The organism is Sodalis glossinidius str. 'morsitans', from assembly GCF_000010085.1.
Classification (GTDB): Bacteria; Pseudomonadota; Gammaproteobacteria; order Enterobacterales; family Enterobacteriaceae; genus Sodalis; species Sodalis glossinidius.
This window is the reverse complement of record NC_007712.1, coordinates 3,318,932-3,433,647: the sequence shown is the minus strand read 5'-3', so window position 1 is coordinate 3,433,647 and position 114,716 is coordinate 3,318,932. Positions and strand designations below refer to the sequence as shown.

The following is a 114,716-nucleotide window of genomic DNA, read 5'->3' as shown; positions in this document are numbered from 1 at the left end:
AATTTCTCCGCCCTCAAACTTGGCGAAGCGGATTTGCCGCCAGTCGCGAATATGGCTGCGAATGCGGGCGCCGGGCTGCGGCGCGCCGCCAACCTGAATTACGCTACAGCCTGCCGCCAGCGCGCTATGAATGCCGGCGGGGGCGTCTTCAAACGCCAGACAGTCGCTGGGTGCGACGCCGAGTAATTTTGCCCCCAGACGGTAGGGCTCCGCGTCCGGTTTGCCGCAACTTACCTCATTGGCGCCGACCATCTGTGCGGGCAACGGCAGTCGACAGCATGTCATCCGGTGCCGCGCGACCCGCTGGCTGGCCGAGGTGACCACTGCCCAGGGCGCGTCGCCGAGGGAACTGAGAAAACGTCCGGCGCCCTGGATTTCTCGCGCTTTGCCGGTAAATTCAATCTCCAAGCCGTCAAGCACCGCCGTCTGCTCTTCCAACGGTAAATGCGGCGCGATCCGACGGATGACATCGCGTGAACGTACCCCATGGCAAATGCTTAATGCCTGCTGGGGTGCAATTTGATTGATACGACACCAGTGACGCCAGATAAATTCAACCTGGTGTGTGGAGTGTACTAAAGTGCCGTCCATATCAAAGAGCAAAGCTTTAGATTTTATTAATTTCATCATCATTCCTTAATTATCATATCGGCTCATCGTAAAGGGTGATAGCCAGACAATGACTTCCGCCCATGCTTTCGCCGGCGAAAGACACCTTTGGCCTGAATCGGTTCAAATTGTTAGGCGAACAAAATGAGAAAGTAGCGCGTGTGCTTACGTAAAACGTGTTTAATTAATACTGCCGGCAATGCAGCCACCTCTTGTGGCATGGGCTTCGGACCGACGGGGACAATGCAACTGTTTGGCTTCATGTCAATAGGCACTGAATAATGGATATTTTTATATTTTTTCTCTGCACATGTTTATTTTTGCTTATTTTAAGTCGCTGCTCTTTTTTATTTGGCGATAATGCGCGAGGATTTATACATAAAGAAAGACCCCTGCAGATTAATTATTCATGACAGTTCAACATGAAAGGGGTAATTTGTATAATTGAAAAAAGTTAATTGGCGATAGGAGTTTGGAATGGACATTCGGCAACTCCGGGCGTTTGTGACTCTGGCTGAGTGCCTGAGCTATCGGGAAGCAGCGGAAAGATTGTGGCTGACACAGCCCACGCTGACCAAACAGATCAAGATGCTGGAGACGGAAATCAGCCTGGTGCTGTTTTTGCGCGATAATCACGGGACTCAGCTCAGCCGTCATGGTCAGCAGCTTTATCAGGATGCGAAGAAATTACTGAGTCAGTTCAACGCCTTCAAGACGCTGTGCCAGCAATTGACCAACGGCAAGCGCGGCGCATTGTCGCTGGGGTTTATTTCCTCGGCGACGCCGGTAATGCCGGCCATTATCACGGCCTTTCAGAATGCCTTTCCGGATATCCATCTTGGGCTACAGGATATCTCGTCGCCGGTGCAGCAAGAACGTATCCTGAACGGTCAGCTACAGGCAGGTTTTATGCGTATCCCGGTCTCGCCGCCGCTGGCGTTTCGTAAAACCGGCTCGGACTGTCTAACGCTAGTTTTTCATAAAAGCTGCCGGTACCAGCAGGAACCGCTGCATCAGCTGTGGCGCCGCTGTACGCTGTTTATCGTGAATGCGGAAACCTGCCCTGGTTCGGCGCTACAAATCAATAATTTTATTGCCGCGCACGGCATAGACGCGCGCAAGATGCAATGTATCAGCGACACCCGTACCTTGATGACCATGGTGGAATCCCGTATGGGGGTAGCTATTTTACCGCAAAGCGCCGTTATGGTGCTCCATCAGGATATTATCTGCCAGCCGCTGCACGGTGAATTCGCCCGCTGGGATATCGGCCTGGTGTGGAACGAAAAGATTGCCGACCCGGTGCGTGACAGTTTTATAAGCCAGGTTACCGCGATGCTGGCGCCCGCCTGACGGCGTCCGGCGCCGCTCGCGCGACGGCAAGGACATCATGCCTCAGGAAGGGGTAGCTGGTGCAGTTAAAGCACCACGCACGTTAAGCGGCAAAATGGGAAACAGAGTGGCGTCGGGTCGGCCGACGAGCCGCACCCTTAGAGGCGTCATGCTCATGTGCGGACAAGGGTTTAAAAGATTGCGCACATCTGCGTCCCGGTGCGTCATCAAGGGTTGCGGGACCGGAGTGACGCCGGGTGAATCCCGTCGGCGCGCTATCAAAAGGAGTTCCGACGGCCGAAACGGACGACTGGCGCAGATGGCAGGCTTTGGCGGCAGAAAACCGATGCTGCCATGGGCGGCGGGTTTGGTGGCAAAAAGCCGGCGGTGGGTGTGGGAGGGAGATGTCGTCGGGGGATAGGCAATCGGTGCAGGGTAAGTATATCGTCTGGCGACAGAGTATTGGAGAGGGCAGGACGGTGACGGGCAAAAGGTATGCTCGTCTTAACCGACGGCGCGGCATGGCGGAGCCGTGACCCGGCCCCGCCCGAGTCGTCAGGCGTGGGACTTGCCGCCCAGCGGACGATAGGCGATAAAATAAATCAGCGCGACGAAGATGCCTCCCCCTACCGCGTTGCCGAGAAATACCGGCGGGAAGTTGATGAAATAGTCGTGCCAGGTAGCCTGGCCGGCAAAAATCGCCGCCGGAATAACGAACATATTCGCCACCACATGCTGAAAGCCCAGATCGACAAACGCCATAATGGGAAACCAGATGCCCAGAATTTTACCCGCCATATCTTTTGCTGCATAAGCCAGCCAGACCGCCAGACTAACCAGCCAGTTACAGCCAATGGCTGAGATAAATGCGTGGGTGAAGTCGGCGGAAATTTTAGCGTTTGCGATCGCCACGGTTTTCGCCAAAAACGCCCCTTCGGTCATACCGAGAATATGGCCGAAGAACCAGGCTATCATCAGGCTGCCGATAAAGTTGGCGAGCGTAACCCAAAACCAGTTACGAATAAGCGCCAGCACGCCGATTTGCCGGCTGAACAGCGCCATCGGCAGCGTCATCATATTGCCGGTCAGCAGTTCGCCGCCGGCCAACACCGTTAAAACCAGCCCGACCGGGAACACCGATGCGCCGAGGAACACGCCGAACGATCCCCACGCCGGGGGCATGCTGGAAACGACGTGGATATCTAGCAGGAAGCCCAGCGCGATAAATGCGCCCGCCATGATGCCCAGTACAACTAATACCGGTAGCGAGGCTTGACTCTTGGTAACGCCGGTATGCATAGCAATCGCGGCGACTTCTTTGGGTGAATAAAACGACATGTGATTAGCGTGTTAATAGAATGATAAGGTGCCACGCATAGTAGCTTCTCGCCTCGGTGAAGCCAACACTCAAGCAGACACATCTCGGTAAAAAAGTGTTAACAGAGCGGCGTTTTTTTCGCCGTGCTTCCGTCGTCCCTGATGTGCCATCTCAAGGGTAGAGCAGGCCGGCCCCTATTTCGGCCTCAAGCGACTCAGGAGGGACCCTCTTGTCACGCGCAGGTTAACCCCGCCATTTCAAGGCGTAGCAAAATCAGTTCGGCGGCCAAATCCTGGCACAGCATAGCGGTCATTAAATGATCCTGGGCATGGACCATAATCAGCGTGACCGGCACTTTGCCGCTGCCCTCATCAAGGCCGATGAGCCGCGTTTGCATGGTGTGTGCCTGACCGCAAGCCTGTCGTGCCGCCGCCAGCATGGCCTGCGCTTTGTCCCAGAGCTTCTCGCGCGCGGCCTGGATAGCGGACATGGTGCCAGAACGCGCTTCGCCGGCGGTGATAAGCAGCGTCATGACCGTTTGTTCAAAGTCGGAATCCATAACCCCTCCTCTAGGTATTCCAGATTGACGTGATTTCACTATATTGGAATTCCCGTGTGTCGCGTTGCGAGCGTTATGACAGAAAAATGATTCCAATCCTCTATCTTTGGCATACCAAAATAACGCACCGTTCGATTTTACCGGCCTCTGCCGGTCCCGTTAACCTGTACCCACCGCGGAGAGGGGTTTATGTCTGTAAAAGATCGCATGATGGACTCTCTGGGGTTATTTGCCAGTCAGTTCAATAGACTGCGTACTATCATGGCGATCAACGCGGCATTTATTACGCTGATGCCGGTGATTATCGTCGGGGCGTTTGCGGTATAGATTTCCAATAAGGTAAGGGATCTGAAAAATGGCCTCGCCAGTTTCGCGTTCTTTGCGCCGTTGGAGGTGCTCAAACCCATGATAGCCAGCAGCAATTACGCCACGCTCAGTATGTTGTTCATCGGCGTGGGTTTTTGATAGGCATTGAATTGGGCCGCCTTAATGGAACACGTACCTTATCTCCGGGGTTGCTGGCGGTCATCTAATTTATCGCGGTCACGCCTACCGCGCTGGAAATGCCGGTGGACGATCGGAGGATGCTGGTCAAGGACGGACTGGCCAAGCAGTTTCACGATACCAAAAACCTGTTTCTGGGCATGTTTATCGCCTTTTAACGCTGAAGATCTCTACCCGGCTGGAGAAGGTAGACAAATGTCGCATCAAAATGCCCGATAGCGTCCGCCCGCTGTTTCCGCCTCATTCACTGCCTGACGGTGGCTTACGGTACGATAAATGGCGGGAAAGTAATCGATCAGCCGCTGGGTTTGGTACACTAAGGCGCTGTCTGCGCGGACAGGGGCGCCAAAAAAAGACCGCCGGCGCAGGCGAGTGTTGGCATGACGCGGTGTCAGGCCCGGTTGGCGATGGAGTAGACGGGCGATGTTGCAGGGAAAAAAACAGTATCAGGAGATCGGGCGGCACCTGCGTGTGGCCCAGGATACAGTCAGGCCATTACCCGGTGGCGACGCGCCTGCCGCCCCAGCGCAACATTGCCGAGACCTAAGGCGTCGCCGCACCATTATCCGCTAAGCGCTGTTGCTGCTGGCGCTGGAAGGGGGCGTCGATATTCGTCAGGGCTCGGCATCTAGTGAAAATGTGAAAAACGCCCTGATAAAGTTTTCCGACGTTGACGCGCCTGAATTTGAGGGTTTCTTGTTTAAATCGTTGCCGGTTTTTCAGAGGAAATGGGTATGAGCCGGATTCAGTTCGCGACGCTTGCGGATTATCCCTGCCATCAGCAGACCGTGACCGACTGGCTGTGGCAGACGTTTGGCCACGGCGCCAGCCGGGCGTTTTACGCCGCAATCGTGGAGAGTAGTCTGCGCAACGAAGGGCTGCTGCTAACGTTTATCGCGCTGGCCGGAGAAAAGCTGTTCGGCACCGCCGGGCTATGGCGCTGCGATCTCCTGTCCCTGCAGGATCTAACGCCCTGGCTGGCGGCGTTGTATATCGATCCGCCGGCGCGCGGCCAGGGTGTGGGGGCAGCACTGCAGCGCCACGTAATGGCTTACAGCCGTCGCGCCGGTTTTGATGTGCTTTATCTCTACGCGACGTTTACCGGCTACTACGAGCGTCACGGCTGGGAATATTTGGGCGACGGGATCGACTATCCGGTACAGGCGGTGCGCCTGTACCGGCACCGGTTCGCAGGATCTCAAGCCTGAAGGTGCGTCCGACGCCACGCCGCCGGCGCGACGGAATGGCGACGTACCAGCGTCGGGCTAAACATATTGGTCACCTCCGGCAGCGGCGCGCCGTTAGCCAGCGCCAGCGCCAGCTGTGCCGCCTGGGTGGCCATGGCCACCACCGGATAACAAATGGTGGTCAGCCGAGGCCGCAGGTAGCGGGAGATCAGCACATCATCGAATCCCACTAGCGAAATATCCTGCGGTACCTCAATGCCGTTATCGCTCAATACCGCCATAGCGCCGGCGGCTGTCGAGTCGTTATAGCAGGTGATGGCGGTAAACGTGCGGCCGCGCCCAAGAAGCTCGGTCATCGCCTGTTCGCCGCCGACCTCATCCGGTTCACCGAACGCAATCAGTTTCTCATCCAGGGCAATATGAAACTCCTCCAGCGCGTCCCGATAGCCCTGAAGGCGGTCGACGCTGTCGGGAATACTGTGGCTTGAGCAGATAAAGGCGATGCGCCGATGTCCCATCTGGATGAGATGGCGCGTGGCCAGCCAGGCGCCGTAGCGATCGTCCAGCGCCACGCAGCGATCGGCGTAATCCGGCAGAATACGGTTGATAAGCACCATGCCCGGGATATGCGCCATTAACGTATTCAGCTCTTCGGTCGGGATCATCTGTGCGTGCACCACCAGCGCGGCGCAGCGGTGACGGATTAGCTGCTCAATCGCCTGGCGCTCTTTATCCAGAATATGGTAACCGTTGCCGATCAGCAGGAAGTTGCCGGTATGGTACGCCACTTGTTCCACCGCCTTCACCATGGCGCCGAAGAAAGGATCCGAGACATCCGCGACAATCAATCCCAGGGTTTCCGTGGACTGTTGCGCCAGCGCGCGGGCGTTGGCGTTGGGGTGGTATTGCAATTGTTCCATCGCCTGCATGACCGCCTGGCGCGATCCATCGCTGGTTTTGGGCGAATTGTTAATCACACGCGAGACGGTGGCGACTGAAACGCCGGCCAGTCTGGCGACATCCTTTATGGTAGCCATGAGCACATTTCCGACGTCGGGGGTAGTAATCGTTTAAATTTGCTAGTGTCACGGAAAATAACTTTAACCGCAAGAAGTTAGCATAATGCGCTAAAAATTAGCTGCAGCGACGGCGATTTTCTTCCCTCAACCCGGTGAAGTTATTTGGCGCTGCCTAAGGAGAAATGATATTTTTCCGCCAGTTTAATCAGCAATAAAGAGAGCAGGGCAAGGCGATTCAACGTTTTCCCCAGTTGGCGCACTGGGGGGCCTTCACTGCGGTGGTAGATCAGGGCAAATTAGTTCGCTGTGAACCGTTTAAACACGATCCCCATCCCTCAATGATGCTGGCGTCTGTTGTGCCGATGCTTTATTCCGAATTCCGATAAGCGCATCCGCAAGCCGGCGGTGCGGCGCTCCTGGCTGGAGGCGCGGGAAAACAGCGATCGCAGTTTGCGCGGTCGGGACGATTTCGTCGAGATCGGATGGGATCGTGCGCTGGATCTCATTGCACAGGAGAACCGCCGGGTCCGCGATCGATTCGGCGCCGAAGGGATTTTTACGGGTTCCTATGGCTGGTCCTCCGCAGGCCGGGTACATCACGCCCGCTCGCTGGTGCAGCGTTTTCATTTTGCCGGCGGCGGCGCGGTGGATCAGGCTGGTAATTATAGCTGGGGGGCGGCCCAATTCTTTTTACCGCATATCATCGGCAGTTACAGTCCTTTAACCGGTAGGGTAACCAGTTGGCCAAGCATCATTGACCATTGCGGATTATTCATCGCTTTCGGCGGGCTGGCGCTGAAAAACGCCCAGGTGTCCTCCGGCGGCGCTGGCGAGCACTCGCTTTAGTCCTGGCTGGAGAAACTAGCCGCGAAAGGAACACCTGTTATCAATATCAGCCCAACGCGGGATGACTGTCCGAACTTTCTCAAGGTGGAATGGATCCCTATCCGGCCCAATACCGATGCGGCGCTGATGCTGATGCTGGCGCTGGCTTGGGAAATTCTGCAACAGGGTGCCCAGGATGAAGTCTTTTTAGCGCGTTATTGCGTTGGTTGGCCGCAATTGGCGGCCTATTTGCGCGGCGAACGCGACGGCATTGCCAAAACGCCTCAATGGGTCAGCGCGATCACCGGCATCCCCGTCGGGCGCATTCAACTGCTGGTGACGCCGCGCAGCATGATGACCTGTGCCTATGCGCTTCAGCGCGCCCATCGCGGCGAGCAGCCCTACTGGATGGTTGATTGCGCTCGCGGCGATGCTTGGCCAAATAGGCTTGCCGGGAGGCGGTTTCGCCTTTGGTCACGGCTCGATGAACGGCGTGGGTAATCCGCGGCTGGACACCCTGGCGCCCAGTTTACCGCTGGGCGTCAATCCCGCCGCCGATCTGACCATTCCGGTGGCGCGTATTGCCGATATGTTGTTGGATCCCGGCGGCGAATACAGTTTTCAGGGAGAGCAGCGGCGCTATCCCACCGTCGATATGATTTACTGGGCCGGCGGTAACCCTTTTCATCATCAGCAGCAACTGAATCGGCTGCTGGCGGGCTGGCGCAAGCCGGCCACCGTGGTCGTGCAGGATATTTGGTGGACGCCGGCCGCCAAGCTGGCCGATATCGTGCTGCCGGTGACGACCTCGCTGGAGCGTAATGATATCGGCGGCTCATCGCTCGATCGTTATGTTTTGGCGGTGCAGCAAGCGGTCGCGCCCCTGCATCAGGCGCGCAATGACTTTGCTATTTTCGCCGATTTGGCGGAGCGTCTGGGTTATCGGGAAACGTTTACCGGCGGGCGCGACGGGCGCGGCTGGATCGAGACGCTATATCAGCAAAGCGCCGCATCCCATGCCGCCGTCGGCCACCGCTGGCCTTCTTTCGACGAGTTTTGGCGCCAAGGCTACCTGGAAGTGCCCGCGCCCACCGAGGATTTTGTCTTCATGGCGGATTTTCGCCGGGATCCGCTGCTGCACCCATTGCAAACGCCGAGCAGCCGCATCGAACTTTTTAGTCAAACCATTGCCGGCTTCGCTTACGCGGATTTCGGGCCGCTGCCGGAATGGCGCCCGCCGGCGGAATGGTTGGGCGATGTTCGCGTGGCACGCTATCCGCTACATCTTATCACCGTGCAGCCTCACGACAGGCTACACAGTCAGCTGGATCCGGAGCCGCTGGCGCTGGCCAATAAGACCGCCGGCCGCGAGACACTATATCTGCACCCGCAGGATGCCGCACGGCGCGGCATTGCCGACGGCGAATAGGTCAGAGTGTACAATGATCGTGGCCGTTTGCTGGCGGGGGTCAGATTAAGCGATGGCGTTACGCCAGGGGTTATCGTGATGGCGACCGGCGCCTGGTTTACGCCAACCTGGCAGGAGGACGGCTTGCCCACCACGGAGCAGGCCGGCAATCCCAACGTCTTGACGCTGGATATCGGTACCTCGCCGCTGATCCCGGCTTTTGCCGGCGATATGTTTATAACCTTGGGGCAATTTTTACAGTTGGTTTCACTTAGAGCGGTTATCTTGCGATTGTTCGGTAGTGATGTCACGCCGGGGGCATTAGAGTGTGTACTCCCAGAGGTATTGATTGGTGAGAAATCAACATACTCTGTATGTTGAAACCATTTCAGTTGCACCAACCTACGCGGACGCGTAGGTTTTTTTTGCCTGCAGTTTCCCTCTAATGCTCGCCTTGCGCCGGAAACGCGCTTTCCCCGCGCTGGTCTGCTAGTATCCTTGCCGCCGATGATAACGTTTACGGTCCGCGATCCTGCGCGACCATCGCCGGGGAAACAGACTATGCCTGTCATAAATGAATATAATCAACCGATCGGTGACGCACTGACCGATTGGCAACCCTGCCTACACCGCAGCGCAAGGTTCTGACCGGACGTAGCTGCCGGCTGGAGCCGCTGGCGGCGGCGCATTTTGATGCCTTATACGACGCCTGGGCGCAGGCGGAAGATGGCCGCGACTGGACCTATCTGTCGGTGGCGCGTCCCGCAAGCCGGCAGGCGTGTCGGGCTTGGTTGACGACGCTGACCGCGAGCGAGGATCCGCTGTTTTTCACCGTAGTGGACCGTGCTCAAGAGCAGGTGGTGGGAACGGTGGCGTTAATGCGCCTCGATCCGGCGAACGGAGTAGCGGAAATTGGTTGGGTGAATTGGTCGCGGGCAATGCGGTGCTCGCGTCTGGGCACCGAAGCTATCGCGCTGTTGCTGGGTTATTTGTTCGATACCCTTGGCTACCGACGCTGCGAATGGAAATGCGATAGCCTCAATGCACCGTCGCGCGAGGCCGCAAGCCGGCTGGAATTTCACTATGAGGCACGTTCCGTCAGACGATCGTCACCAAGGACCGCAACCGCGATACCAGCTGGTTTGCCATTGTCGACCCGGACTGGCCGGCTATCCGTGCCGCCTACGACGCCTGGCTGGCGGACGAAAATCTCGGCGCCGACGGCGTACAGCGGCGCGCATTGAGCGAATTCATGCCGCGCTGAGGCCGACCACGTGGCGCCGTCAGCGCGACGAACCTTTAACCTGCTAAGATTAATCGACATAATGATGAGGTCGGGACGTTTGTTAGCCGGCGGGCGAATTGCTTCCCGTCGGCATATTGCCCGCGTGCCGGCGTGATGATGCCGGGCCTCACCCGAAGAGTTACATAAGGAGATGGCATGCTTTTTAAGGTTTTGCGTCTGCTGTTCAGACTGATGTACCGGGTCGAAATCAGAGGCGATACCCGCCTGTTGACGCAACCCCGGGTCATGTTGACCCCTAACCATGTCTCGTTTCTCTATGGCATTTTGCTGGCGGTATTTTTACCGGTAAAGCCGGTGTTCGCCATTTATACCACGCTGGACGACGCCTGGTTTATGCCGATTATCCGGCGATATGCCGATATTATCTCGCTTAACGCTACGCGGCCACACAGCATCAAGCAACTGATCAAGGCCGTTGGCCAGGGGCGGCCGGTGGTGGTATTTCCAGAGGGCAGGCTGACCGTCACCGGCACGCTGATGAAGGTGTATGACGGCGCGGCGTTCGTGGCGGCGCGCGCCGACTCGCTGGTAGTGCCGATGTGGATCGATGGCCCTGAATCTACACCTTTTAGCCGCATGGGCGGCGTGTTTCGTCGCCGTTGGTTTCCCCAAATTACTCTGACGCTGCTGGCGCCGACGCCGCTACCGATGCCGGAAGGCCGCCGCGCCGACGGCGAACGGCTGCGCACGATTATGATGAATGCGCGGATGGCCTCGCGTCCTGCGATGACTTTGTATGACGGCTTATTGCAGGCCATGCGTCGCTATGGCGACAGCAAGCCTTGCATAACCGACATGGCGCTGAAGACGGACAGTTATCACGATTTGCTGAGAAAAAGTCTGGGGATTAGCCGTATTCTGCAGCGCCTGACCGCGCCGGGTGAACATGTGGGGTTTTTGCTGCCGAATGCCACCATCATGGTTTGATGGAAGGCTCCACTATTGCCGCCATTCTCATGGGATCGGTGGCCGGCGGCGTGCTGGCGGATTGGCATGTAGCCGGCGCGCTGGACGTGTGTGCGCTGACCTATGCACTGGCTATGATCGCTAACGTGTTTATTCCCCGTTTGGCGGCGGCGCGCGCTGATCCTGACCATCGGCCGCTGGCAATGATGCGCGCGTTTTACAGCCACTGCCGTAGTCTGGGACGGGACGGTCAGACGCGTTTCGCCATTATCGGCACTAGTTTGTTTTGGGGCGCGGGAGTCACGCTGCGTTTTTTGCTGGTGCTCTGGGTGCCGGTGGCGTTGGGCATTAGCGATAATACGACCCCGACCACGCTGAATGCCATGGTGGCGGTGGGCATCGTTTTTGGCGCCGCCGCCGCCCGGTTTATCCGGCTGGAAACGGTGCGCCGCTGTATGCCGGCGGGCATCTTGTTGGGCGGCGCAGTGGTGGTGTTCAGTCTGCAGCATCACCTGCTGCCCGCCTACGGGCTGCTGGTCCTCATCGGTATGTTGGGTGGTTTCTTCATCGTACCGCTCAATGCCCTGTTACAACACCGTGGGCAGCGAAGTGTCGGTGCCGGCAACGCCATCGCCGTGCAGAATTTCGCCGAAAACATCGCCATGCTGCTGATGCTGGGTCTGTATACGCTGGCGGTGTCGTTACAGGTGACGGCGGCGGCGATCGCGGTGGGTTTTGGTCTGTTGTTCGCGCTGGCGATTGCTGTGCTCTGGTGGTTCAGCCGCGGGAACGGTCTCGACGGCGGGCCTTAGTCCCGGTCGCCGCGCCTGCTTCCGGTGCGCATCCCGATTGGCCTAAGCGGCACCGCGTGTGCCACATCCTGTTATCTGCATTGACTGGCGTACGCCCTATGAATCTGCCCGCGCGTGGGTTGGCGCGGGCGTTGGCGTATTGCCTGAATTCAGCTTACGCGCGTTAATGGGCGAGGCGACTTGTGCCTCCCGCTTGCGCGTCGGCCTCAGGGTGCGGGGAACGTGTAGCGGCGGTGGAGCTCTTCCAGCGACGCCAGGAGCCATTTGCGCGGGATCAAGCCCGTGGCGTTGCGCCAGGGCGACATATTCGGTGATAGCCTCCTGAGTATGTGGAGCACTGTAATGGGTAAAGCGGCTGAACAGCGTATTGCGTACGCCGGCAGGGCGGGCGCCATGCAGATACTTACCGGTCAGGGTACCAAACGCCAGGTTGGAGTAGGCCAAAAGCTCTAGCCCCTCAAACTGGCTTATCTCCGCCATTCCCACCTCAAAGCTGCAGTTCAGCAAACTGTAAGGGTTTTGCACCGTGACAATGCGCGGCAGACCATGCTTCTCCGCTAACTGTAGATAGCGCATCGCCCCCCAGGGAGTTTCATTGGAGATGCCTATGTAGCGAATTTTCCCGGCGCGAACCTGCTCATTCAGGGCGTCAAGCGTTTCCAGCAGCGTCACCGGCAGTTTCTCGTCGGTATAGCCATAACTCAATTTACCGAAGCAGTTCGTGCTGCGCTGCGGCCAATGTACCTGATAAAGGTCGAGATAATCGGTATTCAAGCGCCGCAGGCTGTCTTCCAGCGCCTGACGGATATTTTTGCGATCCAGCATTTGCTGGGGACGAATTTCTGCATCGTTGCCGCGCGCCGGACCCGCCACTTTACTGGCCAGGATAATTTTTTCGCTCTGGCCGTGGCGTTTCAGCCAGCTACCTATATAGAGCTCCGTCAGCCCCTGGGTTTCAGGACGCGGCGGTACGGGATACATTTCCGCGGTGTCAATGAGGTTGACGCCATTGGCAAGAGCGAGCTGAGCATGCGCTTCGCTGTTTTGCTCACCGAAAGTCATGGTGCCCAGGCCGAGCACGCTGACTTCCAGAGAACTGTGGGGAATACGGTGATAAAGCATCGGAGCAGGTTCCTCAGTGACGTAAACGTTCAGGCGTGATCGGACCGCCTTGACTGACTATAGCCAAGACAAGGCAGGGGGAGAAGGGGTAAATTAGGCCAGCGGCGCGTTGCGGGACGCGGTGATCATCGTTCGATGATCTGCGAAACATCGTTGCCGTTGATTTGCCTTTCGTTGCCGCGTTCGTCGGTATAGCGGATGAGACCGGTGGTTTTATCGATTTTGGGTTTGCCGTCGGTCAATATCATCTGGCCATCTTTGGTCGCCATGACATAATCGCTGGTGCAGCCGGTAAGCAGTACAACGCCGAAAATCGCCGGCAGCAGCAAACAAAGTGTTTCCATTATCGTTATCCATCCATTAAGTTACCTAGATTGTTAACAATATAAGCAAAAAACACCGGCTTCACTAGCGCTGAAAGGTAAAATTCCCGCGCTACCTGTTATTGTGCGTTGTGTGAGGGTCAGGCATCCGCTCCGCCGCTTTTTTATTGCGCAAGAGGTTCAGTGTTTCCACCGCCAGCGAGAAAAACATGGCGAAATAGATATAGCCTTTTGACACATTGATCGCCGCACTTTCGAGGATCAGCGCGCCGCCGACCAAAATCAGAAACGCCAGCGCCAGCATCTTGACAGATGAGTGCCTGTCGCCGAATTCGCCTATTGGCCGGGCAGCGAAGAGCATTATCGCCACCGCGATAATGACCGCCGCCATCATGATGAACAAATGGGAGGAGAGGCCGACCGCAGTGATGACCGAGTCCAGGCTTAAAATAATGTCCAGCATCATGATTTGGGTTATGGCACCGAAATAAGATTGTACCGCGCTCCCTTCGCCATCGGCACCGCTATGAAACGATTCCATTATTTCCCAGCACGATTTCCAAATGAGAAAAATGCCGCCGAAAAACAAAATCAAATCCCGGGCGGAGACCGGATGCTCTGAGAGATAAAATAGCGGTTTGACCAGATGGCTGACCCAGGCGATAGCGGCCAGAAGGCCGAGGCGACGGGCGCTGCTTTGTTGTGAGGGGGAGTTTGGCGACGACCACGGACAGGAAAACTATATTATCAATACCCAGGACAATTTCCAGGAGGGTTAAGGTTTCTAACGCCAGCCATGCGTTTGGATCGACAATACAATTGAATATTACACATATTCACCTAAACGAAACATAAATGATAATTATACGCGGTGTTGTCGGTGGGTTGGCAAGCGAAAACGCGGTTATAACAGGAAATGTCGCGTCAGTAGTTGGGCGGTGAAGTTTTTTTTCAGGTAAAAACCACGCGGCAGCGTAAGAATCGGCTGGCCAAATTCACCGACGGCGGCGGTCAGTGCACGACTATTGGAGGCTTTGGGCCGTAATTGCAGCACCTCGCCGTGGCGAGCGGTGATCCGTTCGACTTTTCCTAACACGATGAGATCCATCAATTCTTCCCAGTCGCGCCGCAGCTGCAGCTCCTCCTCCGGGTCCGGACTCCACAACAGCGGCGCGCCAATGCGGCGGTGCGCCAGCGGGATCGTCCGTTGGCCTTCAACCGGGATCCAGAGCACCCGCGCCAATTTATAGCGCACGTGGCTGGTTTCCCAGGTCACGCCGCTATTGCCGGTCAGCGGTGCCACACAGACAAAGGTGGTCTCCAACGGCCGTCCACCGGCGTCTACCGGAATGGTCTTCAACTCGACGCCAATAGCGGCAAAATCCTGCTCGGGCTTACTGCCGGCGCTGGCGCCGAGATAGCGCTCCAGCAGTACGCCAATCCACCCCTTATCGCGCTTTAGATCGGCGGGTATCGGCAGACCGGCCTGGGCGGATAATTCGCCCAGGGTGTAACCTGCCAGCGCATCGGCGCGGTGCAGCAGTTCCCTTTCATCGGCGGGGGGGCCGTACGGAAGGGAAAGAGGGATGTGGCTAGTCATCTCGAGGTCCAGGACTGAATAAAAATTAGGCGCCCCGCGGCGCGTTGGCACCCGCCTAAGGCGCGATAGCCGTAAAAAAATAATAATAGCATGATTTTATACCTTTTTTTAAGGATCCCACCGGGTCTGGTACAGGTCAGCAAGCAGTTGTACACCCGCTACGGGCAATAATGAACAGGATCTTACACCAGGTTATCCACAGATTTGCGGGATAACCCGGTCGAAAGACGAGTACTGTTTCTATTTACAGCCTTGACGGCGCCATTTTTAGCCAATTTGTTCATTGTTTTGCGGCGCCGATCCGTTTTTCTATGGATAAAATCGCCGCTGGTTGTTTTTTATCCATGCTTGGTGATGCGCTGTTTCACCGCAACGATGACGCGCGGCCTGTAAAGATAATAAACATTTTAGTCTGTTGATCTTATTCTTTATTTTTTTTTTGTTATCCCCTGACCGGGCGCTGGGCGAAAAGTTTTACCCATCTAATCCAGTATTGCACACACACACCTATCCACAGAAAAAGTGCATAAAGTGGTGCCCGGTGGCCGTTAGCTGTTTATAACTCGGCGCTGCAAAGGGGCACAAGTGTGTTATTCACCGGTGATTAGTGAAAACCAGTGGTTTACCGTACACAGCGAGTATGAAACAATCGGAACATCTTACATTTTATGTAATCGAGGTAGTCCGGTGATCGATGATGATGGCTACCGCCCAAATGTTGGTATTGTAATCTGTAATCTCGACGGGCAGGTGCTGTGGGCCAGGCGATACGGACAGCATTCCTGGCAGTTCCCTCAGGGCGGTATCAACGCTGGCGAGACCGCAGAGCAGGCGATGTACCGCGAGCTGTTCGAGGAAGTCGGCCTGAGCCGCAAAGATGTGCGCATTCTGGCTTCGACGCGAAACTGGCTGCGGTATAAGCTTCCCAAGCGGCTCGTGCGTTGGGACACCAAGCCGGTATGTATTGGTCAGAAGCAAAAATGGTTTCTGCTACAGCTTTTATGTCCAGATGCGGATATCAATATGCAGCGCGGGGGGATCCCTGAATTTGACGGCTGGCGCTGGGTCAGCTTCTGGTACCCGGTACGTCAGGTTGTTTCCTTTAAACGGGACGTTTACCGTCGGGTAATGAAGGAATTTTCCGGCGTGGTGATGCCGCTGCAGGAAACTGCAGCGCAGCGCTCCGCGTCGGCACACAGACGGAAAAGAGGCTAAGTCACGCAGATTATGCTCACGCGCTTGCGGGAAATCGTTGAAAAGGTCGCAGCCGCGCCGCGTCTGTCGGACTCACTTGACATTCTGGTCAATGAAACCTGTCAGGCGATGAATACCGAAGTCTGTTCGGTGTATTTGGCCGATAACGATCGTCGCTGCTATTACCTGATGGCGACGCGCGGTTTGTTCAAACCGCGCGGGCGTACGATTACGCTGGCTTTTGACCAGGGGATTGTCGGACTGGTCGGGCGGCTGGCTGAGCCGATTAACCTGGCAGACGCACATACCCATCCCAGTTTCAAATATATTCCAGCGGTGAAAGAGGAGCGCTTCCGCTCTTTTCTCGGCGTGCCGATTATTCATCGCCGCCAGTTGCTCGGCGTACTGGTGGTGCAGCAGCGCGAGCATCGGCAGTTCGACGAAAGTGAAGAGTCGTTCATGGTCACGCTGGCCACGCAGATGGCCGGCATTCTGCCTCAATCGCAGCTCAACGCGCTGTTCAGCCAATACCGTCAAACCCGTATCCGCGCCCTGGCGGCCGCGCCGGGAGTGGCCATCGCCCAAGGTTGGGTGGACAGCAGCCAGCCCTCCCTTGATCAGGTTTATCAGGCCTCTTCTCTCGACAGCGGCCACGAGCGCGAGCGGCTGACGCTGGCGCTGAACGAATCCGTCGCCGAGTTTTGCCGCCTCAGCAAGCGTTTCACCGCCAGCGCACAGAAAGACAGCGCGGCGGTGTTCGACCTGTACAGCCATTTGCTCAATGACGCGCGTCTTAAGCGCGATTTGTTCGCGGAAATTGACGGCGGCGCGGTGGCCGAGTGGGCGGTGAAGCTGGTGATTGAACGTTTCGCTGAAAAATTCGCGCTGCTGAGCGACAGTTACTTGCGCGAGCGCGCCGGCGACTTGCGTTCCCTTGGCCAGCGACTGCTGTTCCATCTTGATGACAGCGCCCGCAATGTGATTCAGTGGCCATCACGTTTCGTGCTGGTGGCCGACGAGCTGAGCGCCTCGCTTCTGGCCGAGGTGCCGCAAGATAAGCTGGTGGGGGTGGTGGTGCGCGATGGAGCCGCCAATTCCCACGCCGCGATCCTGGTGCGGGCGATGGGGATCCCGACGGTGATGGGCGTCGATATCCAGCCGCTGTTACTCAATCAGCGCTTGCTTATCGTCGATGGCTATCGCGGTGAGCTGCTGGTGGATCCGGAGCCAGTGCTGGTGCAGGAGTATCAGCGTCTGGTGAGCGAAGAGCGTGAGCTTACCCGGCTGGCGGAAGATGATGTGGAACAGCCGGCGGCGCTGAAAAGCGGCGAAAGCATTCAGGTGATGCTGAATGCCGGTTTGAGCGCGGAACATGAACAGCGCCTTGACAATCGGGTGGATGGCATTGGCCTGTACCGCACCGAAATCCCCTTCATGTTGCAAAACGGCTTTCCCTCGGAAGAGGAGCAGGTGGCGCAGTACCAGGGCATGCTGCAGCTGTTCCCTGGCAAATCGGTGACGCTGCGCACCCTGGATGTCGGCGCCGATAAACAACTGCCTTACATGCCAATAAGCGAGGAAAATCCCTGTCTGGGCTGGCGTGGAATTCGCATTACGCTCGATCAGCCGGAGATTTTCCTCATTCAGGTGCGCGCTATGTTGCGCGCCAATGCCGCCACCGGAAATTTGAGTATTCTGCTGCCCATGATAACCAGCGTCGATGAGATCGATGAAGCGCGTCGTCTTATCGATCGCGCCGGGCGCGAAGTCGAGGAGGTGCTGGGTTATGCGTTGCCGAAGCCGCGTATCGGTATTATGGTGGAGGTGCCGGCGATGGTATTCATGCTGCCGGCGCTGGTGAGCCGGGTGGATTTTCTGTCGGTCGGCACCAACGACCTGACCCAGTATTTGCTAGCGGTGGACCGCAATAATACCCGGGTGGCGGCGATGTACGACAGTTTGCATCCGGCCATGCTGCAGGTGCTGCAGAAAATCATCAGCGAATCGCAGCGTCTTGGGTTCGCCTGCAGCCTGTGCGGCGAAATGGCCGGCGATCCGATGGGGGCGTTGCTGCTGGCGGGCATGGGCTATCGTTCACTGAGCATGAACGGACGCAGTGTGGCGCGCATCAAATATCTGTTGCGCAATGTGGCGCTGGGCGAGGCGCAGGGCCTGGCGGAACGGGTCATCGGCGCGCAAAACAGTATTGAAGTCCACCATCAGGTGGCGGCGTTCATGGAACGACGCGGCTTGGGCGGCCTGATTCGGGGCGGACGTTGAGCAGAGAATCGTTACACCTGCCGGCGATTATTTACATCCCCTGACTCTCCACGGCGCGCCGCTATGCTATGATACGCGACTTCACGCAGCGCGGAGTAAGCGCCTACGCGAAATGTACAGCGGTCGCCGCGGCATCCGGCGGCCGGATAACAAAAACGACGACGTAGAGGTGATGAATGACGACCCATTATCTGGCCTTTCCCCAATTTGACCCGGTGATCTTTTCCCTGGGCCCGGTTTCCCTGCACTGGTACGGTCTGATGTATCTAGTGGGCTTCGTGTTTGCCATGTGGCTGGCGGTACGGCGTGCAAATCGCCCTGGCAGTGGCTGGCCCAAGGAAGAAGTCGAAAACCTCCTTTATGCTGGTTTTCTGGGGGTATTTCTCGGTGGCCGTATCGGTTATGTCCTGTTCTATAACCTGCCGCTGTTTCTCGACAACCCCCTTTATCTGTTTAAAGTCTGGGATGGCGGCATGTCGTTCCACGGCGGCCTGATTGGGGTGATAGTGGTGATGCTGTGGTTCGCCCACCGCACCCGCCGTCATTTTTTCCAGGTGGCCGATTTTGTCGCGCCAATGGTTCCCTTCGGTTTGGGAGCAGGCCGTTTAGGTAATTTTATCAACGGCGAGCTGTGGGGACGGGTCACCACCGATACGCCCTGGGCGATGCTGTTCCCCTGCTCCCGACAAGAGGATATAGCGCTGCTGCCGGCCAATCCGCAGTGGCAAGCGCTGTTTGAGCGCTACGGCGTGCTGCCCCGTCACCCGTCCCAGCTCTACGAGATGCTGCTCGAAGGCGTGGTGCTGTTTATTATTCTCAATCTGTTTATCCGTAAGCCGCGGCCTATCGGCAGCGTCTCCGGTTTGTTCCTGATTTGCTACGGCGCTTTTCGCATTCTGGTCGAGTTTTTCCGCCAGCCGGACGCCCAGTTGGGCCTGTTTAGCGGCGTCATCAGCATGGGGCAGATTCTATCGCTGCCGATGATTCTGGCCGGTGTGATTATGATGGCCTGGGCCTACCGCCGTCACCCCCAGCAACACCTGTCTTGAGGTATTATGAAACAGTATTTGGATTTGATGCGTAGGGTGCGTGCGCAGGGCACGCCGAAAGCGGACCGTACCGGTACCGGTACCCTATCAATATTCGGCCATCAGATGCGCTTTGATTTGCGTCAGGGATTCCTGCTGGTGACCACCAAACGCTGCCATTTGCGGTCGATCATCCATGAGTTGCTGTGGTTCCTTAACGGCGATACCAATATCGCTTATTTGCAGCAGAATAACGTTTCCATTTGGGATGAATGGGCGGATGACAACGGCGATTTGGGGCCGGTGTATGGGCGCCAGTGGCGCGCCTGGGGCACCAGCGACGGCCGCCAGATAGATCAACTGGCGGAAGTGGTGCGCCAGCTCAAGCAGGATCCGGATTCCCGGCGCATCATCGTTTCCGCCTGGAACGTCGGCGAACTGGACAAAATGGCCCTGGCGCCGTGCCATGCGTTGTTTCAGTTTTATGTTGCCAACGGCACCTTGTCATGTCAGCTCTATCAGCGTTCGTGCGATATTTTCCTCGGCCTGCCGTTCAATATCGCCAGCTATGCCTTGCTGGTGCATATGCTGGCGCAGCAGTGCGATTTGCAGGTCGGTGATTTCGTCTGGACCGGCGGCGATACCCACCTCTACAGTAACCATTTGCAGCAGGCGGACCTGCAGCTAACCCGCGATCCGCTGCCGCTGCCGCAGCTGCTGATTAAGCGCCGTCCGGCGACATTGTTCGATTACCGTTTCGAGGATTTTGAGCTGACGGGTTACGATCCCCATCCGGCAATCAAGGCGCCGGTGGCTGTTTAAGCTGCCGCCGCCGGGCCGCACGGGCGGCGAAATGTCTACGCGGCCCGGCGCCTGCCGGGTGCTATCGTTTGTATCGTGCTCGGTTCGCGCCTAATCCTGATGGCATGAAGGTGTGACCGCCCTGCATAAACGCGACGGTGCTCACGCGGTTGCTGAAACGTCTTGTTCCTCCTTGCCAATGACTGCATCGCACATTGCATAATCCTCCCCTACGTCTGGTGCGCCGCCGCGCGCCGCGCCAGACTGCCACCATGCACTCTTTCCTGATTGATACCGACCGCGATCGCGGCTACACCCTGTTGGAGTTGCTGCTGGCGCTGACGTTAACCGCTCTGCTGATCCTGGCGGGCAGTTATGGCTGGCGTCAACACCAGTCTACCCGGCAGTTGGCGAGCAGCGCTCACCAGCTGCTGGATTTCATCGTATGCCAGCAATGGCATGCCGCCTGGGGTAACCGCCGCTGCCGATTGACCGCGATAACCGTCTATCGCTGGCAGTTGCGCGGCGATCCCCAGTGCGGTTTAGCTCCTGGGGCGGCGGACGGGGCGTGCTGTATCGAGCATTATGCCGGCGTCCATCTGTCGGTATCGACAACGGGTGAGCTGAATCTGCGGGGTACGCCATACCGCCGGCGCCGCGCACGCGGTGTGGATCGACAAGCGCCAGGGAGAGTCTCCAGGCTCCTGTCTTGTGGTCGGCTATGACTATTATGCGCGCAGCGATGCGCCCGGGCGATTGACCACGGCAACGTTCGGTTATCGCCTACGCCGGGGGACGTTGGAAACCCAGCGTGATGTGAGTGATTGCCAGGGGATGGTTGGGAAAAGGTGTTCAACAGCGATGAGTTGCTGGTGACGTGATTGCGGTTTACCACCCTGGCGGGAGGCGCGCTGCGCATCCACCTGGCCGCCACCGCCCGACGGCGGCCGGAGATCGGTTACGTGTTGACACAGATCGTGGCGCGGCGAAATTTATGAGGCGGGAACGAGGCAGCGGCAGCTGCAGGAATCGTTGGCGCTGGCCCGCTCGCCACGGCGAATGCCGTCAGCATCCTGCCGAGCCACTGCGGGTGTGTCTGCAGGCGAGTAAGCGGGGATATGGCTGGCTGCTGTGTGGGGAAGGCGGCGGAACGTTAATGGCGCCGCCGCTGCGGTATTATCAGCGTGTTACGCTACATCGGGCCGAGGTGTGTCCGGCAATGGTGGAGCATACCGCCTCGGGTAACACCACGGTAGCGCGCCCTGACGTTCTGTGGCCGGCGCTGGGTGCCTCTGCCGCTGTGGATCCTCTGCCAGCGCCGGGGGATGCCCCGGCGGAGGGGCGCTGTTGGCGATGGCGTTGCTCGCCATCATCACGCTGGGGTTGCTGGAGTACCGGCAGCGGCTGGCGGTTTTTCAGCGGCGCTTACAGGACGTCACGCTGGCCTTAAGCCTGAGCTATCAGTGCCTGGAGTTAATGCGTCAATCGGCGACCGCAGACGCGCTAGCCCGGCCGAGCGGCTAGCGGATTATCCTGATTGAACGTCCCTGTGCCCAAGGCTGCCGGCGCGCTACCGCCACGGTCATCATGAATACCGGTGAGCGCATCAGCTTAAGCGGATGGGTTTGTCAGGGTCCAGTCGGCACAACGCGCACGTGATCACTTGTATTCCGGGCTAATCACGATACAGTGGGCGCAGGCAGTTAATATGTCCTAGAGCGGGAGGCGCGCATGGCGAGGAGTTTATGTTTACCGTTTATCATTCCAATCAGCTGGATCTGCTCAAGACACTTGCCGCCGCGCTAATCGCAGGGCGGCCGCTGCGCGACCCGTTCCAGCCGGAAGTCATTCTGGTGCAAAGCAACGGTATGGCGCAGTGGATGCAGATGGAACTGGCGGCACAGTTCGGCATTGTGGCTAATATCGATTTTCCGCTGCCCGCCAGCTTTATCTGGCAAATGTTTACCCGCGTCTTGCCCGATATTCCTGATGAAAGCGCGTTTGCAAAACCGGCGATGACCTGGCGGCTGATGGCACTGCTGCCTCGCCTGTGCCAACACCCTGATTTCGCAGTGATAGGCGACTATCTGCGCGACGATGAGGACAAGCGTAAAGGTTTCCAGTTCGCAGCCCGAATAGCCGATCTGTTCGACCAATATCTGGTATACCGCCCCGACTGGCTGGAGAGCTGGCAGCGTGGCGAATTGATTGACAGCATGGGCGAGGCGCAGCGGTGGCAGGCCCCGCTTTGGCGGGCACTGGTGGCGGAAACGGAACGGGCAGGGGAGCCGCTGTGGCACCGAGCCAATCTTTACCAGCGTTTTATCCAGACCCTGACGGAAAGTCAGACGCGGCCGCCGGGACTGCCCGACAGGGTATTTATCTGTGGTATCTCGGCTCTACCGCCCACCTATTTGCAGGCGCTGCAGGCGCTAGGCCGTCATATCGATATTCACCTGCTGTTTACGAATCCGTGCCGCTATTACTGGGGGGATATCCGAGATCGCGCTTTTCTCGCGCGGTTGCTGCACCGCCGTCGCCGGCACTATCAGCAGCAGACCGAGCAGGCGCTGTTCCGGCGCCCCGAGCAGGCTGACGCGCTGTTCAACGAGCTGGGAGAACAGCAAACCGGTAATCCTCTGCTCGCCTCCTGGGGCAAACAAGGGCGCGATAACCTCTACCTGCTGGCGCAGATGGACGGTATTGCGGAGGTAGATGCGTTCGTTGAGCCGGCGGAGGATAACCTGCTGAGCCTGCTGCAGCGTGACATCCTGATGCTTGAGGACCACGCCGTGATTGGCATGGGTCCCGAGATACCGGAGCAGGGCGGCGGCAAGCGTCCGCTGCGGCCAGACGATCGTTCGCTGAGCCTGCATGTCTGTCATAGCCCTCAGCGGGAAGTGGAAGTGCTGCACGATAGCCTGCTGGCGATGATTGCGGAGGATCCCACGCTGCGGCCGCGCGACATCATCGTCATGGTGGCCGACATCGACCGCTATACGCCGGCAATCCAGGCGGTGTTCGGTAATACCGGCGGGGATCGCTATTTGCCTTTCGCCATTTCCGACCGCCGGGCGCGGCATCTCCATCCAGTTCTGCCGGCGTTTCTCAGCCTGCTGGAGCTACCGCGCAGTCGGTTTGCAGCCGAGCAGGTTCTGGCACTGCTGGAGGTACCGGCGCTGGCGGCCCGCTTTGCCATCAACGAGCAGGGACTTCAACTGTTGCGTCAGTGGGTAGCGGAATCCGGTATCCGCTGGGGATTGGACGATGACACCCTGCGTGCACTGATGCTGCCCGCCACCGGTCAGCATACCTGGCAGTTTGGGCTTACGCGCATGCTGCTGGGCTACGCCATGGACAGCGACAGCGGCGACTGGCAGGGCATTTTGCCCTACGACGAATCCAGCGGTTTGATAGCCGGGCTGGTCGGGCAGTTGGCGGAACTCCTGATGCGGCTGCGCCAGTGGCGTGACCGGCTTACCCAACCCCGGTCCCTGTACGCCTGGCTAAGCTGCGCCCGCGAAATGAGTGAGGATTTCTTTACGCCCGACGCCGAGGCGGAAGCGGCGCTGGCGCTGCTGGAAAATCAGTGGCAGCAGCTGCTGGAGTGCGGTTTGCAGGTGGGATATGACCAACCGGTGCCGGTGACGCTTTTACAAGATGAACTGGCCGCGCGCCTGGATCAGGAGCGGGTTAGCCAGCGTTTCCTGGCCGGGACCATCAACTTCTGTACGCTGATGCCAATGCGCTCTATTCCGTTCCGGGTGGTGTGCCTGCTGGGCATGAATGACGGCGTTTACCCGCGCACGCTGCCCCCGGCGGGATTTGACCTGATGGCGCAGCAGCCCCGACGCGGCGATCGCAGCCGGCGTGATGATGACCGTTACCTGTTCCTGGAGGCGTTGATGTCCGCGCAGCAGCGGCTCTATATCAGTTTTATCGGCCGCGCCATCCAAGACAATACTTTGCGCTATCCGTCGGTACTGGTGAGCGAGCTGAGCGATTATATCGACCAAAGTTTTTACCTGCCCGGCGACGACTGCGCCGATGCCGAAAGCAGCGCTGACCGGGTGCGCGTACATCTCTGGCAGTGGCATAGCCGCATGCCTTTCGCACCGGAAAATTTTCTGCCCGATAGCGAAAACCAAAGCTTTGCCGACGAGTGGCTGCCGGCCGCCAGCGCCGGCGGCGAGCCACAGCCGGATTTTGTCGCTCCCCTGACGGCGCCGCCCTGCGAGGCGCTGGCGCTGGATGAGCTGCTGCGCTTTTATCGCCACCCGGTTCGCGCCTGGTTTGTGCAGCGACTGGCTGTGTCTTTCCACCAGACGTCGCTTGAGCTGGCGGCGGACGAACCGTTTGTCATTGACGGTCTGACCCGCTATCAGCTTAATGACAGATTGGTGAACGCGCTTATCGACGGGGAAAGCACCGACCGGCTGTTTAGCCAGGTGCGCGCCGCCGGTCTGTTGCCCTATGGCGCCTTCGGTGAGCTGTACTGGGCCAAACAATGTCAGGATATGGCGGCGCTCGCTGAGCAGGTGCGGACGTGGCGATTGCCGGAAACGCACAGTCTTGAGGTCGATCTGACGCTGGAGGACGTGACGCTTTCCGGCTGGCTGCCCCACGTGCAGAAGAACGGTCTGCTGCGTTGGCGTCCCGGCGCGTTATCGGCCCGGGACGGCCTGTTGCTGTGGCTGGAGCATCTGGCGTACTGCGCTATGGGCGGCGAAGGTGAGAGCCGGATGTTTGGCATGCGCGGCGAGTGGCATTTTGCGCCGCTGCCCGCCGCTCAGGCAAAAGCGTTTTTACTTTCGCTGGTTTCCGGCTACTATCAGGGTATGACGGCGCCGCTTCTGCTGTTGCCGCGCTCAGGGGGAGCATGGCTGAGCCACTGCTACGACCGGGCGACGCAGCGCATCGATCGGGACGAGAGTCGGCAGCAGCAGGCGCGTGATAAGCTTATCCAGGCCTGGCAGGGGAACGTCCCCAGCGAAGGTGAGGATCCTTATATGCAACGGTTAATGCGCCAGCTGGATCAACAACATATTGAGGCGATTATCTCGGCCGCCGAACGGTATTTGCTGCCACTCTTTATGTTTAATCTGGCGCAGACTGAGCCTGCGAAACGCGAAAAGAAAGCCTGAGGCAGGCTTGCAGCGGCCGCCGCCGGCAACGGATTTACGCGCCGTAACGTTTGATTGTACACGCGAGTGTTACCCTAGAAAAAAGTGTAGCCAGGAACGGGCCCGGAAAGCAGGTATCGGAGAGAGGAATGTTGAGACTGGTTAACGGGTTGTTGTGTTTCGCTCTGGTGTTTATGAGCGCAACCGCGCCGGGATGGGCGCAAAGCGGATGGCAGCCGGTGAGGAAAGTCATCCACAAAAGCAGTCAGGATCCCAGGCAGTATCAGGCCATTCTGCTGGATAACGGTATGACGGTACTGCTGGTGAGTGATAAGGAGGCGGTCAAATCGCTTGCGGCGGTGGCCGTGCCGGTGGGGTCGCTGGAGAATCCGCACAATCAGCTTGGGCTGGCCCATTATCTGGAGCACATGGTCCTGATGGGGTCGCGCCATTATCCGGAGCCGGAAAATCTGTCTGAATTCCTGAAAAAGCACGGCGGCGATCATAACGCCAGCACGGCCTCCTACCGGACCGCCTTTTACCTGGAGGTGGAGAATGACGCGCTGCAGCCGGCCATCGACCGCTTGGCGGACGCCATCGCTGCGCCACGGCTGGATCCGGTTTATGCCGATAAAGAGCGTCATGCGGTGGACGCCGAGCTCAGAATGGCGCGCGCCAGCGACGGCCTGCGCATGGCGCAAATCCGCTCTGAAACCATGAATCCGGCCCACCCGGGCTCGCGCTTCTCGGGCGGCAATCTCGAGACCTTGAGCGATAAGCCCGACAGCCAACTGCACGACGCGATGAAACACTTTTACCAACGCTATTACTCCGCCAACCTGATGGTCGCGGTCATCTACAGCAATCAGCCGCTGCCTGAAATGGCAAAGGTGGCAGCCGCCACCTTTGGCCGTATCGCTAATCATCACGCGTCGGTGCCCCCGATAACCGTGCCGGCGGTCACCGCCGCGCAAACCGGTATTGTGATTCACTACCAACCGGTGCAACCGCGTAAGATGCTGCGCATCGAGTTCCCCATCGCCAACAATAGCGCCGCGTTTCGCAGCAAAACGGACACCTACATCAGCTACCTCATTGGTAACCGCAGCCCTGGCACGCTGGCGGACTGGCTGCAGAAGGAAGGGCTGGCGGACGCCATCGACGCCGGCGCCGATCCGATGGTCAATCGCAACGGCGGTGTTTTCGCCATCGCCGCCTCCCTTTCCGACAAAGGGTATGCGCAGCGAGACCGGGTGGTGGCGGCTATCTTCGCTTATTTGTCACTACTGCGGCATCAGGGGATCCAGCGCCACTATTTTGACGAGATTGCCCATGTATTGGATCAGGATTTCCGTTTCCCGGTGATGACCCGCAACATGGACTATATCGAATGGCTGGTGGATTCGATGCTGCGGGTGCCGGTGCAACATGTACTGGATGCCTCTTATCTGGCAGACCGCTACGATCCCGCCGCCATTAGGGCGCGCCTTGACTCCATGACGCTGCAGCACGCCCGCGTCTGGTTCATCAGCCCGGACGCACCGCACGACAAAACCGCTTACTTTGTCGATGCCCCTTATCAGGTCAGTAAACTGACGCCAACGCAGATCGCCCTTTGGCAGCGTTTACAGCGCTCGATTGTGCTTGCGCTACCGGCGCTTAATCCTTATATCGCCAACGATTTCAGCCTGATCCACCCTACGCATCATCCAGAACACCCCGAAACCCTGATCGATGAGCCTGGGCTTCGGCTGCACTATATGCCAAGCCGCGCGTTCGCCTACGAGCCGCGCGCGGATATCACGCTGAACTTTCGCAATGCTGCTGCCATGAGCAGCGCGCGCAACCAGGTGCTCTATTCACTAAACGACTATCTTTCCAATCTCGAACTGGCGGAGTTGAGCAATCAGGCCTTTGTGGGCGGTATCAGCTTTTCCTCCTACGCCAACGATGGTCTGACTATCAAGGCAAGCGGCTATACCCAGCGACTGGTGCCGCTGGTGAATGCGCTGCTGGACCGCTATCTGGCGATATCGCCGACCGCGCAGCAGCTGCAGCAGGCCAAGACCTGGTTCCGTCAGCAGCTGGACGGTACGGATAAAGGTAAAGCCTACTCTCAGGCGATTATCCCGGCCAAGGTTCTGTCCAATATTCCTTATATAGAGCGGGATGCGCGGCGGGCGCTAATCGACGGCATCACGCTGCAGGAGGTGATGGACTATCGCGCCACGCTTATAAAACCCACCGCCCTCGACGTGCTGGTGATCGGCAATCTGACCTCCGAGCAAGCTGAAACGTTCTCACGCGGGTTGAAAACACGCCTGGGGCTGACCGGCACGGACTGGCGGCGTGCCGACAAGGCCACCGTCGCCACACCGCTTTGGGCGATTATCCAGAAGCGGCTTGACAGCACCGATTCCGCTCTGGCGGCGGTCTATGTTCCCCTGGGCTATGATCGCATCGAAGGAATGGCGTGTAGTTATCTGCTATCGCAAATTGCCGAATCCTGGTTTTACAAGCAATTGCGTACACAAGAGCAATTGGGCTATGCCGTCTTTATGCTGCCTATCTTTGTCGGCGATCGGGCCGGCGTCGGATTTGTGCTGCAAAGTGGCCGCTATCAGCCGGCGTATCTTTACCAGCGCTATCAGGCATTCTTCGCGCAGACCGGCAAGCGACTGGACGCCCTGGACCTGGCGGATTTCGAGCAGTACAAGCAGGGCGTCATAGTCCAGCTGCAGCAAAAACCCCAGACGCTGGGCGAAGAGGTCGATCTCTATACCGGCGATCTGGATCGCGATAATATGCGCTTTGACACGCGCGATCGCCTTATTGCCCGTTTGCGGACGCTGACGCAATCGCAGCTGAGCGAATATTACCAACAGGCGGTTATCAAGCAGCAGGGGCTGGTTTTGCTGTCCGAAATTTCCGGCGTCGGCTCGGGCAACGATCCAGCCGATTATGCTCACCCCGTCGGCTGGAACCCGTTCCCCGATGCCTCAGTGCTGCAGCAGGCGCTGCCGGTGCAACCTAAGGAAAACGAAAGCGTTGAAGACCGCCGAGAGCCTTGACCCCATGACATTGCCGTTGCAGGGGACCCGCCTTGTGGAAGCGTCGGCGGGGACGGGGAAAACCTACACCCTGGCCGCGCTTTATCTGCGTTTGCTACTTGGGCTAGGCGGCGAGGCGGCGTTTCCTCGGCCCTTAAGTGTAGAAGAAATACTGGTGGTGACCTTTACCGAGGCTGCCACCGAGGAGCTGCGCGGCCGTATCCGCGACAATATCCACCGGTTGCGGCTGGCCTGCATGCGCGGTGAAAGCGAGGACCCGCTGCTGGCGGCACTGTTGGCGCAGCTCGACGATCATAGGCTTGCCGCTCTGCATTTGCTGGCGGCGGAGCGACAGATGGACGAGGCGGCGATATTTACCATTCATGGCTTTTGCCAACGTATGTTGAACCACAGCGCCATCGAATCGGGCATGCTGTTTCAGCAGACACTGCTGGAAGATGAAACGCTGCTGCGCCAGCAGGTGAGCGCTGACTTCTGGCGCCGCCACTGCTATCCGTTGCCGCTGGAAGTTGCGCGCATGGTACAGCAGCACTGGGAAGGGCCGGAAAACCTGCTGGCGGAACTGCTGCCCTATCTGCAGGGAGAGCCGCCGGAGGTACGCGATCCGCCGGCGTTAAGTGAGTCCGTCCTGGCACGGCATGCGCGCATCATTGCCGGTATTGACGACCTGAAGCGACAGTGGCGTGCGGCGGCGGCGGAGATCCCGACGATCCTTGACGCTCACAAACTCGACCGTCGGGTTTATAGCAGCAAAAACCTGCCGTCCTGGATGGCGAAAGTCAATTGCTGGGCGGAGCAGCACACCGTCGATTATCAGGTCCCTGATGAGCTGGAACGGTTTACAAGTGCGGTATTGGCAGAAAAAACGACCGCTGGCGATCCGCCTCACTATGAGCTATTTGCTGCGGTGCAGGCCTTTTATCAGCACAGGACTTCTCTGCGCGATTTGATCTTTGTTATGGCGCTGGCGGAGATGCGTCAGGCGCTTGAGCAGGAAAAACAGCGGCGGGCGGAGCTAGGGTTCGACGATTTGCTAAATCGTTTGGATCGGGCGCTGGCCGGCCGCGGTGGTGAAGCCTTGGCCGAATCGGTGCGCTCACGCTATCCGGTAGCGATGATTGATGAATTTCAGGATACCGACCCGCAACAATACCGTATTTTCCGTCACGTATACGGCGGTAAACCCGATTGTGCCCTACTGCTGATAGGCGACCCGAAACAAGCGATCTACGCGTTTCGCGGCGCAGACATTTTTACCTATATGCGTGCCCGCAGTGAAGTAGACGCTCACTATACCCTTTATACCAACTGGCGCTCAGCGCCGGGGATGATCAATGCGGTGAATCAGCTGTTCCAAAGCCTGCCGGCGCCGTTTATTTTCAGCGCGATCCCCTTTTTGCCGGTGGCAGCCGCGGAAAGCAACGCCTGTTTGCGGCTGGTCGTGGAACGACAGCCACAGCCGGCGCTGCGCGTTTGGCTACAGCCGGGGGCCGGCGTGGGTGTAAGCGAATACCAACAGTGTATGGTGCAGCAATGCGCCGCTACCATCCGCGACTGGCTGGACGCCGCGCGTGAGGGAGAAGCCTGGTTGGAAGGCCGTCGGGGCCGGCAGCCGCTGCAGGCGTCGGATATCACGGTGCTGGTACGCAACCGCCACGAGGCGGCATTGATGCGTGATGCGCTGGCGGCGCTGATGATCCCGGCGGTGTATCTGTCTAACCGGGATAGCGTCTTTGACACGCCCGAGGCGCGCGAACTGCTGTGGATTTTGCAGGCAGTGTTGACTCCAGAGAAGGATACCGCGCTGCGCACGGCGTTGGCCACTGGCCTGCTGGGCTTCGACGCCGTCGCTATTGACGCGCTGAATAACGATGAACGGCGCTGGGAACAGCGGGTTGAGGAGTTCGCCGGCTATCGCCAGCGCTGGCAAAAAAGCGGCGTATTACCGATGCTGCGTCAGATGATGATGAACCATCGCATCGCGGAAAATCTTTTGGCCAGCCAGGGCGGCGAACGCCGGTTGACCGACGTGCTGCATTTGGGCGAACTGCTGCAGGAAGCCTCGACACAGCTGGAGAACGAATATGCGCTGGTCCGCTGGCTGGCGTTGCAAATAGCGTCTCCTAACCCGCAGGCGGCAAACCAGCAATTGCGGCTGGAAAGCGATCGTCATCTGGTGCAAATCATCACGGTACATAAATCAAAAGGGCGGGAATTCCCGCTGGTGTTCCTGCCGTTCGCGGCCGATTTTCGCGTGCAAAAGCGGCCGCTGTTCCACGATCGCGAAGCCTACGGGGCATGGCTGGATCTCCGCGCGGCGCAGGAGAGTCTGCGGCTGGCGGAAGAGGAGCGACTGGCGGAGGATTTGCGGCTGTTGTACGTGGCGGTAACGCGCTCCATTTATCATTGCAGTCTCGGCATTGCGCCACTGTATCGCGGTAGCCGTAAAAAAACCGGCGCCAGCGATCTACATCTAAGCGCACCGGGTTATCTGATTCAGCAAGGCCAGAACGGCGATGCCGATGATTTGCGTGAATGCTTGGCGGCGCTGGCAAGCCGCGCTGATGGCGATATTGTTCTGTGTGAGGCGCAGGCCGCGCCGGCGCAACCGCTTACACCTGCGGCGGCGCCAGCGCAGGCGCTAAGCGCCCGCCGCTGGCCTGAACCGCCGTGCGATCCCTGGCGGGTCACCAGCTATTCCGGATTGCAACGGCACGGCAGCTCGGTGGTGATGGAGTTACAGCCGCGGCTGGATATCGACGCCGCGGGGGAGGGCCGGCAGCAGGAGACGTTGCAGCTGACGCCACATACCTTTCCGCGCGGCGCGGCGCCGGGGACGTTTTTGCACGGCCTGTTTGAAACCCTGGATTTTAATCGGCCACTGGACCCGCAGTGGCTCAGCGAACAGCTGGCACAACAGGGTATCGATGTCGTCTGGTTGCCGGTGATAACGGACTGGATAGAAAAAATTATCGCTATGCCTCTGGACGGCGGCTCGCTTTCTCTCGCGCGACTGACACCCGACAGCCGGCAGGCTGAACTGCAATTTTATCTGCCCATCGACGCTTTGGTGCAGGCGCGCGACCTGGATCAGATCTGCAAGCGCTACGATCCGCTGTCGGCACGTTGCCCAGCGCTGGATTTCCCCCAGATCAAGGGAATGCTGAAGGGGTTTATTGACCTGGTTTTCCGCTGGCAGGGCCGCTATTACCTGCTGGACCATAAATCCAACTGGCTGGGGGAAGAGAGTGCCGCCTACACCCGGCCGGCGATGGAGCAGGCTATGATTGCCCACCGCTATGATCTGCAGTATCAGCTGTATACCCTGGCGCTGCACCGCTATCTGCGTCACCGTCTGGCGGACTATCATTATTCGCGCGATTTCGGCGGCGTGTATTATCTGTTTCTGCGCGGCGTTGATGCGGCGCAGCCGGGGAACGGCATTTTCCACTGCCGCCCGGATAGCGCCTTAATCGACGGGCTCGACGCGTTATTCACCGGCGCAACGCGGCTAACGTAGGAGGCTCAATGATGGAAGCTATTCTTGCCGAGGCGCAACGGTTGCGCCTGTGGCGACCGCTGGACGTTCAATTTGCCCTAATGCTGGCGACGCCCGCTGAGCCCGCACTGATGCTGGCCAGCGCCTGGCTTAGCGCCGATGCCGGCGCTGGCCATGTTTGCCTGCCGCTGGCGCTATTGACCCCGGAGCGGCTATTTGACGGCCGAATGCCGCCGCTGGCGCAACAGGCGTGGCTACAAGCTGGCAGCCCTTCTCAAGAGGATTGGCAGCAACGTCTGCTGGCATCGCCGGCGGTCAGCGACGGTTCCCGCCCGACGCCTCTGGTATTGGACAATCAGCGTCTATATTTACAGCGCATGTGGCGCTATGAATGCGCGGTGGCGCAGTTCTTCAACCGGGCGCGGCCGCCGGTGGACGGCGAGGAAGCCAGAATCGCCGCGGTGCTGGCGCGTTACTTTCCCGGCGACGATGCTGTAATCGACTGGCAAAAAATTGCCGCGGCGGTCGCGATAACGCATCCTGTGGCGCTGATATCCGGCGGGCCGGGCACCGGTAAAACCTCTACGGTTGCGAAGCTGCTGGCGGCATTGCTGCAGCTTAGCGACGGCCGGCGTTTGCGCATACTGATGGCGGCCCCCACCGGCAAGGCGGCGGCACGGCTGAGTGAGTCCCTAAGTCTGGCGTTGCAGCGTCTGGGATTGGACGAAGAGCAAAAACAGCGGTTGCCGCGCGAGGCGATAACGCTACATCGCTTGCTCGGGGCACAGCCCAACAGCCAGCGGATGCGCTATCACCGCGGCAACCCGCTGCATGTGGATATCCTGATAATCGACGAAGCGTCGATGGTCGATTTGCCGATGATGGCCAATGTCATTGCGGCGCTGCCGTCGCAGGCGCGGGTGATTTTCCTGGGGGATCGTTGCCAGCTGTCGTCGGTGGAGGCGGGGGCGGTGTTGGGGGATATCTGCCAGTTCGCCGAGGCCGGTTACAGCCCCGCGCAGCGCGCGCAGCTGGCGCGGTTGACGGGTTTTACGCTGCCGGCGGGGTGCGACGGTTACGGCGTTGCCGACAGTCTGTGTCTGCTGCGTAAAAGCTACCGCTTTGACGAGGGTTCCGGCATTGGCCGGTTGGCTAACGCGATCAACGCCGGAGACGGAAAGGGCGCTCTGGGGCTGTTGAAGGCCGGCACGGCGGCGGACGTAGACTACACGCCGCTGCGTGAGGCGGCAGACTATCAGCGCCTGCTGGACGACTGCGTTAGCGGTTACTGGGACTATCTGCAGCGGGTACGCGATCAAGATGCGCCGGCCGCTATTTTGGACGCCTTTAACCGCTTCCGCCTGCTATGTGCGCTGCGTGAAGGGCCGTTTGGGGTCGCCGGCCTTAACGATCGCATTGAACAGGCCTTGAGCCGGGCGGGGCTGCTCACCCTTGGCAACGCTGGCCGCGGCTACGCTGGCCGGCCGGTGATGATCGTGCGCAATGCACCGTCGCTGGGGCTGTACAATGGCGATATCGGTATTTTGCTCCGGGAGGACGAACAGACGCTGCGCGTGCACTTTTCCTTGCCGGATGGCGGTATCAGGGCGGTGCCGTTGAGCCGGCTGCCGGAACATGAGACAGCCTTTGCGATGACTGTGCATAAATCTCAGGGGTCGGAGTTCCAACATACGGCTCTGGTATTACCCAATCAAATCGTGCCGGTGCTGACGCGGGAGCTGCTTTATACCGCAGTGACGCGCGCGCGCGCGCGGCTCTCTCTCTACGCCACCGACGAGGTGGTGCAGTACGCCATTGCCACCCGAACCCAGCGGCGCAGCGGCCTTATCGAGCGGCTGGCAGCCGGTGCGCCATCCGACGTCCGCTGACGCTTGCGGGCATGATTACCGCGCGGCCCGCAGCGTGCGATGGCGTCATCGCTCAGAGGCCATCGTGTGACACGAGATCAGCCACCAAAATTTTCGAGCGGCGCTGATAGTTATACAGCGGCGGTGAAATATAAGCATTTTTATTCAAAGGGTTACAAGAAATCGATCGAAATTACTCGAAATAATTACACCTCCGTCCATTCTGAGCCTCTTACATCCCGGTACTTGTCGGTCATGGTTGCTGATTTATGACCTAGGAGTTTTTGTGCATAGTCTTTCCCTTTCTCCTCAGTATGTAAGCGAGCGGATAGACTTCTAATTTCATGAAACGAAGGGGGCTTGCCTTCCCACTCCAAACCAGATGCACGATGCGCTTTCATGAATGCTTCAGACAGTGTTTTCTTAGCGAGCACACTTTGTTTTTCATCAGCTACAATGTGAAATTGACCATTATTTAACGTTTTGAATCTTTGAAGTACATCCGAGAGAGAAAGGTTCAAGCATTCAAGGCGAGTCGTTTCCGCGATAGCCAGTATCATGCCGGTTTTTTCCTGTTTGATGTAAAGACGTCCCCTCCTATAATCCTTCCAGCACATGCTCTGTACATCGCTCAGGCGTTGCCCTGTGAGCAAAGCAAGGTCAAGGAAAGGGCCAACCCATTCGGGTAATTTATCCGCTGCTTTGCGGATAGCCTTCCAGTCGTCCAAAGTTATGCGCTCACGTTGAATTTCTACCCGCTGGTTGCGCGTAGCTTCGGCTGGATTGCTTTTAATCACCCCTTCAGCAATGGCTTCACGAAACAAGTCAAGCAGCAATGCTCTGATACGGTTTGCTATTGTCACTTTTCCTGTTTTTACCCACTGTCTCAGGAAGGCGGCAATGTCTTTGGTTTCTACTTTCTGAATAGCAAACTCATCTAAGTAGGCGTTAACGGCCTTCAGGTATTTATTGTACTCGCTCATCGTTTTCGGCTTAAGCTTTCGGCTCTCCAATATTTCCAGATAACGTGTAGTCCATTCGCTAACTGTGGTTGCCTGTGTGCCGCTGATGCGGTCAATGAGCGGTGATTGCTTTTGATGAGCCATAAATCGCCATATTAGCCGCGATAGCTTGCGTAATGGCCTCTAGACGATTGCGTCCGAGGCCATATTCTTTCCCCGTGCGTGGATCGCGATAGCAAAAATAGCCGTCATTGCGGGGTTGCAGGTTTGGCGGCAAATCGCGGTTCTTATGGCTTCTCCGGCGTGCCATGTTTTATCCTCGATAGTAATGCTGGGTGAACAGTTCTGTATGGGCTGAAGGTATTGTTTCGGGTAAGCTTCTCGGCGTTTTCATCGACCAGATATTCCCGACCTTCAAATATTGCTGGCGGGAAAAAACGCCCGCCTCGGGCTGCTCGTCTGAGCGTTTCCATACAGCGCGGACGGGCTTGCCGCCGATTCCACTCGGATAATGTGATGTATGCCATTAATGACCTCTGCTTAAATCAAGCCGCTGCGCCGTTCGCCATGACGGCGAGCAGGCGGGGGAATTGCGAATCGTAGAAATGGAGCTGCGTCTGGCGCGGATTGGCCGGGTCGGTGAGATTCTTGCCAAACTGCAAGCCTTTCTCCGTTAGTGACCAGAACATCTTCTCTCTGTCGGGATGTTTGGTACTGGGGCGTGACTTGCGTTCAACGAGGCCCAGTAGTTGCAGACGCTTGAAGCCAGACTGTGCGGTATAGGGCTTGCCATGCAGCAGCAAAAGCTCAGTGAGTGAATGCGTGACCTCGCTGGAGCCTGTGGTGCTGCCCTCTGGTGCGTCTACGGCGTAGGCTGGCAGCATATTCGGCAGTCCGCAGGATGTTTGAAGTTGTTGCAGCGAACCCAGCACAGCAGATGGTGCAAGGCGGAATTCCTGTTTAGCGAAACTGAGCAGTGCCAATCCAGTCTGAAGCTGATCAGTCAATGGTTGCGCCGGCGCAGAGGTGGCTTTATCAAACGTGCGGATGACCTTGAGATTGAAAGCGGCGCTAATCCACATGGCATAGGCGAAAACCAGCTCTTTGGCAACATATGTTCCTTGCTCAGGACTACCACGGATGACCGATACCGGAATTCCGTCCTCGCTCAAAAACTGAGCAATCAATTCTTGGGTTTGTTTATTTGCAAGCCAGTACGCAGGACTATCTTTTTTAATATTGCCAGCAGCTTTATGTAAATCATTCAGGCAGTAGCGTCCGAAAGCATCCTGACGAACAACAGTATTTTCGATAACAACTATTTTAGACATAAGTAATCCTCGTCAATTAAAACGATAATGTGAGTTTGCACACCCGGTGTGCAGTAGTGAGGTGATTTCAGGCTGCCATGCGACAGCCGGGATTATTACTGTTGCACAGTCGCTGCATCACGCTTGCAAATGTTCCAGCGGGCAATTCAGTTCTCTTCACTGAGTCCGCCAGGGCCTTTGCAACCACATGCCGGACACCACACTTGGTGCCAGGTAAAGGTGTCGTCCCCCTCTCTCTTAATCTCAAGAAGGTCATTTCTGCAAAATGGGCAAGGTAATGGTTTATTTAAAGAAATGACGTCGTTACTCATGTTGAATGCCCTCTCTGCTTATCCGATGCAGCGCACCATTTACCAGTGACGCAGTATTTCCTCTTTCGGCAAACCAGTACGAATGCCTTCCTCATATTCCCCAATAAGCTTGCAGTCCGCTTCAAATCGCGCTTGGCGGATATCATCTTCAAGAAGCCAGCATTCTGCATCGGCCTCATTCTCCATGCGAATAATACGGTTTTCCAGTTTTTCAATTTCTTCGAGAAGGCCGGTCTCCCGGCGGGCGAGTAATCCGGTGAGTAAACCATTCATGCTTCACCTCAATAGCGTTAATGTGAGTTGGAAAAGCGGCGTAGATTTCGTTTCTATAAAATCATGCCTAATTTATCGGCTTTACGCTGAGCTTCATAAGCATTACGAATGATTGCTACGTCCTGGAATTGCCATGCGATACAGCTGGCATTGTAAAAGCGAACCATTATTTTCTGTCGGGATTGTGTAGGGCGATTCAGTGAAGTATTTATCACGCGCATATGATGTTACACGCCATATGTGATATTTCTTTTTTTCACGCTGTGCGTCATAGAGAAATTTGCGTTCCTGCAAAAACAGGCTGATATGGTTAATATTTACACCATTAAGTTGCTTGCAGAACTTGACCGGCGTCATGCCGACTTGGAATAAATTTTGTAGGGAATGAATTTCTTCTTCTTGCTTCTTGTTGACCAATGCCAGCGTGGCTTCACTCTTTTTCGATTCCAGCAGGGCTTCTAATGCGGAGATGTAGTTTTCTGGCAATGCAGGGGCTGCGGTGATTGCCTGCGCTTTACCAGACTCAAGAGCGAACCAGCGATCAATGACGGCAGCACGGCGTTTTACGTCATAGCCGGTGATGAGGATTTCGGTATGACGGCGGTCGAGGAGATACTCCCAGCCATTGGGGTTTGTTGTGTCGTATTGATTGCAGCTAACACCTTGATTTGTATCGTAGAGCAAATTTGCGCTACGGATATAGTCGCTTTCATTACCGCCATACAGAGCGACCAGCATAACGCGAATGTCACGGCAAACTTCTTTATGGTTTTTTCCTACCAGCTCCGCAATCTCGCGGCTGGACATGGTTAATGTTTGTGCAATGGTTAAATTTTGCATGATCAATCTCCTCACAAGTCAATGTAATTAACGGAACCCCGGTACGTTACCGGGGTAGGATGAGTGATTAGTGGCGTTGCAGGAACTGGCTAACGTTTGCTTGTTGCCATTTAGTCAGAGCTTGGGACATAACACTGGAGTGCTGTTGGCTACTATCCTCGATCATCCGTTGCATCTCGCCAAGTACGAGATTCGCGTCTTCTTGTTGACGGAGTACACGCTTTATGGCTTGCCTTTCTGCCTCGAAGATTGTTTACTTTAGCTAGGTGGTCATATAGTAGATACGGCTGCACTCTTCGGCTAATAAGGTATCTGCCGAACTTCAAAGTGCTGTGGCGATGGTACGCCGGTAACGAGCCGTAGCGCATGCCAGATTCCTTGGGTCCATGCTTTTTCAAAACGGAAGCCGTTAGACATGCTCCAAACGAGATGAGTTAATCTACGAAGATCATCGTCGGTGAATAGTTCGGCTGCTGAGGAATTATGTCTCGGCATCGCATAAAGCTCAGCCTCCATGCGATTAAACTCCGCGATGTAAGCTTCCTTGAACGCGGCTGCTTTCTTGCCAGTGAAACCCATGACGAGGAAGACGAAGCCGTCTTTGGTCATGGTGAAGATTTTGGAATCGCGGGTTGCATCGTTGCCAATGTCTACTTTTTGAACATCAGCGCAAAAGTTCGCTGATGTAAATGTAGGCGAACAATCTAATGAATCGATCTTCTTGAGCACGTCTTTATGCAGCTTACCGAAGTAATCAGCAACGTCCTGAGAAGTGGTTACAGCTTTACCGTTGTAGATAGTAACTTTGGGTGCAGCAAGGGGTGTGTGAAGGGTCATAGCGACCTCCGGTGACAATCTGGATTTAATCACCACACAAGCTGCGAAACTTACTGGTGGTGAACTGAACAGGGTTCGCAGTACCGGGATTGTCATCCGGCCAGCCTGACGGCTGCCCCATCCAGCCCACCATTGATTTGATGCGGCTAGATGTGCGACATAAAAAACACGCTTGCGGCGTGTCATTTTGTCGCGACAATCTCGGCGGGCTGCGAAACCCGGCACCTGAATTTGCAGATGCAGATTGACTATAGCGCATGAGTTGATCTTCCGTCAATAAGATTGCTGGGTTACACTTGCTCAAAAGAGGAGGATCCCTCATATGGGTCAAGTTGCGTTCGATACATTGAAATTCGTTGAAACACTAGAAACTGCTGGCTTGCCTAAAGATCAGGCTAAGGCAATTTCGCTTGCAGTTCGTGAATCGCACGAGGCAGTTGATGTTGCTACCAAGCGCGATCTTGACGATGCCAAAAAAGACGTTTTATCTGAAGTTACAGCCGTCAAGCGTGACCTTGAGGACGTGCATAAAGAAATCGACGCCCGCTTCGAGAAGACCGACGCTCAGATGCAAGCCCGCTTCGAGAAGACCGACGCGCAGATAGCCGATGTCCGTAAGGACCTATCAGCAGAGATAGCCGATGTTCGCAAGGATATTGCTAACAGGTTCGATAAATTGGGACTACAGATGACGGTTCGTGTTGGTGGGATGCTTATTGCTGCCGTTGGCCTTATGACCGCTATTTTGAAATTGCTGAAATAGCTTCAGTCATACACCCGCGTTAACTTGCGTACCTGCTTCTTGAGTCGCTTATTTTCCTCCATCAGATAGGGAATGGTTGATTTATATACCATTGTCTCTTGTCGTCGTATGGGCAAATATCGACACTCATCAAATAACGCGAATCGTTAATATTATTGCTACCATCGGTGACGGCGACCATCTCACCGAAATTTGGATGGTTGAAGGTCGTTATACGAGGCTTGTTAAGTTGCATCATAATTAATCCTCCTCGGCCTTCATCTTTACAAAAGCGGTACCATTATGGATAAAAGCATGGTGGCGGGTTTTCGACAGCGGCGATTTCACGATAGGCGTCAGCGGTAACAGTTGTGAAGCTATGTATACAAAGTGACAAAAGCTAATATTGAATTCATCGAAGCATACATTTTCAATATTAAAATCTGATCGCTCTCGTTGCTCATCGCTAATACTAAAGAGCGAGCAAAGCAGGTCTTCATAATCAAATTCGTTCATCATTTAATCCTCCGTTGGCTATTAAAATATTTTTGCTTCTCCCAATTTTCCCCACATTCTTTGCAGCAGAAATTACCCTCGGCTGGGTCTTCACAATTATAGCAACGACCGATTAGGGATAATTCCTCTTCTCGATAATGGGCAATCTGGTGTTGGCGGAAAGCTTCTTCGTGTTAGCTGGCTAAATCGACATCATCTGCCATAAATCTATTTGATGATCCTAATCGTTTAATAACTTCCGGGTATTGTCCGTCAGTGGTGCCTGATATTTCTCAACCATCCTCGCGGTATAAGCGAGTGAGTCCTCACGGTCGGAGAAGTCGCCGATGGCCTGTAGTAAACCGTCGCCGCCTCGGATATAGACGCTGAAAAAGTCAGAATTATCATTCTTTTGCATTATATCGCCGTAGTTGTCATAGGTTGCGCCAGACAGGATGATTTCAGTAACAATCGTCCCCGGTGCTATCAGGTGGTCGAATTCGTCAATGAGCTTTTGCATGGTGGTCTCCGTGTTAAGTGCCTGCTTTGGTGACCCTCTCTCAGGCGGCAAAAATTTCCCTGCATTCTACTGAATTTGGCAGAATCGCCCAAACTTCATAGTCGCTAAGGTAGTAAGGCTGTAGTTCTCCTGCTACCCATCCAACAAAATATAAAAACTGATTTGTCTCATCAAAAACGGCCTTAACAAGGCTATATTCTTCACACTTGTTTATAATGATGAAATCAAGTGAACTCTTGTCATATTAAGGATCTATATTTTTCGATTGGAATTTTAGCTCGCACATTTTTAAATAATCCCCTTACTTAATTATATGAAACGGATGATTCGATTTACCCTGATACCCCGCCTGAAATAACGCCACATTCTCCAAATAGCATGAACCCTCTTCAAATTCCACGAACGCACCGCGATGTGGATATCTGGCTTTCATGTGCTTCTGGGCGGAAAGGGTGATTTGCTCTTGGTACTGGGTCAGCGTGCTTAAATCTAGCGGTGGTGCTGGTTTGCGTTTGCAGGCTAATTCTATTCGGGTAAGCGTTTTGCGTCTTTCTGGCTTCAGCTCTAGCACCTTATCGATACGTGATGCCACAAGTTCGCGCCGGACTGCTTCTGCCTTGCGTCTCGCGTGACGGCGAGTCGCTGCGTTTATTTTCTTAACCGGATTAACGGATTTACCATAAACGATAGTTTTCATGACCCCTCCAACAGATGGTTTTGGTGGTGTGTGTGTGGTGGCCGGTGCTGATCTTTGGCTTGGTTACGATGACCCGCGGGACGCCTTCCCACTATCGCGAGTAGCGTGCATCAGCCTGTACATTCACCACACCCTAAAAACATCTGGGCAAAGGTTCGGCACGTTGTCGATGCCTTCCGTAGAGCACTAGGCTCGTTGTAGAAGCAGAGTAATGCAATCTGTTACCCCACCGTCTGGCTCGTCTTGCGGCTTTCTGGTGGGTTGATAGAGATTATTAAACATAAAGCTTAAATCTGAGTCAACAAAAAATTATTTATAGTTAAGCAAAAAGCTTAGCCTCTTGACGAGGAAAGCTTTTGAAAGGAGAAAATGTAAGATTGGGGAGATAAATAGAGGGGGCTAACTTATTTTTCTATCACGAACGCGAGCAAGCTCTTCAAAAAGGCGGTTGTAATATTGCTGTTTTTTTTGAAGAGACTCAATTAATTGTTCTTTGTCATCTTCGGGTAATTCATTGAATAAATTAAGTAAAAATTTCTCTCTTGGGCTAAGCTGTGTTTCAGGTGGACTTACTACATCAGGAGAAGAGTTATCACTGGTTCTCTCTCCGAGCAGCCAAGCCACGGAGACACGAAGTGTTTCTGATAGCTTCATTGCAGAGTCTTTGCCTATGCTTCCACGTACAAACCAGCTGTTTACTGATTGAGGCGTGACACCGCAGATCTTAGCCATATCTGACTTTGATACGGACTTGGTTTCTATCAGCTTGTTTAACCGCATAGCTAGCGGATTATTAGCCTGTTTTTTCTCTTTCATATCATCATGTTAAACCAAAAGCTTAACGATTGGTATAATCTCATTGTTGAATTTAAGGTAATCTTAATATTTAATTTGCTTGTGCTTTAAGGAGGATACGAAATGTTTGCATTGAACAGGGCTATTCGTATCGCTGGGACTGCTTCCAAACTCGCTTGGCAGTTAGATGTATCGGATATGACCGTGAGCAAATGGAAAAATAAATATCGCGGAATTGTCCCAGCTGAACGAGTGCTTCCCATATACCGATTGACGGGGGTTACTCCTCACGAATTGCGCCCAGATCTCTACCCGAACCCGACAGACGCTATTCCGTCCAACAAGGAACATGCAGCCTAACCAGTAGCACCACCTTCACAACGGACATTCGTCCTACGGAAGCCGCCGACAACGTGGCGAACTCAACATCCCACAGTACCCACTCACGGCTTCGTCACGTCTATTGATTACCACACAAAGGATTATCCCCGATGGAGAACGCAAAAACACGCAAAAATTCCGCGGTTGAGTTCATCAGTCGTCACCTTGTTGCATCAGTTTATCAGGCCATTGTATGGGTGCGCCAGACCAACATCGCAAAAATGCAGCGTGGTAGCCTTATCGCGCCGTTACAGTCTGCGTCTGTTTGCGATATCTGGCGCGGTATACTGCCACTTGCGGTAGGTAGCAGTTGCTAATGCTGGCCTGAGGCTTTGGAATGTGTGTCAGGGCGACAGTACGTGCTCTTAAAGCGGCTTTGCGCTTGCTGGTAAGCTCGACCTTTGACGGAGTAGGGCGGTTAATCGTTAGTGTTGTGTTGAAATCATTTGTCGCCATTGGTTGGAGATGAGCACGGCGCTCACGGCGACGGGATGCAGATGAGCCTGTATAGGCTGTTCTACGTTGCATATAACCTCCTGTGGGCTTCCGGGTGTGCTGACATCAACGCATTCGGAAATCCGCATTAGGTAGCAAGCCTTTCGACTACGTAGAGCGCATGGCTCATTGTGAAAAGAGCGGTTACTGCTCCCACCGTCAGGACCGTCTTGCTTCTGTCTGGTGGGTTGATGGGGAAAGTATCATCCAAGACATTATTAATTTAAATATCTAAGATAATATTTTTAAGTGGGGTTTGTTGATGTTAGAAAATGTCTACTGGCGGGACGTTGATGGGGTGGAGGTTACGTGCGGTTCTTAGCTGCCTTTTTGGCAACGAATTCTTTCATGATCTTTTCAAAATAATTCTTCTTTGATTTCATTAGATTAATGATCTCTTCAGCCTCGCTATCGGGTAATTCATTATATAGTTCTAGAAGTAGTAGCTCTTTTTCTGTGAGTTTGCTTTTTGGGGGGTTGTGACTGGCTATCTCTGTCGTGGCAGCAAATCGCCTTACCGGAGCAAAAAGCTCTGACATGTCAGGGCGAATCTCTTCGGGTGCTACCTGAAGTAGCGATGCAAACTTCAAAACAGCTTCAACTCCGAGAGCTTGCTTTCCTGTAAGATAATGACTTATCGAAGCTTGTGTTGCAAAGCCAAGTAAGTCCGCCGCTTTCTCCTGCGTGAGACCAAGCGGTTTTTTCTTCTCATCCCAGATTTGTTTGAGTTTTTTAGCTGCCAACAAATCTTCTTCGGTGATAGTTCTCTTTTGCATGGCACCAGTTTATTAGATAGACTATTAAAATAAAAAGCTCAGAGATATTGAATTTGTGATTATCTGTGGTAATATTTCATTGCTTTTAACGTGGAGGGAAGATATGAAACTAATTAATTACCTAGCCATCAAATCTCTGACTCAAGAAAAGTTTGCTTCAATTGTTGGGAGTACCCAGGGTTTTGTTAGTCATGTAATAACCGGACGTAGCTTTCCTAGTGGCAGGAAGGCGTTGCTATGGATGATTGGTTGGTCACGCCACATGATTTAAACCCGGAGGTTTACCCTAATCCTACAGATGCAATTCCTTCCAGCAAGGAACAGGCAGCCTAACCAGCAGTACCCGCTCTCTAACAATCGGCCTTCTGCTGTCGTCGCTGAAAAGCGAACTCAACATCCCACAGTACCCACTCACTGTGACTCGCTCACGGCATTGTCACGTCTATTGATTACCACACAAAGGATTATCACTTATGGATTATGCAAATCCAAACAAACCTGACACACATGAGATTAACCGCGTCGAAACCGACCTGCTGTTGGCTATGTCTGCACTGACCCAGCGCGGCTTTTCAAAGCTGGCAGGGTGGAATGAATCCAATGTCAGCCGCTACAACCTGCGCGACATGGCGACTGCAATGGTGATTTTAGGTCAGGCATGGGCAGTCAGTCCAATCGCTCAGCTAGCGAAACAGGCGGTAGCTGCTGTGCTGGCACCTAAAGAAAACGCCCCCGGCACGGAGATGCTGGAGGCGTAGGTACACATAGCGAAGATATTCGTAAGTAGCGGAGGGATCATGAAGCCACTACATGAAAAACGCAAGCAAAAACATCACTGCCCGCCGGTTTATCCCGGCGGCTTAGAGGACATCGCCCGTCGCATCGGTAAGCGTCTGGTAGAAGAGTTTCGCAAGTTGAAGGAGAAGTTAGAAAAATGAGTATGTCATTGATAGCTAAGGCTATGAATATCAAAGTCGGTAACCCGATACGTAAACTGGTTCTCCTTAAGCTGGCTGATAATGCCAATGACAAAGGGGAGTGCTGGCCTTCGTATCAGCATATTGCCGATCATTGTGAATGCAGTAAAAGCACAGTTCGAGATCACATTGATGCACTGGAAAAAGCGGGTTTGTTGGTAAAAGAAAATCGTACCGGCACAAATAATGGTAAAGGTAATACATTCAACGTTTACCATCTGAAATTGGATAACCCTATGCCGACTCCCAGCACACCCCCTATGCCGACAGGCGGCACCAGAATTAGTCACTCTTTTGAACCAGTTATGGAACCTAAAACCCCTTACCCCCTACCGGGGGCCTCTCCCCGGAACCGGCAGGAAAAAACCAAACCCCCAACCAAAACCTGACCAGCTTTCCACGCAGGACTATCAGGTAGCACTGGCAATCTACAACGACACGGTAGCCGACAGACTCCCCCACGCTGTAGAGCTTAACGACAAGCGGCGCGAGGGTATCAAACGACTCATGGGTCAGCTGGCACGAAAAGACCTTCAGGGGTTCCGGGCCTACGTGGAGGCGTTTGTGACCCACGCGCCGCCGTTTTACTTCGGGGGACAATGACCGGGGCTGGACGGCCAATCTTGACTACCTGCTTCGTGTTGACACCCTGACCAAAGTCCGGGAGGGCACGCTGTGACAGACCAGGAAATCGAAGCCAGTGTCATCGGTGGTCTGCTGCTAGGCGGTTACACGCCTGATGCGGCGGATGTCCTCGCTACGCTGCTGGATGACGACGCTTTCACCGCCAGCCTGTACCGTGAGACGTTCCGCGAAATTCGGCGGCAGGCGAAAACCCGTGGCTTGATTGACGGGCTGATGGTGGGTGAGGCGATGGGGAGCGGCAACTTTGGCGCGGTGATGGAAACGGCGAAGAAGTGTCCCAGCGCAGCGAATCTCAAGGGGTATGCGCGGGTACTGGCAGACTATCAGCGTGTGCGGCGGGCGCTTCACGGCGTTGTTGGGCGATGGACTGGAGCAGATACGCCAATCCTCGAACCATGAACGTGCGTTGGCAGTGATGGGGCAGGTGTTAGCCTCCCTGCGTGATATCGACTGCCCCGCCGACGAAGTCCGCCCAATGCATATCGACGAGCTGATAGCCCCCTACACCGCGCTTTTGGAAAAGTGTCTGAAGAATGGGGAAGCCTCGGACTCATTGAAAACGGGCATTGAGGAATTGGATGACATTCTTGGTGGTATCAATCCGGTGGACTTGGTGATTGTTGCCGCCCGTCCCGGCATGGGAAAGACTGAATTTGCCTTGAAGGTGGCGGAGGGTGTCGCTGCACAGCATACCACACGCCAGATTGACACGGAGAACGGCGCGATAACTGAAATCGAACGCAAGGGTGTTTTGATTTTCTCGATGGAAATGGATGCGATGCAGGTTATCGAGCGCTCATTGGCGGGAGCCAGTCATCTCCCGGTTTCGACGCTACGCAAGCCTTGCCGGATGGATGACGGAGGTTGGGCAAGAGTATCTCAGGGACTTCGCCGCTTACAGGGGCTTGATGTTTGGGTCGTGGATGCATCATCACTGACCATCGAGCAGATACGAGCCATTTCTTACCGGCACAAGCTTGCCCACCCTGCGTTATCGCTGATTATGGTCGATTATCTGGGTCTGATTGAGAAGCCACGAGCAGAGCGTAATGACCTTGCCGTCGCGCATATTTCCGGCAGCCTCAAGCGTATGGCGAAGGAGCTGAAAACGCCGGTGATGTCGCTAAGTCAGTTATCCAGAAACGTAGAGCAGCGCACCAATAAGCGGCCTACCTGTGCTGATTTAAGAGATTCAGGCAGCATTGAGCAGGACGCTCTGATAGCATCATCATGCTCTACCGCGATGCGGTGTACAACGAGAATAGTCCAGCGGCGAAATACGCTGAACTCATTGTCGCCAAAAACCGGTTTGGCACGCAGGGAACCGCTTATCAGGAATTTTCATTGCAGCCCTTTTTGTTTGGGTGGATAAATTCAGAGGTGGTTAATGGACAAAACACGCTTCCTGCTGCGTGATGAACGAATACGAGAAAACCTGAAAGCGTTTATTGATTCACTCCCCACCGACGAACACCGCCCTCTCGAAATTACCATCAACGACAGCACAAGAAATTTGCCGCAGAACAATTTGTTTCATGCGCTATGCACCGATGTCTCTCGGCAAGTGTTGTGGGCAGATAAACCGCGTCCGCTTTTGGACTGGAAAGCGTTGTTCGTCTCAGGCCATGCCATCGCCACAGGCAGGCCGGGAGAAGTCGTTACAGGGCTGGAGGGGGAGTTTTGCAGCATCCGCGAGAGCACGGCTCAGATGGGCGTGAAGCGCATGAACAGTTTAATCGAATATGCGCAAGCCTGGGATGATGCAGCACTGCTTATTCAGGCCGACCGAGCGCTCGCGTAACAAAGCCCGCGAGATACCGGCCGAGGCGGCGGTAACCACTTACGACTACAGCGCTCATATTCGTGATGTGCAGATGATGCGCGCCCGTACTCGGCGCGGAATAGGCGTAGTAAAGATGAATTGATTAACCGCATGTGGGGACGAGCATGATTATCGAATTACCTTTCCCGCCGAGTGTAAATCACTACTGGGTGCGCAACGCAAGACGTGTTTATCTCAGTGAAGCCGCCAAACGCTTTAAACGCCTGACTGAGGTAGCTGTCGCCAAAGCGCGCATGAAATACGGGCATCAAAAATTCTGCGGAGAGGTGTCGGTGCTGATGATGACTGTCAAGAAGACTGACGACAACGACGGTGTCAAGGGTGGGAAGTGTGTGGTGGTGATTGATGAATATTGCGGGGAGGCAGCATGAAAGATATTCGATACCTGTTGACGGCATGGGGACATTGGAGCGGCTCACGCATTGGCACCGAGTACAAGGCTGCATGGCCCATCGTCACGGCAAGCAGCGATATCCGGCCCATGCTGTCCGATGAGGACGGGGAGATAGTTGACCGGGTGGTAGGGCGGCTGAAGGTCTTCGACCCGCTGGGCTACGATATCGTGGTGGCGTATTACAAGGGCAAAGTGTCGTGCAGGGCGATAGGGCGAGAATTGGGACGAAAGCATGAATATGTCTCTGCATATCTCTCTCGTTCTGAAGCCTACATTGCCGGTCGCGTGGCTGAACTTTTGGAGGCGGCTTGATAACGTATGTAGCTATCGGGATACTGGTCGCACTGAACTACAAAGCGGTTAACCGCACCCGATAGCCATGCGGCTTTTTTATGCCCGTAAAACGGCGTAAACACATCCGAAGGCCGGGTGGAGAGGCGTAATACAATACCCGAAAGGGAAATATGCCCGGAGTTGCTTTGTAGACTCAGTTGACACCTGGTCACCAGCCACTAACTGGTGATTAAACTAAACTACAAAGGAGGCCGATCATGGCTGCTTTATCAATCCAACCTATCTCATTCTCATTCCGAGAAACACATGATATACGTATTCATTTAATTAACGCTGAGCCTTGGTTCTGTCTTAAGGATGTCTGCGAAGTTTTGACTGTTGATCGAACATCTAGATTACTCAGAGAGCTAGACAGAAAGGGGTGGGCAAATTGCCACACCTCAACTGAAGGTGGAGAACAGCAACTTGTTTATGTTAATGAGCCGAATCTCTACCGAATCATTTTCCGCAGCAACAAGCCAGAAGCAAAACAATTTCAAAATTGGGTATTTGATGATGTACTACCAACTATCAAGTAGGCCGTTCGGCGAGTTCTCAAGAATCGTGAGGATGCAGACGCCGTGGTATCAGAAATGAAACAGTTGCTTGATGAAACAATCAATCGCACAATCTGTTGCTGACGAATACATTGGCGCGATGGCAACAAGCGGATATTCAGCATTTTCTGCAACGCCATTGACAGCATGAGGCTAAATAACTGATCAAACGATCAGTTAAATGCTTGACTGGCCGGCTACTAGGCCACATAATACCTCCATGCTGCGGCAAAAGCGCGCAGGATATGAAGCCTCAACTCCTTCTGGTGGTTGGGGCTTTTTATTATTTAAAGTGATAAAACTCAAAAAAAGAAATGAAAACTATTTACAACTGACGGTTATTAAATTCTTATGATAAAAAAGTAACCCCTTTTTACCGTACCAGCAGAAATTTAAAAGGGGTGGTCAAAGACCTTTTCTTTCAAGAGAATATAGAACCAGAAGAAGATATCGCAATTTTAGGTAAATATAATCCTGAACTTTAGTCTAGGTACGCTGCTTTTTTCTGACTGCTAGCTAGCCACTCCGGACGAAGTGGCGCAATAACCCCAATAATACCCATGGAAAAACTTACTACCGGCTCTGCCTACAGCTGGGCCCTTGTCACGTGCCTGCTGGGGGCGTTCTCGCCAGCAAAACCCTTTCCAGCGCACCGAATCCAGCCACCGTCTCTGTTTACAACCTCAACGATTCGCACCGCCATGCGCTCACCAGCAAGCACTATGATCGCCTGAGTCTGGCGGTGGGATACCAGGTTCTACGTGTGATTTACACCGGCGATATCATCAACGTGCAGATAAAGCGTAGTGACGTCGATTTTATTACCGAGATGGCCTGCGGTGACGGGCATCGGGATTACGTCAATGCCCGGGTATCGACCACGTTATGGGCCGGTGCCACCGATGCGGAAATTCTGGCGAAAGTGGCGCAGTCGATGCGTAAAACCGGTACGGGGAGCATCGATATCCCTCAGGACCGGCCGCTTCCGCGCGGAAAGGTGCTGGTCGGTAATGCCCGCGATGCACTGCACCACATCGCGACAAACCATCAGGCAGACTGGTCGATTTAGGACAGGCAACTCACCTTGCTACTACGAAACCGGGTGCTGGCAGACCACGAAGGGTTTGTGCTGTCGCAGGAAACCGGCATGGTCGGCAGCCCGGAGAAAACCGATAGCGGCCTGAAAATTACCTGTCTGCTGAATCCCACACTGCGTATCGGTGCCCTGGTCAGGGTGCGCTCGATACTCCCCAGTTTTGATGGGGATTACAAAATTACTGAACTGACGCACACCGGCGATAGCTGGTTTACCACGCTGCTGTGTCTCGGCGGCGCGTTTCAGAAGGTGAAAAACGATGACAGGCAAAACCCCGACGCTGCTTGATGTGGTCACACAAGCGGCCGCCGCCACGCGGCGGGATATCCATACCGCCCTGCCCGGACGGGTTGTGGCACTGAATGCCGCTGAGAATACCCTCACCGTTGAGCCGATGATAAAACAGATCTTACGCAACGGCGAAACTGTCGACCTGCCGCCCCTGGTGGATGTGCCTCTCCAGTTTCCGCGCGGCGGCGGTTTTGTCTTTACCGTCCCGGTCGGCGCGGGCGATGAGGGCCTGATTGTTTTCTGCGAGCGCTGTTTCGATGGCTGGTTTGCCAGCGGCAATAAATCCGCGCCGCTCGATGCCCGGCTGCACGATTACTCCGATGGTTTTTTCCTGCCGGGGATTTCCAGCCGACCGCGCGCCATCCCGGACTTGTATCTGGACGGTGCGTCGATGCAGAGCGTTGACGGCCAGACCTATATCCGCCTGTCGCCGGGGAAAATCAGCATACGGGGGCATATCGAGCATATCGGCAACAGCCGTCAGACCGGCAATCATGAACAGATTGGCGATATGAGCCAGACGGCGGGCAGCAGCCACAGTCGCGGCACGGTATCGGCACACAGCATCGTCGCCGGGGATATCGCACTGGAAAGCCACACCCACGGCGGCGTGGAAACCGGCAGCGGCAAAACAGGGAAACCCGGAACATGAGAGTAAGACGACTCGACGATAATCACGACTGGACATTTGGCCGCGGGCGCGCGAGCTATGCCTCTGGTGCCGACGCCCTGCGGCAATGCCTTATCACTCGCCTGCGTTCACTGAATGGCGACTGGTTTTTAAACCCCGATAGCGGCGTGCGCTGGTTTGACTATCTGGCAAAAAATGCCGATTTTCGCGCGCTGGAAGCCGAGATAAAAGGCGTGGTGCTCGACACCGACGGCGTACAGGAAATCAGCGCTTTTCCCTTTCATTGACCTGCATGGATAACGCAGGCCGTCAGCAGGAGATCGCCCTCGATGCTTCAGATCACTGATACCGGTATGGTTATTGAGCCGCTGGCCGCTATCCATCAACGGCTGACGGACGGCTTCCGGCGTATCTACGGCGACGATATCAATATCGATGCGGACACCCCCGACGGACAGATGATCGGCCTGTTCGCGCAAGAGCTCGCCAACCTCAATCAGGCGATCGCCTTCATGGCGCAGATGCTCGATCCCTATCAGGCTACAGGCGCGTGGCTAGAGCAGCGCGCCCTGTATGCGGGTATCGTCCGGCGCGGCGCACAGCAGGCCGCCGTACTGGAAAATGACCAGCCAGGAACGAGGATATCGCCCGGACGCTGCTGAAAAAGAAAATGGGCGGCTGCGGCATGATCGGCGCGATAGCCGTGACCATCGACATGGCAGGCATGCCCCGGATCGCCCGTTTTGACCGCGCCCGTACCGTCAACGTCAAAATCGGGCTGGAGATTGAACGACTGGCGGCGTTTCAGGATATCGATATCGCCGGCATCAAGGCCGCGCTGGCGGCCACGCCGTTTACCATTGGTGAACCCGTTTATGCCATGCGCCTGACCTGTCAGGTCAATAGCGTATCGGGTTTTGTCATCCGGGCTATCACCGTGAACAGCGGCGCAAAGGCCGATATCGGTTTGCGCGAATGCGCATGGATTACCCCGGATGATGTGGAGGTGCTGATTGCGTGATACCCCGGAAGCGGCGTTGATTTGGCAATATCGCGGCAAACCCCGAGCCCGGCAAACCGTCGGGCTGCTGTTTTCTGAAAGCCGGGAACTCTGGACGTCGGTATTAACGCTCGCCAGTCTACTGGATATCGATAAGGCCACCGGCTACGGACTGGATCTTATCGGGCGGCATGTCGAACTTGGACGCACCCTGAATGCCTTTATCCCCAAGGCGTATTTTGGCTGGCTAGGGGCTGACGCCGCACAAGGCTTTGGCGACGGCGTCTTTTACCTCCTCGGCGAGGCCCTTAATGACTCAACAAGGCTTGAGGATGACGATTACCGCTTTCTTCTGCGGGCGCGCGTGCTGAAAAACACCCTGCGCCCGACGATGGCGGCGATTTCCGCCGCCATCCGGTACCTGCTGGGCCCCCAGGTCGTGGTTATTGACAACCACGATATGTCCATGAATATTGTGGTGCCGGAAAAAATGCTGACGCCGTTGCGTCTCTATGCCGTGCACCATCTCGATATCCTGGTCAGGCCCGTCGGGGTCCGATACCAGCTCATCATGATTCAGGGAGAGCGCCCCTTCGGCTGGGCCCGCGACCCGCTGGCGTTTGGCTTCAATGAAGGAAAATTCACGAGGATAGTGTATGACCATCGTTAAAAAAACGGACTTCACCCTGTTTGCCAGTGAAGCCAAAACCGGAGAGGTGGATACCTTTCCCAACCTGCTGCGCGGCTGGGGGGTAACCCTGGAGCAAACCGCCAATGGAGTGGTTTAAGCCCTGCAACAGCGTACCGACCATTGGCTGATGTACCTGTCGCAGCGCGGCATTTCTGCATGGGATAGCCGTCTGACGTACCCCCTGTTTGCTGTGGTGCAACACGCCGGCAAATTTTATGTCGCCAAAAAGGAGAGCAGCGACCAGTCGCCGGATACCTCACAAAATGTCTGGATGAGCATGGCGGCGGTGCTGGATTTCCGGCGGGGAGTCTGACGGAAAAGGGCATGCTGCAACTCAGTAGCGCCACGGACAGCGACAGCGAAACGATGGCCGCGACACCAAAAGCTGTTAAGGCGATAGCCGATACTCTCAGTGGTGGCCGCCTGCTGAATATCCAGTCCTTCACCGAAAGCGGTATCTATACGCCAACGCCGGGAACACAGAAAATCCGCGTGAAATGCTGGGGCGCAGGCGGAGGCGGTGCGGGCATGTCCAAACAAAATCGCGGATCGATAGCCGGTGCTGCTGGGGCCTATGCTGAAGCGCTACTTGATGTCACGCCTCTTTCGTCCGTAAGCGTTGAGGTAGGTACGGGTGGTGCGGCGTCGCCTGCTGGCGTCTCTCAGGATGGTGGTGACGGTGGTGGCTCGTCTTTTGGTTCTCTGGTGTTTTGTGAAGGCGCGGTGGTGGCGGCATAATTAAAAACGGTTCATCCGTTAGCGGTAAACCAACTGGTGGAAACGTGATGATGGTCTTCGGACAGTCCGGGCAAGGGGGTACCTATGCCTCCGGATTATTAATCAACGGCAACGGCGGGGCCTCTTTCGGCGGCTATAACGCACTGCCTCATGTCTCTACAAGTGGCGATGATGGTTCGTTTCCTGGTGGCGGCGGCGCGATGGGGGCCTATGTTGATGAAAATACGCACTATGCTTCTGGGAAAGGTGGCGATGGTCTGATTATTGTCGAAGAGTACTCATGAAGGAAAACACCTGATCATATGCGCTGATACCTGAAAACAGCAACAGGGTTAAAAATATCATTGTCGCCAGCGATGACTATCAACGCCAAGGCTACTACACCGTCAGGTACGACGAGAACACATTTTGTCAGCCCGGCATGTACTACAACGCGAAAACCGGGCTTTTTTATGATGAGCCGGAATTCAGGGACATTAACCGTCGCGTCGTATCAGGAGGCTAGTGACACCACCGCTGAAAAGGTCTATTCGTCGTAATAATGAGGTGGCAGGTCATCTTTGCAAGGGAATAGCTTAGCAAGGATAATGCCAAATAAAAAAATAGACTATAAGTACAATAATCAGCATTAACTTAAATACTCGTTTCACTCCTTTGAATAACTTCATGTAGAAAACGCTTCCGTAAAAATGGGATTTCCCGCTTTTTACCGGAATAACGCAAACTGATAATAACGATCGAAGGCAGCTTATCGATCGTCAAAAACGATCGTTGGATTCACATGTAGGGAATAGAGCTATTACCCCGGCCCTCAACGAGCTGGGGCGGCTGCTAATACAGCTAATAACGAAGAGTAGTACGCGGTAAACTACTGGCGGGCCAACTCATCCAGCTCATGGTCGGAGAGACCTGTAGATAGCTTAACAATTGAGCGTTCGACACCGTTAGCGAGGAACTTTCGTGCAAGTTCGGTGGTCGTTTCTTGGCGACCTTTCTGCTCACCAAGCTGGATGCCCTTCTGGATGCCCCTTTGCTCATCTTTAGCTTCAAGCTGTTCTGCAATGGTCATGATGTCCTCCCGGTAGTCAGTGGCTTTGGTGGCGATATGCTGTAGGAATTGCGATTCATCCGAAGTATTTCCCCGCTCTGCGATATAGTACATCAGGCTACGGAACTGCTCTTTCGGTATCGCCCATAGATTGAGCAGACGAGCGATGTCAGCGGCTAGTTCTAACATATCACTGGTCCGGATGTGTTTCTGCACCAATTCTAGCAGCGCTACCCGCCGATGAGACAGTATTTCATCATCCGGCATCGCGGTGATATCGACCAGCGGGAATGCTTGCCTGTAGACTGATTCTGCCAGTTCGGGGTCAGTAAAGCAATCGAGCCATTGGGTGCTGTAGGGGTAAGACGATGTGGTGCCGTGATAGAACAGGAGCGGAATAACCACTGGCAAAGCGTCATTGCCTTGTTCAAGATGCCGTTGCATCGCGGCGACGGCGTACCGTAGCAACAGAAACGCCATCATCTTTTCCGGTCGGCTCTGGTGCTCGATAAGACAGTAGACGTAACCATCATGGCCCGCCGTGGTCTTCATCGAATACAGCATGTCCGAGCACTGTCCCCTGAGGTCGTCTTCGATAAAGCTGCCGGACTCCATTGCCAGGGTGCTGAAATCGCAGCGCTCACGCAGATGAGTTGGAGATGCACTTCCAGAAAGTCACGAGCTACAGCAATGTCGCCGAGGAACTTTTTGAACAGGGCATCGTGTTGTGAGAGTGAGGATTTTGTCATCGGTGCAGTATATAGCTTGTTCAGATTGTGGTATTCCATCGAAATCCCCGGCCCCTCAACGGGCCGGGGCAACCATCAGTGCCTCTGCGCGAACTGGCCGAGCTCGGACTTATGCCAACGGGTCAGGGTATCGGTGAGCATGAAGGCGTTGCTATGGTTTGACTCAATGAGCAGGCTATCGATTTCACCCATCACACTATCCACATTCTCCCGCTTGCGCACCAGTTGCCGAATGGTTCGTCTCTCAGCCTCTACTACCATAGCAGATTGCAGGCGTTCAATCACCGCCCATATACGTTCGCATTCTCTGGCAATATGCGGGATATGGCGGACTTCCATCAGCTGCGGTGAGGGAATGCCGGTGACTTCGCGCAGGGCGTACCATATGCCATTGCTCCATGCTTGCTTGAAGCGGAAGTTGTGGCTCATGTGCCAAATCAGGCGGGCGAGGTTGGAGGTATCGTTAGTGGTGAAGAGTTCGTGGGACTCTGGCTTGTAAACGGGGTGCTCGTATTTGCCAGTCTTGCAGATTGAGGGAAGTACATCATTGAATACCCAATCCTGGAATTGCTTTGCCTCGGGCTTGTTGCTACGGAAGATGACGCGATAGAGGTTGGGTTCGTTGACGAAATTAAGCTCTTGAATGCCGCCAGAAGTAAGGGTATCCGTTTTGCATACCCCCTTCGAGTCGAGCACATCAGAAGCAACACGACTGGAGTTTGCGATGGTCAGAATGTCGCAGACATCCTTTAAGCAAAACCATGGTTCACCATCGATTACCTGAACGCGGACATCGTGCGATTCTTTAAATGAAAATTAGATAGGTTGGGTGTTCATTTTTGTATCCTTTGCATTTGTTCATTTTACCCCATGTTCAGTGGGGCGGTCGGGTACTTGAACACCGTGCAAAGTCGGCCAGCAGCTTTCCCCCTAAGGGTGTTGTATCACTACTCGCTACCCGACCATACAATCTATGGGCGTAAAAAAACTGCATAACTTTCGGGCGCGGTATCCGCTTTGCATGGTGTGTTCAGCACCTGGAAGCGACTATAGCGCATGGAATTTCCTTCGTCAAATGTGGGCGATTCTGGCGTAATCGGCAGGTCGAAATAAGCGGTAAGTTATTGATAAAAATGTCGTGTATTGTCGTGCTTTGTTGTGTTTTGTCGCCTATTTTTTGAGCGAGGATTGGGTCTAAATATCTGATAATTCATAGATTAGCACTTTAGACCTTCGCTGATAGTTATACAGCGCCTTTTTCTGGTTCGGCAGGATATCGACTTCCCGGGGTAAAGCCGCGTTCCTGAAACCAGTGGATGCTGCGGGTGGTGAGCACAAACAATTTTTTTAGCCCCATTTGGCGCGCCTGTTGAGCGATGCGCGTCAGCAGCATTTCGCCGCGCGACGAACTGCGGTAATCAGGGTGCACCGCCACGCAGGCCATTTCGCCGATCTGCTCGTCGGGAAAAGGATACAGCGCCGCGCAGGCAATGGTCATATTGTCCCGTTCGATAATGGTAGATTTATCGATTTTCATTTCCAATTGCTTGCGGGAGCGGCGCACCAGGATCCCCTGCTGTTCCAGCGGCCGAATCAGCGCCAGAATGCCGCCGATATCGTTGATGGTGGCCCGCCGCACCTGCTCCGCGCTTTCCATCACGATCTGTGTGCCGATGCCGTCGCGGGAGAAGAGCTCTTGCACCAGGGCGCCGTCTTCCTGATAGCTGATAAGATGGCAACGCCGCACGCCGCACGCCGCACGCCGCACGCCGCACGCCGCTGCGGCAGGCTATGACCGCGCCACGCAGAAAACGCACGGTGCCGGAATGGTAATCACCGCGCGCTTCCAACTGATCAATACGTTGCTGGGCGTCGTTGGGAAACAGTTCGGAAATAATATCGTCGTCCTCGCCAATCACGCCCTGCGATGAGCAAAAACCGATAATTTTTTCCGCTTTCAGCTTAATCGCCACCTCTTCGGAGGTGAGGTTGAAACTTTCACCGGTAACCGATACCGCGACCGGGCCCAGCAACACAATGGCGCCGCCGTCAAGCTGATGGTGTATCGCCTCATCATCAATACGGCGGATGCGGCCGCTGTGGCAATAGTCCACGCCGTCATCCACGCCCAGAGGCTGCGATAATGAAGTTGCCGCTCACCACGTTGATGTGCGCGCCCTGTATCGGCGTATTATTCAGACTCATCGACAGCCGGGCGGTAATGTTCAGCTGTAGCTGGCCTGCGGCCTGCTTTACTCGCTCGAGGGTGGGCGCGTCGGTAACGCGGGTATGCTTATGGTACATCGGCTCAAGGTGATGTATCGCCAGATTGGCGTCGATTTGCGGCCGGGCGCCGTACACCAGTACCAGGCGGATACCGAAGCTGTGCAGTAGACCGATATCATTGACAATACTGGCAAAATTTTCATGCTCGATGGCTTCGCCGCCCAGCATGACCACAAAGGTTTTGCCACGGTGTGCATTGATATAAGGAACCGTATGGCGAAAACCTTGAACCAACCCTGTACTGCGTTCCTTCACGGACTATCCTTTGTGAATTATTATTTTTATTTTGTGTATTTTTATTCTTTTATCACCCTCTTGGCAAGTCCCGATTTACCCTTCGCCTGTTTGTAAAGATGAGCAAAGTTTGCCGCACGCCGCCTCTGTGCCGGCTTTTCGGGATGACAGCGGCCGGCGGTTTGGTTAAAGTTTCCGCCGTTAACGATAAACGATTGGTTTTCCAGATAATGCACAATTTATTACCGGGGCGACATGCCTGAGTCAGAACATAACCGCGCTCGCCGGCTGCTGCTGCAAGGCGTGGCGGCCACCTGGCTGTTAAGCGTCAGCCGGGTTGGCCTCGCCGCTGCGCCTTCTATTGTGGCGGTGCGGATCTGGCCCGCCTCAAGCTATACCCGCGTGACTCTGGAATCAAATGTCACTCTGCAATACCGCACTTTTACCCTGAGTGGTCCGGACAGGCTGGTGCTAGATATCGAAGAGCTGCGGCTCAATTCGATGCTCAGCCAGCTAGGGGAGCGGGTGCGGCCGGAAGATCCTTATATCGGCCAGGTACGGGTTGGTCAGTTCGACGGCCATACCGTGCGGCTGGTGCTGGAACTGAAACAGAAAGTGGCGCCGCGCTTTTTGACGCTGGCGCCGGCCCACGGCTTCCGGCACAGGTTGGTGCTGGATCTTTACCCTCATGAGGGCAGTCGTTCCTCGTTGCAAGACGATCCGCTGCTGGCGTTGCTAGAAGATTATAACAAGGGTGATTTGGCACGTACTTTGCCGCCGGAGTCTCAGGCGCCACTGGCCGGGAAAGCCGGACGCGACCGGCCGGTTGTGGTGATGCTTGACCCGGGCCACGGCGGCGAAGATCCCGGCGCGATCGGCAAATTCAAAACCCGCGAGAAAGATATCGTGCTGCAAATCGCCCGCCGTTTAAGAGCGCTGATTAAGCGCGAACCGAATATGCAGGTGTATATGACCCGCAATGAGGATGTGTTCATCCCGCTGAAGGTGCGGGTGGCCAAGGCACGTAAGCAGCGGGCGGATCTGTTTGTTTCGATACACGCCGACGCCTTTACCCGCCGTAGCGCCCACGGCGCCTCGGTCTTTGCGTTGTCCACCAAGGGAGCCACCAGCGCGGCGGCCCGCTATCTGGCCCAAACGCAAAATGCTGCCGATGAAATTGGTGGCGTGAGCAAAAGCGGCGATCGCTACCTGGATCATACCATTTTCGATTTAATGCAGACCGCTACGATTAACGATAGCCTGAAATTTGGCAAGCACGTGCTGAGCCACGTGAGTAAGATCACGCAGTTGCATAAAAAAAGCGTCGATCAGGCGGGCTTCGCGGTATTGAAAGCGCCGGATATTCCGTCAATTCTGGTGGAAACCGCGTTTATCAGCAATGTTCAGGAAGAGCGGCGGTTGCGCACCGCCCGTTACCAGCAGCAGATGGCGGAAGCCATTTTGGCAGGGATCAAAGCCTATTTTGCCGCCGGTGGAGTATTGGCGCGGCGTTAGCTCGCGGTGCCTGGGAACTCGGCGCCTGGCGTGGCTGATGCTAACATCCGCGCCCGGGGCGGCCTGCACGAGCGCCGTTTGGCGTTGGCCCACGCCGTCCTGACTCGGACGTTAACGGGGCCGAGGGGGGCTTTCTCAGGGGAGATCCTGCGTCAGGTCCATTTTGCTCCATTTCTGCGATAATTGCCGGATCACGCCATCGTGGGCAGCGCCGGTGATGGCCGCGTCAAAGGTGGCTGTCAGGCGGGTTTCTCCCTTGCGCATGCCCATCGCCACATCGGTGGCAAGCATCGCGCTCTTGAGATCCGGGCCGGCATTAATAAGTTCGTCGTTGCCGGGTTTCGCCATTACCGAGCGGGCATAGACGCCGCTATCAAAACCGGCGTCGATGCGCCCGGCCTTGAGATCCAGATCCCGCAGGCCGCTCAGGGACGGCCAGGCCGGGTGCGGCAGGGCGCTATTCAGGCGCTGGGCCTGCTCGCCGGACGCGGTTAATGCCTGTTGATTGACCGCCGCCGCCTGCAACTTGTCCAGCTCGGCGTCCAGCGAAACGCAGAAGGCGGTATAATCCAGCGGCACCACCGGCGCGCTGAGCAAGCGCCAAAGCACCCGCAGTACGATGGCTGTGTCGCGTTGCAAATTGTCGTGATCGATATGTTCCAGCGTATCGTGCGGCGTATGCCACCACCAGCCGAGAGCGGTCAGCATTTTTACCGGATCCGGCGGCTGGTGGCTGAGGCTGCCAAACATCGACGGAATGCCCACGCCCCAGAAAGACTGATCGGCGGCGCGACCGTGCCGGCGGCTGAGATGTTGCTGACCGCTGATGGCTGCCACCGCTTCGGCAGCGACGCCTTTCAGTTCGTCAATGACCGACGAATTGGTCAGTACGCTGGCGTTTTCGCCTCTGGTGGAATCCACATTGACATGGGCGACGCAGCGTCGGTCGAGTTCATCCCAGTATTCGTCCGCATACCAGGCGGAGCCGGAATAGCGGCCGTGGGAATGGCCGGACCAGAAACACAGGCGCAAACCGCGCTGCCAGTCCGCTCGCGCCTCGGCCAACAGCCGTGCCGCCTCCAGCATGGTGGCGCTGCCGTTATCCATCACCCCGTAATGCCAGGTATCGTGGTGGCCGGCAAACAGCACAAAGGGGGCTTCATCGCCGGCGTGCGACAGGTCGGCCATAAGGATAGGAGTTTTGCGCCAGCCGGTGTCGACCTCACATACAGCGTGACCTGCGGTGACTCGCCGGCTCGACAACGGTCGCGCAGCGGCGCGCCGTCGTCCCGGCTGATGGTGCAGATAACCGTCGAGGGCAATAGCGGGAGGGTGTGCTGTGAGGGGCTGCCCCATACCGGCGAGACGCACATCTCGTAAAGATGTTCCGTCGGGCTGATGTGTAACTGGCCCACGGCGCTATAGCGTTTGGCCAGCGCCGCCTCTTCCTCGGTAGTGATGCCGTCTATCAGCACGATCTTGCCGGCCACATCCGCCGCGGCGAAATCAGCTTCCCGGCCAGCGCCGATATACTTAAGCGGCGCGGTGACGCCCGTCGGGTCTGTGGCAACCGACATCGAGTGGGTAATGCAGGGGATAGGCTGACCGTCTACCGTTACGCGTGCCTCGCCGGGCAGGCTTATCCAGGAGTCGTGGGATAGCAGCTCGGTGCGGTAGCCGTAGGATTGCATCTGTTGCTGCAAATAATGGAAGCTCTCAAGCTCAGGCGCCGTCCCGGATAATTTGACGCGTTTGGCGAACTCGGCCAAATGCGCCATCAGGCGCGAGCGGTCAGGTGTGGCGGCGAACTCAGACATGGGCGTTCTCCGGTAACGGCGGTTGCACATCGTCCGGGAGCGGATTGATAAACGGACGACCGTCCAGGCGCCGGGCGAAATCCTCCTGCGTGCGGGCGATAAGCACAGGATCCTGCAACAGATCCAACGCGGTGGCGGCCATAGCCTTGGCGGCATGGACCATCCCCTTATGGGCGGCGGGCAATTTCCCCTGCGCGACCAACTGCCAGGAGTGCCCCGGCATGCCGATGGCGTAAGTGGCGCCGCGCAGCTGTACCGTCGGTACCACCCAACTGACAGTACCGACATCGGTTGAGCCGACCAGGGTGCCGTCACCGCTTTCCGGCGCAAAAACCACATCACACAACGGCACATCTTTGCGCACCTGCAGCCAAAACGGCCGAAAGACGCGGCGATATAGTCGGCGCTAAACGTTTTTTGAAACTCTGCGGCGGTGCGGTTGTCCGCGTCGTCGAACGGCGGCGGACCGAGCAGTTCAATGTGCCGGTGCATAAGCTGATCCAGCGGCGTATTGCCTACCAGATTGGCGTCGCCGCTGAGCACTTCGTGGCGTAACGTCGTTTCCGTCATCAGCGCGGCGCCGCGCGCCACATTTTTCACGCGCTCCACCAGCGCCAGCAGGTCCGACAGCGTGCGTGAGCGGATCAAATAGAGCACCGTTGCTTTCGCCTGAACCACATTCGGCGAATGGCCGCCGGTATCGGTAACCGCATAGTGGACACGGGCCGTCGAGGGCATATGTTCGCGCAAATAGTTAACGCCGACGTTCATCAGTTCAACCGCATCCAGCGCTGAACGGCCCAGGTGAAGAGACGCGGCGGCGTGGCCGCTAAAATGAAAATTTAGCTCGTTACAGGCCAGCGAAATATAGGATTGTTCACCCCGGTGAAAGCCGCCGGATGCCAGGAAATAGCGATATCCACGTCATCGAAACCCCCGGCGTGCACCATAAACCCTTTCGATGAGCCGCCTTCCTCCGCCGGACAGCCGTAATAGCGTACGTGACCTTTAATGCCGAGAGCGGCCAGCATATCTTTCACCGCCGTGGCCGCTAATGGAGCCGGCGCCCAGCAGGTTATGGCCGCAGCCGTGACCGTTGCCGCCGTTGCTTTCCGGGCGGGGTTCGGCGACAACCGGCCTGTTGGCTCAGGCCCGGTAGGGTATCGAACTCGCCGAGAATGGCGATGACCGGTCCGCCGTCGCCTGCTTCTCCCATTACCGCCGTGGGTAGGCCGGTCAGGCCGGTTTCCACCCGAAATCCTTGCTGTTCCAAATAGGGCCTTATGGGCGGCTACCGATTGATATTCCAGATAATTGGTTTCGGGGGGTATCCCAGACACGATCGCTTAATGCGCAAAAAGCGGCCTGCGGCTCATTGATACGGGCGTCAAGCAGGTTGGTAACGGAGGTTGGCATGGTTAGGTTTCCAAAATGTTTACCAAAATTGATACCAATTTACGTCGCCTATTTTGATTGTGCAATGGTTAACCGTGGGATAAGACAACGTTATGATGCGCGCATTGGCATCAGAGTGGCAATAGACGCGGCGCGGTGGCAGAATGCGCCGATAAACGTTGAGAATTTTTTATGCCTAAGCAGAAACGACCGGCTTCGTCGGTGGTATTGACCGATAAGGTCACGGAATTGATCCTGCACGATATTCAGACCGGCCTGCTGGCGCCTGGCTGAAACAAATCGATTTGCAGCAGCGTTACCATTGCGGCCGGCCGGAGGTGCGTCGCGCCTTGGACAGACTGGCGCAAAAGCGGCTGGTGGCCCATGTGCCCAATCGCGGTTACCGTGTGTACTGGCCCGATGGCCGTCAGGAAGGAGAGGTCGCGGAGATCCGTATTTTGCTGGAAACCGGCGTTGCCGGCAGCGCTACGGCCGCGGATATCAGACTGCTTGAGCAATTGGTGGCGGAGTTTGTGCGGCTGTTGGCCGATGGCACCACCCTGGAGCTGTACGAGGCCAATCTGGCGTTTCATCATCATCTGCTGTCGCTATGCGGCAATCAGGAACTGATGGCGCTGGTGGCGGAAATACGCCAGCGTACCAGAGCCGTGCCGGTGCATCAGTGGACCACCCGGGCGCGGATTGAGCAATCTGCCCGCGAGCATGATGAGATGATTGAGGCAGTGCGTCAGGGCGATGGCACGCGTCTGGGGCGGTGTTGGCGCGTCATATCCGTCAGCAGGACCGCTAACGGCAACATAACCGTTGCGGCGCTATGACCGCCATCGACGGCAGATTCGTTGCGCCACCAAATCCATCTATGCTGCAGATCCCGCCAGCACCAGTAAATCGTCAGCACTAACCTTATCGTCGGGCGCCTGTGACAAAACTCTGAGCGGCGGTGCCGGCAGGCGGAAACGCGGCGGCCGCTTTTAGTGCTGGCGGACGACAGACGAAAAAAAACGCTTTATTGCTTTGCATCATTACAGGAATGTACAAAGCGATAAAGCGTTATTAACCATAGTAACAACCACGGGAGATTGGTTGCGGGGGCCGGATTTGAACCGACGACCTTCGGGTTATGAGCCCGACGAGCTACCAGGCTGCTCCACCCCGCGTCCGACTGATTTGCCCCCGAGCAGTGGGGACGGCCTTGCTAATGCCCGCGTACGGCGGTTTGATTGGTTGCGGGGGCCGGATTTGAACCGACGACCTTCGGGTTATGAGCCCGACGAGCTACCAGGCTGCTCCACCCCGCGTCCGTGGAAGCGCACTATACTCTGTAGCGGTTTTGATGCAACCCCTTTTTGCTAAATAGCCGCTATTCTTCTGATATTTGTTCAATTTCACCCCGTTGTGCTGCTTTTATCAACAACTCATTGAATGGGAATGATAATTTATTTAATTATGATAAATCATCTTTTATCGTTCGCCGTTAGGATTTAACGGCGCGAGAACGTTATGAGTAAACAATGGGTAATCTCTCTGATCGGCGGCGTGATTATCGTCATTCTTGCGGGGTGCCAATCCCGCCCCACCGATCGCGAACAACAGTATAAAGATGGTCAACTTACCCAGCCGCTGGCGCTGGTCAACGCGCCCAATGCCCGCGGTAAGCCGGTTAACGCCGGGGATTATGCCGATCAGGTGATCGAAACCCTATACGCCGCCGCTACCTTGTTTCAGCGTAACCAGACCGATTTCGCCGTTATTCAGCGTTGGGCGCAGGCCGGTGGCGATACGTGCCAATTGAGCCAGTACGGTATCAAGGCCTATCAAATGGAAGGGGCGGATAACTATGGTAATGTGCAGTTCACCGGTTACTACACGCCGGTGGTGCAAGCGCGCTATACGCCCCAGGGCGAGTTCCGCTATCCTTTGTACCGCATGCCACCCCGCGGCAAGAATCGCCGCCTGCCGGATCGCGCCGCCATCTACAGCGGTGCGCTGAGCAGCGGTCTGGCTATCGCCTGGACTAACTCGCTGATGGATAATTTCATGATGTAGGTCCAGGGCAGCGGTTATGTGGATTACGGCGATGGCCGGCCGCTGATGTTTTTTGCCTATGCCGGCAAAAATGGCCATGCCTATCGCAGCATCGGCAAGGTCTTCATCGATCGCGGCGAGGTGGCGCGGGAGTATATGTCGATGCAGGCGATTCGCCATTGGGCCGACACCCATACCGAGGCCGAAGTGCGTGAGTTGCTCGAACAAAATCCGTCATTTGTGTTTTTCAAACCGGTTCCCTTCGCGCCTGTAAAAGGGGCAAGCGCGGTACCGCTGGTAGCGAAAGCGGCCGTGGCCTCCGATCGTTCGTTTATCCCTGCAGGGACCACTATTCTGGCGGAGGTGCCGCTGCTGGACAACAAAGGTGAATTCACGGGAAAATATGAGCTCCTGCTGATGGTGGATCTGGACGTCGGCGGCGCGATTAAAGGCCAGCATTTCGATATGTATCATGGCATTCGTCCGGAAGCGGGGCATTCCGCCGGCTATTACAACCATTACGGTCGCGTCTGGGTGCTGAAAAGCGCAGGGAATAGTGGCCCGCTGTTCACCGCCTACAATGGCGGCAGCGGTCAAGCCGGCGCAGCGGGAACGCCCGCCCGTGGCACGGGCGCAACAGCCACGGGTTTGACGGGGGGAAGCTCTGGCGGTGTAACGGGCGCGACGGGGTCCGGTCTTACCGGTGCCCAGCCCGTCTTGCGGCCGGCGCCCAACACCGTGCAGGTCATCTACGATAATTGACCGGCGGCGGAGGTTTCACCCTTTATCAAGCGGCCTGTGGGCCGCTTTTGTTAACTGAGGCACCATGAACATGAATGATGACCTATCAGACGCCTGGTTGCAGCGCTTTGGCGGCACCGCCCGGCTGTATGGCCGGGATGCGCTGGCGGTCTTCGCTGCCGCCCACGTCTGCGTGATCGGTATAGGCGGGGTAGGTTCCTGGGCGGCGGAAGCGCTGGTCCGTACCGGTATCGGCGCGATAACTCTCATTGATATGGACGACGTGTGCGTCACCAATATCAACCGACAAATCCACGCCCTGCGCGACCGCGTCGGGCAGCCGAAAATCGCGGTAATGGCCGAACGGCTCGCGGCCATTAATCCCGAATGTCGGGTCACCGCTATCGATGATTTCATCACGGCCGACAACGTGGCCCAAAGGCTGAATGGCGGCTTCGATTATGTCATTGACGCTATCGACAGCGTAAGGGCCAAAGCGGCGCTGCTGGCGTATTGCCGGCGCTATAAAATTCCGGTGGTGTGCGTGGGCGCCGCCGGTGGCCAGACCGATCCCACTCGCATTCAGGTGGTGGATCTGGCGAAAACCATTCAGGATCCGCTGGCGGCAAAAGTGCGCGATCGCCTGAAGCAAAAGTTTCAAGTAGTGAAAAATAGCAAGGGCAAGCTGGGCATCGACTGCGTTTTTTCCAGCGAACAGCTGGTTTATCCCCAGCTCGATGGTTCAGTCTGCGCCTCGCCGTCGACGGCGGGGGGAGCCAAACGAATGGACTGCGCATCGGGGTTTGGCGCTGCGACCATGGTGACCGCGACATTTGGATTTGTCGCCGTGGCTCATGCGCTGAAAAAAATGCTGACCAAAGCGCGGCGGCAGCACGCCACACCGCCCTTAGCCTGACCCAATGCGGTCTGGCGTGGCGCTGGCCTGCGGTCGTTTGCTGCGCTAGCTTACAGCGGACAACGGAGAGGGGAGAGCGGACAACGCTCGACGCCCGGTGTTGACGATGGCGCCAGCTTGAGCCTGTGTTTTTTGCCGCCTGGTGGCGTGCCGGCAGGCGTGGCCGCTAGCCGTTGGAGGCGATATGGGTCATCCACGCACCGATGGCCGCCAGACCGTCGGCGCGGCTGGCGCTCAATTCCGCGTCCAAACCCAGCTCGTGCAACAGCGACAGCGGGTCGATCTGGCGCAGCTGTGTCGCGGTCTTGCCCTCGACGGCGGTCAGCACGATAGCTAACAGTCCTTTGACAATGCGGCCGTCGCTGTCGGCATAAAAATGCAGCGTGCCGTCGGGCAGCGGTTGGTGTGCCAGCCACACCTGGCTTTCACAGCCCGTGAGAAGTGTCGCGGGCGTCTTCAGGTGCTCCGGCAGCGGCGGCAGCGCCCGGGCAAGCGTTATCACCTGCCGCAGTCGATCTTCCCACTGCCGGCAGGCGGCAAAGCAGCGGGCCAGTTCCGCGGCGGTAATCTCGGTACCGAACGGGTGTGGGCCTTGCAGGGAAAAAGCCTCTTCTGTCATGCCGTGCTCCGTTACTCGTTGAAAAGAGCCAGGGCGGCGGTCGTCGCATCCACCAGCCGATCCACGTCCGCAAGGGTATTATAGGGGGCGAAAGACGCGCGTACAGTACCGGGGACGCCAAGGGCGGCCATTAGCGGCTGGGCGCAATGCTGGCCGGCGCGCACCGCCACGCCGGATTGTGCCAGCACCTGGGCGATATCCTGCTGATGGATACCGGCGAAAACGAATGACAGCAGCGGCGACCCCGGGCAGCGAAAAGCGCGAAATCCCGCCAGCCGAGAAAGCCGTTGCTGGGCGGCATCCGCCAGCGAGACGCTCCAAGCCTCGGTTGCCGCGAGATCCTGCTGCGCCAGCCAGCCGAGTGCGGCATCCAGACCGATGACGCCGGCAATATTCGGCGTGCCCGCCTCAAAACGGTGCGGCGGCGGTTGAGGAATGACCTCATCGAACGACACCGCACTGAGCATTTTCCCGCCGCCCTGCCAGGGTGGCATCGCCGCCAGCAGATCGGTTTTGCCATACAGGACGCCAATACCGGTCGGACCAAAAAGTTTATGACCGGAGAAGGCGTAAAAGTCGATATCCCACGCCGCGACATCCGGCCTGCCGTGTACCACCCCTTGTGCGCCGTCCACCACAATCACCGCCGATGTCTTCCGTACCCGGGGAATAATTCGCTGTAAATTCGGGCAGCCGCCGGTGACGTTAGACATTTGGCTCAGCGCCACAATTCGCGTGCGGGCGGTCAGCAGTGTGGATAGTTGTCGCTCGTCGGGCAGTAGATCGGGGCCAATGGGCCATTTGATCACCCGGGCGCCGGTCTGTTGCGCCACCATCAGCCAGGGAACCAGATTGGCATGGTGTTCGCTCTGTGCAACCAGTATCTCGTCGCCGGGCTGCAGGCGCGGTCGCGCATAGCTTTGGGCTATCAGATTGAGAGACTCGGTGGTGCCGCGGGTCCAGACAATGTCCTCTGCGCGCGGGGCGCCGAGCCAGCGGGCCACATGGTGACGGGCCAGCTCGTAGCGAGCGGTCAGGGATTGCGCTTGCTGGTAGCTGCTGCGGTGCACATTGCCCTGCGCCAGGCGATAAAAATCGTCGGTTGCCGCCAGCACGGGCTGCGGTTTCAGGGCAGTGGCCGCGCTGTCCAGATAGGTGGTCCCGGCGCTCAGTGCCGGAAAATGGCGGCGAAAAACATTACAGTCAAACTGGGTCACAAAACTCCTCTGGCGGTAACGGCCGACGCCGGTGCGGCGGCTAAATCGCCGAATTACATGTCATTTCTGGCAAAATCGAGAAAGTCGGTTATGCTTATTACTATCGGGTAATGCAAATACCAAGCGAATAATGGATGACTACAGTAGTTTACTCTGCGAGGAATTATCAATGAAGAAAACAGCCGCAGTTCTTACCGCCTGTGCCTTAGCCTTTACGCTGAGCGCCTGCTCAAGCAATTACGTCATGCATACCAATGATGGCCGGACTATTAACCTCTGGCAAGCCGAAAGTGGATGACGATACCGGCATGATTAGCTACAAAGATGCTTCAGGCACCCAACAGCAAATTAACCGCTCCGACGTGAAAGAGATGATGGAAGCGCAATAAAGCCCGGGTAAACCCGTCCCGTGCGGCAGATATAGTTATCGCCGCAACCTGCTCTGGCCGCATGTGCCAGGGACGGGATTAAGCTTGGCCTCAGGCGTTGACGCGATTTTTGGCTGCTAATGCTGCCTGAGTTCATTGCTCCGTTTCCCTACGTTATCTCTCTGCGTTTATTAGGCCGGGCCTACCCCGGTCACAATAAAAGAAGAGGGCAGGGTAGAACAACAGGTTCTCTCGCCGCTCTGCAACCTCATGCCCTTGGTTGCTGAACTCTCAAGCCACCCGCCCCCTGCGGCCACATTTCCCTCGCCGTGGTAAGCTCTCCGTCACCGCCGCCGTTCCCTGCGACAGACAAAAAAAGCACCGCAGGCGCGGTGCTACTTTTCTCTATGGACAGACAGAAAAATATATCCAAAACGGATTTAAGAAAAAGGGGGTCCGCAATGGCGGCCCAATCTGCAAACACAACATCACATCACTCGCCAAAAGCGCTTTGAAATCATTATCTTCCTAAGTTCTTTTCGTTCCGGCTTATGAATGGTAACAACTATAGGTATTTTCTGGCGCATCATAAATGGACAAATTATAATGCCTCGGATAAAAAACTAATAAATGATATGCCTATGTTGGCCCTATCCATGATACCGAGTCCGGAAAAAGCGCCAGCCTATGTCCAAACGACTACCTCCGCTTAATGCCCTGCGGGTGTTCGACGCGGCCGCGCGCCATTTGAGCTTTACCAAAGCGGCGGACGAGCTTTTCGTCACGCAGGCCGCCGTCAGCCATCAAATCAAATCGTTGGAAGACTTTCTCGGCCTGAAACTGTTCCGCCGCCGCAATCGCTCGTTGCTGCTGACCGAGGAAGGAAAAATTTATTATCTTGATATAAAAGAAATTTTCTCGGTATTGGCGGAGGCGACGCGCAAATTGCAATCGCGCAGCGCCAAAGGCGCGCTTACGGTCAGTCTGCTGCCGAGTTTTGCCATTCAGTGGCTGGTGCCGCGCTTGTCGAGCTTTAACGCCGCCTGGCCGGGCATTGATGTCCTCATCCAGGCGGTGGATCGCGAAGAGGATAAGCTGGCAGATGACGTGGACGTAGCCATTTTTTATGGCCGCGGTAATTGGCCTGGATTACGGGTGGAGAAGTTGTATGCCGAATACCTGTTGCCGGTATGTGCGCCGGCTCTGTTTACCGGCGTCTATCCACTGAAAACGCCGGCGGATCTGATTCACCATACCCTATTACATGACGCCTCACGGCGAGAGTGGTTGGCCTACAGCCGGCAATTGGGCCTGAGCCAGCTAAATGTGCAGCAAGGTCCGATTTTCAGCCACAGCGCCATGGTACTGCAGGCGGCGATCCATGGTCAGGGTGTGGCGCTGGCTAATAACGTCATGGCGCAGACGGAAATCGAGGCCGGCCGGCTGGCGTGCCCGTTCAATGACGTGCTGGAAAGCAAAAACGCGTTTTACCTGGTCTGTCATGACAGTCAGTCGGAGGTGGGTAAAATCGCCGCTTTTCGTCAATGGATCCTGGCGCGCGCGGCCAGCGAGCAAGAGACGTTCCGCTTTCGGTATGCCGCGTCGCAGCCCCTGGCGCCGCTGCATGGCACCCTTCATCAATAATTATCGGAATTGTGACACATGCGTAGTCGTGGAATGCTGATTTTCGCCGCTCTGAGTGGATTTTTATTTGTGGCTATCGGCGCCTTTGCCGCCCACAGCCTGCGTTTGTCGTTGGGCGGACTGGAAATGGCATGGTTGAGAACCGGTTTGGAGTATCAGGCGTTTCATACTCTGGCGATTATGGCGCTGGGCGCGGTGATGCTGCGTAATCCCAATCTGTGGTTCTACTGGAGCGGTGTGCTGCTGGCTATCGGCATCGTACTGTTTTCCGGCAGTTTATATTGCCTGGCGCTATCGCACCTGCGCCTGTGGGTTTATATCACGCCCATCGGTGGCGTGTGTTTCCTGACGGGCTGGATATTGCTGCTGATTGGCGCGCTGCGTCTGAAAAAAAAGGCCGAACGCCGTGAATAACGTTATTTTGTATTGCCGCCCCGGCTTTGAGAAAGAGTGCTCTGCTGAGGTTACCGAAAAGGCCGCCGCACGGGAAATTTTTGGTTTCGCGCGTGTTAAGGATAACAGCGGGTACGTGGTGTTTGTCTGTTATCAGCATGAAGAGGCCGACCGGCTGGTGCGCGTTTTGCCGCTGCGCAGCTTGATTTTTGCGCGCCAGATGATATTGGTGGGGGAGTTGCTGCGCGATCTCCCTGCCGAGGATCGCATCACGCAGATAGCCGGTATGCTGACGGGCGCTGTCGCTGGCGCGGGTGAAGTGCGGGTTGAAGTACCCGATACCAATGAAAGCAAAGAGCTGATGAAATTCTGCCGCAAATTAACCGTGCCGCTGCGGGCCGCCTTGCGCGCACAACGGATTCTCAAGGGGGAGGAACACAGGTCGCCGCAGGTTATCCACGTACTGTTCATCGCGCCTGGATGTTGCTATGCGGGCTACTCTTATCGTGATAATCATTCCCCGTTCTATATGGGCATTCCCCGGCTGAGATTTCCGCCCGATGCGCCCAGTCGCTCCATGCTGAAACTGGAGGAAGCTTTCCACGTTTTCATTCCTGCCGATGAGTGGGATGAGCGCCTGGGTAGCGGTATGTATGCGGTAGATCTGGGCGCCTGTCCCGGCGGCTGGACTTACCAGTTGGTCAAACGCAGCATGATGGTGCATGCAGTGGATAATGGCACGATGGATGAGGCGCTGATGGCGACAGGGCAGGTGATCCATCATCGGGCGGACGGTTTCCGTTTCGAGCCGCCGCGCAATAATGTCTACTGGCTGGTGTGTGATATGGTGGAAAAACCCTCCCGCGTGGCGCAGTTGGCCGCGGATTGGCTGGTGAAGGGGTGGTGCCGCGAGGCCATTTTCAACCTGAAGCTGCCGATGAAAAAGCGCTATGAAGAGGTTAGCCAGAACTTGCGCCTGCTCATCGACCATCTTCAGGTGAATGGCGTGCATGGGGAAGTGCACGCCAAGCAACTCTACCATGACCGGGAGGAGGTCACGGTGCACGCCCGCCGGTTCTGGAGCGCGGTGCCGGGACGGCGCGATGAACGCTGACGGCGCGTCGCGGGTCTGAATTTGCGCACGGTCGCACGCCAGACAATGTGCCGGTTACCTTTGGATCGGGGCATTCTCTGCGCAACGCCGCGCGCCTGCCGGAATGGGGAGCATGCCACGGTACGGGTACCGCCGGGGTCGCGTTAGGGCAGGTGGGCGATTACCGTCGGATCACGCCACGGCCGGCGGAGGGCACAAAGTTACCGGCGCGACGCTAACCTGACCGGTAACCTCCCACACCGGTGCCGTGGCGATGTGCGGTTTCAGCAGCTCAGGCCGAAGCCGCGCGGGTAGCGGATATCGGTTGCTGCTCCCTGCGAATCGACATTATAGATATTCACCGGCAGCTTACCGCTCGGTTGCAATTCCCCCACCAACGCCCGTGCGGCGGCAAACAGCGATTCGCCGCGGCGTACGCCGTTATCCAGACCGTAATAGGAATAGGTTGCCAGCACAGCGTCGGTCTTGCCATCGAAGTGAATAATGTCGTAGGGCGAACGCATCAGCAGCAGCACGATTTTCTTCTGCTGACGGTGGGCATAATCGATGATGGCGTCAATCGACGCTGTGTCGCTGGCAGCGGCCACACCGCCGGCTTGGCCGTTGTTCTCCACCGGGCTGACGCCGACCGCCTGGCTACCGACGATAACGATATCGCAGCGATCAATTTCCCGTTGCTGTGTCTGCCAGGCGATGTCAGCGAGCTTATGGCTGTTGACGTCGTGAAAGCCCTTTTGGGTCAACACCTGCCGTACGGCATGACCCTGTTCGCCCCAGGGTGTGAAAATGACGATCTTACTGCTGATGTCCCGCAGGGGCAGCAATTGATGGTTTTGCAATAGCGTGATCGATTGTTCGGCAACAGCGCTTTCCACTTCTTTCGCCAAACGCTGTTCGGTTTCGCCGATTGTGACAGAGGGTGCCTGGCCTGCCAGGATGTTTTTGGCCCGTTTGAGCGACAGGATCCGTGCAACCGAGGCATCGATCTCTTCGCCGTTAATCTCGCCATGTTCAACCTGCGTGGCCACATAGTCGATTAGCTCGCGTAGTTTTTCTTCTTCTTCTGGCGCCTGTATGCTGACCGGCATCAGAGCGATATCGATACCGGCGTTGAACACCCGCTTCACCACGTCGCGCGGGTCGAAGTTGGCGCTGATGGCCTTCATATCCAAGGCATCGGTAATGGTCACGCCGCGGTAGCCTAACTCCTGTCGCAGCAGGTCGTGCTGGATCCTGCGCGACAGGGTGGCGGGAACAACAATGTCTTCGCCGTCGAGCCGGGTGATTCGGCTGTCGTCGAGGGCCGGGTATTGAATGTGGGCGGTCATGATCATGTCCGGCGCCTCATTTTCGGCGATAGCGGCGCGGTAGGGCGCCAGGTCGATGGCGTAGGCCTCCTCCCGGTTGCGGTCTACTCTCGGCAAGTCCATGTGGGAGTCGGTATGCGTATCGCCATGGCCAGGGAAGTGCTTGTAGCAAGTGACTATCTGCGCACTACCTTTCACCAGTTCCCGGGCCAATTTATCGACCCGGGCAGGGGAATCGCTGAACGCGCGAACGTTGATCACCGGATTGGCCTGATTGCTGTTGACGTCCACCACCGGCGCAAAGTTGACGTTGATGCCCAGGCTGCGCAGTTCCTGCGCCATGATCTTGCCCTGCAGGTAGGGGAGTACGCTTTCGCTGTGGCCCTGGTCCAGCGCCCCGAGCGGCATATTGCCCGCAAAAGCGGTGTACTCTCCGCGCGGCAGACGAAAGACGTTGCCGCCTTCGTTATCGATAGCAATCATCAAACCGATGCCGTGAGTCTGGGGCACGGCGGCTAATTGGGCCGTCAGGCGACGGATCTGATCGGTTTTTTTCAGGTTGTTGGCAAACAGAATGACACCGCCGATGTGGTACGTATGCAAAATGTGTTCGATGTTTGCGTTGAGCGCCACGGTGTCCTGTGCCGCGCCGCTGGCGCTATCCCGGCCCCAATAGCGGAAATCGAGCATGATTTTCTGACCAATTTTTTCTCTAAGCGTCATGTTGGTCAAAACGGACTGGCTGTTGTCGGCGGACGTCAGCGCCTGGCTGAGCGCGCTGGTGCGATGCTGACTCGTCGGCGCAGCGGCGGCGGTGACACCGTTGACATGTGAAGGGGGGATGGTGTTCATCATGTGCTCTCTCGATGGGTGTAAACAGGGGGCGGTCATCTTTCCCGTCGCGGACACGCGGCGGGATCCGTGTTTATCAGATGTCTATCCTTACAGGCTCGGTGCGTACTGCACACCTGTACTGCGACACTATCATGCCTGCCGTGGACAAGACAGTAAATTGCCGCGTGGTGGCCGGGGGAGCAATAGGAGATTAGCCGTCCGTTTCCACCGGACAGACCCAAGCGGCCTCGTGCAAGTGCGATGCGTTATCCAGTTTCACTGGCCTGTGCTGGCCGGAGGTCGATGGTTGTGGCAGAGTCTGTCCAAGTTTACGGCACAGTGCCGCGAGGACCGATTTGCGTTTACGGACCCACCGCTAGCGTCTAGGTTGTCGGTAGGCAGGCGGTAGGATGCAGGTGCCGCCGTGTGCCAAGCGCGTACCGCCGTCGGCGCCGCACGGAACAGGTAGAGTGACATATGGCGCCTGCCGGGTTCGCGAGCGGAATGCCGATGGCAGGGGCGCTGTCGGGCGTCTTCATGCCGCCGCTGTGTCTGCTGCTTGGGTTAACGATGGGGCTGGCGCTGCATGTGGCGCTGTTACACCTCCTTGCTAACTTTCCCTTAGTGAGCAGCCCTCACCGGCGCAACCGTGGGCGCTGTGCGCTGGTGTACTGTTTCTGCTGGCCGCTGTCACTTTGCGGCTACCGGATATTATCACCCAACCGCTATTGTGGCTGGGGCTGTTATTTAATCTCGGCGCCACGTTTGTAACCCTGTCGGATGCGGTATGGGGCGCGGTGGCCGGTTATCTGACGCTGTGGTGCATCAACGGCGTTTACCGGCTGGCGCGCCGCTGATGCTGCTGTTTTGCCGCCAGGGTTAACGTAATCGCAACTGCTGTAAATTGCCCTGTAGCGTCACGGCGGTATCGAGCGTAACAATCCGACGACAGAGAAACGCCAGGTCACGGTCGTGTTCCAGCCTGTGCCGCCATTTCTCCGGCAATTGCGCCAGCCGCTGATAGAGGGCTTCCAGCGTGCCCGCCTCGCTGATAAGCTGCGCGGCGCTTTTGGGACCGATGCCGGCGACGCCTGGGATTTTGCTGCTGCTCACGCCTGCCAGCCCCCAAAAGTCGGTCAATTGTTGCGGCTGGACGCCAAAATGGCGCATTACGAAAGGCATATCCAGCCAGCGTTTTTGGAAGTAATCACGGATTTGTATCGAGGGAGAAAGCAACTGGCAATAGCCTTTATCGGTAGAGACTAACGTCACCCGATGCCCACCCGCTGCCACCTTGATCGCCAGCGTGGCGGCAATATCGTCCGCCTCAAAGCCGCTGGCGTGCCAGCAAGTGACGGACTGACGATTGAATTCGGCGCGGATGGCCGGCATTAGCGCCTGCAGGTCTTCCGGTATCGGCGCACGGCCGCTTTTGTATTGCGGTAACTGCTGATGGCGCCAGCTTTCATGGCGCTCATCGTCGTCAAACACCGCCACCGCGTGGCTTGGGGTACAATGGAGAATGAGCTGGCTCAAGGCGTGTCCGCAGGCGGCCAAACAGGAAGCGCCCTGCACGGCATGGATGCGGCGGATGAGATTCAGCGCGTCAACGATTAACAAATGTACCGACATGGAGTGCCATTCTGATTATCCATTGGGCGGTGCGAGCGGTCCCGCACGCGGTGTAAGACGCTGATGCCGGTGTCCTGCCGGCATCGGTTGCGTTAAATATGAATTTCGTAGCACGGAAGGTAGGCGCTGCCGGGCAACTTCATCCGGTGCTGAGCGACAAAGCCCTGTAGCAGTGTATCCATATGCTGCATAATTTCCGCATCCCCATTCAGTTGATACGGCCCATATTGCTCGATAGCATGAATGCCGTACTCTTTGACGTTGCCTGTGACGATACCGGAAAACGCCCGCCGCAGCGCGGCCGCCAGGCGTTCCGCCGGCTGTTCGCGATGCAAATTCATATTGGCCATGTTTTCATGGCTGGGCTCGAAGGGATGCTGTAAATCATGGGCGATGCGCAGCGACCAGTTAAAGCTGTATGCGTCACCGCTGTGGCGGCGGTTTTCCTGCACTTCCGGCATCGCTTTTTTCATCCGCCGGGCCACTTCCGCGGCATCGTCGATGATGATGGAATAATAGCGGCGTGCCTGGGCGCCAAGGGTGCTGACGATGAATTCGTCAAGAACGCGGAAATAGTCGGCGCTCTCCTCGGGTCCGGTAAGCACCAGCGGCAGCACCTGATCGGTGTTTTCCGGATCCATCATAATACCCAGCAAGTACAGGAACTCTTCCGCGGTACCGACGCCGCCGGGAAAAATGATAATGCCGTGCCCGATACGCACAAAGGCCTCAAGGCGTTTTTCGATATCCGGCATGATAATCAACTCGTTGACCAGACCGTTAGGCGGTTCGGCGGCGATAATCGACGGCTCGGTCATGCCGATAAAACGCCCCTCTTTGTAGTGCTGCTGGGCATGGCCTACCGCCGCGCCTTTCATGGGCGCTTCCATTGCACCTGGCCCACAGCCGGTGCAGATGTTAAGTTCGCGCAGGCCCAGCTGATTACCGACGGCGCGCGCATAGAGATATTCGTTTTCGTTGATGGAGTGCCCGCCCCAGCAGACTATCATATTCGGCGCCTCGCCCACGTGGAGTGCGCGGGCGTTACGCAGGATAGAGAACACCAGATTGGTAATGTGGGAGGCGTTGGCCAGATTGAGATGCTGATGTCGGCCGGCGCTGACAATTTGGCCGTTAACGAACAGGATGTCCCGCAACACGGCAAACAGGTTGGTCTGTAACGAACGGATGATGCGGCCATCGACAAAGGCTTCCTCCGGCGGGTTCACCAGCTCCAGCTTCACGCCGCGCTCGCGGCGCAGGACGTTGATATCGAAATCCTGAAAGCGCTCCAGCAGCTCTTTACTGCTGTCGGTCTGGATCCCGGAATTGAGCACCGCCAGTGAACAGTTGCGGAAAAGACGATAGAGATCGCTGCTGGTGGTGTGCTTGAGCATATCCACTTCGAGTTGTGACAATAAATCCATGGAGCCCAGCGGGCTGATATGCGTAATCAAAATAGCTCCTTGTCATGCCTGTGCATACAAAAAAGAATCATCCCCTAGCGCGCAGAGCCCAATGCCTACTGCCTAGTTCCTGGTACTCAGAGCCTAATGCACAGCACCCAGTGCCCTGAGACTAGTGCACAGTACCAGGCGCCATAGCGCCCGGGTACGTCGATATGCCCTATCGCCTCACGGCCCGGTAAACCCGCTGCCGCTAACTCTAAGGCCGACGGCAAGGTTTTACCACCCCTGCAACCGGGCGCGGGTCGATAGTTGCGGGCTGCCATGCATTATTGTCGTGCAAGACGTCCAGTTGCCGGCGAGAAGTGGGTGTTGCTGCGCCAGGGATTGATATCCAGTCCGCCACGGCGGGTATAGCGGGCATAGACCGTCAGGGTTTCGGGACGGCAAAACTGCATCACATCGCAGAAAATGCGTTCTACGCACTGTTCGTGAAATTCATTATGTTGGCGGAAGGAGACCAAGTAGCGCAGTAGCGCCTCGCGGTCGATACGCGCGCCCCGATAGCGGATTTGTACCGAACCCCAATCCGGTTGATGGGTGATGAGACAATTGGATTTTAGCAAATGGCTCACTAACGTTTCACTGACCACCGACCCGCCCGCTGCGCCCTCCAGGTAGCGGTTAGTGAAGGTATAATCATCGATGTGGATAGGTTGATCGTCGATGCATTCGCCGTCAAAATCTAGCAATGGACTACTGGTGAAATCGGAGAGCGCGCGCAGAACAACCTGCACCTCGCCGTCGGCGCAGCGGGACAAATCCTCGGCGAGGCGGACGCGCACCGCTTCACGCGAGGGGAAGCTGGTCTGATTTAAACTGTTCAAGTACAGTTTAAAGCTTTTGGACTCAATCAGATTGGTGCTGGTAGCGTTCAGGGCGATTTCGCCAATTGCCACCTGGGGTATACCCGCGTCGTTGAGCCAGGAGAGTTCGTACAAGGTCCAGATATCGGCGCCATGAAAGGGCAGCGCCGTCGCCTGCAGCCCCAACAGATCGCGATTAAGGGCGCGCGGTACCGCCTGGAGCAGCGAGGGATCATAGCGCTCCCGGTACGGGGTCGGTTTTCCCAGTGTCAACGATTGCAAAGCGTGATGTTGGTCATAATTCGTCATGGTGTTTACCTTGGAGCCTTACTGTTACACTAGGCGTAGTGTAACGCACGGAGCTGTAAAATGAGAGAAAATAGGAACCCGGCCACTGTCCTGGCGCTGGCGGAGTTTACCCGGCGCTATGTCGGATACTGGCAACAAACAACCGGCGGTTTACCCGTTAGCCAAGCGCTGCCGGCATGCCGTCCCCTTGCGTCGCCGGCGGTGACGGCGACGCGATATACTGGCAACATCGCCCGGCGGCGCCGGACCAGACGCTGGCGGGCGTTGAACGGGCGCTGTCCTTGCGTCTGCAGCCTTCGGCGCAGGCCTATTACTGTAGTCAATAGGCGATATGCCGGCCGCGTTTGAGGGCGAGCCGCTGGAGCTGGTGCAGGTCTGGAGCGAGCCGGATTTTTTGCGGGTGCAGGAGAATCTGATAGGCCATCTGCTGATGCAAAAGCGGCTGCGGCAGACACCGACGCTTTTTATTGGCACCACCGCGTCAGAGCTGACTATAATTTCGTTATGCAACCTCACAGGCCATATTCTGCGTGAGCAGGTGGGCGGCAAACAGCGTGAGGTGCTGACGGCCGATCTGGCAACCTTCCTTAATCGCCTCACGCCGCGACTGTCGGCTTAAAATTGGCCCTTTTTTTATGCAAATTATTGTAAGAGACATCCTACATATCATGTAGGAAATAACTGTGTTTCAAAAGATTAAATTTAACAAAAAAATTAATTATTCCAGTAAGATCAAAGTAATATAACGACTCATTAACATTTTACCTTTTCTCGCGCTTTATCAATACCTCTCACTACTCTTGTTTATAGAGATAGTTTAAGCGATCTTATCAATCAAACTCAGTAAGCAAGGAACGCCCACTGAACCAGGATTGTGCCGCACGGACAGCGCAGGGAAGGGTTAGTGCAGCAACGGCCTCAGGAAGAAGCCCGCAAATTTCAGGATGATACTCAGGACACCTCCAGGATGGAGAATGTGAGCTGGTAACGGAACGCCAGCGAAGCAGGGACTGCTGCAGGACATACGTTTGATAACGTAGGCGTGGCGCAAGGATGGGTTTTGCCAACATGGATTGTTGCAATGTTATCTTGTATAACAAGTGTTATGGAGGTAGGCAGGGAGCATAAACGTAGCGGGATTGCTATAAAACGAACCGGGGGTACTGTGTAAACAGTACCCCCTTTTCTTTGACGCCATTTCCGGTGGAAAAAGGGTAAAATGGGGCCGTCATGGCGCCGACACGTGCGCAAGCAGAGCGCCGCAGCAGGGAATTGCTGGGGTGAATAACGCGGCCGTTTTTTTTCCAAAGAAATTATCACTCTTGACAATAAAACCGTTTACGTGCTATCAACGAGTTCTCTTATCTTGCGCGTTTTGCGACCATAATTAGCACTGGCACCGCGGTAATGCTATTCTTTGCGGCTTTCCATCGGTGGGTCCGGCGGAAGAGGAGGATCAGATGACGTTACATCAACAGGTTCGTCAGCGGTTGTTCGACATCGAGCAGGCCATGCACGACGCCGAAATATGGCAGCCGCAGCCTCCGGTGCGCGCGGCCTTCGACAGCGTGGAGCCGTTCTGCATCGACACCATGGAAGCACAGCAGTGGTTGCAATGGGTTTTGCTGCAGCGCATGCATGCTCTCCTGGATCGCGACGCGCCATTGCCAGAACGTTTCGCCCTGACGCCGTATTTTGAAGAGGCACTGCCCGAGGCCTTCGCATTGTTGACGCAATTACGCCAGCTTGATTGTTTGCTGGGCGGTGATGCGCATGATTGAGATATGTTACCAGGATCAGTACCTGGTGGCGGTCAATAAACCGGCCGGCTGGCTGGTCCACCGCAGTTGGCTGGATCGCAAGGAAAAAGTGGTGGTGATGCAGACGGTGCGCGACATGTTGGGGCAGCACGTGTTTACCGTGCACCGGCTGGATCGCCCGACGTCCTGCTAATGGCGCTTTCCGCCGAGGTCTCCCACAGGCTGGCGCAGCAATTTGAGGGCCATCAGTCAGGTGAACAAACAGTATTTGGCGGTCACCTGCAGCTATCTGGATGGTGAAGGGATGATCGACTATGCGTAACGGCCGAGCTGGATAAAATCGCCGACAAATTTGCCAACCCCAATAAAGAGCCGCAGCCGGCTCAAAGCCATTATCAGGCGCTGGGGCGCGTAGAAATGCCGGTCGCCGTTGGCCGATATCCGACCAGCCGCTATAGTCTGTGTCCCTCTCTCCTCAGACCGGCCGTAAGCATCAGCTGCGTCGCCATATGGCGTATTTACTCCATCCGATTATCGGTGACACCACCCATGGCGATCTGCGCCACAACCGCGGCTTCGCCGCCGCCTTTTGCTGCGGCCGGCTGATGCTGCACGCCTGCCGCTGGCGCATCCGGTCACCGGCGAGCCGCTGGTCATTGATGCCCGCTGGGACGACAGTTGGCAGCAATTGATGGAACGATTCAGTTGGCGCGGCCTTCTCCCTGCATATGAAAGGGTTGAGTTTGGCGGGCCTTCGGGTCAGGATAAGGCCCTTGATTACACGACGTAGGTTTGGGGAGTCGAGCGCTATGGCGCAGATAAGTATTTTTGTCGGTACGGTATATGGTAACGCGTTGTTGACCGCTGAAGAAGTGGAGTCGGTTCTGACAGAGCAGGGCCATCAGGTGACGCTGTTTGAGGATGGCGGCTTTGAGCAGTGGCAGGCGTATGCCGAACGGGTGATCCTCATTATTACTTCCACCACCGGACAGGGGGGATTGCCGGATAATATCGTACCGCTATTCCAGCAGGTGAAGGATAAGCTGGGGCATCAGCCGGCGCTGCGCTATGGCGTTATTGCGCTGGGCGACAGCAGTTATGATACCTTTTGCGGCGCAGGGCACGCCTTTGACGCGCTACTACAGGAGCAGGGGGTCACGCGGGTGGGCGATCTGCTGGAGATCGATGCCGTGGAGCATCCCGAGCCGGAAACGCTGGCCTGTCGCTGGGCGGCGGAGTGGGGCGCATTGTTATAAGCGCTCACGCCGGGGCGGGGCTGTGCTATGCCGGTATGCATCGTGCTGTGGCGAGAGGGCAGCGCGGCAGTAGGCGTTGTTACGGCGGGAGGGCGTCGGGCATCGGTGCTGTGTCGAATGCCGAGGCTTGGTACCGGCGCCGGCTGCGTCCTCTCTGGTCCCTGACGCGCGCCAGTGCCGTCGTGCGGCTATATTATTTCTGCCGGGTCAATTTTTCCAGATCGGCCTCGATCTCGGCAATTTTATTGGACACCACGCTTTCCAGGTGACGCAAATCATCCAAAATCTTGTTCTTCAAATCCACTTCGGTCTGATCGCGCAAACAAATTTGATCCAGCTCATCGATCACATAGCGCAGATTGGGGCTGATTCCATTGATTTCACGATAGCCTTCCGCCGCGTTGTACGACACCACGGTTTTACGCTGCCGGGGATATTTAAATTTGACGCTTTTGGCGAAAAGTTCCCCTTTGTCGCGGCGGAAATAAATTTTGAGGATGTCGTTATTGGCTTCCTGGCGCAGGCTGTAGCGGTCGATATCGTCCGGATGATTAACGCCAAGGCTTTTCAGATTATCGTACATGGTCGTCCCCTAGTGATGTGCGGTATGGGTAAAATTATGACGCCTGGCGGCGTCATAAGCTGTGACTTACGGCCGGATTTACCGCCGTACTGACCGGGCGCGAACGCTGCCGCCGTGGATAATATTAGTCGATAGTGCGTAATAACTCATTGATACCCACCTTGCCGCGGGTTTTGGCGTCGACCTTTTTCACTATTACCGCGCAATAAAGGCTATAACGCCCGTCTTTGGAGGGTAAATTGCCAGATACGACCACCGACCCGGCCGGTACGCGGCCATAATGCACTTCGCCGGTCTCGCGATCGTAGATCTTGGTACTCTGGCCGATGAACACGCCCATGGAGATGACCGAACCTTCCTCCACGATAACCCCTTCAACCATTTCGGAGCGGGCGCCGATAAAACAGTTATCCTCGATAATGGTCGGGTTGGCCTGTAGCGGCTCCAACACGCCGCCGATGCCCGCGCCGCCGGACAGGTGGACGTTTTTGCCAATCTGCGCGCAGGAGCCGACGGTGGCCCAGGTATCCACCATGGTGCTTTCATCCACATAGGCGCCGATATTGACATAGGAGGGCATCAACACCGTGTTGCGGGCAATGTAGGCGCCCTGACGCACGCTGGCCGGGGGCACGACGCGGAAGCCTTCGCGCTGGAAGCGCTCGCTGTCCCAGCCTGCAAACTTCATTGGCACTTTATCGAAAAAGCGCGTTTCGCCGCCCTCGATCAGCTGATTGTCGGCGATGCGAAATGAGAGCAGTACCGCTTTTTTCAGCCACTGATGGGTGACCCATTCGCCGTTGATTTTTTCCGCGACGCGCAGCGTGCCGCTGTCGAGAGCGGCGATGACCTGATTCACCGCGTCGCGGGTGGTGGCGTCGACGTTAGCCGGCGTAATCGCGGCGCGTTGCTCAAAGGCGGTTTCAATATTCTGCTGTAATGACTGCATCCTGACCTGTCCTGTCTATGGCTTAATGGGAGTTCATAAAGTTACTTGTATCACACTTTATCGTTTGGGTTGAGCGCCTCTGTTAAGCGTCGCCGCACTTCCGCCTGCATTGCACGGCTCAGCGCGCGACGGTCGCCGTCTGCCAGAATGAACAAGTCCTCTACCCGTTCGCCGATGGTGGAAATGCGCGCGCCGTGCAGCGAAATGCCTAGATCGACGAAGACTTCGCTGACGCGGGCCAGCAACCCGGGCTGATCGAGCGCCGTTAGCTCCAGATAGCTGCGACGTTCGGTCGGCGAAGGCAGAAACACCACTGAGGTGTCCACGTTGAAATGACGCAGCTTGGAGGACGGGCGTCGCACCCGCGGGTGGCGGTAATCCCCCGGCAGCAGGATTTGCAGCAGCGCCTGACGGATGACCGGGTGACGATCCGGCGACAATGGACTGCCGTCTGGCTCAAGTACCACAAAGGTGTCCATCGCCATACCGTCTCGGTTGGTAAAAATCTGCGCGTCGTGCACGCTGAGATTGCGGCGATCTAGCTCGCCCGTGACCGCGGCGAACAGATAAGGGCGATCCTGGTTGTGGATGAAAATTTCGGTGCCGCCGCGGGTGGCCTGCGGGCTTATCAGCACCAGCGGCTCGTCGTGGTCGTGCAGGACCATATGGCGCGCATGCCAGGCCAGCTGATTAGGGGTATGGCGCAGGAAATAATCGGCGCGGCAGCGGCTCCAGATTTCCTGTAGACGCTGTTCGTCGATGCCCTCCATACGCAACAGCACCAGCGACTGACGGCGGTTGTGGCGTACCCGCTCGCGCACGTCGGGCGATACGTGAATACCGCGGCGCAGCTGTTTCTCGGTGGCGAAGAACAGCTCGCGCAGCAGGCTTTGTTTCCAGCTGTTCCATAGCGTTTCGTTGGTGGCGCAAATATCCGCCACCGTCAGGCACAGCAGGTAGTGCAGGCGGCTCTCGCTCTGCATCTCGCCGGCGAACTGCACCAGCACGTCCGGCTCCTGAATATCCCGCCGCTGGGCGGTCACCGACATGACGAGATGACTTTCCACCAGCCACGCCACCAGTTGGGCATCCTCGGCGGGCAAATCGTGCAGCGCCGCAAATTCCAGCACGTCGCGGGCGCCAAGCTGGGAGTGATCGCCGCCGCGCCCTTTGGCGATATCATGAAACAGGGCCGCCACCAGCAATAAATGCCGCTGGCTCAAACGCGGAAACAGCTCGACGCACAGCGGATGGTACGGCCGCTGGCTTTCGTCGGCGAAACTTTCCAGCTTAAGCAATACCCGAATGGTGTGCTCATCGACGGTATACGCATGGAACAGGTCAAATTGCATCTGGCCGACAATATTGCTCCACTGCGGCATATAGGCCCACAGCACGCTGTGCCGGTGCATCGGCAGCAGAGCGTGTTTTACCGCACCCGGCTGATGCAGAATCCGCATGAACAGCGTCCGCGCTTCGGGGCTCGTGCACAGCGGCGCTTTCAGGTGCCGACGGGCATAGCGCAGCTGGCGCAGGGTAGCTGAATAAATGCCCTCGATATGTCGGTTGCGCACCATTTGCCAGAACAGGAGTAAAATCGCCTCCGGCTGTCGGCTAAACAATGTCTCGTCGCGCAAATCAATCAGGTTGCCGCGCAGCTGAAACTCGTCGTCCAACGGCTGGGGTTTTTCATCGGGCGCCAGGGCGAGGATCGCCTCATCGAACAACTGCAACAGCATCTGGTTCAGCTCGCTGACGCGGCGGGTGACGCGGAAAAAATCCTTCATCATCCGCTCCACCGGCAGGTTGCCTTCCCCCTGGTAGCGTAGCAACTGCGCCACGTTCTGCTGACGGTCGAACAACAGTCGATTATCGTAGCGGTTCAACACCAGATGCAGGGCGAAGCGGGTGCGCCACAGAAAGCTCTGGCACTCGTTGAGTTCATCCCGCTCGGCGCGGGTTATAAAGCCAAAACCCACCATTTCATCCATCGAGGTGGCGCCGAAATGGCGGTGTGCGACCCAAAGCAGGGTATGGATATCCCGCAGGCCGCCGGGGCTGCTTTTGATGTCCGGCTCGAGATTATAGCTTGTACCGTGATAGCGCGAATGGCGTTCCTGCTGCTCGGCGAGCTTGGCGGGAAAAAACGCCCGCGAAGGCCAAAAATCATCGCTGAACACCTGTTTTTGCAGGGTCAGAAACAGCGCCAGATCACCGCAAATCAAGCGCGATTCGATAAGATTGGTAGCGACCGTCAGATCGGCGCGCCCCTCTTCCAGACACTCGGCGATACTGCGCACGCTGTGGCCGACTTCCAGCTTGAGATCCCATAACAGCGTCAGCAGCTCGCTGATATGCTGTTGTTGCGGCGGCGTCAGCGGCGCCTGGCTTAGCACAAGCACATCGATATCGGACAACGGATGCAGTTCGCCGCGGCCGTATCCCCCCACCGCCACCAGCGCGGTATGAGGTGCGTGGGCTAAGCCGTGGTAGTGCCAGAGCTGCCGCAAAAGCTGATCGATATACAGCGTGCGGGCGTCCACCAGTATTTCAGCCGTCTCGCCGGCATCGAAAGCGTCGGCCAGCCAGCGCTGGAATTCGTCCAGCCGTTCTTTCAAAAAAGGGCGGTTGAGGGCGTCGTCCGGCCAGGTGAGGGGAGATGAGGGTTTGACCGGCGGCTGGCGCGGCACCGGCGGATGGGTAAATTGAAGAATTTGGTCCGGCATGGGGTCGCCCTGCATAGTAGGGCGGCCCGGCACGCAAATTGGCTTACCGGGGCTGCCCGTGAAATTAACGCTCGCCAGCGCCCCGGCCGGCAAGCGGTTTTAGGCCGGGTGGTGGATTACCGTCGGCAAGGTATCATCGGCGCGCAGCGTCATGATTTCACAACCGTCCTCGGTCACCACGATCGTATGCTCATACTGTGCCGACAGGCTACGATCCTTGGTTTTTACCGTCCAGCCATCTTTCATGGTGCGGATGCGGTAGTCGCCGGCGTTGACCATGGGCTCAATGGTGAACGCCATTCCCGGTTGCAAGACCACACCGCCGTCGTCGGCATCATAATGCAGCACCTGCGGCTCTTCATGAAAGCCTTCGCCGATACCGTGGCCACAATACTCCCGCACCACCGAGAAGCTTTCTGCTTCAACGAACTGTTGAATCGCTTTACCCAGCGTGCGCAGGCGGATGCCCGGCCGGACCATGCGGATTGCCAGATACAAACTTTCTTTCGTCACCCGGCATAGCCGCTCGCCGAGGATGGTCGGTTTGCCGACTATAAACATCTTTGAGGTATCGCCGTGGAAGCCGTCTTTGATAACGGTGACGTCAATATTCAGAATATCGCCCTCTTTAAGCTTTTTTTCATCGCTCGGGATACCGTGACACACGACTTCATTGACCGAAATACATACCGATTTCGGAAAACCGTGATAGCCGAGCGATGCGGAAACGGCGTGCTGTTTCTTGGTGATATGCTGATGGCACAACCGGTCCAATTCGCCGGTGCTAACGCCGGGTTTGATATAAGGTTCAATGATTTCCAGCACCTCGGCAGCCAGCCGGCCGGCAACGCGCATCTTTGCAATATCGTCTGCTGTTTTGATAGGAATGGCCATGTAGAGATCCACAGTCGGCACCAAGGTCGACAATAAAATAATAATATAAGCTAAATTAGCGAGTGGGATTAATGGTATCAGTACGGCCGGACACTGCCAAATGATCATTTTCCCGCAGGCTTCGGAAAACATTTGGTGGAGTCCATGCATGGTTTATGGTATAAAGCGCGCCGACGATAGGTGCCAGGATTTTTCAAGCCGCGCGTCGATCGCTACAACGAAACTCAATTGTGTTATTACACACACGTATCGGCACATGCGCCGGGGTGCTCTGAATCACAAGGTCGGGGTCGGCCGTATGGGATACGTGGAGGCATAACCCCAAACAGACATAGAGGTTTATCATGGCAACTGTTTCCATGCGTGACATGCTCCAGGCCGGCGTGCATTTCGGTCACCAGACCCGTTACTGGAACCCGAAAATGAAGCCCTTCATCTTCGGCGCCCGTAATAAGGTTCACATCATCAACCTGGAACAAACCGTACCCCTGTTCAACGACGCCTTGGCCGAGCTGAACAAAATCGCCTCGCGCAAAGGTAAAATCCTGTTTGTCGGCACCAAACGCGCCGCAAGCGAAGCGGTAAAAGAAGCGGCCAACAGCTGCGATCAATTCTTCGTCAACCATCGCTGGTTGGGTGGGATGTTGACCAACTGGAAAACGGTTCGTCAGTCCATCAAGCGTTTAAAAGACCTGGAAACCCAGTCTCAGGACGGTACGTTCGAGAAGCTGACCAAGAAAGAGGCGCTGATGCGCACTCGTGAACTGGACAAGCTGGAAAACAGCCTGGGCGGTATCAAGGATATGGGCGGTCTGCCGGACGCGCTGTTTGTTATCGATGCGGAACATGAACACATCGCTATCAATGAAGCCAACAATCTGGGCATTCCGGTTTTCGCTATCGTTGACACCAACTCCGATCCGGACGGCGTAGACTTCATTATCCCGGGTAATGATGACGCCATCCGCGCAATCAACCTGTACCTGACTGCCGTTGCCACCACCGTGCGCAAAGGCCGTTCTCAGGATCTGGCGGAACAGGCTGAAGAAAGCTTTGTGGAAGCTGAATAATAAGGCATGCTCTCAGGAGCCCTTATTGACCAAGTTTTAAATATGTTGGTTAGAGGGCCTGTCATCAGTCCCTCTTTTTTACCTATCTCCAACACGGAATAACGAGGAAAAGATAATGGCTGATATTACCGCCGCCCTGGTTAAAGAACTGCGCGAACGTACCGGCGCAGGCATGATGGAATGCAAAAAAGCGCTGGTTGAAGCTCAGGGCGATATCGAACTGGCTATCGACAACATGCGTAAGTCCGGCCAGGCCAAAGCCGCCAAGAAAGCGGGCCGTGTCGCGGCAGAAGGTGTCATTTTGACCAAAATCGCCCAAGACGGCAAATACGGCGTCATCATCGAGCTGAACTGTGAAACCGATTTCGTTGCCAAAGACGGCGGCTTCAAAGCCTTTGGCGACGAGGTCATCACCGCCGCGCTGAACGAACGCATCACCGACGTAGAAGCGTTGAAGGCCAAATTTGAAGAACAGCGCACCGCGCTGGTAGCCAAAATTAGTGAAAACATCAATATCCGCCGCCTCGGCGTTCTGGAAGGCGGCGTGCTCGGTTCTTACCTGCACGGCGCGCGCATTGGTGTCATGGTTTCCGCCGCCGGCGCCGACGAAGAGCTGGTGAAGCACGTCGCCATGCACATTGCCGCCAGCAAACCGGAATACGTCAATGCGGATGATGTACCTGCCGACGTAGTTGCCCGTGAGCATCAAATCCAGCTCGACATCGCCATGCAGTCCGGCAAACCGCGTGAAATCGCCGAGAAGATGGTGGAAGGCCGTATGCGCAAGTTCACCGGCGAAATTTCTCTGACCGGCCAGCACTTCGTGATGGACCCGAGCAAGACCGTTGGTCAGCTGCTGGGCGAACACGGTGCCAAAATCAACAACTTCATCCGTTTTGAAGTGGGCGAAGGCATTGAGAAAGCTGAAGTCGATTTCGCCGCCGAAGTGGCCGCGATGGGTAAGCAGTTTTAATTAAGTTGTTCGGAACCGCCTGTAGGCGGTTCCGCTTTTAATGAGCCGGAATAATGTCAGACGACGTGTGCCGCACCAGGTCAATTCCATCCCATCAAATCGCTCTCAAGGAACAGATCAAATGGCAACCAACGCAAAACCCATTTACCAGCGTATCCTGCTCAAATTGAGCGGTGAAGCCCTGCAGGGCGCCGAAGGTTTCGGTATCGACGCCAGCGTGCTGGACCGCATGGCCCAGGAAGTGAAAGAACTGGTGGAGTTGGGTATTCAGGTGGGCGTGGTCATCGGCGGCGGCAACTTATTTCGCGGTACGGGGTTGGCGAAGGCCGGTATGAACCGCGTGGTGGGCGATCATATGGGGATGTTGGCGACCGTGATGAACGGTCTGGCGATGCGCGACGCATTGCACCGCGCCTATGTTAACGCCCGCCTGATGTCGGCGATTCCGCTGAACGGCGTCTGCGACAATTACAGCTGGGCCGAAGCCATCAGTCTGTTGCGCAATAACCGCGTCGTGATTTTCGCCGCCGGTACCGGCAATCCCTTCTTCACCACCGATTCCGCCGCCTGTCTGCGTGGCATTGAAATCGAAGCCGAAGCCGTGCTGAAAGCGACGAAAGTGGATGGCATCTTTTCCGCCGATCCGGTAAAACATCCGGATGCTACACTTTACGATCAGCTGAGCTATCAGGATGTGCTGGAGAAAGAATTGAAGGTCATGGATCTGGCCGCCTTCACTCTGGCGCGGGATCACAATCTGCCGATACGCGTGTTCAATATGAACAAGCCTGGCGCGCTACGGCGGGTGGTCATGGGTGATAAAGAAGGCACCTTGATTACCAAGTAATGCATAACGGGGCCTGGCAACCAACGGCCACGGTCCGCCCGGATAACCAAGTCTCAAGGGTTCGCAACGTGATTAATGAAATCCGTAAAGATGCCGAGATTCGCATGGAAAAATGCGTCGACGCGTTCAAAAGCCACATCAGCAAAGTCCGTACGGGCCGCGCTTCCCCGAGCCTGCTTGACGGTATTCAGATCGACTATTACGGCTTGCTGACGCCGCTGCGCCAGCTGGCCAATATTATTGCCGAGGATTCCCGTACCCTGGCCATCACCGTCTTTGACCGCACGTTGGCACCGGCGGTGGAAAAGGCCATCATGGCCTCCGATCTGGGGCTAAATCCGTCTTCCGCCGGCACGGTGATTCGCGTACCGCTGCCGCCGCTGACCGAAGAGCGCCGCCGCGACCTGATAAAGGTAGTGCGCGCCGAGGCGGAACAGGGCAGGGTATCGGTGCGCAATGTCCGCCGCGATGCCAACGACAAGGTGAAGGCGCTGTTGAAAGACAAAACCATCGGTGAAGATGAAGATCGCCGCTCGCAGGACGAGATCCAGAAGCTGACCGACGCCTGGATCAAAAAGCTTGATAGCGCCCTGGCGGAAAAAGAAGCGGAATTAATGGAAATTTAATCCCCCCCCGGCGAAATGAAAACGCCGTAGCGGCGCCTCCCTGGCGGAGGTGCTGTCGCTGCGGCGTTTTTTTGTGTAAGCCGCCATAGACAAAACGGAGCCATCGTCTCAGACTAGACGTTTCCCTCATATTCTAACGCGGTATAAAAAGTAACTTCATGCGGCATTTGACGATTCTGGGAAGTACTGGCTCCATTGGCAATAGTACGCTGGCGGTGGTAAAGCACAATCCCGACCAATACACCGTGCGTGCGCTGGTGGCGGGCAACAACGTTGCCTTGATGACCGAGCAATGCCTGGCTTTCCGTCCCGCCTACGCTTGTATGGCGGATGACACCGCGGCGCGGACGCTCAAGGCTAATCTGGCCGCGGCGGGCGTCGCCACCGCCGTACTGTCGGGCGTGCAGGCGGCCTGTGAGCTGGCCACGCTGGATGAGGTGGATACGGTGATGGCCGCGATTGTCGGCGCCGCCGGGCTCGCCGCGACGCTGGCGGCGCTGCGAGCCGGCAAGCGGGTTTTGATGGCCAATAAAGAGTCGCTCGTCACCTGCGGCCGGCTGTTCATGAACGAAGCGCGTCGCCATCATGCCCGGTTACTGCCGGTGGACAGCGAACACAACGCGATTTTTCAGAGTTTACCTGAACCACTTCAGCGTGGGTTGGGTTACGCTTCCCTGGCGAAACATGGAGTGTCGCGTATCGTGTTGACGGGCTCCGGCGGCCCCTTTCGCCAGACGCCGCTGGCGGCGCTGGCCACGATGACGCCGGAGCAGGCCTGCGCGCATCCTAATTGGTCGATGGGCCGCAAGATTTCGGTGGATTCCGCCACCATGATGAACAAAGGTCTGGAATATATCGAAGCGCGCTGGTTGTTCAATGCCGCGGCAGAGCAGATGGAAGTGCTGCTGCATCCCCAGTCCATCATTCACTCCATGGTGCGCTACACCGACGGCAGCGTGCTGGCGCAATTAGGATCCCCCGACATGCGCACGCCCATCGCTCACGCGATGGCGTACCCCGAACGGGTGCCGTCCGGCGTCGCGCCGCTGGATTTTTTACGCCTCGGCACGCTGAGTTTCGCGCAGCCGGACACCGCACGCTATCCCTGCCTGCAACTGGCTGTCGACGCCAGCCAGCAGGGGCAGGCGGCGACGACAACGCTCAACGCCGCCAATGAAATCGCGGTGGCGGCGTTTTTGCACGGCGATATTCGTTTTACCGATATCGCCGCCGTGAATCGGCGGGTGCTGGAACAAATCAGTCTGCCTGAACCGGACAGCGTGGAAGAGGTGCTGGCCATCGACAGCCAGGCGCGGGAAAAGGCCCGCCAGAGCGTTATTCATTTTGGACAGTGAGGCGCCGGGGCGCCGCGATGGCTGATTTGTTCGTTGACCGGCAAAATGATATAGTCTGCGCTACTCATCCCGTCGATGAAGGCCAGCCGGGTAAAATTAGTTACAGGCCGTGTATGTACACGGCTTTTTTGTGCGTTCGGGGCCCTTCGTTCCGGTAAGACGGTGGTATTCTCAGTGAGGAAATACGTAAGCGTGATGTCGTCCGAAAATCAGCAAGAGCCAAAAGCGTTGCCTTCCTCCTCACCACGCCATGTGGCTATTATTATGGATGGCAACGGCCGCTGGGCTAAAAACCGGGGGAAATTACGTATCTTCGGTCACCAGGCCGGCGTCAAGTCGGTCCGCCGCGCGGTAAGCTTTGCCGTCAGCCACCATTTCGACGCGTTGACGCTGTATGCGTTCAGCAGCGAAAACTGGAACCGACCTAGCCAGGAAGTGTCCGCGCTAATGGAGCTGTTTGTCCGGGCGCTGGATAGCGAGGTGAAAAGCCTGCACAAGCATAACGTCCGGCTGCGGATCATCGGCGACACCTCGCGCTTCGGCATGAGTTTGCAGGAGCGGATTCGCCGCTCCGAGGCGCTGACCTGCAATAATGACGGGTTGACCCTGAATATTGCCGCGAATTATGGTGGACGTTGGGATATCATTCAGGGGGTACGGCAACTTGCCGCCCGGGTGCAAGAGGGTATCCTGCGACCTGACCAGATAGATGAGGACGCTTTGTGCCAGGTAGTCTGCATGAACGAGCTGGCCCCTGTGGATCTCGTTATCCGCACCGGAGGGGAACATCGCATCAGTAATTTTTTGCTGTGGCAGATTGCCTACGCAGAGCTGTTTTTTACCGACGTGTTATGGCCGGATTTTGACGACGCTGTTTTTGAAGGTGCGCTGGATGCTTTTGCTCAACGCGAGCGGCGCTTCGGTGGAACAACACCTAATGATGCCAACGCATCCTAAGGGGGATTTTTGCTGAAGTATCGCCTGATTACTGCCTTGGTCCTGATACCCATAGTTATCGCCGCACTGTTTTTGTTGCCGTCGGTTGGCTTTGCCCTGGTCACCCTCGCGGTGTGCATGCTCAGCGCCTGGGAATGGGGCCAGCTCGCGGGACTGGCCTCGCGCAGCCAGCGTATCTGGCTGGCCATTCTCTGCGGCCTGCTGCTGGCGCTGATGATGCTCACCGTGCCGGCCTATCGGCCGTTCATGACCGTCTGGCAGGCGCAATATGCCCTGTGGGCCGCCCTGGCCTGGTGGCTGGCGGCGGCGCTGCTGGTGTTGTGCTACCCCCGCTCCGCCACGCTGTGGCGTGAATCTCGGCCGCTGCGGCTGGCATTCGGCATCCTGACCATTTTGCCCTTCTTCTGGGGGATGCTGGCGCTGCGTCAGCACCATTATGATATTAACCACTTCACCGGCGCCTGGTGGCTATTGTATGTCATTGTGCTGGTGTGGGGCTCGGATTCCGGCGCTTACATGTTCGGGCGCGCGCTGGGTCGCCATAAGCTGGCGCCAAAAGTCTCTCCCGGTAAAACCTGGGAAGGGTTGGTGGGCGGGTTGGTCACCTCCGCGGTCATCGCCTGGCTGTTTGGCAAGTATGCGCCGCTTGACGCCGCACCGCTTACGCTGCTGGTCTGCTCAATCGTGGCGGCACTGGCGTCGGTGTTGGGTGATTTAACCGAAAGTATGTTCAAACGGGAGGCAGGAATCAAGGACAGCGGCCATTTAATCCCCGGCCATGGCGGCATTTTAGATCGTATAGACAGCCTGACCGCCGCAGTGCCGGTGTTCGCCTGTCTGATGCTGCTGGTCTTTAACGCTATCTGAGTCGGGACTGGGAGCGCTTATGCTGCACTTTTTCTGGATTCTTGCCGCGTTTATCGTGGCGCTGGGCGTTTTGATAACGGTGCACGAGTTCGGCCATTTTTGGGTGGCCCGCCGCTGCGGCGTGACGGTGGAACGTTTTTCCATCGGTTTCGGGCGCGCGCTGTGGCGTCGGCGCGATAAACGCGGCACGGAATATGTTATCGCCGCCATTCCCCTGGGTGGCTATGTCAAAATGCTGGATGAGCGGGTAGACACCGTCGCGCCCGAACGTCGTCATGAAGCGTTCAACCACAAAACCGTCTGGCAACGTGCCGCGATCATCGCCGCCGGACCGGTATTTAACTTCCTTTTCGCTATCTTTGCCTACTGGCTGGTGTTTCTTATCGGCGTGCCGAGCTATCGGCCGGTGATCGGCGAAGTGGCCCCTCATTCTATCGCGGCCCAGGCCGAAATTTCTCCCGGCATGGAACTTAAGTCGGTTGACGGTATCGAAACGCCTGATTGGGATTCGGTTCGTCTGCAGCTCATCGACAAGATTGGCGACGGTGAAACCACCCTCGGCGTCGCCTCGTTCGGCTCCCAAAGCGCCGAGCGGAAAACGTTGGATTTGTGCGACTGGCAGTTTGAGCCGAACAGGCAGGATGCGATCGTGGCGCTGGGTATTATTCGATTGGGTCCGCGCATCGAGCCGGTGCTTGCCGAAGTCCAACCGGGCTCGGCGGCGATGAAAGCCGGTTTGCAAGCCGGCGATAGGATCGTTAAAGTCGATGGTCAGCCAGTCACCGCATGGCAGTTGTTTGTGACCCGCGTACGCGACAATCCCGGTCGGCCACTTCAGGTGGGCATTGATCGACACGGCGAGGCCAGGGATATCACCCTGCAACCCGACAGTAAACCGGTGGGCAAGGGGGAAGTAGAGGGGTTCGCGGGTGTTGTGCCGAAGATTATCCCGCTGCCGGCGGAGTACAAAATCGTTCGGCAGTACGGTCCGCTACCGGCCCTGGCCCGGGCCAGCGAAAAAACCTGGCAGCTGATGCGGCTTACGGTCAGTATGTTAGGTAAATTGATAACCGGGGATGTTAAGCTGAACAATCTTAGCGGGCCGATTTCCATCGCCCAGGGCGCAGGGATGTCAGCGGAATACGGTTTGATTTACTACCTGATGTTTCTGGCGCTGATAAGCGTCAATTTGGGGATTATCAATCTGTTCCCGTTACCGGTGTTAGATGGTGGCCATTTGCTCTTCCTGGCGATAGAAAAGCTCAAGGGAGGGCCGGTGTCCGAACGAGTGCAGGACTTTAGTTACCGTATCGGCTCGATTTTGCTGGTGCTGCTAATGGGTCTGGCCCTTTTCAATGATTTCTCCAGGCTATGATAGCCTGAGATTATGTTAGGAAGAACGCATAACCACGATGGCGATGAAAAAGTTGCTCATAGCGTCGCTGCTTCTTAGCAGCGCCACCGTATACGGTGCAGACGGGTTCGTAGTGAAGGACATTCATTTCGAAGGACTGCAACGGGTCGCCGTCGGTGCGGCGTTACTCAGTATGCCGATCCGTGTCGGCGACACGGCGACCGATGAAGATATCGGCAATACTATCCGTGCGCTCTTCGCTACCGGAAACTTTGAGGATGTCCGGGTACTGCGTGACGGAGATTCAGTGGTCGTACAGGTCAAGGAGCGTCCGACCATTGCCAGCATTACTTTCTCCGGCAACAAGGCGGTGAAGGAAGAAATGCTCAAGCAAAACCTGGATGCCCAGGGCGTTCGGGTCGGCGAGGCCCTTGACCGCACCACCATTTCCAATATCGAAAAAGGCCTTGAGGATTTCTACTACAGCGCCGGTAAATATAGCACCACGGTCAAGGCGGTGGTCACGCCGCTGCCGCGCAACCGCGTTGATCTGAAGCTGGTCTTCACCGAAGGAGTATCGGCCAAAATTCAGCAAATTAATATTGTCGGCAACCACGCCTTCACGACCGATGAGCTGATTTCACGCTTCCAGCTGCGCGATGAAGTGCCGTGGTGGAACGTGGTGGGCGATCGCAAATACCAAAAGCAAAAGCTGGCCGGCGATCTGGAAACCCTGCGTAGCTTTTATCTTGACCGCGGCTATGCCCGCTTCAATATCGACTCCACGCAGGTCAGCCTGACGCCGGATAAAAAGGGTATCTATATCACCCTGAATATCACCGAAGGCGCGCAATACAAGCTGTCCGGTACGGTGGTCAACGGCAACATGGCCGGCCACTCCGCCGAAATTGAGCAGTTGGCCAAGGTACATCCGGGCGAACTGTACAACGGCGCGAAGGTCACCAAGATGGAGAACGACATCAAGCAATTGCTGGGTCGTTACGGCTATGCCTATCCCCGCGTGGCGACGCAGCAGGAAATCAACGACGCGGATAAAACAGTCAAGCTGCACATCAGCGTCGACGCGGGCAACCGGTTCTACGTCCGCCACGTACGTTTTGAAGGCAACGATATCACCAAGGATTCCGTGCTGCGCCGTGAAATGCGCCAGATGGAAGGCGCCTGGCTCGGCAGCAATCTGGTCGATCAGGGTAAAGAGCGCCTTAATCGCCTGGGCTACTTTGAAACCGTAGACACCGAGACTCAGCGTGTGCCCGGCTCGCCGGATCAGGTGGACGTGGTCTATAAGGTGAAAGAGCGCAACACCGGCAGTATCAACGTCGGCGTCGGCTTCGGGACCGAGAGCGGCGTCAGCTTCCAATTCGGTATCCAGCAGGATAACTGGCTGGGGACCGGTAACTCCGTCGGCTTTAGCGGCACCAAGAACGACTACCAGACCTATGCCGAGCTGTCGATGACCGATCCGTACTTCACGGTGGATGGCGTCAGCCTGGGCGGCAAGATCTTCTACAACGACTTCAGCGCCGATGACGCGGACCTGTCCGATTATGATCTGCGCCGCTACGGCGTGGGCACCACGCTGGGCTTCCCGATAAGCGAGAACCACTCGCTGAATTTCGGCCTGGATTACGTGCATGACGATCTGACCAATATGCAGCCGCAGGTGACGATGTGGCGCTATCTGGACAGCGTCGGTATCAATCCCAAGGTGGTCACCACCAATAAGGCGGACAGCGACGCCGATTTCAGCGCCGATGATTTCTTCTTATCGATGGGCTGGAGCTACAACAATCTGGATCGCGGTTACTTCCCCACCGCTGGTTCGCGCGCCAGCCTGACCGGTAAGGTGACGGTGCCCGGCTCCGATAACGAATATTACAAAATCACCTTCGACGCCAGCCATTACATCCCGCTTAGCGAAAGTGGCAACTGGGTGCTGATGGGCCGCGCTCGCGCCGGCTACGCCGATGGTCTGGGCGGCAAGAACGTGCCGTTCTACGACAACTTCTATGCGGGCGGCTCCAACACCGTGCGCGGTTTCCGTTCCAATACCATTGGTCCGAAAGCGGCGTATTATAAGTGCAATAGCGGCAATACCCGCTATAGTGATTGTCCGGTGGACAAATCCAGCGACGCCGTGGGCGGTAATGCGATGGCGATTGCCAGCGCCGAACTTATCATGCCGACGCCGTTCTTGAGTGAGAAGTATGCCAACTCGGTGCGCACTTCGCTGTTTGTCGATGGCGGTACCGTGTGGGATACCAGCTGGCAAAATACCAGCGCTACCCGCGCAGCCGGTATTCCGGACTACAGCGATCCGGGCAATATCCGTATTTCCAGCGGTATCGCCCTGCAGTGGATGTCGCCGCTGGGGCCGTTGGTATTCTCTTATGCGCAGCCGGTCAAGAAATACGACGGCGACAAGTCAGAGCAGTTCCAGTTTAATATCGGCAAAACGTGGTAATATTACACGGGATGATGTGCAGGCAAGGAGCAGGGCGGCAGGGGCATTGACGCAGTACGCAGATGTTACGTGAAAAGCATGTTTTCACCGTTGCCTGGCTTTACATTGAAGCAAAACACAAATAGTGATTAAGGAGTTTATAGTGAAAAAGTGGTTATATGCCACGGGCCTGGGTTTAGCACTCGCCACCTCCACCGTCGCGCAAGCTGCCGATAAAATCGCTGTGGTTAACGTCTCCAGCATTTTCCAGCAGTCGCCGCAGCGGGCCGTGGTTGCTAAACAGCTCGAAAACGAATTTAAGGGCCGCGCCACCGAACTTCAGTCCATGGAACGTGACCTACAGACCAAGATGCAGCGTTTGCAGCGTGATGGTTCCACCATGAAAGCCAGCGAGCGCAGCTCACTGGAGAAATTGGTGATGGCGCAGCGCGAAACCTTCTCCATCAAGGCGCAAGCGTTTGATCAGGACAACCGTCGTCGCCAGACGGAAGAACGTAACAAGATTCTGAGCCGCATTCAGGACGCGGTGAAGAGTGTAGCCACCAAAGAAGGCTATGACGTAGTGATCGATGCTAACTCCGTGGCTTATGCCACCAACGCTAAAGACATTACCGCTGACGTTCTGAAGCAGGTTAAATAAGTCATGTCTTCAATTCGACTGGCTGATTTAGCACAGCAGTTGGATGCACAATTGCACGGTGATGGCGATATTGTCATCACCGGCATTGCCTCCATGGGCAGCGCGCAAGCGGGCCAGATTACGTTTCTCTCGGACAGCCGCTTTCGTGAAAAACTCTCTTCCTGTCAGGCGTCCGCGGTGGTGCTCACCGCCGACAGTCTGCCTTTCTTCACCGGCGCCGCGCTGGTGGTCAGAAACCCTTACCTGACTTACGCTCGTATGGCGCAGTTGATGGACATCACGCCAAAACCCGCCGAGGATATCGGCGCCGGGGCTGTCATTGCGCCGGATGCAACCTTGGGACAGCGGGTGGCGGTGGGCGCTAACGCCGTGATCGAATCTGGCGTCGTGCTCGGGGATGACGTGATAATCGGCCCTGGTTGTTTTGTCGGTAAAAATACCCGTATTGGCGCCGGCACGCGCTTATGGGCCAACGTCACCGTGTATCACGATATTTCCATCGGCGAGCGTTGTCTGATTCAATCCGGCACCGTGATCGGTGCAGACGGTTTCGGCTATGCCAACGATCGCGGCAACTGGATCAAAATACCGCAGCTGGGCCGCGTTATCATTGGCGATCGGGTTGAAATCGGCGCTTGCACCACCATCGATCGCGGCGCGCTGGACGATACCCGCATCGGCAACGGCGTGATTATTGATAATCAGTGCCAGATTGCACATAACGTGGTTATTGGTGACAATACCGCGGTCGCCGGCGGTGTTATCATGGCGGGCAGCCTGACCATTGGCCGCTATTGCATGATTGGCGGCGCGAGCGTCATCAATGGTCATATGGCTATCTGCGATAAAGTCACGGTAACCGGCATGGGCATGGTAATGCGCCCGATAACCGAACCCGGCGTTTACTCATCCGGGATCCCGCTGCAGCCGAATAAAGAGTGGCGGAAGACCGCCGCATTAGTCATGAATATCAGCGATATGAGCAAGCGGATGAAAGCTATCGAGCGAAAATTAGCAAAAAACTAATCGCTCCCGCCCCTTATAGAGGATAACGCGCGTCACGGCACCGTTGCCCGGCGAGCCATTATTATATTCGCTGCCTGCTTGTTTTGTCCTGCCGGGATTAAAGCAGGCCGTGTTGTTAATGCCACGTTTTTATAGACAGGAAGAGTATTTTGACTACTGACACTCATACTCTGCATATTGAAGAGATATTAGAACTTTTGCCCCACCGCTTTCCATTTTTGCTGGTGGACCGCGTGCTGGATTTTGAGAAAGGGAAGTTCCTGCGGGCGGTAAAGAATGTTTCCTTCAATGAACCCTTTTTCCAGGGCCATTTCCCGGGCAAACCGATTTTCCCCGGCGTACTGATTCTGGAAGCCATGGCACAGGCGACCGGCATTCTGGCGTTTAAAAGCGCGGGTAAGCTGGCCCCAGGGGAACTCTATTATTTCGCTGCCATTGATGAAGCCCGTTTTAAACGTCCGGTACAGCCGGGCGATCAGATGATCCTCGAAGTTGAATTTATTAAAGAGCGTCGCGGCGTCGCGCGCTTCAAAGGTGTTGCCAAAGTTGATGGCGAAGTGGCTTGCGAAGCGTCGATGATGTGCGCTCGTCGCCGGGAGGCCTGAATACGTGATTGATCAATCCGCCTTTATACATCCCAGCGCTATTGTGGAAGACGGCGCTATCATCCACGCCGACGTGCATGTCGGCCCGTTTTGCGTTATCGGGCCGCAGGTCGAAATCGGTGCGCGTACGGTGCTTGAGTCCCACGTGGTGGTGACCGGCATCACCCGCATAGGTGAAGATAACCAGATTTACCCGTTCGCCTCACTGGGCGACGTTAATCAGGATCTGAAATATGCCGGGGAGCCGACGCGGGTCGAAATCGGGCACCGTAACCGGATCAGGGAAAGCGTGACCATTCATCGTGGCACGATACAGGGCGGAGAAGTCACCCGGGTCGGTAGCGACAATTTGCTGATGGTGAATGCCCATGTCGCCCACGACTGCACGGTAGGCAGCCACTGCATTATGGCGAATAACGCCACGCTCGGCGGCCATGTGGCGGTCGACGATTACGCCATTATCGGCGGTATGACCGCGGTACATCAGTTCTGCGTCATCGGCGCCTACGTAATGGTCGGCGGCTGTTCCGGCGTTGCCCAGGATGTGCCGCCCTTTGTTATTGCCCAGGGTAATCACGCCACGCCTTTCGGCCTGAATATCGAAGGGCTGAAGCGACGCGGTTTCGATCACGCCGCGCTGCACGCGATACGCGCCGCTTACAAGATTATTTACCGCAGCGGCAAAACCCTCGACGAAGCCAAGCCCGAGCTGCAAGCGCTGGCGCAGGAACATCAGGTGGTTAATACCTTCCTGGACTTTCTGTTACGCTCCCAGCGCGGTATTATCCGCTAATTATGTCGGCACGCCCCATCACTATCGGTCTGGTGGCCGGCGAGACGTCGGGGGATATCCTCGGCGCCGGGTTGATACGCGCGCTGCGCGGCCATTTGCCGGAGGCTCGCTTCGTCGGCGTTGCAGGCCCGCGTATGCAGGCGGAAGGGATGGAAGCCTGGTATGACATGGAAGAGCTGGCGGTGATGGGCATCGTGGAGGTGGTCGAGCGCCTGCCGCGGCTGCTGCGTATTCGCCGCGACCTGACCCGCCGCTTTACCGCGCTTCGTCCCGACGTCTTTGTCGGTATTGATGCGCCGGATTTTACGATTACGCTGGAAGGCCGCCTTAAGCGGCGCGGTATCCGCACTATCCATTATGTCAGCCCCTCCGTCTGGGCCTGGCGGCAGAAGCGGGTGTTTAAAATCGGCCGCGCCACCGATAACGTACTGGCCTTTCTGCCGTTCGAGAAGGCGTTTTACGACTGCTACAATGTCCCCTGTCAGTTTATCGGCCATACGCTGGCGGACGCCATGTCTCTCGATCCGGATAAAGCCGCCGCGCGCCAGGCTCTGGGTATTGCCGCTGAGGCGCGCTGCCTGGCGCTGCTGCCGGGCAGCCGCCAAAGCGAGGTGGCGATGCTGAGCGCGGACTTTCTGCGCGCCGCCGAGCGGTTGTATGAGTGTTTTCCAGGGCTGGAGATTGTCGTACCGTTGGTGAATCCGGCCCGGCGGGCGCAGTTTGAGCACATCTTGGTGGCGGTGGCGCCGGCGTTGCCGGTACGGCTTTTGGACAATCAGGCCCGCCAGGCCATGATCGCCGCCGATGCCGCCCTGCTGGCTTCCGGCACCGCGTCCCTTGAGTGCATGCTGGCGAAGTGCCCGATGGTGGTGGGCTATCGCATGAAGCCCTTGACGTTCGCGCTGGCGCGGCGGTTGGTGAAGACGCCGTGGGTGTCGCTGCCCAATCTGCTGGCTGGCCGTGAACTGGTCAAAGAGCTGTTGCAGGAGGCGTGCCAGCCGGAGGCGCTGGCGGCGGCCCTGGAGCCGCTGCTTGACGATGATGACCAGCGCGCGGCGTTGCTGGCTATGTTTCGCCAACTGCACCAACAAATTCGCTGTAACGCCGACGAACAGGCGGCGCGCGCGGTGCTGGCGCTGATTAACCGTTAATTCTTTTGCAGGTAGTGAAACCCATGACGGAATCTTTTATCTATCCTGCGGCGACGCTTATTGCCGGCGTCGATGAAGTGGGGCGCGGACCTTTAGTGGGGGCGGTGGTGACCGCCGCCGTGATCCTGGATCCCGCCCGGCCGGTATTGGGGCTGGCGGACTCGAAAAAGCTGAGTGAAAAGCGGCGCGAGGCGCTGTATGAGGAAATAACCCGCTACGCGCTGGCCTGGAGCGTGGGACGCGCCGAAGCCTCTGAGATCGACAGTATCAATATTTACCAGGCTACCCTGTTGGCAATGCAGCGGGCGGTCGCGGCTCTGGCGGTGGTACCGGATTTTGTGCTGGTGGACGGTAATCGCTGCCCGCTGTTACCGATGCCTTCGCAAGCGATAGTGAAAGGCGATAGCCGGGTGGCCGAAATTAGCGCCGCTTCCATCATTGCCAAAGTCACCCGCGACCGGGAGATGGCCGCGTTGCATCTACAGTTCCCCGAATATGGTTTCGCCCAGCATAAGGGGTACCCGACCGCCTTCCATCTGGAAAAGCTGGCGCTTCACGGCGCGACCGTGCATCATCGACGAAGCTTTGCGCCAGTCCGGCGGGTGCTGGAGCTGGCATGAACCTGTCACCGTCGCGCGGCGCGTGCGTCGCGCCAAAACCTCTTAACGGGTAATGCACATGGCCGAACCACATTTTATTCATCTGCGCGTACATAGTGACTACTCCATGATAGATGGGCTGGTCAAAATCGGCCCGTTGGTAAAAAAAGCCGCGGCCCTGCATATGCCGGCACTGGCCATTACCGATTTCACCAATTTATGCGGGCTTGTTAAATTTTACGGCAGCGCCCATGGCGCTGGCATCAAACCGATTATCGGAGCGGATTTTTTTGTACAAAGCGGGATGCTGGGCGACGAACTGGCAGAATTGACCATTCTGGCGGCCAATAATGTGGGCTACCAGCATTTGACCCTGCTGATTTCCGATGCCTACAAGCGTGGATACGGCGCGGCCGGGCCGGTTATCGATCGCGACTGGCTGATTGAGCATAACGAAGGGCTGATTTTGCTCTCCGGGGCGCGTAAAGGGGATGTCGGCAAATTCCTGATGCGCGGCAACATGCCGCAGGTGGAACAGTGCCTGGCGTTCTACGAGCGCTATTTTCCGGACCGCTATTATCTGGAACTTATCCGCACCGGCCGGGCGGATGAAGAAAGCTACCTGCATGCTGCGGTTGAGCTGGCGGCGCGTCGGGGTCTGCCGGTCGTGGCCACCAATGACGTGCGCTTTACCAGCCCGGACGATTTTGACGCCCACGAAATCCGGGTGGCGATTCACAACGGCTTTACCCTGGATGACGCCAAACGGCCGCGGAATTACAGTCCGCAGCAGTATATGCGCAGCGAAGAGGAGATGTGCGAGCTGTTCGCCGATCTGCCGGAAGCTCTGGCCAACAGCGTGGAAATCGCCCGACGCTGTAACGTCACCATCCGCCTCGGGGAATATTTTCTGCCGCAATTCCCGACCGGCGAGATGTCCACCGAAGATTATCTGGTCAAATGCGCGCGCGAAGGGTTGGAGGAGCGGTTGGCATTCCTGTTCCCCGATGCCGATATGCGGCGGGAAAAACGGCCGGCCTATGATGAACGTCTGGCTATCGAATTGCAGGTGATTAACCAGATGGGATTCCCGGGTTACTTCCTGATCGTTATGGAGTTTATCCAGTGGTCGAAGGATAACGGCGTCCCGGTCGGGCCGGGCCGTGGATCCGGCGCGGGCTCGCTGGTGGCCTATGCGTTGAATATTACCGATCTTGACCCGCTGGCGTTCGATCTGCTGTTTGAACGTTTCCTGAATCCGGAACGCGTATCTATGCCGGACTTCGACGTCGACTTCTGCATGGAAAAGCGCGATCTGGTAATTGACCACGTGGCCGAAACCTACGGCGACGACGCGGTTTCGCAGATTATCACATTCGGTACCATGGCGGCCAAAGCGGTGATCCGCGACGTCGGGCGGGTGCTTGGGCACCCTTACGGCTTTGTGGATCGCATCTCCAAGCTGGTGCCTCCCGACCCCGGTATGACGCTGGAAAAAGCCTTTGTCGCCGAGCCGCAATTGCAGGCGATTTACGAGGCCGACGAAGAGGTCAAAGCGCTGATTGATATGGCGCGCAAGCTCGAAGGGGTCACGCGCAACGCTGGCAAACATGCCGGGGGTGTGGTGATCGCGCCGACCAAGATTACCGATTTTGCGCCGCTTTACTGCGATGGCGAAGGCAACCATCCGGTGACCCAGTTCGACAAGAACGATGTGGAATACGCCGGTCTGGTGAAGTTCGACTTCCTCGGCCTGCGTACCCTGACCATCATCAATTGGGCGCTGGAAATGATCAACGCCCGGCGCGCACGCCAGGGTCTGGAGCCCATTGATATCGCTGCTATCCCCTTGGATGATAAGAAAAGCTTCGATATGCTACAGCGCTCCGAAACGACTGCCGTGTTCCAGCTGGAATCGCGCGGTATGAAGGATTTGATAAAACGCCTGCAGCCGGACTGTTTCGAGGATATGATCGCGCTGGTGGCTCTGTTCCGGCCCGGACCGCTGCAATCGGGGATGGTCGATAACTTTATCGACCGCAAGCACGGCCGTGAAGCGATCTCCTATCCCGATATCGAGTGGCAACACGCATCGCTGCAACCCGTGCTGGAGCCGACTTATGGCATCATCCTCTACCAGGAACAGGTCATGCAGATAGCCCAGGTGCTGGCGGGCTATACCCTGGGCGGTGCGGATATGCTGCGCCGCGCGATGGGGAAAAAGAAACCGGAGGAGATGGCCAAACAGCGCTCGGTGTTTAAAGCCGGCGCGGAAAGTATCGGCGTTGACGGCGAACTGTCGATGAAGATCTTCGATCTGGTGGAGAAATTCGCCGGCTACGGCTTTAACAAATCCCACTCCGCCGCCTATGCGCTGGTGTCGTATCAAACCCTGTGGCTAAAGGCTCATTATCCCGCCGAGTTCATGGCGGCGGTGATGACCGCCGATATGGACAATACCGAAAAGGTGGTGGGGCTGGTTGACGAATGCCTGCGTATGGGCCTCAAGGTTCTGCCGCCGGATATCAACAGCGGCCAGTACCATTTTCATGTCAACCCAGAGGGCGAGATAGTCTACGGCATCGGCGCCATCAAAGGCGTGGGGGAAGGGCCTATCGAGGCGATTATCGAGGCGCGTAACCAGGACGGACACTTCCGTGAATTGTTCGATCTGTGTGCGCGTACCGATATTAAAAAACTCAATCGCCGCGTGCTGGAAAAGCTGATTATGTCCGGCGCCTTCGACCGTCTCGGGCCGCACCGCGCCGCGCTGATGAATAGTCTCTGCGACGCGCTCAAGGCCGCCGATCAGCACGCCAAAGCCGAGGCCATTGGTCAGGGCGATATGTTTGGCGTGCTGGCGGAGGAGCCGGCAGCGGTGGAAGCGTCCTACAGTACCGTGGCGCCCTGGCCGGAGCAGGTGGTGCTGGACGGCGAGCGCGAAACGCTCGGCCTCTACTTGACCGGTCACCCCATCACCCAATATCTGCGCGAGATTGAACGCTATGCCGGCGGGGTGCGCCTGAAGGATATTCACCCCACCGATCGCGGCAAGATGGTTACTGCGGTGGGGTTGGTGCTGTCCGCGCGGGTGATGGTTACCAAGCGGGGCAACCGGATCGGCGTTTGCACGCTGGACGATCGTTCCGGCCGTCTGGACGTGATGCTGTTCACGGATGTGCTGGAAAAATACCAGCATTTACTGGAAAAAGACCGTATCCTTATCGCTCAAGGACAGGTTAGCTTCGATGATTTCAACGGCGGCCTGAAGATGACCGCCCGTGAACTGATGGATATTAGTGAAGCACGTGAAAAATATGCGCGCGGGCTTGCTATCTCGCTGACCGACAGGCAAATTGATGACCAGCTTCTCAACCGTCTCCGTTTATCGTTGGAACCGCATCGATCGGGGACGATTCCAGTGCATCTTTATTATCAACGGCAATATGCGCGCGCGCGGCTGCGCTTTGGGGCAACCTGGCGGGTGACGCCGACTGGCCGTTTACTGAATGACTTGCGAACACTTGTGGGAAATGAACAGGTGGAACTGGAATTTGACTAATATAGGAATACTATGAGTCTGAATTTTCTTGATTTTGAACAGCCGATTGCAGAGCTGGAAGCGAAAATTGACTCGCTGACCGCAGTCAGCCGCCAAGACGAAAAATTAGATATTAATCTGGATGAAGAGGTGCAGCGCCTGCGTGAAAAAAGCGTAGAGCTGACGCGGAAAATATTCTCCGATCTGGGCGCCTGGCAAATCGCTCAGCTGGCGCGGCATCCTATGCGTCCCTATACGCTGGATTATGTCCGCCATATCTTCACCGATTTTGACGAACTGGCGGGCGATCGCGCCTATGCCGACGATAAAGCCATCGTCGGCGGCATCGCGCGTCTGGATTCACGGCCGGTCATGATCATCGGCCACCAGAAAGGGCGCGAAACCAAAGAGAAAATCCGCCGTAATTTCGGCATGCCGGCACCGGAAGGTTATCGCAAGGCGCTGCGGCTGATGGAGATGGCAGATCGTTTCAACCTGCCGCTGTTCACCTTCATCGACACACCGGGGGCTTACCCGGGGGTCGGCGCTGAAGAGCGCGGCCAGTCCGAAGCTATCGCGAAAAACCTGCGTGAAATGTCGGGCCTGCGCGTGCCGGTGATTTGCACCGTAATCGGCGAGGGCGGCTCCGGCGGGGCGCTGGCGATTGGCGTAGGCGACAAAGTCAATATGCTGCAATACAGTACCTATTCGGTTATTTCCCCAGAAGGCTGCGCGTCCATTTTGTGGAAAAGCGCGGATAAAGCCCCTATCGCCGCCGAAGCCATGGGCATTATCGCCTCGCGCTTAAAGGAGCTGGAGCTTATCGACAGTATCGTGCCGGAGCCGTTGGGGGGGGCCCATCGCGATGTGCAGGCCATTGCCGCCTCGCTGAAAGCGCAGCTGCTGGACGATTTGTCCGAGCTTGATGGTTTGAATACGGAAGAGTTGCTGAACCGCCGTTATCACCGTCTGATGAATTACGGCTATTGCTGAATAACCTGAGCCGGCCACCGGCGCAGGTGGTGCCGGTGATGTCTCACACCCCGCATGTTCGCGCCTGCGGGGTGTTTTGCTATTTTGGGTCGGCAAGGTGCCAAATGATCGGCAAGCCGCAATGCCGGCTAGGCTTATCGTTAGGCCGAGACAAGCGAGCGACCTTTGTAAGGATGTGCTGAATGAACATTATTGCGATACTTTTGCCGGATCAGGTATTTTACAAAGCCGAACCCGTACGGGAATTGTCACAGGCGTTGAGAGACCAGGGCTATGACATCGTCTATCCTACCGGCAGCCAGGATTTATTGACCTTACTCGAGCAAAACCCGCGCATCTCAGGGATTATTTTCGACTGGGAACAATATGGCATGGATCTTTGCCTGGCGATTAATGAGATCAACGAATACCTGCCGCTGTATGCGTTTATTAGCACCCACTCGGTGCTGGACGTGAGCGCTAATGAAATGCGCATGGCGCTGTATTTTTTCGAGTACGGTTTAAACGCCGCCGCCGATATCAGCCAGCGTATCCGACAATATACCGCCGAATATATAGACGCCATCATGCCGCCGCTGACCAAGGCGCTGTTCCATTATGTCGAAGAGGGAAAATATACCTTCTGTACCCCGGGCCATATGGCCGGTACCGCCTATCAAAAAAGCCCGGTGGGTAGCCTGTTTTATGACTTCTTTGGCGGCAATACGCTAAAGGTGGATGTATCGATTTCCGTGACCGAGCTGGGATCGCTTCTAGACCATACCGGACCTCATCTGGAGGAGGAGTATATTGCCCGTACCTTTGACGCGGAACAAAGTTACATGGTGACCAATGGCACCTCTACCTCCAACAAAATCGTAGGAATGTACGCCAGCCCCGCCGGCAGTACGGTGCTTATCGATCGCAACTGACACAAGTCGCTGGTCCATCTGCTGATGATGAGCGATGTCGTGCCGATTTACCTGACGCCGAGCCGCAACGCCTACGGCATCCTCGGCGGTATTCCGAGCGCCAGTTCAGCCGCTCAAGTATCACGGAGAAAGTGGCAGCTACTCTGCAGGCCAGCTGGCCTGTGCATGCAGTGATTACCAACTCGACCTATGATGGCCTGCTGTATAACACGCAATACATCAAACAAACGCTGGCCGTGCCGTCAATCCATTTCGACTCCGCCTAGGTGCCGTACACCAATTTTCATCCCATCTATCGCGACAAAAGCGGCATGAGCGGAGAGCGGACCCCCGATAAAGTCATTTTCGAGACACAATAGACGCACAAGTTGCTGGCTGCCTTTTCACAGGCCTCAGTTGTCCATATTAAGAGTGATTATGATGAACGCACCTTTAACGAAGCGTACATGATGCACACCACTACTTCGCCCCATTACGGCATTGTCGCCTCCATCGAAATGGCGGCGGCGATGGTGCGCGGCAAACTGGGGCGCTGGCTTATCCAACGCTCCATTGAGCGTGCGCTGCATTTTCGTAAGGAGGTCCAGTGTTTACGTCAGGAGTCGGAGGGTTGGTTTTTCGATATCTGGCAACCCGAGATTATTGAATACGCGGTCTGCTGGCCGGCGACATGGCGCCGGAGGGGATCCCGGCCTCGCTGGTGGCTAAATTTCTCGACGAGTGCGGCGTAGTGGTCGAGAAAACCGGGCCATACAATTTACTTATTCCTGTTCAGTATCGGTATTGATAAAACCAAGGCGATGAGCCTGTTGCGCGGTCTGACCGAGTTCAAGCGCGCCTACGATCTCAACCTCCCCGGGTGCGCAATATGCTGCCGGATCTGTACGCGGAAGATCCTGATTTCTATCGTCATATGCGCATACAGGATTTGGCGCAGGGCATTCACCAATTAATTCGTCAGCATCATCTGCCGCAGTTGATGCTCAATGCCTTCGCGGTGCTGCCCGAAATGAAAATGACGCCCTACGCCGCGTTTCAACAGCAGGTGCGCGGCAACGTGGAAACTCGGCCAGCATTATCCGGGTTTTGAAACCGATATCCACGGTGCTGAACTGACCGATGATGGGCAGTACCGGGTGTGGTTGCTGAAAGAAACCGCCAGCCGGGAAACGGCTTAGGGATGATGGCAGGCCGGGCCTGTACGGCGCGCGCTTAAATTGATACAAAGGCGGGAAAGCCGGCCGCGGGAACGACTGCGCGGCCGGGCGGGCAGTTTTCGCCAGCAAGCAGATGAAAGACGGGAACCTTAACACATGATTAGCCTACAGTGGATGCACCATATCGCCATTATCGCCATTATCGCCATTATCGCCATTATCGCCAGCGATTATGCGCGCAGTAAAACTTTCTATTGTCAGATCCTGGGGTTTACGCTCATCGGCGAGCACTACCGCGCCAAGCGGTATTTGGCGCTACACGGGCAATACCTCATCGAGTTGTTCTCCTTTCCCGGCGCGCCGGCACGGGTCGATCCGCTGACCGGCAAAAAATTTACTTTCTTTACCGATCCCTATCAATTACCGCTGGAGCTGTATGAAGCCTGATGCCTATGAGCGAGTGCAGGTGCTGCGCCGTCACGTCGCCGCCCGTGTCGCGCCTTACCGCGCCCTGCTGCTGGCGTTCAGCGGCGGTCTGGATTCCACGGTATTGCTGGATGCCCTCGCCGCGTTACGCGATGGCGACGGCCTCTCCGGCGGTGACGGCGCGCAGACGCTGCGGGCGGTTCATGTCCATCACGCCTTGAGCCGCCACGCAGATGAGTGGGCCGCGCACTGCGCGCAGGAATGTCGTCGGCGCGACGTCGCCTTTACTGTGGTACATGTCGTCGTCGACGCGACGTCGGAGGGTATCGAGGCGGCGGCGCGCGGCGCGCGTTATGGGGCTCTGGCGGCGGCGCTGACACAGGATGAGGTGCTGATTACCGCCCAGCATCAGGACGATCAGGCGGAAACGCTGCTGTTGGCTTTGAAACGCGGCAGCGGGCCGGCCGGTTTGGCGTCAATGGCGGTGGATGCGCCGTATTTAGGCCACCGCCTGGTGCGGCCATTGCTGGACTTCAGTCGGGGGGAGCTAGAAGCGTATGCCCAGGCGCGCGGGCTTCACTGGACTGAGGACGACAGCAATACCGATCTGCGGTTCGATCGCAATTTTTTGCGCCTACGCATCCTGCCACCTTTGCGGCAGCGCTGGCCGCAATTTGCCAACGCCGTAGCGCGTAGCGCGCAGCTTTGCGCCGAGCAGGAACAGCTTCTCGATGAACTGCTGGCGGAAACATTGGCAGATGTTATCGCACCAGACGAGTCGTTACGCTTGACGGCGCTAGCGACGATGAGCGAAAGCAAGCGCGCGGCCTTGTTACGCCGCTGGCTGGCCAGCCTCGGCGTAAGAATGCCTGCACGGGCGCAACTGGCGCGCCTGTGGCAGGAAGTGGCACTCAGCCGGCGCGACGCCGTTGCACAACTGAAACTCGACGGCCGGCTCGTAAGGCGCTTTCGCGATCGTCTTTATGTCGTGCCGCGTTTGCCGCCGCTTACGGACGGCGAGGCTGTCTTCCCCTGGCCGAGGGAAAGTGAACGTCTTGCGTTGCCCGCCGGTCTGGGGAACCTCTATCGACGCCCGGTTGACGCCGGTAGCGCGGTACCGGGGAAACCATTCATCGCGGCGGTGACGGGAGGCGGCGGTTTAGAGGAACGGCAGGACGGCAGTGCAAGTTGCGCCTCAGACGCTGACCATGCCGCTAATACCGACGCCAATGCCGACGCTAGCGCTAACTATTCCCCCAGCGCCAGCTATGCCGGCAGCACAGCGGCGCCGCTGGCCGTTGTGCGCGCACCTTTGTCCGGCGAACAGGTGTCGGTGCGTTTCGGCCCCGTGCATGGCCTGTTGTATATTGTGGGGCGGCGCCGCGGCCGAACGTTGAAAAAAATCTGGCAAGAGCTGGATATCCCGCCGTGGCGGCGCAGCAGCACGCCGTTGCTGTTTTATAATGACCAACTCATTACGGCGCTGGGCGTCTTCGTGACCTGGGAAGGCGCGGTGCGTGAGCATCACGCGCAATGGCAGCTTTTTTGGCGGCCGGACAGTAATGGCGCGATGGCCGCCGCGCCAGAGGGCGGCGGTCAGAACGGCGTGTTATCAGACGAGGAGAGCGGGAGTCATTAGCGGGCTGCTGGCGCAGCCCGCGTGAGGGAGAGGGAATTATTCTGCGCTGACCACCACGGTACCCAGTTCGGGATGGGTGAAACTGGCAATATGATCCAGCCGGATGTCCTGGCTGACGCCTGCCTGATCGATAACCAGATACTCAACGCGCTTTCTCGACAGCATTTCGCGTGCCGCGCCGGTCACTGTTTCCCCATTACGGAGCGTAAGGTTTAATACCCAATGGCGCGTACATGCGAGCTCAAGATTATCGTAATCATCACAGTTAATGGGCTGATATTCTTCATTCATAGTCATAAGCGCTCACCTACATTTATTGGGCGGTAAATGCCGCATGTTCCCTGAGGAAGGATAGACCGCGCTTTGCCGGCAATCCCACACACAATCAACAGTTATTACTTAAACGACTATAGCACAGAGCGCTCCCAATCCTTTAAGAAAAGGCGGTGGATTCACGGGCCTATGGCCCGGAAACCGGCGCTGCTGGTCGCCAACCAGCGAAGTCGAGTACACTGCCGTCATCAACAATAAAGGGAAATCATAATGGCGCTGAAAGCTACCATCCACAAAGCTACGGTCAATATTGCCGATATGGACCACAATTATTATTCTGAAGCCAATCTGGTATTGGCGCAACACCCCTCGGAAGCCCCGCAGCGCATGATGTTGCGGCTGCTGGCATGGATATGCCACGCGCATGAGCGTCTTGAATTCACCCGCGGGCTGAGTGCGGAAGATGAACCGGCGCTGTGGTGGCGAAATGATCATGGCGAAGCCGAAGTGTGGATTGAACTGGGCCTGCCGGACGAGAAACGCTTACGTAAGGCTTGCCACCAGGCCCGTAAGGTGGTGTTGTACGCCTATAATGCGCGCGCTGCCCACGTTTGGTGGCAGCAAAACCAGCCGCTGTTGTCCGCGCAGTCCAATTTGTCGGTACGCTTTATCGACGATGAGCAGCTTAACGCGCTGGCGAGTCTGGCACAGCGCACTATGGTGCTACAGGCAATGCTACAGGACGGGTTCATCTGGCTATCCCATGGCGACCAACAGGTGGAGCTTGCCTTCGAGGTGTGGCAATAACGTACGTATCAGCACTGGTGCGGCGGCGATTACTCGCGCGGAAGCGAATTGGGATTGCCGGCGCATTGATTAGGAATAATCTGGAAAATTCTTTATTGCTTTTTTTACTGATAATTAATAGAACTTTTATTGAGTTTGAATGTAATAAAATCATCAACCACCCTCTCGCTAACCAGAAGATAAAAGGAGAGAACCGGGTGAAAAGATTGATATTGATTTTAGTCATTATGCTGAGCGGCAGCATATTGCCCAGCTGCCATATCGCGCCGCCGGCGGGTGAGGGGGCCTTTACGCCCATTCAGCAGTATTATCTAGGAACGCTGCCGGGCGAGAACCGCGAGGAAATAGAAACCTCATTATTTCTCGCTGAAAACGGCACCTTCATCATGCAACAGCTTTACAGCACCGGCACCCGCGTCGGTCGCGTGCAATCCAGCGCGGGGCAATGGGCGCGTACCGCCGACAAATTAACTCTGGTAGAAAACGCGACCGGCAAAAAGCGTTTTTTCCGGCCGGTGGGCAATTCGCTGGAAATATTGGACGATAACGGCGTGATGATTCCCTCCGCCGGCTGCCGTTTTCTACTCCTGCCGCCGCGCGATCGGGTAATGACCTGACGCAGCGCCCCACGCATGGGCGAACCGCGATAGCCGCACTCTTTAAGTTAAGCCGCTGACCTGCGAAGGCACCGCGGTGCGGCTGACTGCCGTCATCTGTCGGGAGGCATGCAAGTGAACATCGTGCGACAGATGACAGCGCTATAACCCCACCCGGATATCCCGACGGTTTTAAGCCAGCAACCCGTCAGCGGTAGCGTTGCGTTAACTTCCCGCGCTGCAGGGGTAAGCACGGGATTATAATTTCATCTTCGTCTATTGATTATCGGCTGCGATTGGGGTTTGCCAATTCGAGCAATAAATTTTCCTGGAGTAGCGCTATTGTTCTTCAACGAGTTGACGTAATTTATTTCGCCACCATTAAGCATTTGTTATCTTCATATTCTCAAGCTTTCAGGCTTAATCAATTGATGTTCATGACAATCGTAATCTTTAATGTTGGTCAATGCCTACTAATTTTTTTATCAACGTTATTGCGTGTTTATTACGTGGGGATAATATTTTCGAGCGGGTGTATTCATAGCCAATGAAACGGTGCATCCTAAAATTATATTTCAACAGTTAGGGAGGATTAATAGCATGTTGCTTATTTACGATAAAGGGTTTGCTGATAAATTAACGCCTTTTCATTATTTTCGTCCTGCGATAGACCGGGCAAATAATTGCAGACCTGGCCATTATACCATCGCCAGGGAAATATTGCTTAAGCGCCGACCAGATTTCTGCGGGGGTAAAACCATCCTGGCGTGGTTAACGCCGCCAGAAGCCGGCTCCCGTTGCGTTATTTTTGTACCAAGCGGAGTGGACTGTGGCTACCGATATCCGTTGCCTTGGCCGCGAAAGGGCGTCGACGCATGACGTCAGCCGGGAAGCCATCGGCGTTGTTACCTGTATCTACCGCGACGCTGCTGCTTGTACAGACCCCTAGGTTACCGGCCCTCGCTCGCTCTGCAGGTTGCGCGAGTCATCCCATCTGCAGCAGAGCAGGGTGCAGTATCGGGGGCGGGTGAGTCCACGGCAAGGCAAACCCCGGGCGCGGAAAAAGAGACGCAACCCCTGGCACGGCGCCGGCGCGCCATCGATGTCAACATGGCGCCCGCGTGTGCGCTTCGTCCTGAACAACAGGATTACTGGCGGCAGCTTAGCATCAGAAAACGTCAATTTGCGGCGTTCAAAACGCAGCACGCTGACGTACTGGCGCTGTCAAAAACCAACGTATTAGCCTTGCCGGCAGACGTTAAAGAACAGCGGGAAGCACCCACGCCGCTGCAGAAACAGCGCGCGATGCTGGCCGAGAGGGAACCTTGGTTGCATATGTACGGCCTGTCCCAGGAGGGTAAAGACCCTCCTGGTGCACGGCATCAAGAGTACCTGCATGAGCTGCTAAATAAAAAATTGGAGAAATATTTCCCCCGGGAAGCGTTCATCGACAAGCGTGACCTGGCGGTAGAGCTTAGCGTGACGTTTCTGGTTGAGACGGCACCGGGCAAATTTTTTGAAATCCAAGACCGCAAAGAATTCCCCCCCCTACGGGACGTCTTGACCGGCGATGCGCTGTGCGTTGTGAGGCGAAAGCTGGTCGTCTCTGACCGTACCCCGCGTATCCAGGCACTGCTTTTGACCGATAATCGCGGCGTGATGAAACCGGAGTTTCTTGCGCGCATTGCCCAGTTAGCCAAAGAGGCTTTTTTCAATCTGCACCAGGAATTACAAACGCAGTTACATGAAGTGACCAATGATAGTGAGATTGAAAATGCCTATTTTACTATAGTGAAAAACCGGTTGGCCTGTGCATTACTGCCGCTACTGGAGGAGAAAGAGCAAACCGCGGTGGCGACGTTAGCGAGAAGATGGATGGATAATAGAGATAACGGAGCAACTGGTAGCGCTGCATCAGGGAGGAGAGAGCATCTGTGTGCCAGGCATTGTTGCGCTGATTGAATCCGCCGGCGGCATGCTAATTTCGCTATCCAACGGCAAAATCTATTTATGGACCCCTGATGATACGTCGGTGGCGTTGTGTTCATTTATTCATGGTCATCTGTCGTCGCGTCAGAAGCTAAAGGTGGCCGACTTGTCGCTCGCCGCTATGGTGGATCTGCAAACGTGTCGAATTCTGCCACCGCTCTCCTTTAGCGAAAGCCAAGATATTTGGCGGGCGCTAAAAAAGCTCGACCACCATAAAATGAGCGAGTATCTGCACGATTATGCGCAAATGCAGCGCCCGGGACATTATCAGTAACCGTACCCGACACCGCGGCTGATCCGCACCATACCGCTCAGCAGGTTCTGATGTATGGTGGTCTGGCGCTGACGCTATTGGCGTTATTTTTCAGCGGCGGTTCAGCCGCCGTCTGCGCCTCGTTTATACTGGCGAATATAGGCGTGGGCGCCATCAGCTGCGGCTTGTATACACACACCGCGCTTACGGCCGATGACGTAGCGCTGAAAAAACGCGCCTGGACGAACGCACTAATGGGGCTAATTTTTACCGCACTGGGCGGGGCAGCAGATGGCTATCAAGTGATGCGCGCGGCGGGCAGCCGCGGCAGCCAGGTGTTATTCAATAGTTATCTTACGCTGCACGATGTGCTTAAGGCCGGACACTCTCGTCTTTCTCTTGCCTCGGTGGAGGAAACCTTTATCAAAACCGACGCGCGCGGTCGGGCGATTATCCTCGTTGAAAGTTTGATCAAAGAGGGCAAGCATAACTTGAGCCAGTTCGGGTTCAGCAGCGCCGAGGCCATGTTGCGTATAAATCAAATTACCGGCCACATTAATTTTCATCGGTATCAGTCTTTACACTTGCTGGGCAACATGCGCCGTTTTTTCCGAGAACTGGTGGTGATTACCGGGCGTCAGGCTTTAAAAATGGTGCCGCGCGGCTATGAACTGGCCGTATTCGGCCATGCCGGCGAACGGGCCGAAATAATGCTCATCAGCCTAGGCGACGGCCTGTTTGGCGGTTATCAATTGGCGCCGATTAACGGCAAGCGTGCGTTGCAAGATGCCTGGGGAACGGTAACGCTGGACGAGTTTACCTTCGTTGGGGATAACCTGCTGCTTGCCGATGGGCGACGGGTGCAACTGATGGTGGAAGATTACCGGCCGTTACCGTTATCAAATCAAATGCAGCCGCTATTGCCTGCATTTGGCGCGCCGGGGAGATCAAAGCGAGCGGCTGGCCGCGGCCCAAGCCTTCGCTAACGCTAATGCCTTCAAGTCTATCGAATGTCGGGTACTGTTTTACTGGTTGGAGTCGGCAGATTACCAGGAAATGCACCATTACCTGCTGGTGGCGGAGAGGGAGGGCGTCCGGTATATATTGGACCCGGCTATGGAAAAATTGGCTTTTCTTGATATACCGACAATCTCGCAGCCCTCCATTCAGTCGGAGCAGCAGTGGCTGGCGGCCTTCCATCAAGCCGATAACACAACGTCGATTCGCTACCAAATGTTTACAAGCGTTGACGCGGCATTATCTTATCAGCGGGAGGTGGTGGACGAGGTCGAAGAGACTTGGTTAATAAAACCTCCTGAGGTCAGCGCGATTGCAGATTATAATGACATCGATGGCATAAAGTATGCCGTTTCACCGTCAACGTCTACTCCGCTGGTGCTGCAAAAACGGTTAAGTCACGTTATTCGTAATTTTATGATAGATAATCACAGCTGTGCGTCCAATTATGATTTTATGCTCTATATCTTTTATAACATTGCTTCACAGGAACAACGGGAATCCATCAACGCGGTTTTTTTATGTGTATCAAAACGCACACCATACGCTACGTAAGCTGATGAGTCCTGCTATCCCGGTACACAGCTACAGCGATATGTTGCGTACGGAGCCTGGCAGGCTGATGATTTTCATGCGCGAGGATGATCATCAATTCCGCCATTGGATGGTCAGTTTGGGCAACGGCCGGTTCGCCGGCATGAATAATATGAAGATCGCCGCCCATCTCGGTGAAGAAAAACGGGTATTATTAATGGAGCAGTTAGGGGAGTTCCGAAATAACTTGCTCTACCCGCGCG

At 56.4% G+C, this 114,716-nt stretch carries 105 protein-coding genes, 2 tRNA genes and 16 pseudogenes (2 of these 123 running past the window's edge); 83 read left to right on the top strand and 40 right to left on the bottom strand.

Annotation, left to right across the window (positions count from 1 at the left end; all coding sequences use genetic code 11):
• A protein-coding gene (locus tag SGP1_RS18245; protein WP_279379410.1) for an HAD-IA family hydrolase crosses the window boundary here: on the bottom strand, positions 1-627 show its 5' portion. 27 nt of this gene lie to the left of the window's left edge; 627 of the gene's 654 nt are visible here — the first part of the coding sequence; it begins with the start codon at positions 625-627; its stop codon lies beyond the left edge, outside the window.
• Positions 628-1,086: 459 nt separating this feature from the next.
• Here SGP1_RS18245 and SGP1_RS18240 point away from each other — a divergent pair, with 459 nt between their 5' ends.
• Positions 1,087-1,962 carry a LysR family transcriptional regulator gene (locus SGP1_RS18240; protein ID WP_011411716.1) on the top strand — a complete coding sequence of 292 codons (876 nt, stop codon included), beginning with the start codon at positions 1,087-1,089 and terminating at the stop codon, positions 1,960-1,962.
• 534 nt (positions 1,963-2,496) lie between these two features.
• On the opposite strand, the gene SGP1_RS18235 is transcribed toward SGP1_RS18240, so the two are convergent.
• Together SGP1_RS18235 and SGP1_RS18230 are read right to left on the bottom strand one after the other, a co-directional pair.
• Complete coding sequence (locus SGP1_RS18235) at positions 2,497-3,279, bottom strand: formate/nitrite transporter family protein (RefSeq protein ID WP_011411715.1); 783 nt, start codon at positions 3,277-3,279, stop codon at positions 2,497-2,499.
• Positions 3,280-3,491: 212 nt separating this feature from the next.
• Positions 3,492-3,818, bottom strand: a complete 327-nt coding sequence (locus SGP1_RS18230; protein ID WP_011411714.1) for a PTS lactose/cellobiose transporter subunit IIA — start codon at positions 3,816-3,818, stop codon at positions 3,492-3,494.
• 189 nt (positions 3,819-4,007) lie between these two features.
• Between SGP1_RS18230 and SGP1_RS34330 the strand changes: the two are divergent.
• The 4 genes and pseudogenes from SGP1_RS34330 to SGP1_RS18220 all read left to right on the top strand — a co-directional run.
• Positions 4,008-4,574 (top strand): annotated as a pseudogene (locus tag SGP1_RS34330) (PTS transporter subunit EIIC); the annotation flags it as partial.
• A gap of 171 nt (positions 4,575-4,745) precedes the next feature.
• Positions 4,746-4,892 (top strand): annotated as a pseudogene (locus SGP1_RS34325) (transcriptional regulator); the annotation flags it as partial.
• Between the two features lie 9 nt (positions 4,893-4,901).
• Positions 4,902-5,060: a hypothetical protein gene (locus SGP1_RS34320; protein ID WP_243466100.1), complete on the top strand. Its 159-nt coding sequence runs from the start codon at positions 4,902-4,904 to the stop codon at positions 5,058-5,060.
• Positions 5,057-5,530, top strand: a complete 474-nt coding sequence (locus SGP1_RS18220) for a GNAT family N-acetyltransferase (protein WP_041867179.1) — start codon at positions 5,057-5,059, stop codon at positions 5,528-5,530. Before SGP1_RS34320 ends, SGP1_RS18220 begins: the two co-directional genes overlap by 4 nt.
• Here the strand turns inward: SGP1_RS18220 and galR are convergent.
• Positions 5,521-6,546, bottom strand: coding sequence for an HTH-type transcriptional regulator GalR (gene galR, locus SGP1_RS18215; protein WP_011411713.1), 1,026 nt, complete (start codon positions 6,544-6,546; stop codon positions 5,521-5,523). The genes SGP1_RS18220 and galR overlap by 10 nt on opposite strands.
• Before the next feature lie 215 nt (positions 6,547-6,761).
• Between galR and SGP1_RS18210 the strand changes: the two are divergent.
• The 4 genes and pseudogenes from SGP1_RS18210 to lplT all read left to right on the top strand — a co-directional run.
• Positions 6,762-8,971: pseudogene (locus tag SGP1_RS18210) on the top strand (molybdopterin-dependent oxidoreductase); the annotation flags it as partial.
• 351 nt (positions 8,972-9,322) lie between these two features.
• Positions 9,323-10,025, top strand: a pseudogene (locus SGP1_RS18205) (GNAT family N-acetyltransferase).
• Between the two features lie 177 nt (positions 10,026-10,202).
• Positions 10,203-10,994, top strand: coding sequence for a 1-acyl-sn-glycerol-3-phosphate acyltransferase (locus SGP1_RS18200; RefSeq protein WP_041867661.1), 792 nt, complete (start codon positions 10,203-10,205; stop codon positions 10,992-10,994).
• A pseudogene (gene lplT / locus SGP1_RS18195) lies at positions 10,985-11,785 on the top strand (lysophospholipid transporter LplT); the annotation flags it as partial. The gene SGP1_RS18200 and the pseudogene lplT, both read left to right, overlap by 10 nt.
• A 96-nt stretch (positions 11,786-11,881) precedes the next feature.
• Here the strand turns inward: lplT and SGP1_RS18190 are convergent.
• From SGP1_RS18190 to mutH, 4 genes and pseudogenes are all read right to left on the bottom strand, one after another.
• Entirely contained in the window at positions 11,882-12,907 is a 1,026-nt protein-coding gene (locus SGP1_RS18190) for an NADP(H)-dependent aldo-keto reductase (protein WP_011411712.1), read from the bottom strand.
• Between the two features lie 125 nt (positions 12,908-13,032).
• Positions 13,033-13,251, bottom strand: coding sequence for a YgdI/YgdR family lipoprotein (locus SGP1_RS18185; protein WP_041867178.1), 219 nt, complete (start codon positions 13,249-13,251; stop codon positions 13,033-13,035).
• A gap of 91 nt (positions 13,252-13,342) precedes the next feature.
• A pseudogene (locus SGP1_RS18180) lies at positions 13,343-14,066 on the bottom strand (TerC family protein).
• Between the two features lie 68 nt (positions 14,067-14,134).
• Positions 14,135-14,830, bottom strand: a complete 696-nt coding sequence (mutH, locus tag SGP1_RS18175; RefSeq protein ID WP_011411711.1) for a DNA mismatch repair endonuclease MutH — start codon at positions 14,828-14,830, stop codon at positions 14,135-14,137.
• A 687-nt stretch (positions 14,831-15,517) separates the two neighbouring features.
• On the opposite strand from mutH, the gene rppH reads away from it, so the two are divergent.
• The 11 genes from rppH (at position 15,518) to recD (ending at position 33,715) form a co-directional block, all read left to right on the top strand.
• Positions 15,518-16,045 carry an RNA pyrophosphohydrolase gene (rppH, locus tag SGP1_RS18170; RefSeq protein WP_011411710.1) on the top strand — a complete coding sequence of 176 codons (528 nt, stop codon included), beginning with the start codon at positions 15,518-15,520 and terminating at the stop codon, positions 16,043-16,045.
• A gap of 12 nt (positions 16,046-16,057) precedes the next feature.
• Entirely contained in the window at positions 16,058-18,304 is a 2,247-nt protein-coding gene (gene ptsP, locus SGP1_RS18165) for a phosphoenolpyruvate--protein phosphotransferase (protein WP_011411709.1), read from the top strand.
• Positions 18,305-18,480: 176 nt separating this feature from the next.
• On the top strand, positions 18,481-19,353 hold the full coding sequence (gene lgt, locus SGP1_RS18160) for a prolipoprotein diacylglyceryl transferase (RefSeq protein WP_011411708.1): 873 nt from the start codon (positions 18,481-18,483) through the stop codon (positions 19,351-19,353).
• Between the two features lie 6 nt (positions 19,354-19,359).
• On the top strand, positions 19,360-20,154 hold the full coding sequence (gene thyA, locus SGP1_RS18155) for a thymidylate synthase (protein WP_011411707.1): 795 nt from the start codon (positions 19,360-19,362) through the stop codon (positions 20,152-20,154).
• 194 nt (positions 20,155-20,348) lie between these two features.
• Entirely contained in the window at positions 20,349-20,858 is a 510-nt protein-coding gene (locus SGP1_RS24845; protein ID WP_148203574.1) for a prepilin-type N-terminal cleavage/methylation domain-containing protein, read from the top strand.
• Between the two features lie 269 nt (positions 20,859-21,127).
• Positions 21,128-21,583 (top strand): DUF2509 family protein, encoded by a 456-nt coding sequence (locus tag SGP1_RS30185; RefSeq protein WP_148203573.1) that lies wholly within the window; start codon positions 21,128-21,130, stop codon positions 21,581-21,583.
• A gap of 77 nt (positions 21,584-21,660) precedes the next feature.
• Positions 21,661-21,792 carry a hypothetical protein gene (locus tag SGP1_RS36755; protein WP_424141181.1) on the top strand — a complete coding sequence of 44 codons (132 nt, stop codon included), beginning with the start codon at positions 21,661-21,663 and terminating at the stop codon, positions 21,790-21,792.
• Between the two features lie 86 nt (positions 21,793-21,878).
• Positions 21,879-25,277 carry an exodeoxyribonuclease V subunit gamma gene (gene recC, locus SGP1_RS18145; RefSeq protein WP_011411705.1) on the top strand — a complete coding sequence of 1,133 codons (3,399 nt, stop codon included), beginning with the start codon at positions 21,879-21,881 and terminating at the stop codon, positions 25,275-25,277.
• A 173-nt stretch (positions 25,278-25,450) separates the two neighbouring features.
• Positions 25,451-28,327, top strand: a complete 2,877-nt coding sequence (gene ptrA, locus SGP1_RS18140) for a pitrilysin (RefSeq protein WP_243466300.1) — start codon at positions 25,451-25,453, stop codon at positions 28,325-28,327.
• Between the two features lie 4 nt (positions 28,328-28,331).
• Positions 28,332-31,847: an exodeoxyribonuclease V subunit beta gene (gene recB, locus SGP1_RS18135; RefSeq protein WP_041867656.1), complete on the top strand. Its 3,516-nt coding sequence runs from the start codon at positions 28,332-28,334 to the stop codon at positions 31,845-31,847.
• Between the two features lie 11 nt (positions 31,848-31,858).
• Positions 31,859-33,715 (top strand): exodeoxyribonuclease V subunit alpha, encoded by a 1,857-nt coding sequence (recD, locus tag SGP1_RS18130; RefSeq protein WP_041867655.1) that lies wholly within the window; start codon positions 31,859-31,861, stop codon positions 33,713-33,715.
• A gap of 185 nt (positions 33,716-33,900) precedes the next feature.
• On the opposite strand, the gene SGP1_RS18125 is transcribed toward recD, so the two are convergent.
• The 8 genes and pseudogenes from SGP1_RS18125 to SGP1_RS28195 form a co-directional block, all read right to left on the bottom strand.
• Positions 33,901-34,800, bottom strand: a complete 900-nt coding sequence (locus SGP1_RS18125) for a tyrosine-type recombinase/integrase (protein ID WP_243466099.1) — start codon at positions 34,798-34,800, stop codon at positions 33,901-33,903.
• Positions 34,769-34,966: a phage integrase Arm DNA-binding domain-containing protein gene (locus SGP1_RS34315; RefSeq protein ID WP_243466098.1), complete on the bottom strand. Its 198-nt coding sequence runs from the start codon at positions 34,964-34,966 to the stop codon at positions 34,769-34,771. The genes SGP1_RS18125 and SGP1_RS34315 overlap by 32 nt, the downstream gene beginning before the upstream one ends.
• A complete protein-coding gene (locus tag SGP1_RS36750; protein WP_424141180.1) occupies positions 34,944-35,129 on the bottom strand; it encodes an excisionase in 186 nt (61 codons plus the stop codon). The genes SGP1_RS34315 and SGP1_RS36750 overlap by 23 nt, the downstream gene beginning before the upstream one ends.
• 72 nt (positions 35,130-35,201) lie before the next feature.
• Positions 35,202-35,987, bottom strand: coding sequence for a KilA-N domain-containing protein (locus SGP1_RS18120; protein ID WP_011411701.1), 786 nt, complete (start codon positions 35,985-35,987; stop codon positions 35,202-35,204).
• Positions 35,988-36,337: 350 nt separating this feature from the next.
• The gene (locus SGP1_RS18115; protein WP_041867177.1) at positions 36,338-36,571 is read right to left on the bottom strand and encodes a hypothetical protein; all 234 of its coding nucleotides are present in this window, start codon (positions 36,569-36,571) and stop codon (positions 36,338-36,340) included.
• A gap of 102 nt (positions 36,572-36,673) precedes the next feature.
• On the bottom strand, positions 36,674-37,411 hold the full coding sequence (locus SGP1_RS18110) for a Rha family transcriptional regulator (RefSeq protein WP_050747808.1): 738 nt from the start codon (positions 37,409-37,411) through the stop codon (positions 36,674-36,676).
• A 300-nt stretch (positions 37,412-37,711) separates the two neighbouring features.
• On the bottom strand, positions 37,712-38,434 hold the full coding sequence (locus tag SGP1_RS18105) for a Rha family transcriptional regulator (RefSeq protein ID WP_424141125.1): 723 nt from the start codon (positions 38,432-38,434) through the stop codon (positions 37,712-37,714).
• A pseudogene (locus SGP1_RS28195) lies at positions 38,349-38,570 on the bottom strand (hypothetical protein); the annotation flags it as partial. The gene SGP1_RS18105 and the pseudogene SGP1_RS28195, both read right to left, overlap by 86 nt.
• Here SGP1_RS28195 and SGP1_RS18100 point away from each other — a divergent pair.
• Positions 38,571-39,011: a coiled-coil domain-containing protein gene (locus tag SGP1_RS18100; protein WP_011411699.1), complete on the top strand. Its 441-nt coding sequence runs from the start codon at positions 38,571-38,573 to the stop codon at positions 39,009-39,011.
• Between the two features lie 240 nt (positions 39,012-39,251).
• Here the strand turns inward: SGP1_RS18100 and SGP1_RS18095 are convergent, their stop codons facing one another.
• The 4 genes from SGP1_RS18095 to SGP1_RS28180 form a co-directional block, all read right to left on the bottom strand.
• A complete protein-coding gene (locus SGP1_RS18095; RefSeq protein WP_041867175.1) occupies positions 39,252-39,509 on the bottom strand; it encodes a hypothetical protein in 258 nt (85 codons plus the stop codon).
• Positions 39,510-39,726: 217 nt separating this feature from the next.
• A complete protein-coding gene (locus SGP1_RS18090) occupies positions 39,727-40,005 on the bottom strand; it encodes a hypothetical protein (RefSeq protein WP_041867174.1) in 279 nt (92 codons plus the stop codon).
• Positions 40,006-40,306: 301 nt separating this feature from the next.
• On the bottom strand, positions 40,307-40,702 hold the full coding sequence (locus tag SGP1_RS18085; RefSeq protein ID WP_011411698.1) for a hypothetical protein: 396 nt from the start codon (positions 40,700-40,702) through the stop codon (positions 40,307-40,309).
• Between the two features lie 399 nt (positions 40,703-41,101).
• Positions 41,102-41,518 (bottom strand): helix-turn-helix domain-containing protein, encoded by a 417-nt coding sequence (locus SGP1_RS28180; protein WP_083764905.1) that lies wholly within the window; start codon positions 41,516-41,518, stop codon positions 41,102-41,104.
• Between the two features lie 102 nt (positions 41,519-41,620).
• On the opposite strand from SGP1_RS28180, the gene SGP1_RS28175 reads away from it, so the two are divergent.
• Complete coding sequence (locus SGP1_RS28175) at positions 41,621-41,857, top strand: transcriptional regulator (protein ID WP_083764903.1); 237 nt, start codon at positions 41,621-41,623, stop codon at positions 41,855-41,857.
• 821 nt (positions 41,858-42,678) lie between these two features.
• Here SGP1_RS28175 and SGP1_RS18075 read toward each other — a convergent pair.
• Positions 42,679-43,149, bottom strand: coding sequence for a helix-turn-helix domain-containing protein (locus SGP1_RS18075; protein WP_011411697.1), 471 nt, complete (start codon positions 43,147-43,149; stop codon positions 42,679-42,681).
• Between the two features lie 473 nt (positions 43,150-43,622).
• Between SGP1_RS18075 and SGP1_RS18070 the strand changes: the two genes are divergently transcribed.
• The 21 genes and pseudogenes from SGP1_RS18070 to SGP1_RS30170 all read left to right on the top strand — a co-directional run bounded on the left by SGP1_RS18070 (position 43,623) and on the right by SGP1_RS30170 (position 52,629).
• Entirely contained in the window at positions 43,623-43,907 is a 285-nt protein-coding gene (locus SGP1_RS18070; protein WP_041867171.1) for a CII family transcriptional regulator, read from the top strand.
• Between the two features lie 39 nt (positions 43,908-43,946).
• Positions 43,947-44,087, top strand: coding sequence for a hypothetical protein (locus SGP1_RS30925; protein ID WP_158302435.1), 141 nt, complete (start codon positions 43,947-43,949; stop codon positions 44,085-44,087).
• Positions 44,084-44,515, top strand: coding sequence for a helix-turn-helix domain-containing protein (locus tag SGP1_RS36745; RefSeq protein WP_011411696.1), 432 nt, complete (start codon positions 44,084-44,086; stop codon positions 44,513-44,515). Before SGP1_RS30925 ends, SGP1_RS36745 begins: the two co-directional genes overlap by 4 nt.
• Positions 44,516-44,801: 286 nt before the next feature.
• Positions 44,802-46,112, top strand: a pseudogene (locus tag SGP1_RS24840) (replicative DNA helicase); the annotation flags it as partial.
• Positions 46,113-46,158: 46 nt separating this feature from the next.
• Positions 46,159-46,572 (top strand): recombination protein NinB, encoded by a 414-nt coding sequence (locus SGP1_RS18045; RefSeq protein ID WP_011410980.1) that lies wholly within the window; start codon positions 46,159-46,161, stop codon positions 46,570-46,572.
• Positions 46,514-46,696: a NinE family protein gene (locus SGP1_RS36740; RefSeq protein ID WP_148203459.1), complete on the top strand. Its 183-nt coding sequence runs from the start codon at positions 46,514-46,516 to the stop codon at positions 46,694-46,696. The genes SGP1_RS18045 and SGP1_RS36740 overlap by 59 nt, the downstream gene beginning before the upstream one ends.
• Positions 46,697-46,718: 22 nt before the next feature.
• Positions 46,719-46,985 carry a hypothetical protein gene (locus SGP1_RS18040; protein WP_148203572.1) on the top strand — a complete coding sequence of 89 codons (267 nt, stop codon included), beginning with the start codon at positions 46,719-46,721 and terminating at the stop codon, positions 46,983-46,985.
• The gene (locus SGP1_RS18035) at positions 46,982-47,320 is read left to right on the top strand and encodes an antiterminator Q family protein (RefSeq protein ID WP_041867169.1); all 339 of its coding nucleotides are present in this window, start codon (positions 46,982-46,984) and stop codon (positions 47,318-47,320) included. Before SGP1_RS18040 ends, SGP1_RS18035 begins: the two co-directional genes overlap by 4 nt.
• A 239-nt stretch (positions 47,321-47,559) precedes the next feature.
• A complete protein-coding gene (locus tag SGP1_RS28155; RefSeq protein WP_041867653.1) occupies positions 47,560-47,880 on the top strand; it encodes a BRO-N domain-containing protein in 321 nt (106 codons plus the stop codon).
• A gap of 199 nt (positions 47,881-48,079) precedes the next feature.
• Positions 48,080-48,253 (top strand): hypothetical protein, encoded by a 174-nt coding sequence (locus tag SGP1_RS30920; RefSeq protein ID WP_158302434.1) that lies wholly within the window; start codon positions 48,080-48,082, stop codon positions 48,251-48,253.
• Between the two features lie 252 nt (positions 48,254-48,505).
• On the top strand, positions 48,506-48,967 hold the full coding sequence (locus SGP1_RS34305; RefSeq protein ID WP_243466097.1) for a hypothetical protein: 462 nt from the start codon (positions 48,506-48,508) through the stop codon (positions 48,965-48,967).
• A 15-nt stretch (positions 48,968-48,982) separates the two neighbouring features.
• Positions 48,983-49,282 (top strand): baseplate hub protein, encoded by a 300-nt coding sequence (locus tag SGP1_RS34300; protein ID WP_243466096.1) that lies wholly within the window; start codon positions 48,983-48,985, stop codon positions 49,280-49,282.
• Positions 49,254-49,937, top strand: a complete 684-nt coding sequence (locus SGP1_RS18020; RefSeq protein ID WP_011411695.1) for a Gp138 family membrane-puncturing spike protein — start codon at positions 49,254-49,256, stop codon at positions 49,935-49,937. The genes SGP1_RS34300 and SGP1_RS18020 overlap by 29 nt, the downstream gene beginning before the upstream one ends.
• Positions 49,934-50,203 (top strand): hypothetical protein, encoded by a 270-nt coding sequence (locus SGP1_RS18015; RefSeq protein WP_011411694.1) that lies wholly within the window; start codon positions 49,934-49,936, stop codon positions 50,201-50,203. The genes SGP1_RS18020 and SGP1_RS18015 overlap by 4 nt, the downstream gene beginning before the upstream one ends.
• Before the next feature lie 42 nt (positions 50,204-50,245).
• Positions 50,246-50,578 carry a hypothetical protein gene (locus SGP1_RS34295; protein ID WP_050747807.1) on the top strand — a complete coding sequence of 111 codons (333 nt, stop codon included), beginning with the start codon at positions 50,246-50,248 and terminating at the stop codon, positions 50,576-50,578.
• Between the two features lie 23 nt (positions 50,579-50,601).
• The gene (locus SGP1_RS34290; protein ID WP_243466095.1) at positions 50,602-50,937 is read left to right on the top strand and encodes a hypothetical protein; all 336 of its coding nucleotides are present in this window, start codon (positions 50,602-50,604) and stop codon (positions 50,935-50,937) included.
• On the top strand, positions 50,930-51,586 hold the full coding sequence (locus tag SGP1_RS18005) for a DUF2612 domain-containing protein (RefSeq protein ID WP_011411693.1): 657 nt from the start codon (positions 50,930-50,932) through the stop codon (positions 51,584-51,586). Before SGP1_RS34290 ends, SGP1_RS18005 begins: the two co-directional genes overlap by 8 nt.
• Positions 51,573-51,704, top strand: coding sequence for a hypothetical protein (locus tag SGP1_RS35310; RefSeq protein WP_279379409.1), 132 nt, complete (start codon positions 51,573-51,575; stop codon positions 51,702-51,704). Before SGP1_RS18005 ends, SGP1_RS35310 begins: the two co-directional genes overlap by 14 nt.
• A 30-nt stretch (positions 51,705-51,734) precedes the next feature.
• Positions 51,735-51,920, top strand: a complete 186-nt coding sequence (locus tag SGP1_RS31735) for a hypothetical protein (protein ID WP_050747805.1) — start codon at positions 51,735-51,737, stop codon at positions 51,918-51,920.
• Positions 51,921-51,931: 11 nt separating this feature from the next.
• Entirely contained in the window at positions 51,932-52,345 is a 414-nt protein-coding gene (locus SGP1_RS30175) for a phage tail protein (RefSeq protein WP_050747804.1), read from the top strand.
• Positions 52,346-52,392: 47 nt separating this feature from the next.
• Positions 52,393-52,629, top strand: coding sequence for a hypothetical protein (locus tag SGP1_RS30170; RefSeq protein WP_050747803.1), 237 nt, complete (start codon positions 52,393-52,395; stop codon positions 52,627-52,629).
• A gap of 584 nt (positions 52,630-53,213) precedes the next feature.
• On the opposite strand, the pseudogene SGP1_RS17990 reads toward SGP1_RS30170, so the two are convergent.
• From SGP1_RS17990 to argA, 3 genes and pseudogenes are all read right to left on the bottom strand, one after another.
• Positions 53,214-54,142: pseudogene (locus SGP1_RS17990) on the bottom strand (Rpn family recombination-promoting nuclease/putative transposase).
• A 75-nt stretch (positions 54,143-54,217) separates the two neighbouring features.
• Positions 54,218-54,874, bottom strand: a complete 657-nt coding sequence (locus tag SGP1_RS17985) for a BRO-N domain-containing protein (protein WP_243466298.1) — start codon at positions 54,872-54,874, stop codon at positions 54,218-54,220.
• 462 nt (positions 54,875-55,336) lie between these two features.
• A pseudogene (gene argA, locus SGP1_RS17980) lies at positions 55,337-56,683 on the bottom strand (amino-acid N-acetyltransferase).
• Between the two features lie 234 nt (positions 56,684-56,917).
• On the opposite strand from argA, the gene amiC reads away from it, so the two are divergent.
• Positions 56,918-58,177, top strand: a complete 1,260-nt coding sequence (gene amiC / locus SGP1_RS17975) for an N-acetylmuramoyl-L-alanine amidase AmiC (protein WP_011411692.1) — start codon at positions 56,918-56,920, stop codon at positions 58,175-58,177.
• A gap of 135 nt (positions 58,178-58,312) precedes the next feature.
• Here amiC and SGP1_RS32085 read toward each other — a convergent pair whose 3' ends face one another.
• The 3 genes and pseudogenes from SGP1_RS32085 to SGP1_RS32080 form a co-directional block, all read right to left on the bottom strand.
• Positions 58,313-59,365 (bottom strand): M28 family peptidase, encoded by a 1,053-nt coding sequence (locus SGP1_RS32085; protein WP_083764899.1) that lies wholly within the window; start codon positions 59,363-59,365, stop codon positions 58,313-58,315.
• Positions 59,284-59,994, bottom strand: a complete 711-nt coding sequence (locus tag SGP1_RS24805; RefSeq protein WP_050747801.1) for a hypothetical protein — start codon at positions 59,992-59,994, stop codon at positions 59,284-59,286. The genes SGP1_RS32085 and SGP1_RS24805 overlap by 82 nt, the downstream gene beginning before the upstream one ends.
• A pseudogene (locus tag SGP1_RS32080) lies at positions 59,987-61,410 on the bottom strand (amidohydrolase). Before SGP1_RS32080 ends, SGP1_RS24805 begins: the two are co-directional and overlap by 8 nt.
• Before the next feature lie 317 nt (positions 61,411-61,727).
• Here SGP1_RS32080 and SGP1_RS17960 point away from each other — a divergent pair.
• Positions 61,728-62,228, top strand: coding sequence for a GntR family transcriptional regulator (locus tag SGP1_RS17960; RefSeq protein WP_243466094.1), 501 nt, complete (start codon positions 61,728-61,730; stop codon positions 62,226-62,228).
• 262 nt (positions 62,229-62,490) lie between these two features.
• Here SGP1_RS17960 and SGP1_RS17955 read toward each other — a convergent pair.
• Positions 62,491-62,567 (bottom strand) — tRNA-Met (locus SGP1_RS17955).
• A 64-nt stretch (positions 62,568-62,631) separates the two neighbouring features.
• Positions 62,632-62,708, bottom strand: a tRNA-Met gene (locus tag SGP1_RS17950).
• Between the two features lie 202 nt (positions 62,709-62,910).
• Here SGP1_RS17950 and mltA point away from each other — a divergent pair.
• Both mltA and tcdA read left to right on the top strand, forming a co-directional pair.
• Positions 62,911-64,026 (top strand): annotated as a pseudogene (gene mltA, locus SGP1_RS17945) (murein transglycosylase A); the annotation flags it as partial.
• A 241-nt stretch (positions 64,027-64,267) separates the two neighbouring features.
• Positions 64,268-65,092: a tRNA cyclic N6-threonylcarbamoyladenosine(37) synthase TcdA gene (tcdA, locus tag SGP1_RS17940; protein ID WP_011411690.1), complete on the top strand. Its 825-nt coding sequence runs from the start codon at positions 64,268-64,270 to the stop codon at positions 65,090-65,092.
• A 166-nt stretch (positions 65,093-65,258) separates the two neighbouring features.
• Here the strand turns inward: tcdA and csdE are convergent, their stop codons facing one another.
• Positions 65,259-65,711, bottom strand: coding sequence for a cysteine desulfurase sulfur acceptor subunit CsdE (gene csdE / locus SGP1_RS17935; protein WP_011411689.1), 453 nt, complete (start codon positions 65,709-65,711; stop codon positions 65,259-65,261).
• 11 nt (positions 65,712-65,722) lie between these two features.
• The gene (gene csdA, locus SGP1_RS17930; RefSeq protein ID WP_011411688.1) at positions 65,723-66,928 is read right to left on the bottom strand and encodes a cysteine desulfurase CsdA; all 1,206 of its coding nucleotides are present in this window, start codon (positions 66,926-66,928) and stop codon (positions 65,723-65,725) included.
• Between the two features lie 169 nt (positions 66,929-67,097).
• On the opposite strand from csdA, the pseudogene SGP1_RS17925 reads away from it, so the two are divergent.
• From SGP1_RS17925 to rlmM, 4 genes and pseudogenes are all read left to right on the top strand, one after another.
• Positions 67,098-67,317 (top strand): annotated as a pseudogene (locus SGP1_RS17925) (YgdI/YgdR family lipoprotein).
• A 666-nt stretch (positions 67,318-67,983) separates the two neighbouring features.
• Complete coding sequence (locus tag SGP1_RS17915; RefSeq protein WP_011411687.1) at positions 67,984-68,940, top strand: transcriptional regulator GcvA; 957 nt, start codon at positions 67,984-67,986, stop codon at positions 68,938-68,940.
• Positions 68,941-68,958: 18 nt separating this feature from the next.
• Positions 68,959-69,354, top strand: coding sequence for a DUF423 domain-containing protein (locus tag SGP1_RS17910; protein ID WP_011411686.1), 396 nt, complete (start codon positions 68,959-68,961; stop codon positions 69,352-69,354).
• A complete protein-coding gene (gene rlmM, locus SGP1_RS17905; protein WP_011411685.1) occupies positions 69,347-70,447 on the top strand; it encodes a 23S rRNA (cytidine(2498)-2'-O)-methyltransferase RlmM in 1,101 nt (366 codons plus the stop codon). Before SGP1_RS17910 ends, rlmM begins: the two co-directional genes overlap by 8 nt.
• 263 nt (positions 70,448-70,710) lie before the next feature.
• Here the strand turns inward: rlmM and SGP1_RS17900 are convergent, their stop codons facing one another.
• Positions 70,711-72,609, bottom strand: a complete 1,899-nt coding sequence (locus tag SGP1_RS17900) for a glycoside hydrolase family 3 protein (RefSeq protein WP_050747800.1) — start codon at positions 72,607-72,609, stop codon at positions 70,711-70,713.
• Between the two features lie 674 nt (positions 72,610-73,283).
• Between SGP1_RS17900 and SGP1_RS34285 the strand changes: the two genes are divergently transcribed.
• Positions 73,284-73,445 (top strand): prepilin peptidase, encoded by a 162-nt coding sequence (locus SGP1_RS34285; protein WP_279379408.1) that lies wholly within the window; start codon positions 73,284-73,286, stop codon positions 73,443-73,445.
• Between the two features lie 22 nt (positions 73,446-73,467).
• On the opposite strand, the gene xni is transcribed toward SGP1_RS34285, so the two are convergent.
• The 3 genes from xni to queF all read right to left on the bottom strand — a co-directional run bounded on the left by xni (position 73,468) and on the right by queF (position 76,801).
• Entirely contained in the window at positions 73,468-74,220 is a 753-nt protein-coding gene (gene xni / locus SGP1_RS17895; protein ID WP_011411683.1) for a flap endonuclease Xni, read from the bottom strand.
• 92 nt (positions 74,221-74,312) lie between these two features.
• Positions 74,313-75,677 carry a nucleotide 5'-monophosphate nucleosidase PpnN gene (gene ppnN / locus SGP1_RS17890; RefSeq protein WP_011411682.1) on the bottom strand — a complete coding sequence of 455 codons (1,365 nt, stop codon included), beginning with the start codon at positions 75,675-75,677 and terminating at the stop codon, positions 74,313-74,315.
• 278 nt (positions 75,678-75,955) lie between these two features.
• Entirely contained in the window at positions 75,956-76,801 is an 846-nt protein-coding gene (gene queF, locus SGP1_RS17885; protein ID WP_011411681.1) for an NADPH-dependent 7-cyano-7-deazaguanine reductase QueF, read from the bottom strand.
• A gap of 60 nt (positions 76,802-76,861) precedes the next feature.
• Between queF and syd the strand changes: the two are divergent.
• From syd to SGP1_RS17865, 4 genes and pseudogenes are all read left to right on the top strand, one after another.
• Positions 76,862-77,420 (top strand): annotated as a pseudogene (syd, locus tag SGP1_RS17880) (SecY-interacting protein).
• 841 nt (positions 77,421-78,261) lie between these two features.
• Positions 78,262-78,582 (top strand): YqcC family protein, encoded by a 321-nt coding sequence (locus SGP1_RS17875; protein ID WP_011411680.1) that lies wholly within the window; start codon positions 78,262-78,264, stop codon positions 78,580-78,582.
• Positions 78,575-79,351 (top strand): annotated as a pseudogene (gene truC / locus SGP1_RS17870) (tRNA pseudouridine(65) synthase TruC). The gene SGP1_RS17875 and the pseudogene truC overlap by 8 nt, the downstream one beginning before the upstream one ends.
• Before the next feature lie 19 nt (positions 79,352-79,370).
• Positions 79,371-79,817 carry a flavodoxin gene (locus SGP1_RS17865; RefSeq protein ID WP_011411679.1) on the top strand — a complete coding sequence of 149 codons (447 nt, stop codon included), beginning with the start codon at positions 79,371-79,373 and terminating at the stop codon, positions 79,815-79,817.
• A 193-nt stretch (positions 79,818-80,010) separates the two neighbouring features.
• Here SGP1_RS17865 and SGP1_RS17860 read toward each other — a convergent pair whose 3' ends face one another.
• From SGP1_RS17860 to map, 4 genes are all read right to left on the bottom strand, one after another.
• On the bottom strand, positions 80,011-80,400 hold the full coding sequence (locus tag SGP1_RS17860; protein ID WP_011411678.1) for a DUF3461 family protein: 390 nt from the start codon (positions 80,398-80,400) through the stop codon (positions 80,011-80,013).
• A 124-nt stretch (positions 80,401-80,524) separates the two neighbouring features.
• Positions 80,525-81,349: a 2,3,4,5-tetrahydropyridine-2,6-dicarboxylate N-succinyltransferase gene (dapD, locus tag SGP1_RS17855; RefSeq protein ID WP_011411677.1), complete on the bottom strand. Its 825-nt coding sequence runs from the start codon at positions 81,347-81,349 to the stop codon at positions 80,525-80,527.
• 50 nt (positions 81,350-81,399) lie between these two features.
• On the bottom strand, positions 81,400-84,075 hold the full coding sequence (glnD, locus tag SGP1_RS17850) for a bifunctional uridylyltransferase/uridylyl-removing protein GlnD (RefSeq protein WP_041867650.1): 2,676 nt from the start codon (positions 84,073-84,075) through the stop codon (positions 81,400-81,402).
• 99 nt (positions 84,076-84,174) lie between these two features.
• Positions 84,175-84,969 carry a type I methionyl aminopeptidase gene (gene map, locus SGP1_RS17845; RefSeq protein ID WP_011411675.1) on the bottom strand — a complete coding sequence of 265 codons (795 nt, stop codon included), beginning with the start codon at positions 84,967-84,969 and terminating at the stop codon, positions 84,175-84,177.
• A gap of 344 nt (positions 84,970-85,313) precedes the next feature.
• Between map and rpsB the strand changes: the two genes are divergently transcribed.
• From rpsB to tilS, 20 genes and pseudogenes are all read left to right on the top strand, one after another.
• Complete coding sequence (gene rpsB / locus SGP1_RS17840; RefSeq protein WP_011411674.1) at positions 85,314-86,039, top strand: 30S ribosomal protein S2; 726 nt, start codon at positions 85,314-85,316, stop codon at positions 86,037-86,039.
• A gap of 115 nt (positions 86,040-86,154) precedes the next feature.
• Positions 86,155-87,012 (top strand): translation elongation factor Ts, encoded by an 858-nt coding sequence (gene tsf / locus SGP1_RS17835; RefSeq protein ID WP_011411673.1) that lies wholly within the window; start codon positions 86,155-86,157, stop codon positions 87,010-87,012.
• 121 nt (positions 87,013-87,133) lie between these two features.
• On the top strand, positions 87,134-87,859 hold the full coding sequence (gene pyrH / locus SGP1_RS17830; RefSeq protein ID WP_011411672.1) for a UMP kinase: 726 nt from the start codon (positions 87,134-87,136) through the stop codon (positions 87,857-87,859).
• A gap of 68 nt (positions 87,860-87,927) precedes the next feature.
• Positions 87,928-88,485 (top strand): ribosome recycling factor, encoded by a 558-nt coding sequence (gene frr / locus SGP1_RS17825; protein WP_011411671.1) that lies wholly within the window; start codon positions 87,928-87,930, stop codon positions 88,483-88,485.
• A gap of 158 nt (positions 88,486-88,643) precedes the next feature.
• Positions 88,644-89,840 carry a 1-deoxy-D-xylulose-5-phosphate reductoisomerase gene (gene ispC, locus SGP1_RS17820; protein WP_011411670.1) on the top strand — a complete coding sequence of 399 codons (1,197 nt, stop codon included), beginning with the start codon at positions 88,644-88,646 and terminating at the stop codon, positions 89,838-89,840.
• Between the two features lie 195 nt (positions 89,841-90,035).
• Complete coding sequence (gene ispU / locus SGP1_RS17815; RefSeq protein WP_011411669.1) at positions 90,036-90,797, top strand: (2E,6E)-farnesyl-diphosphate-specific ditrans,polycis-undecaprenyl-diphosphate synthase; 762 nt, start codon at positions 90,036-90,038, stop codon at positions 90,795-90,797.
• 9 nt (positions 90,798-90,806) lie between these two features.
• Entirely contained in the window at positions 90,807-91,664 is an 858-nt protein-coding gene (cdsA, locus tag SGP1_RS17810; RefSeq protein ID WP_011411668.1) for a phosphatidate cytidylyltransferase, read from the top strand.
• A 19-nt stretch (positions 91,665-91,683) separates the two neighbouring features.
• A complete protein-coding gene (rseP, locus tag SGP1_RS17805) occupies positions 91,684-93,039 on the top strand; it encodes a sigma E protease regulator RseP (protein WP_011411667.1) in 1,356 nt (451 codons plus the stop codon).
• Between the two features lie 37 nt (positions 93,040-93,076).
• A complete protein-coding gene (gene bamA, locus SGP1_RS17800) occupies positions 93,077-95,503 on the top strand; it encodes an outer membrane protein assembly factor BamA (RefSeq protein ID WP_011411666.1) in 2,427 nt (808 codons plus the stop codon).
• A 142-nt stretch (positions 95,504-95,645) separates the two neighbouring features.
• Positions 95,646-96,143: a molecular chaperone Skp gene (gene skp, locus SGP1_RS17795; RefSeq protein WP_011411665.1), complete on the top strand. Its 498-nt coding sequence runs from the start codon at positions 95,646-95,648 to the stop codon at positions 96,141-96,143.
• A 3-nt stretch (positions 96,144-96,146) separates the two neighbouring features.
• Positions 96,147-97,169, top strand: a complete 1,023-nt coding sequence (lpxD, locus tag SGP1_RS17790; protein WP_011411664.1) for a UDP-3-O-(3-hydroxymyristoyl)glucosamine N-acyltransferase — start codon at positions 96,147-96,149, stop codon at positions 97,167-97,169.
• 149 nt (positions 97,170-97,318) lie between these two features.
• Positions 97,319-97,774: a 3-hydroxyacyl-ACP dehydratase FabZ gene (gene fabZ / locus SGP1_RS17785; RefSeq protein WP_011411663.1), complete on the top strand. Its 456-nt coding sequence runs from the start codon at positions 97,319-97,321 to the stop codon at positions 97,772-97,774.
• A 4-nt stretch (positions 97,775-97,778) separates the two neighbouring features.
• Positions 97,779-98,567 carry an acyl-ACP--UDP-N-acetylglucosamine O-acyltransferase gene (lpxA, locus tag SGP1_RS17780; RefSeq protein ID WP_011411662.1) on the top strand — a complete coding sequence of 263 codons (789 nt, stop codon included), beginning with the start codon at positions 97,779-97,781 and terminating at the stop codon, positions 98,565-98,567.
• 2 nt (positions 98,568-98,569) lie between these two features.
• Entirely contained in the window at positions 98,570-99,718 is a 1,149-nt protein-coding gene (gene lpxB / locus SGP1_RS17775) for a lipid-A-disaccharide synthase (RefSeq protein WP_011411661.1), read from the top strand.
• A gap of 23 nt (positions 99,719-99,741) precedes the next feature.
• Positions 99,742-100,338, top strand: a complete 597-nt coding sequence (gene rnhB, locus SGP1_RS17770) for a ribonuclease HII (protein ID WP_011411660.1) — start codon at positions 99,742-99,744, stop codon at positions 100,336-100,338.
• A 58-nt stretch (positions 100,339-100,396) separates the two neighbouring features.
• A complete protein-coding gene (gene dnaE, locus SGP1_RS17765; RefSeq protein ID WP_011411659.1) occupies positions 100,397-103,879 on the top strand; it encodes a DNA polymerase III subunit alpha in 3,483 nt (1,160 codons plus the stop codon).
• 12 nt (positions 103,880-103,891) lie between these two features.
• A complete protein-coding gene (accA, locus tag SGP1_RS17760; protein ID WP_011411658.1) occupies positions 103,892-104,851 on the top strand; it encodes an acetyl-CoA carboxylase carboxyl transferase subunit alpha in 960 nt (319 codons plus the stop codon).
• 182 nt (positions 104,852-105,033) lie between these two features.
• A pseudogene (locus SGP1_RS17755) lies at positions 105,034-106,940 on the top strand (Orn/Lys/Arg decarboxylase N-terminal domain-containing protein).
• A 135-nt stretch (positions 106,941-107,075) separates the two neighbouring features.
• A complete protein-coding gene (locus SGP1_RS17750) occupies positions 107,076-107,366 on the top strand; it encodes a VOC family protein (RefSeq protein WP_041867166.1) in 291 nt (96 codons plus the stop codon).
• Entirely contained in the window at positions 107,356-108,984 is a 1,629-nt protein-coding gene (gene tilS / locus SGP1_RS17745) for a tRNA lysidine(34) synthetase TilS (RefSeq protein ID WP_011411657.1), read from the top strand. Before SGP1_RS17750 ends, tilS begins: the two co-directional genes overlap by 11 nt.
• Before the next feature lie 36 nt (positions 108,985-109,020).
• On the opposite strand, the gene rof is transcribed toward tilS, so the two are convergent.
• Positions 109,021-109,281: a Rho-binding antiterminator gene (gene rof, locus SGP1_RS17740; RefSeq protein ID WP_011411656.1), complete on the bottom strand. Its 261-nt coding sequence runs from the start codon at positions 109,279-109,281 to the stop codon at positions 109,021-109,023.
• A gap of 246 nt (positions 109,282-109,527) precedes the next feature.
• On the opposite strand from rof, the gene SGP1_RS17735 reads away from it, so the two are divergent.
• From SGP1_RS17735 to SGP1_RS17705, 7 genes are all read left to right on the top strand, one after another.
• Positions 109,528-110,064: a YaeQ family protein gene (locus tag SGP1_RS17735; protein WP_011411655.1), complete on the top strand. Its 537-nt coding sequence runs from the start codon at positions 109,528-109,530 to the stop codon at positions 110,062-110,064.
• A gap of 197 nt (positions 110,065-110,261) precedes the next feature.
• Positions 110,262-110,681 (top strand): copper resistance protein NlpE N-terminal domain-containing protein, encoded by a 420-nt coding sequence (locus tag SGP1_RS17730; RefSeq protein ID WP_148203570.1) that lies wholly within the window; start codon positions 110,262-110,264, stop codon positions 110,679-110,681.
• 912 nt (positions 110,682-111,593) lie between these two features.
• Complete coding sequence (locus tag SGP1_RS17725) at positions 111,594-112,622, top strand: hypothetical protein (RefSeq protein ID WP_011411654.1); 1,029 nt, start codon at positions 111,594-111,596, stop codon at positions 112,620-112,622.
• Entirely contained in the window at positions 112,597-112,923 is a 327-nt protein-coding gene (locus SGP1_RS17720; protein ID WP_041867164.1) for a hypothetical protein, read from the top strand. The genes SGP1_RS17725 and SGP1_RS17720 overlap by 26 nt, the downstream gene beginning before the upstream one ends.
• A gap of 50 nt (positions 112,924-112,973) precedes the next feature.
• Complete coding sequence (locus tag SGP1_RS17715) at positions 112,974-113,888, top strand: hypothetical protein (RefSeq protein ID WP_011411653.1); 915 nt, start codon at positions 112,974-112,976, stop codon at positions 113,886-113,888.
• The gene (locus SGP1_RS17710; RefSeq protein ID WP_041867163.1) at positions 113,833-114,474 is read left to right on the top strand and encodes a hypothetical protein; all 642 of its coding nucleotides are present in this window, start codon (positions 113,833-113,835) and stop codon (positions 114,472-114,474) included. The genes SGP1_RS17715 and SGP1_RS17710 overlap by 56 nt, the downstream gene beginning before the upstream one ends.
• A gap of 4 nt (positions 114,475-114,478) precedes the next feature.
• Positions 114,479-114,716 carry the 5' end (the start) of a hypothetical protein gene (locus tag SGP1_RS17705; RefSeq protein WP_148203569.1) on the top strand. It continues 482 nt past the right edge of the window, so 238 of the gene's 720 nt are visible here — the first part of the coding sequence; the start codon lies at positions 114,479-114,481; its stop codon lies off the right edge, out of view.

What these genes read in the sequence shown, in the direction of transcription:
- recC (WP_011411705.1), top strand. Translation starts at nt 21,879, where the DNA reads ATGTTTACCGTTTATCATTCCAATCAGCTGGATCTGCTCAAGACACTT.
- dapD (WP_011411677.1), bottom strand. Translation starts at nt 81,349, where the DNA reads ATGCAGTCATTACAGCAGAATATTGAAACCGCCTTTGAGCAACGCGCC.
- galR (WP_011411713.1), bottom strand. Translation starts at nt 6,546, where the DNA reads ATGGCTACCATAAAGGATGTCGCCAGACTGGCCGGCGTTTCAGTCGCC.
- queF (WP_011411681.1), bottom strand. Translation starts at nt 76,801, where the DNA reads ATGACGAATTATGACCAACATCACGCTTTGCAATCGTTGACACTGGGA.
- mutH (WP_011411711.1), bottom strand. Translation starts at nt 14,830, where the DNA reads ATGACTAGCCACATCCCTCTTTCCCTTCCGTACGGCCCCCCCGCCGAT.
- SGP1_RS18075 (WP_011411697.1), bottom strand. Translation starts at nt 43,149, where the DNA reads ATGCAAAAGAGAACTATCACCGAAGAAGATTTGTTGGCAGCTAAAAAA.
- tilS (WP_011411657.1), top strand. Translation starts at nt 107,356, where the DNA reads ATGAAGCCTGATGCCTATGAGCGAGTGCAGGTGCTGCGCCGTCACGTC.
- SGP1_RS34290 (WP_243466095.1), top strand. Translation starts at nt 50,602, where the DNA reads ATGATCGGCGCGATAGCCGTGACCATCGACATGGCAGGCATGCCCCGG.
- SGP1_RS30920 (WP_158302434.1), top strand. Translation starts at nt 48,080, where the DNA reads ATGCTTGACTGGCCGGCTACTAGGCCACATAATACCTCCATGCTGCGG.
- SGP1_RS17900 (WP_050747800.1), bottom strand. Translation starts at nt 72,609, where the DNA reads ATGATGAACACCATCCCCCCTTCACATGTCAACGGTGTCACCGCCGCC.
- accA (WP_011411658.1), top strand. Translation starts at nt 103,892, where the DNA reads ATGAGTCTGAATTTTCTTGATTTTGAACAGCCGATTGCAGAGCTGGAA.
- SGP1_RS34295 (WP_050747807.1), top strand. Translation starts at nt 50,246, where the DNA reads ATGCTTCAGATCACTGATACCGGTATGGTTATTGAGCCGCTGGCCGCT.
- SGP1_RS34315 (WP_243466098.1), bottom strand. Translation starts at nt 34,966, where the DNA reads ATGGCACGCCGGAGAAGCCATAAGAACCGCGATTTGCCGCCAAACCTG.
- SGP1_RS36750 (WP_424141180.1), bottom strand. Translation starts at nt 35,129, where the DNA reads ATGGAAACGCTCAGACGAGCAGCCCGAGGCGGGCGTTTTTTCCCGCCA.
- SGP1_RS18095 (WP_041867175.1), bottom strand. Translation starts at nt 39,509, where the DNA reads ATGATGAACGAATTTGATTATGAAGACCTGCTTTGCTCGCTCTTTAGT.
- SGP1_RS30175 (WP_050747804.1), top strand. Translation starts at nt 51,932, where the DNA reads ATGCTGCAACTCAGTAGCGCCACGGACAGCGACAGCGAAACGATGGCC.
- amiC (WP_011411692.1), top strand. Translation starts at nt 56,918, where the DNA reads ATGCCTGAGTCAGAACATAACCGCGCTCGCCGGCTGCTGCTGCAAGGC.
- SGP1_RS18085 (WP_011411698.1), bottom strand. Translation starts at nt 40,702, where the DNA reads ATGAAAACTATCGTTTATGGTAAATCCGTTAATCCGGTTAAGAAAATA.
- SGP1_RS18115 (WP_041867177.1), bottom strand. Translation starts at nt 36,571, where the DNA reads ATGAATGGTTTACTCACCGGATTACTCGCCCGCCGGGAGACCGGCCTT.
- ispC (WP_011411670.1), top strand. Translation starts at nt 88,644, where the DNA reads ATGCGGCATTTGACGATTCTGGGAAGTACTGGCTCCATTGGCAATAGT.
- SGP1_RS18090 (WP_041867174.1), bottom strand. Translation starts at nt 40,005, where the DNA reads ATGCAAAAGCTCATTGACGAATTCGACCACCTGATAGCACCGGGGACG.
- recB (WP_041867656.1), top strand. Translation starts at nt 28,332, where the DNA reads ATGACATTGCCGTTGCAGGGGACCCGCCTTGTGGAAGCGTCGGCGGGG.
- bamA (WP_011411666.1), top strand. Translation starts at nt 93,077, where the DNA reads ATGGCGATGAAAAAGTTGCTCATAGCGTCGCTGCTTCTTAGCAGCGCC.
- recD (WP_041867655.1), top strand. Translation starts at nt 31,859, where the DNA reads ATGGAAGCTATTCTTGCCGAGGCGCAACGGTTGCGCCTGTGGCGACCG.
- SGP1_RS17875 (WP_011411680.1), top strand. Translation starts at nt 78,262, where the DNA reads ATGACGTTACATCAACAGGTTCGTCAGCGGTTGTTCGACATCGAGCAG.
- SGP1_RS18240 (WP_011411716.1), top strand. Translation starts at nt 1,087, where the DNA reads ATGGACATTCGGCAACTCCGGGCGTTTGTGACTCTGGCTGAGTGCCTG.
- glnD (WP_041867650.1), bottom strand. Translation starts at nt 84,075, where the DNA reads ATGCCGGACCAAATTCTTCAATTTACCCATCCGCCGGTGCCGCGCCAG.
- tsf (WP_011411673.1), top strand. Translation starts at nt 86,155, where the DNA reads ATGGCTGATATTACCGCCGCCCTGGTTAAAGAACTGCGCGAACGTACC.
- SGP1_RS30185 (WP_148203573.1), top strand. Translation starts at nt 21,128, where the DNA reads ATGAGGCGGGAACGAGGCAGCGGCAGCTGCAGGAATCGTTGGCGCTGG.
- pyrH (WP_011411672.1), top strand. Translation starts at nt 87,134, where the DNA reads ATGGCAACCAACGCAAAACCCATTTACCAGCGTATCCTGCTCAAATTG.
- rpsB (WP_011411674.1), top strand. Translation starts at nt 85,314, where the DNA reads ATGGCAACTGTTTCCATGCGTGACATGCTCCAGGCCGGCGTGCATTTC.
- SGP1_RS24805 (WP_050747801.1), bottom strand. Translation starts at nt 59,994, where the DNA reads ATGTCTGAGTTCGCCGCCACACCTGACCGCTCGCGCCTGATGGCGCAT.
- SGP1_RS35310 (WP_279379409.1), top strand. Translation starts at nt 51,573, where the DNA reads ATGACCATCGTTAAAAAAACGGACTTCACCCTGTTTGCCAGTGAAGCC.
- SGP1_RS17865 (WP_011411679.1), top strand. Translation starts at nt 79,371, where the DNA reads ATGGCGCAGATAAGTATTTTTGTCGGTACGGTATATGGTAACGCGTTG.
- SGP1_RS17910 (WP_011411686.1), top strand. Translation starts at nt 68,959, where the DNA reads ATGCGTAGTCGTGGAATGCTGATTTTCGCCGCTCTGAGTGGATTTTTA.
- SGP1_RS18185 (WP_041867178.1), bottom strand. Translation starts at nt 13,251, where the DNA reads ATGGAAACACTTTGTTTGCTGCTGCCGGCGATTTTCGGCGTTGTACTG.
- xni (WP_011411683.1), bottom strand. Translation starts at nt 74,220, where the DNA reads ATGTCGGTACATTTGTTAATCGTTGACGCGCTGAATCTCATCCGCCGC.
- rseP (WP_011411667.1), top strand. Translation starts at nt 91,684, where the DNA reads ATGCTGCACTTTTTCTGGATTCTTGCCGCGTTTATCGTGGCGCTGGGC.
- lgt (WP_011411708.1), top strand. Translation starts at nt 18,481, where the DNA reads ATGACGACCCATTATCTGGCCTTTCCCCAATTTGACCCGGTGATCTTT.
- tcdA (WP_011411690.1), top strand. Translation starts at nt 64,268, where the DNA reads ATGAATGATGACCTATCAGACGCCTGGTTGCAGCGCTTTGGCGGCACC.
- ptsP (WP_011411709.1), top strand. Translation starts at nt 16,058, where the DNA reads ATGCTCACGCGCTTGCGGGAAATCGTTGAAAAGGTCGCAGCCGCGCCG.
- SGP1_RS18045 (WP_011410980.1), top strand. Translation starts at nt 46,159, where the DNA reads ATGGACAAAACACGCTTCCTGCTGCGTGATGAACGAATACGAGAAAAC.
- map (WP_011411675.1), bottom strand. Translation starts at nt 84,969, where the DNA reads ATGGCCATTCCTATCAAAACAGCAGACGATATTGCAAAGATGCGCGTT.
- thyA (WP_011411707.1), top strand. Translation starts at nt 19,360, where the DNA reads ATGAAACAGTATTTGGATTTGATGCGTAGGGTGCGTGCGCAGGGCACG.
- SGP1_RS17915 (WP_011411687.1), top strand. Translation starts at nt 67,984, where the DNA reads ATGTCCAAACGACTACCTCCGCTTAATGCCCTGCGGGTGTTCGACGCG.
- ispU (WP_011411669.1), top strand. Translation starts at nt 90,036, where the DNA reads ATGTCGTCCGAAAATCAGCAAGAGCCAAAAGCGTTGCCTTCCTCCTCA.
- SGP1_RS18200 (WP_041867661.1), top strand. Translation starts at nt 10,203, where the DNA reads ATGCTTTTTAAGGTTTTGCGTCTGCTGTTCAGACTGATGTACCGGGTC.
- rof (WP_011411656.1), bottom strand. Translation starts at nt 109,281, where the DNA reads ATGACTATGAATGAAGAATATCAGCCCATTAACTGTGATGATTACGAT.
- SGP1_RS32085 (WP_083764899.1), bottom strand. Translation starts at nt 59,365, where the DNA reads ATGGCCGACCTGTCGCACGCCGGCGATGAAGCCCCCTTTGTGCTGTTT.
- SGP1_RS30925 (WP_158302435.1), top strand. Translation starts at nt 43,947, where the DNA reads ATGAAGCCACTACATGAAAAACGCAAGCAAAAACATCACTGCCCGCCG.
- lpxD (WP_011411664.1), top strand. Translation starts at nt 96,147, where the DNA reads ATGTCTTCAATTCGACTGGCTGATTTAGCACAGCAGTTGGATGCACAA.
- SGP1_RS18230 (WP_011411714.1), bottom strand. Translation starts at nt 3,818, where the DNA reads ATGGATTCCGACTTTGAACAAACGGTCATGACGCTGCTTATCACCGCC.
- SGP1_RS36745 (WP_011411696.1), top strand. Translation starts at nt 44,084, where the DNA reads ATGAGTATGTCATTGATAGCTAAGGCTATGAATATCAAAGTCGGTAAC.
- SGP1_RS18040 (WP_148203572.1), top strand. Translation starts at nt 46,719, where the DNA reads ATGATTATCGAATTACCTTTCCCGCCGAGTGTAAATCACTACTGGGTG.
- SGP1_RS28180 (WP_083764905.1), bottom strand. Translation starts at nt 41,518, where the DNA reads ATGAAAGAGAAAAAACAGGCTAATAATCCGCTAGCTATGCGGTTAAAC.
- SGP1_RS18035 (WP_041867169.1), top strand. Translation starts at nt 46,982, where the DNA reads ATGAAAGATATTCGATACCTGTTGACGGCATGGGGACATTGGAGCGGC.
- SGP1_RS17715 (WP_011411653.1), top strand. Translation starts at nt 112,974, where the DNA reads ATGTATGGTGGTCTGGCGCTGACGCTATTGGCGTTATTTTTCAGCGGC.
- lpxB (WP_011411661.1), top strand. Translation starts at nt 98,570, where the DNA reads ATGTCGGCACGCCCCATCACTATCGGTCTGGTGGCCGGCGAGACGTCG.
- SGP1_RS18105 (WP_424141125.1), bottom strand. Translation starts at nt 38,434, where the DNA reads ATGACACGCCGCAAGCGTGTTTTTTATGTCGCACATCTAGCCGCATCA.
- rnhB (WP_011411660.1), top strand. Translation starts at nt 99,742, where the DNA reads ATGACGGAATCTTTTATCTATCCTGCGGCGACGCTTATTGCCGGCGTC.
- SGP1_RS18120 (WP_011411701.1), bottom strand. Translation starts at nt 35,987, where the DNA reads ATGTCTAAAATAGTTGTTATCGAAAATACTGTTGTTCGTCAGGATGCT.
- SGP1_RS17750 (WP_041867166.1), top strand. Translation starts at nt 107,076, where the DNA reads ATGATTAGCCTACAGTGGATGCACCATATCGCCATTATCGCCATTATC.
- SGP1_RS31735 (WP_050747805.1), top strand. Translation starts at nt 51,735, where the DNA reads ATGTACCTGTCGCAGCGCGGCATTTCTGCATGGGATAGCCGTCTGACG.
- csdE (WP_011411689.1), bottom strand. Translation starts at nt 65,711, where the DNA reads ATGACAGAAGAGGCTTTTTCCCTGCAAGGCCCACACCCGTTCGGTACC.
- SGP1_RS18020 (WP_011411695.1), top strand. Translation starts at nt 49,254, where the DNA reads ATGACAGGCAAAACCCCGACGCTGCTTGATGTGGTCACACAAGCGGCC.
- SGP1_RS18220 (WP_041867179.1), top strand. Translation starts at nt 5,057, where the DNA reads ATGAGCCGGATTCAGTTCGCGACGCTTGCGGATTATCCCTGCCATCAG.
- SGP1_RS17860 (WP_011411678.1), bottom strand. Translation starts at nt 80,400, where the DNA reads ATGTACGATAATCTGAAAAGCCTTGGCGTTAATCATCCGGACGATATC.
- SGP1_RS28175 (WP_083764903.1), top strand. Translation starts at nt 41,621, where the DNA reads ATGTTTGCATTGAACAGGGCTATTCGTATCGCTGGGACTGCTTCCAAA.
- SGP1_RS18070 (WP_041867171.1), top strand. Translation starts at nt 43,623, where the DNA reads ATGGATTATGCAAATCCAAACAAACCTGACACACATGAGATTAACCGC.
- SGP1_RS28155 (WP_041867653.1), top strand. Translation starts at nt 47,560, where the DNA reads ATGGCTGCTTTATCAATCCAACCTATCTCATTCTCATTCCGAGAAACA.
- SGP1_RS18015 (WP_011411694.1), top strand. Translation starts at nt 49,934, where the DNA reads ATGAGAGTAAGACGACTCGACGATAATCACGACTGGACATTTGGCCGC.
- SGP1_RS18190 (WP_011411712.1), bottom strand. Translation starts at nt 12,907, where the DNA reads ATGCTTTATCACCGTATTCCCCACAGTTCTCTGGAAGTCAGCGTGCTC.
- SGP1_RS18125 (WP_243466099.1), bottom strand. Translation starts at nt 34,800, where the DNA reads ATGGCTCATCAAAAGCAATCACCGCTCATTGACCGCATCAGCGGCACA.
- ptrA (WP_243466300.1), top strand. Translation starts at nt 25,451, where the DNA reads ATGAGCGCAACCGCGCCGGGATGGGCGCAAAGCGGATGGCAGCCGGTG.
- SGP1_RS18100 (WP_011411699.1), top strand. Translation starts at nt 38,571, where the DNA reads ATGGGTCAAGTTGCGTTCGATACATTGAAATTCGTTGAAACACTAGAA.
- SGP1_RS30170 (WP_050747803.1), top strand. Translation starts at nt 52,393, where the DNA reads ATGATGGTCTTCGGACAGTCCGGGCAAGGGGGTACCTATGCCTCCGGA.
- SGP1_RS17735 (WP_011411655.1), top strand. Translation starts at nt 109,528, where the DNA reads ATGGCGCTGAAAGCTACCATCCACAAAGCTACGGTCAATATTGCCGAT.
- SGP1_RS36740 (WP_148203459.1), top strand. Translation starts at nt 46,514, where the DNA reads ATGCGCAAGCCTGGGATGATGCAGCACTGCTTATTCAGGCCGACCGAG.
- dnaE (WP_011411659.1), top strand. Translation starts at nt 100,397, where the DNA reads ATGGCCGAACCACATTTTATTCATCTGCGCGTACATAGTGACTACTCC.
- SGP1_RS18110 (WP_050747808.1), bottom strand. Translation starts at nt 37,411, where the DNA reads ATGCAAAATTTAACCATTGCACAAACATTAACCATGTCCAGCCGCGAG.
- SGP1_RS18235 (WP_011411715.1), bottom strand. Translation starts at nt 3,279, where the DNA reads ATGTCGTTTTATTCACCCAAAGAAGTCGCCGCGATTGCTATGCATACC.